Annotated in this window: 104 protein-coding genes (2 of these 104 running past the window's edge); 53 read left to right on the top strand and 51 right to left on the bottom strand. The window is 68.9% G+C overall.

Annotated features, from left to right (window positions below; translation table 11 throughout):
• The 6 genes in view from WKR98_RS17150 to WKR98_RS17125 are tightly spaced (at most 35 nt apart) and all read right to left on the bottom strand, a layout consistent with a single transcriptional unit that may run on beyond the window.
• Positions 1–560: the start of a DUF1116 domain-containing protein gene (locus WKR98_RS17150; RefSeq protein ID WP_124689495.1), read on the bottom strand. The gene continues 661 nt to the left of window position 1, outside the view; the window shows 560 of its 1221 coding nt (coding positions 1–560); it begins with the start codon at positions 558–560; the stop codon falls past the left edge of the window.
• Complete coding sequence (locus WKR98_RS17145; protein ID WP_341434177.1) at positions 557–2152, bottom strand: ATP-binding cassette domain-containing protein; 1596 nt, start codon at positions 2150–2152, stop codon at positions 557–559. Before WKR98_RS17145 ends, WKR98_RS17150 begins: the two co-directional genes overlap by 4 nt.
• Positions 2149–3114 (bottom strand): branched-chain amino acid ABC transporter permease, encoded by a 966-nt coding sequence (locus WKR98_RS17140; RefSeq protein ID WP_124689497.1) that lies wholly within the window; start codon positions 3112–3114, stop codon positions 2149–2151. Before WKR98_RS17140 ends, WKR98_RS17145 begins: the two co-directional genes overlap by 4 nt.
• Positions 3111–3980 (bottom strand): branched-chain amino acid ABC transporter permease, encoded by an 870-nt coding sequence (locus WKR98_RS17135; RefSeq protein WP_124689498.1) that lies wholly within the window; start codon positions 3978–3980, stop codon positions 3111–3113. Before WKR98_RS17135 ends, WKR98_RS17140 begins: the two co-directional genes overlap by 4 nt.
• Positions 3980–4618 (bottom strand): hypothetical protein, encoded by a 639-nt coding sequence (locus tag WKR98_RS17130; RefSeq protein ID WP_124689499.1) that lies wholly within the window; start codon positions 4616–4618, stop codon positions 3980–3982. Before WKR98_RS17130 ends, WKR98_RS17135 begins: the two co-directional genes overlap by 1 nt.
• Before the next feature lie 35 nt (positions 4619–4653).
• Positions 4654–6012 (bottom strand): aromatic ring-hydroxylating dioxygenase subunit alpha, encoded by a 1359-nt coding sequence (locus WKR98_RS17125; RefSeq protein ID WP_341434176.1) that lies wholly within the window; start codon positions 6010–6012, stop codon positions 4654–4656.
• A 358-nt stretch (positions 6013–6370) separates the two neighbouring features.
• Here WKR98_RS17125 and rpsF point away from each other — a divergent pair, with 358 nt between their 5' ends.
• The 11 genes from rpsF (at position 6371) to WKR98_RS17070 (ending at position 13780) form a co-directional block, all read left to right on the top strand.
• Positions 6371–6742 carry a 30S ribosomal protein S6 gene (gene rpsF / locus WKR98_RS17120; protein WP_124689501.1) on the top strand — a complete coding sequence of 124 codons (372 nt, stop codon included), beginning with the start codon at positions 6371–6373 and terminating at the stop codon, positions 6740–6742.
• A 46-nt stretch (positions 6743–6788) separates the two neighbouring features.
• On the top strand, positions 6789–7121 hold the full coding sequence (priB, locus tag WKR98_RS17115; protein ID WP_124689502.1) for a primosomal replication protein N: 333 nt from the start codon (positions 6789–6791) through the stop codon (positions 7119–7121).
• 28 nt (positions 7122–7149) lie between these two features.
• Positions 7150–7422 (top strand): 30S ribosomal protein S18, encoded by a 273-nt coding sequence (gene rpsR / locus WKR98_RS17110; RefSeq protein ID WP_087780204.1) that lies wholly within the window; start codon positions 7150–7152, stop codon positions 7420–7422.
• Between the two features lie 18 nt (positions 7423–7440).
• The gene (gene rplI, locus WKR98_RS17105) at positions 7441–7896 is read left to right on the top strand and encodes a 50S ribosomal protein L9 (RefSeq protein WP_124689503.1); all 456 of its coding nucleotides are present in this window, start codon (positions 7441–7443) and stop codon (positions 7894–7896) included.
• Positions 7897–8123: 227 nt separating this feature from the next.
• The gene (locus WKR98_RS17100; RefSeq protein ID WP_124689504.1) at positions 8124–9515 is read left to right on the top strand and encodes a replicative DNA helicase; all 1392 of its coding nucleotides are present in this window, start codon (positions 8124–8126) and stop codon (positions 9513–9515) included.
• 316 nt (positions 9516–9831) lie between these two features.
• Positions 9832–10458 (top strand): DUF47 domain-containing protein, encoded by a 627-nt coding sequence (locus WKR98_RS17095; RefSeq protein WP_124689505.1) that lies wholly within the window; start codon positions 9832–9834, stop codon positions 10456–10458.
• Between the two features lie 13 nt (positions 10459–10471).
• The gene (locus WKR98_RS17090; protein WP_124689506.1) at positions 10472–11479 is read left to right on the top strand and encodes an inorganic phosphate transporter; all 1008 of its coding nucleotides are present in this window, start codon (positions 10472–10474) and stop codon (positions 11477–11479) included.
• A 163-nt stretch (positions 11480–11642) separates the two neighbouring features.
• Positions 11643–12029 (top strand): DoxX family protein, encoded by a 387-nt coding sequence (locus tag WKR98_RS17085; RefSeq protein WP_238160393.1) that lies wholly within the window; start codon positions 11643–11645, stop codon positions 12027–12029.
• Between the two features lie 36 nt (positions 12030–12065).
• Positions 12066–12380: a Dabb family protein gene (locus WKR98_RS17080; protein ID WP_124689508.1), complete on the top strand. Its 315-nt coding sequence runs from the start codon at positions 12066–12068 to the stop codon at positions 12378–12380.
• A 7-nt stretch (positions 12381–12387) separates the two neighbouring features.
• On the top strand, positions 12388–12816 hold the full coding sequence (locus tag WKR98_RS17075; RefSeq protein WP_124689509.1) for a PaaI family thioesterase: 429 nt from the start codon (positions 12388–12390) through the stop codon (positions 12814–12816).
• Positions 12809–13780: an alpha/beta hydrolase gene (locus WKR98_RS17070; protein ID WP_124689510.1), complete on the top strand. Its 972-nt coding sequence runs from the start codon at positions 12809–12811 to the stop codon at positions 13778–13780. Before WKR98_RS17075 ends, WKR98_RS17070 begins: the two co-directional genes overlap by 8 nt.
• On the opposite strand, the gene WKR98_RS17065 is transcribed toward WKR98_RS17070, so the two are convergent.
• Genes WKR98_RS17065 through ygfZ form a run of 3 tightly spaced genes read right to left on the bottom strand, consistent with a single transcriptional unit; the run spans position 13741 to position 15918 of the window.
• Positions 13741–14556 carry an NRDE family protein gene (locus tag WKR98_RS17065; protein ID WP_124689511.1) on the bottom strand — a complete coding sequence of 272 codons (816 nt, stop codon included), beginning with the start codon at positions 14554–14556 and terminating at the stop codon, positions 13741–13743. The two genes, WKR98_RS17070 and WKR98_RS17065, sit on opposite strands and share 40 nt — an antisense overlap.
• Positions 14557–14560: 4 nt before the next feature.
• Positions 14561–14869 carry a DUF4936 family protein gene (locus WKR98_RS17060; protein WP_124689512.1) on the bottom strand — a complete coding sequence of 103 codons (309 nt, stop codon included), beginning with the start codon at positions 14867–14869 and terminating at the stop codon, positions 14561–14563.
• Positions 14870–14889: 20 nt separating this feature from the next.
• On the bottom strand, positions 14890–15918 hold the full coding sequence (ygfZ, locus tag WKR98_RS17055) for a CAF17-like 4Fe-4S cluster assembly/insertion protein YgfZ (RefSeq protein ID WP_124692339.1): 1029 nt from the start codon (positions 15916–15918) through the stop codon (positions 14890–14892).
• 43 nt (positions 15919–15961) lie between these two features.
• On the opposite strand from ygfZ, the gene mltG reads away from it, so the two are divergent.
• From mltG to WKR98_RS17030, 5 genes are all read left to right on the top strand, one after another.
• A complete protein-coding gene (gene mltG / locus WKR98_RS17050) occupies positions 15962–17026 on the top strand; it encodes an endolytic transglycosylase MltG (protein ID WP_124689513.1) in 1065 nt (354 codons plus the stop codon).
• The gene (gene tmk, locus WKR98_RS17045; RefSeq protein WP_238160396.1) at positions 17023–17676 is read left to right on the top strand and encodes a dTMP kinase; all 654 of its coding nucleotides are present in this window, start codon (positions 17023–17025) and stop codon (positions 17674–17676) included. Before mltG ends, tmk begins: the two co-directional genes overlap by 4 nt.
• A complete protein-coding gene (holB, locus tag WKR98_RS17040) occupies positions 17673–18764 on the top strand; it encodes a DNA polymerase III subunit delta' (RefSeq protein ID WP_341434175.1) in 1092 nt (363 codons plus the stop codon). Before tmk ends, holB begins: the two co-directional genes overlap by 4 nt.
• Positions 18765–18820: 56 nt before the next feature.
• Positions 18821–19591, top strand: a complete 771-nt coding sequence (locus WKR98_RS17035) for a TatD family hydrolase (protein ID WP_124692341.1) — start codon at positions 18821–18823, stop codon at positions 19589–19591.
• Positions 19592–19686: 95 nt separating this feature from the next.
• Positions 19687–20373: an ankyrin repeat domain-containing protein gene (locus WKR98_RS17030; protein ID WP_124689515.1), complete on the top strand. Its 687-nt coding sequence runs from the start codon at positions 19687–19689 to the stop codon at positions 20371–20373.
• On the opposite strand, the gene WKR98_RS17025 is transcribed toward WKR98_RS17030, so the two are convergent.
• Positions 20370–21470 carry an ABC transporter ATP-binding protein gene (locus WKR98_RS17025; protein ID WP_238160397.1) on the bottom strand — a complete coding sequence of 367 codons (1101 nt, stop codon included), beginning with the start codon at positions 21468–21470 and terminating at the stop codon, positions 20370–20372. The two genes, WKR98_RS17030 and WKR98_RS17025, sit on opposite strands and share 4 nt — an antisense overlap.
• Positions 21471–21553: 83 nt before the next feature.
• On the opposite strand from WKR98_RS17025, the gene WKR98_RS17020 reads away from it, so the two are divergent.
• The 5 genes from WKR98_RS17020 (at position 21554) to recD (ending at position 33592) form a co-directional block, all read left to right on the top strand.
• Positions 21554–23179 carry an ABC transporter permease gene (locus tag WKR98_RS17020; protein ID WP_124689516.1) on the top strand — a complete coding sequence of 542 codons (1626 nt, stop codon included), beginning with the start codon at positions 21554–21556 and terminating at the stop codon, positions 23177–23179.
• 77 nt (positions 23180–23256) lie between these two features.
• Positions 23257–24282 carry an extracellular solute-binding protein gene (locus WKR98_RS17015; RefSeq protein ID WP_124689517.1) on the top strand — a complete coding sequence of 342 codons (1026 nt, stop codon included), beginning with the start codon at positions 23257–23259 and terminating at the stop codon, positions 24280–24282.
• A gap of 57 nt (positions 24283–24339) precedes the next feature.
• The gene (gene recC / locus WKR98_RS17010; protein ID WP_124689518.1) at positions 24340–27822 is read left to right on the top strand and encodes an exodeoxyribonuclease V subunit gamma; all 3483 of its coding nucleotides are present in this window, start codon (positions 24340–24342) and stop codon (positions 27820–27822) included.
• A complete protein-coding gene (recB, locus tag WKR98_RS17005) occupies positions 27819–31517 on the top strand; it encodes an exodeoxyribonuclease V subunit beta (protein ID WP_124689519.1) in 3699 nt (1232 codons plus the stop codon). Before recC ends, recB begins: the two co-directional genes overlap by 4 nt.
• Positions 31514–33592: an exodeoxyribonuclease V subunit alpha gene (gene recD, locus WKR98_RS17000; RefSeq protein ID WP_124689520.1), complete on the top strand. Its 2079-nt coding sequence runs from the start codon at positions 31514–31516 to the stop codon at positions 33590–33592. Before recB ends, recD begins: the two co-directional genes overlap by 4 nt.
• Before the next feature lie 14 nt (positions 33593–33606).
• Here the strand turns inward: recD and WKR98_RS16995 are convergent, their stop codons facing one another.
• From WKR98_RS16995 to WKR98_RS16985, 3 genes are all read right to left on the bottom strand, one after another.
• Positions 33607–34578 (bottom strand): Bug family tripartite tricarboxylate transporter substrate binding protein, encoded by a 972-nt coding sequence (locus WKR98_RS16995; protein WP_341434174.1) that lies wholly within the window; start codon positions 34576–34578, stop codon positions 33607–33609.
• 67 nt (positions 34579–34645) lie between these two features.
• Positions 34646–36112: a benzaldehyde dehydrogenase gene (locus tag WKR98_RS16990; protein WP_124689522.1), complete on the bottom strand. Its 1467-nt coding sequence runs from the start codon at positions 36110–36112 to the stop codon at positions 34646–34648.
• Positions 36109–37836, bottom strand: coding sequence for a thiamine pyrophosphate-requiring protein (locus WKR98_RS16985; RefSeq protein ID WP_124689523.1), 1728 nt, complete (start codon positions 37834–37836; stop codon positions 36109–36111). The genes WKR98_RS16990 and WKR98_RS16985 overlap by 4 nt, the downstream gene beginning before the upstream one ends.
• Before the next feature lie 134 nt (positions 37837–37970).
• Here WKR98_RS16985 and WKR98_RS16980 point away from each other — a divergent pair, with 134 nt between their 5' ends.
• Positions 37971–38870 carry a LysR family transcriptional regulator gene (locus WKR98_RS16980; protein ID WP_124689524.1) on the top strand — a complete coding sequence of 300 codons (900 nt, stop codon included), beginning with the start codon at positions 37971–37973 and terminating at the stop codon, positions 38868–38870.
• Between the two features lie 94 nt (positions 38871–38964).
• Here WKR98_RS16980 and WKR98_RS16975 read toward each other — a convergent pair whose 3' ends face one another.
• From WKR98_RS16975 to WKR98_RS16960, 4 genes are all read right to left on the bottom strand, one after another.
• Positions 38965–39267 carry an addiction module antidote protein gene (locus WKR98_RS16975; protein ID WP_124689525.1) on the bottom strand — a complete coding sequence of 101 codons (303 nt, stop codon included), beginning with the start codon at positions 39265–39267 and terminating at the stop codon, positions 38965–38967.
• Positions 39264–39473 (bottom strand): type II toxin-antitoxin system RelE/ParE family toxin, encoded by a 210-nt coding sequence (locus tag WKR98_RS16970; RefSeq protein WP_238160398.1) that lies wholly within the window; start codon positions 39471–39473, stop codon positions 39264–39266. The genes WKR98_RS16975 and WKR98_RS16970 overlap by 4 nt, the downstream gene beginning before the upstream one ends.
• Positions 39440–39589 (bottom strand): hypothetical protein, encoded by a 150-nt coding sequence (locus WKR98_RS16965; protein WP_238160399.1) that lies wholly within the window; start codon positions 39587–39589, stop codon positions 39440–39442. Before WKR98_RS16965 ends, WKR98_RS16970 begins: the two co-directional genes overlap by 34 nt.
• 85 nt (positions 39590–39674) lie before the next feature.
• On the bottom strand, positions 39675–40988 hold the full coding sequence (locus WKR98_RS16960) for a serine hydrolase domain-containing protein (RefSeq protein WP_238160400.1): 1314 nt from the start codon (positions 40986–40988) through the stop codon (positions 39675–39677).
• A 221-nt stretch (positions 40989–41209) separates the two neighbouring features.
• Between WKR98_RS16960 and WKR98_RS16955 the strand changes: the two genes are divergently transcribed.
• Together WKR98_RS16955 and WKR98_RS16950 are read left to right on the top strand one after the other, a co-directional pair.
• On the top strand, positions 41210–42739 hold the full coding sequence (locus WKR98_RS16955; protein ID WP_124689527.1) for a TerC family protein: 1530 nt from the start codon (positions 41210–41212) through the stop codon (positions 42737–42739).
• Complete coding sequence (locus WKR98_RS16950) at positions 42736–44190, top strand: MFS transporter (protein WP_124689528.1); 1455 nt, start codon at positions 42736–42738, stop codon at positions 44188–44190. Before WKR98_RS16955 ends, WKR98_RS16950 begins: the two co-directional genes overlap by 4 nt.
• Here the strand turns inward: WKR98_RS16950 and WKR98_RS16945 are convergent.
• A complete protein-coding gene (locus tag WKR98_RS16945; RefSeq protein WP_124689529.1) occupies positions 44159–44728 on the bottom strand; it encodes a FecR domain-containing protein in 570 nt (189 codons plus the stop codon). The genes WKR98_RS16950 and WKR98_RS16945 overlap by 32 nt on opposite strands.
• A gap of 44 nt (positions 44729–44772) precedes the next feature.
• On the bottom strand, positions 44773–45681 hold the full coding sequence (locus WKR98_RS16940) for a LysR family transcriptional regulator (RefSeq protein WP_238160401.1): 909 nt from the start codon (positions 45679–45681) through the stop codon (positions 44773–44775).
• Positions 45682–45774: 93 nt separating this feature from the next.
• Here WKR98_RS16940 and WKR98_RS16935 point away from each other — a divergent pair, with 93 nt between their 5' ends.
• The 4 genes from WKR98_RS16935 to WKR98_RS16920 all read left to right on the top strand — a co-directional run bounded on the left by WKR98_RS16935 (position 45775) and on the right by WKR98_RS16920 (position 49038).
• The gene (locus tag WKR98_RS16935) at positions 45775–47040 is read left to right on the top strand and encodes an MFS transporter (RefSeq protein WP_124689530.1); all 1266 of its coding nucleotides are present in this window, start codon (positions 45775–45777) and stop codon (positions 47038–47040) included.
• Positions 47041–47233: 193 nt separating this feature from the next.
• The gene (locus WKR98_RS16930; protein WP_124689531.1) at positions 47234–48073 is read left to right on the top strand and encodes a universal stress protein; all 840 of its coding nucleotides are present in this window, start codon (positions 47234–47236) and stop codon (positions 48071–48073) included.
• Between the two features lie 43 nt (positions 48074–48116).
• Positions 48117–48518 (top strand): carboxypeptidase-like regulatory domain-containing protein, encoded by a 402-nt coding sequence (locus WKR98_RS16925; RefSeq protein ID WP_124689532.1) that lies wholly within the window; start codon positions 48117–48119, stop codon positions 48516–48518.
• Between the two features lie 34 nt (positions 48519–48552).
• Positions 48553–49038, top strand: a complete 486-nt coding sequence (locus WKR98_RS16920) for a universal stress protein (RefSeq protein ID WP_124689533.1) — start codon at positions 48553–48555, stop codon at positions 49036–49038.
• Here the strand turns inward: WKR98_RS16920 and WKR98_RS16915 are convergent.
• From WKR98_RS16915 to WKR98_RS16885, 7 genes are all read right to left on the bottom strand, one after another.
• Positions 49028–50998, bottom strand: a complete 1971-nt coding sequence (locus tag WKR98_RS16915) for a PhoX family protein (RefSeq protein ID WP_124689534.1) — start codon at positions 50996–50998, stop codon at positions 49028–49030. The two genes, WKR98_RS16920 and WKR98_RS16915, sit on opposite strands and share 11 nt — an antisense overlap.
• 158 nt (positions 50999–51156) lie before the next feature.
• A complete protein-coding gene (locus WKR98_RS16910; RefSeq protein ID WP_124689535.1) occupies positions 51157–51651 on the bottom strand; it encodes a TPM domain-containing protein in 495 nt (164 codons plus the stop codon).
• Positions 51652–51653: 2 nt separating this feature from the next.
• Complete coding sequence (locus WKR98_RS16905) at positions 51654–52568, bottom strand: TPM domain-containing protein (protein WP_124689536.1); 915 nt, start codon at positions 52566–52568, stop codon at positions 51654–51656.
• Positions 52565–53146, bottom strand: a complete 582-nt coding sequence (locus WKR98_RS16900) for a LemA family protein (protein ID WP_087840287.1) — start codon at positions 53144–53146, stop codon at positions 52565–52567. Before WKR98_RS16900 ends, WKR98_RS16905 begins: the two co-directional genes overlap by 4 nt.
• A gap of 77 nt (positions 53147–53223) precedes the next feature.
• On the bottom strand, positions 53224–53736 hold the full coding sequence (locus WKR98_RS16895) for an anti-virulence regulator CigR family protein (protein WP_370283002.1): 513 nt from the start codon (positions 53734–53736) through the stop codon (positions 53224–53226).
• Positions 53737–53844: 108 nt separating this feature from the next.
• Positions 53845–54651, bottom strand: coding sequence for an ABC transporter permease (locus tag WKR98_RS16890; RefSeq protein WP_124689537.1), 807 nt, complete (start codon positions 54649–54651; stop codon positions 53845–53847).
• Positions 54648–55235, bottom strand: coding sequence for an ABC transporter ATP-binding protein (locus WKR98_RS16885; protein WP_238160402.1), 588 nt, complete (start codon positions 55233–55235; stop codon positions 54648–54650). Before WKR98_RS16885 ends, WKR98_RS16890 begins: the two co-directional genes overlap by 4 nt.
• 72 nt (positions 55236–55307) lie before the next feature.
• Here WKR98_RS16885 and WKR98_RS16880 point away from each other — a divergent pair, with 72 nt between their 5' ends.
• Positions 55308–56273 carry a Bug family tripartite tricarboxylate transporter substrate binding protein gene (locus WKR98_RS16880; RefSeq protein WP_161567819.1) on the top strand — a complete coding sequence of 322 codons (966 nt, stop codon included), beginning with the start codon at positions 55308–55310 and terminating at the stop codon, positions 56271–56273.
• 90 nt (positions 56274–56363) lie between these two features.
• Here the strand turns inward: WKR98_RS16880 and WKR98_RS16875 are convergent, their stop codons facing one another.
• Genes WKR98_RS16875 through WKR98_RS16850 form a run of 6 tightly spaced genes read right to left on the bottom strand, consistent with a single transcriptional unit; the run spans position 56364 to position 61295 of the window.
• Positions 56364–57356, bottom strand: a complete 993-nt coding sequence (locus WKR98_RS16875) for a Bug family tripartite tricarboxylate transporter substrate binding protein (protein ID WP_341434173.1) — start codon at positions 57354–57356, stop codon at positions 56364–56366.
• 40 nt (positions 57357–57396) lie between these two features.
• Positions 57397–57759: a cupin domain-containing protein gene (locus tag WKR98_RS16870; protein ID WP_124689541.1), complete on the bottom strand. Its 363-nt coding sequence runs from the start codon at positions 57757–57759 to the stop codon at positions 57397–57399.
• Positions 57756–58778, bottom strand: coding sequence for a quinone oxidoreductase family protein (locus tag WKR98_RS16865; RefSeq protein WP_238160404.1), 1023 nt, complete (start codon positions 58776–58778; stop codon positions 57756–57758). The genes WKR98_RS16870 and WKR98_RS16865 overlap by 4 nt, the downstream gene beginning before the upstream one ends.
• A 17-nt stretch (positions 58779–58795) precedes the next feature.
• Positions 58796–59677: a 3-keto-5-aminohexanoate cleavage protein gene (locus tag WKR98_RS16860; RefSeq protein WP_124689542.1), complete on the bottom strand. Its 882-nt coding sequence runs from the start codon at positions 59675–59677 to the stop codon at positions 58796–58798.
• Complete coding sequence (locus WKR98_RS16855) at positions 59674–60441, bottom strand: SDR family NAD(P)-dependent oxidoreductase (protein WP_124689543.1); 768 nt, start codon at positions 60439–60441, stop codon at positions 59674–59676. Before WKR98_RS16855 ends, WKR98_RS16860 begins: the two co-directional genes overlap by 4 nt.
• A gap of 32 nt (positions 60442–60473) precedes the next feature.
• Positions 60474–61295: a dioxygenase family protein gene (locus WKR98_RS16850; RefSeq protein WP_341434172.1), complete on the bottom strand. Its 822-nt coding sequence runs from the start codon at positions 61293–61295 to the stop codon at positions 60474–60476.
• A 128-nt stretch (positions 61296–61423) separates the two neighbouring features.
• On the opposite strand from WKR98_RS16850, the gene WKR98_RS16845 reads away from it, so the two are divergent.
• The 3 genes from WKR98_RS16845 to WKR98_RS16835 are packed head-to-tail and all read left to right on the top strand — an operon-like array spanning position 61424 to position 64669.
• Positions 61424–62470 (top strand): LacI family DNA-binding transcriptional regulator, encoded by a 1047-nt coding sequence (locus tag WKR98_RS16845; protein WP_238160407.1) that lies wholly within the window; start codon positions 61424–61426, stop codon positions 62468–62470.
• Between the two features lie 48 nt (positions 62471–62518).
• A complete protein-coding gene (gene asd, locus WKR98_RS16840; protein ID WP_124689545.1) occupies positions 62519–63379 on the top strand; it encodes an archaetidylserine decarboxylase in 861 nt (286 codons plus the stop codon).
• A gap of 30 nt (positions 63380–63409) precedes the next feature.
• Positions 63410–64669 carry a pyridoxal-phosphate-dependent aminotransferase family protein gene (locus WKR98_RS16835; protein WP_124689546.1) on the top strand — a complete coding sequence of 420 codons (1260 nt, stop codon included), beginning with the start codon at positions 63410–63412 and terminating at the stop codon, positions 64667–64669.
• Positions 64670–64868: 199 nt separating this feature from the next.
• On the opposite strand, the gene WKR98_RS16830 is transcribed toward WKR98_RS16835, so the two are convergent.
• From WKR98_RS16830 to WKR98_RS16805, 6 genes are all read right to left on the bottom strand, one after another.
• Positions 64869–65141: a PsiF family protein gene (locus tag WKR98_RS16830; RefSeq protein WP_124689547.1), complete on the bottom strand. Its 273-nt coding sequence runs from the start codon at positions 65139–65141 to the stop codon at positions 64869–64871.
• A 92-nt stretch (positions 65142–65233) separates the two neighbouring features.
• Positions 65234–65686 (bottom strand): aconitase X swivel domain-containing protein, encoded by a 453-nt coding sequence (locus WKR98_RS16825; RefSeq protein ID WP_124689548.1) that lies wholly within the window; start codon positions 65684–65686, stop codon positions 65234–65236.
• Positions 65683–66966 carry an aconitase X gene (locus WKR98_RS16820; RefSeq protein WP_124689549.1) on the bottom strand — a complete coding sequence of 428 codons (1284 nt, stop codon included), beginning with the start codon at positions 66964–66966 and terminating at the stop codon, positions 65683–65685. The genes WKR98_RS16825 and WKR98_RS16820 overlap by 4 nt, the downstream gene beginning before the upstream one ends.
• A gap of 43 nt (positions 66967–67009) precedes the next feature.
• A complete protein-coding gene (locus WKR98_RS16815; RefSeq protein WP_124689550.1) occupies positions 67010–67873 on the bottom strand; it encodes an IclR family transcriptional regulator in 864 nt (287 codons plus the stop codon).
• A 76-nt stretch (positions 67874–67949) separates the two neighbouring features.
• A complete protein-coding gene (locus WKR98_RS16810; RefSeq protein ID WP_124689551.1) occupies positions 67950–68921 on the bottom strand; it encodes a tripartite tricarboxylate transporter substrate binding protein in 972 nt (323 codons plus the stop codon).
• A gap of 42 nt (positions 68922–68963) precedes the next feature.
• On the bottom strand, positions 68964–70232 hold the full coding sequence (locus tag WKR98_RS16805) for an FAD-dependent oxidoreductase (protein ID WP_124689552.1): 1269 nt from the start codon (positions 70230–70232) through the stop codon (positions 68964–68966).
• A 196-nt stretch (positions 70233–70428) separates the two neighbouring features.
• Between WKR98_RS16805 and ilvD the strand changes: the two genes are divergently transcribed.
• The 11 genes from ilvD to purT all read left to right on the top strand — a co-directional run bounded on the left by ilvD (position 70429) and on the right by purT (position 84208).
• Complete coding sequence (gene ilvD / locus WKR98_RS16800; RefSeq protein WP_124689553.1) at positions 70429–72153, top strand: dihydroxy-acid dehydratase; 1725 nt, start codon at positions 70429–70431, stop codon at positions 72151–72153.
• A gap of 221 nt (positions 72154–72374) precedes the next feature.
• The gene (locus tag WKR98_RS16795; protein ID WP_124689554.1) at positions 72375–73136 is read left to right on the top strand and encodes a crotonase/enoyl-CoA hydratase family protein; all 762 of its coding nucleotides are present in this window, start codon (positions 72375–72377) and stop codon (positions 73134–73136) included.
• Positions 73133–75004 carry a feruloyl-CoA synthase gene (locus WKR98_RS16790; protein WP_124689555.1) on the top strand — a complete coding sequence of 624 codons (1872 nt, stop codon included), beginning with the start codon at positions 73133–73135 and terminating at the stop codon, positions 75002–75004. The genes WKR98_RS16795 and WKR98_RS16790 overlap by 4 nt, the downstream gene beginning before the upstream one ends.
• Positions 75001–75762: an SDR family NAD(P)-dependent oxidoreductase gene (locus tag WKR98_RS16785; RefSeq protein WP_124689556.1), complete on the top strand. Its 762-nt coding sequence runs from the start codon at positions 75001–75003 to the stop codon at positions 75760–75762. Before WKR98_RS16790 ends, WKR98_RS16785 begins: the two co-directional genes overlap by 4 nt.
• Positions 75763–75843: 81 nt before the next feature.
• Positions 75844–76980 (top strand): ABC transporter substrate-binding protein, encoded by a 1137-nt coding sequence (locus WKR98_RS16780; protein ID WP_124689557.1) that lies wholly within the window; start codon positions 75844–75846, stop codon positions 76978–76980.
• 57 nt (positions 76981–77037) lie between these two features.
• Entirely contained in the window at positions 77038–78084 is a 1047-nt protein-coding gene (locus WKR98_RS16775) for a branched-chain amino acid ABC transporter permease (RefSeq protein ID WP_124689558.1), read from the top strand.
• Positions 78085–78125: 41 nt separating this feature from the next.
• Positions 78126–79913 (top strand): branched-chain amino acid ABC transporter ATP-binding protein/permease, encoded by a 1788-nt coding sequence (locus WKR98_RS16770; protein WP_124692348.1) that lies wholly within the window; start codon positions 78126–78128, stop codon positions 79911–79913.
• A gap of 11 nt (positions 79914–79924) precedes the next feature.
• Positions 79925–80662 (top strand): ABC transporter ATP-binding protein, encoded by a 738-nt coding sequence (locus tag WKR98_RS16765; protein ID WP_124689559.1) that lies wholly within the window; start codon positions 79925–79927, stop codon positions 80660–80662.
• Positions 80663–80703: 41 nt separating this feature from the next.
• On the top strand, positions 80704–82416 hold the full coding sequence (locus WKR98_RS16760) for an acyl-CoA dehydrogenase (protein ID WP_370283037.1): 1713 nt from the start codon (positions 80704–80706) through the stop codon (positions 82414–82416).
• Entirely contained in the window at positions 82355–82903 is a 549-nt protein-coding gene (locus tag WKR98_RS16755) for a MarR family winged helix-turn-helix transcriptional regulator (RefSeq protein WP_124689561.1), read from the top strand. Before WKR98_RS16760 ends, WKR98_RS16755 begins: the two co-directional genes overlap by 62 nt.
• Before the next feature lie 81 nt (positions 82904–82984).
• A complete protein-coding gene (gene purT, locus WKR98_RS16750; RefSeq protein ID WP_341434171.1) occupies positions 82985–84208 on the top strand; it encodes a formate-dependent phosphoribosylglycinamide formyltransferase in 1224 nt (407 codons plus the stop codon).
• Here the strand turns inward: purT and WKR98_RS16745 are convergent.
• Together WKR98_RS16745 and WKR98_RS16740 are read right to left on the bottom strand one after the other, a co-directional pair.
• Positions 84195–85124, bottom strand: coding sequence for a BMP family lipoprotein (locus tag WKR98_RS16745; RefSeq protein ID WP_341434170.1), 930 nt, complete (start codon positions 85122–85124; stop codon positions 84195–84197). The genes purT and WKR98_RS16745 overlap by 14 nt on opposite strands.
• 143 nt (positions 85125–85267) lie before the next feature.
• Positions 85268–86869 (bottom strand): ABC-F family ATPase, encoded by a 1602-nt coding sequence (locus WKR98_RS16740; RefSeq protein ID WP_341434169.1) that lies wholly within the window; start codon positions 86867–86869, stop codon positions 85268–85270.
• A gap of 382 nt (positions 86870–87251) precedes the next feature.
• Here WKR98_RS16740 and WKR98_RS16735 point away from each other — a divergent pair, with 382 nt between their 5' ends.
• Genes WKR98_RS16735 through mnhG form a run of 6 tightly spaced genes read left to right on the top strand, consistent with a single transcriptional unit; the run spans position 87252 to position 93336 of the window.
• Entirely contained in the window at positions 87252–90167 is a 2916-nt protein-coding gene (locus WKR98_RS16735) for a monovalent cation/H+ antiporter subunit A (RefSeq protein WP_124689565.1), read from the top strand.
• The gene (locus tag WKR98_RS16730; RefSeq protein WP_124689566.1) at positions 90158–90499 is read left to right on the top strand and encodes a Na+/H+ antiporter subunit C; all 342 of its coding nucleotides are present in this window, start codon (positions 90158–90160) and stop codon (positions 90497–90499) included. The genes WKR98_RS16735 and WKR98_RS16730 overlap by 10 nt, the downstream gene beginning before the upstream one ends.
• Positions 90496–92142 carry a monovalent cation/H+ antiporter subunit D gene (locus WKR98_RS16725; RefSeq protein ID WP_341434168.1) on the top strand — a complete coding sequence of 549 codons (1647 nt, stop codon included), beginning with the start codon at positions 90496–90498 and terminating at the stop codon, positions 92140–92142. Before WKR98_RS16730 ends, WKR98_RS16725 begins: the two co-directional genes overlap by 4 nt.
• Positions 92139–92630 carry a Na+/H+ antiporter subunit E gene (locus tag WKR98_RS16720; protein ID WP_341434167.1) on the top strand — a complete coding sequence of 164 codons (492 nt, stop codon included), beginning with the start codon at positions 92139–92141 and terminating at the stop codon, positions 92628–92630. Before WKR98_RS16725 ends, WKR98_RS16720 begins: the two co-directional genes overlap by 4 nt.
• A complete protein-coding gene (locus tag WKR98_RS16715) occupies positions 92627–92905 on the top strand; it encodes a K+/H+ antiporter subunit F (protein ID WP_124689567.1) in 279 nt (92 codons plus the stop codon). The genes WKR98_RS16720 and WKR98_RS16715 overlap by 4 nt, the downstream gene beginning before the upstream one ends.
• A complete protein-coding gene (gene mnhG, locus WKR98_RS16710; protein ID WP_341434166.1) occupies positions 92902–93336 on the top strand; it encodes a monovalent cation/H(+) antiporter subunit G in 435 nt (144 codons plus the stop codon). Before WKR98_RS16715 ends, mnhG begins: the two co-directional genes overlap by 4 nt.
• Positions 93337–93346: 10 nt before the next feature.
• On the opposite strand, the gene WKR98_RS16705 is transcribed toward mnhG, so the two are convergent.
• Together WKR98_RS16705 and tadA are read right to left on the bottom strand one after the other, a co-directional pair.
• On the bottom strand, positions 93347–94375 hold the full coding sequence (locus WKR98_RS16705; protein WP_341434165.1) for an LD-carboxypeptidase: 1029 nt from the start codon (positions 94373–94375) through the stop codon (positions 93347–93349).
• On the bottom strand, positions 94372–94872 hold the full coding sequence (gene tadA, locus WKR98_RS16700; protein WP_124689570.1) for a tRNA adenosine(34) deaminase TadA: 501 nt from the start codon (positions 94870–94872) through the stop codon (positions 94372–94374). The genes WKR98_RS16705 and tadA overlap by 4 nt, the downstream gene beginning before the upstream one ends.
• A gap of 138 nt (positions 94873–95010) precedes the next feature.
• Here tadA and WKR98_RS16695 point away from each other — a divergent pair, with 138 nt between their 5' ends.
• On the top strand, positions 95011–96918 hold the full coding sequence (locus WKR98_RS16695) for a choice-of-anchor I family protein (RefSeq protein ID WP_445936106.1): 1908 nt from the start codon (positions 95011–95013) through the stop codon (positions 96916–96918).
• Between the two features lie 19 nt (positions 96919–96937).
• Here WKR98_RS16695 and WKR98_RS16690 read toward each other — a convergent pair whose 3' ends face one another.
• The 8 genes from WKR98_RS16690 to WKR98_RS16655 all read right to left on the bottom strand — a co-directional run bounded on the left by WKR98_RS16690 (position 96938) and on the right by WKR98_RS16655 (position 109904).
• Positions 96938–98146 carry an MFS transporter gene (locus WKR98_RS16690; RefSeq protein ID WP_238160411.1) on the bottom strand — a complete coding sequence of 403 codons (1209 nt, stop codon included), beginning with the start codon at positions 98144–98146 and terminating at the stop codon, positions 96938–96940.
• Positions 98147–98446: 300 nt separating this feature from the next.
• The gene (locus WKR98_RS16685) at positions 98447–100801 is read right to left on the bottom strand and encodes a CHASE2 domain-containing protein (protein WP_341434164.1); all 2355 of its coding nucleotides are present in this window, start codon (positions 100799–100801) and stop codon (positions 98447–98449) included.
• A 15-nt stretch (positions 100802–100816) separates the two neighbouring features.
• Positions 100817–102493 (bottom strand): FecR domain-containing protein, encoded by a 1677-nt coding sequence (locus WKR98_RS16680; protein WP_341434163.1) that lies wholly within the window; start codon positions 102491–102493, stop codon positions 100817–100819.
• Entirely contained in the window at positions 102490–103212 is a 723-nt protein-coding gene (locus tag WKR98_RS16675; RefSeq protein WP_124689574.1) for a response regulator transcription factor, read from the bottom strand. Before WKR98_RS16675 ends, WKR98_RS16680 begins: the two co-directional genes overlap by 4 nt.
• Positions 103213–103338: 126 nt before the next feature.
• Entirely contained in the window at positions 103339–103797 is a 459-nt protein-coding gene (locus WKR98_RS16670) for a hypothetical protein (RefSeq protein WP_124689575.1), read from the bottom strand.
• Positions 103798–103963: 166 nt separating this feature from the next.
• Positions 103964–105439, bottom strand: coding sequence for an efflux transporter outer membrane subunit (locus WKR98_RS16665; RefSeq protein ID WP_341434162.1), 1476 nt, complete (start codon positions 105437–105439; stop codon positions 103964–103966).
• 16 nt (positions 105440–105455) lie between these two features.
• Positions 105456–108647: an efflux RND transporter permease subunit gene (locus tag WKR98_RS16660; RefSeq protein WP_124689577.1), complete on the bottom strand. Its 3192-nt coding sequence runs from the start codon at positions 108645–108647 to the stop codon at positions 105456–105458.
• A gap of 18 nt (positions 108648–108665) precedes the next feature.
• The gene (locus WKR98_RS16655; RefSeq protein WP_341434161.1) at positions 108666–109904 is read right to left on the bottom strand and encodes an efflux RND transporter periplasmic adaptor subunit; all 1239 of its coding nucleotides are present in this window, start codon (positions 109902–109904) and stop codon (positions 108666–108668) included.
• A 140-nt stretch (positions 109905–110044) separates the two neighbouring features.
• Between WKR98_RS16655 and WKR98_RS16650 the strand changes: the two genes are divergently transcribed.
• The gene (locus WKR98_RS16650) at positions 110045–111061 is read left to right on the top strand and encodes a LysR family transcriptional regulator (RefSeq protein ID WP_124689579.1); all 1017 of its coding nucleotides are present in this window, start codon (positions 110045–110047) and stop codon (positions 111059–111061) included.
• A gap of 20 nt (positions 111062–111081) precedes the next feature.
• Here WKR98_RS16650 and WKR98_RS16645 read toward each other — a convergent pair whose 3' ends face one another.
• Positions 111082–112812 carry a phosphoethanolamine transferase gene (locus tag WKR98_RS16645; protein ID WP_341434160.1) on the bottom strand — a complete coding sequence of 577 codons (1731 nt, stop codon included), beginning with the start codon at positions 112810–112812 and terminating at the stop codon, positions 111082–111084.
• 131 nt (positions 112813–112943) lie between these two features.
• Between WKR98_RS16645 and WKR98_RS16640 the strand changes: the two genes are divergently transcribed.
• Positions 112944–113414 carry a MarR family winged helix-turn-helix transcriptional regulator gene (locus tag WKR98_RS16640; RefSeq protein ID WP_124689581.1) on the top strand — a complete coding sequence of 157 codons (471 nt, stop codon included), beginning with the start codon at positions 112944–112946 and terminating at the stop codon, positions 113412–113414.
• A protein-coding gene (locus WKR98_RS16635; RefSeq protein WP_341434159.1) for an FUSC family protein crosses the window boundary here: on the top strand, positions 113411–113724 show its 5' end (the start). The gene runs 1738 nt beyond the window's last position; only the first 314 of its 2052 coding nucleotides appear in the window; it begins with the start codon at positions 113411–113413; its stop codon lies off the right edge, out of view. Before WKR98_RS16640 ends, WKR98_RS16635 begins: the two co-directional genes overlap by 4 nt.

The following is a 113724-nucleotide window of genomic DNA, read 5'->3' as shown; positions in this document are numbered from 1 at the left end:
GTGCGGCCGTGGCAGTCGTCCCCGCGCGACAGCGCGAGATCGGCGATCGCCAGCAGGTCCAGGCCGGACTCGCAGCCGGCGCGCACCTTGTCCGCGAACGCGCCGTTGAGCCAGCGCAGGTGCTGCACGACCTCGGGCCGCGGCAGTCCCAGGCGCATGGGCCACGCATTGCCGCCATTCAGGGGGGCGAAGCAGCGGCGGCCGCTGGCCTGGTCGTCGACCACCTGCACCATCTGGCTGGGCGACAGCATGCCGGCCAGGGGCACGACGCAGTGGAAATCCTGCGCCGGCCGCAGCGCGATCTGGCCACCGCGCAACGCGTACAGCGCGCCGGCCCGGTCCTGGGCCCACCCCTCGAACAGGGCGGCGTTCACGGCGGAATTGAGCACCGGCTCGGGCACCTCGCGCATATCGGCGAAAGGCGGTCCCGCATGCAGCAGCGTGCGTTCCGGATAGTCGAAGACGGAGGCCGCGGGCAGCAGCCCCGTCAGCACGGGACGCACGGCCATCATCGCGGCGAAGGCCGCGGCGTCGGCCTGGTTGGCAGGCTTCGCGTTCATGCGCTCAGCCTCCGTTCCTCGCCGTTCCAGCCCAGGTAGGCGTCGCCGATGTCGTCGCGGCGCAGCAGGTTCGCGCTGCTGTCCTCGGCGGCCAGGCGGCCGTTGACCAGCACATAGCCGCGATCCGAGACCTGCAAGGCCGCGCGGGCATTCTGTTCGATCAGCAGGATGGACAGGCCGCGTTCGGTCAGGCGGGGCAGCGACTCCAGGATCTCGCGCGCAACCTGCGGCGCGAGCCCGAACGAAGGTTCGTCCAGCATCAGCAGGCGCGGGCCGCTCATCAATGCGCGGCCGATGGCCAGCATCTGCCCCTCGCCGCCGGACAGCGTGCCGGCTGGCTGGCGCAGGCGCTCGGCCAGGCGCGGGAACAGGGCGGTGACTTCCTCCATGGTCCTGCGCATCGCCTCGGCCGTCTCGCGGCGCGGCGCCAGCAACTGCAGCACGCCCGCGCGCCGCACGCGCGGATAGAAGCCCATCATCAGGTTCTCCTCCACGCTCAGGCTGGGAAACAAAGACCGCCCCTCGGGCGCCAGCGCGATGCCCAGGCCCGCGCGCAGCTCGGGCGCGACGCGCGACAGGTCGCGCTGTTCGAACATCAGCCGGCCCGCGTGCGGCCGCACCTGGCCCACGATGGCCTTGAGCAGCGTGGACTTGCCGGCGCCGTTGGCGCCGATCAGCGACACGATCTCGCCTTCGCGCACGTGCAGGCTGACGTCGACCAGCGCCTCCAGCGCGCCGTAGCGCACCGACAGCTTTTCCAGCGCGAGAGCGGTGCGCGCCTGTCCGGACGGCGCGGCGCTGCGCAGCCCTGCGGGGATCTCGGTATTGCCCAGGTAGGCCGCCACCACGCGCGGGTCGGCCCGGACCTCGGCCGCTTCGCCGCGGGCCAGCACGCGCCCGTGGTGCAGCACGACGATGCGCTCGGCCAGCTTGCCGACGAAGGCCAGGTCGTGTTCGACGAACACCACCGTGATGCCGCGCCCGCGTATGTTCAGGATGGCCTTGGCCAGCATGTCCTTTTCGGTGCCGTTGAGCCCGGCGCCGGGTTCGTCCAGGTACAGCAGCTCGGCGCCCGAGGCCAGGGCCCGCGCCACCGCCAGCAGGCGCTGCTGTCCGGCGGTCAGTTGCGAGGCCGAGGCGTCGGCCATCGAGGCCAGTCCCACCGCTTCCAGGTGGCGGGCGGCCAGGCGGGGCAGGTCGGCCGCGCCGCCGGTCTTCCAGCCCAGGCCGGCCAGGCCCGCGCCAAAGCCGCTGCGCGCGCCGCGCACGCCGGCGGCCATGACGTTCTCGCGCACGGTCAGGCCGGTCAGGATCTCGGCCGCCTGGAAGGTGCGGGCCAGGCCACGGGCGTTGATCTCATGGTCGGGCAGGCCGGTTACGTCCTCGCCCTTGAAGCGCACGCGTCCGCGATCGGGCCGCAAGGTTCCGGAGATGACGTTCAGCAGGGTGGACTTGCCGGCGCCGTTGGGGCCGATCAGGGCCAGGATCTCGCCGCGACGCACATCGAACGATACGGCGTCCAGGGCCTGCAGGCCGCCGAAACGGATGGCGACGTCCTCGACTTCCAGCAGGGGGGAAGGGGTCTGGGTCATGCCTTGGCCTCGATGATGGAGGAAACCTTGCGCTTGTCCGCGGCGCGGCGGCGCAGGAAGGCGCGCACCGCCTCGCCCGCCTTGCAGCGCGGGTACAGCATGGTGGCGATCAGGAGCAGGCCGTAGATCACGACGTCCAGGCTGCCGAAGGACTTCAGGCCTTCGCTGACCAGCACGACGAAGAACACGCCGCCCAGCACGCGCCAGGTGCCGGTGAAGCCGCTCAGCGCGACGATCAGCAGCAGCTTGATCGAATACGCGACGTTGAACGGATCCGGGCTGATGTAGCCCATCCAGAACGTGTAGAGCGCGCCGGACAGTCCGGCCAGCGCCCCGCTGGCGGCCATCACCGCGCGCTTGACGCGGTCCGGGGCGATGCCGATCGAACCGGCCACGCGCTCGTTCTCGCCGACCACGCGCAGCGCCAGTCCGAAGGGCGAGCGGATCAGGTTGTCGGCCAGGATCAGCGCGGCGCCGGCGGCGATCCAGCCCACGATGAAGAAAGCCTGGTCGGAAGCAAGCTCGATGCCGCCGATATGCAGGGTCGTGCCGACGGAGATGCCGTCCGGGCCGCCGGTGACGGGCTTCCATTCGGCCAGCACGGTATGCACGATCATGCCCAGCGCCAGGGTCGCCATGGCCAGGTGGTGTCCCCGAAGGCGAAACACCAATCGGCCCACGGCCCAGGCCGAGACGGCGGACAACGCGGTCGCGGCCGCCACCGCCAGCCAGGGGTCGAGCCCCAGACGTTCGGAGGCGATGGCGGCGGCGTAGGCGCCGATGCCGACGAAGGCCGCGTGGCCCAGCGACACCTGCCCGCAGTGCCCGACCAGCAGCGCCAGGCCGACGGCGGGCAGGGCGAACAGCGCGCACACCACGAACAGGTTCAGCACGTAGTTGTTGCCGAACAGGAAGACCAGGGCCAGCAGGCCGGTCAGCGCGAGCGGAGGCAGGCTTTTCATCGCTTCACCATGTCGAATTCGCCGAACAGGCCGCCAGGGCGGGCCACGAGGAACAACAGCAGGAGCACGAAGGCGATGGCGTTCTTGAAGCCGGAGCTGAGATAGCCGGCCGAGAAGGCCTCCAGCAGGCCGAGGAAGATGCCGCCCACGGCAGCGCCCACCGGATTGCCGAAACCGCCGATGATGCAGGCGACGAAGCCCTTGATGCCCAGGGCCGCGCCGCTGTCGTACTGCATGAGCGCGATGGGGGCGATGATGATGCCGGCGATCGCGCCCACGGTGCCCGACAGGAAAAAGCCCAGGGCCCGCATGGCTCCGGAGGGAATGCCCATCAGCGAGGCGGCCTGCGGATTCATCGCACAGGCGCGGAAGGTGCGCCCGAGGTAGGTGCGGGTCAGGAACAGATAGAGCAGGGCCATCAGGACCACGCTGGTGCCCAGCACCCAGAACACCTGGGGCGGCACGGACACCCCGCCCAGGTGGACCGAGGCCGAGCCCGAGAACGCCGGCAGCGCATGCGCGTCCGTGCCCCAGGCCACGACGGCCGAACCCTGCAATACCACGCTGACGCCTATCGTGAGGATGATGCCGCGCAGCGCGTCGCCGCCGACCGGCCGCAGCGCGTAGCGCTCGATGGCCATGCCCAGCAGGCCCACCAGCAGCACGCAGCATGCCGCGGCGGCCAGCAGCGGCACGCCGGCGGCCAGCAGCGTCGAGGTGCCGAGCGCCGCCAGCATCGCCGACTCGCCCTGGGCGAAGTTGACGATGTTGGTGACGTTGTAGACGGCGGTGAAGCCGATGGCGATGAGGCCGTAGATGCAGCCCACCACCAGTCCCGAGACGAGGTATTGCAGGAATTCGGTCATTACGGCGTCCCCCTGGCGGCATCGCCCGCCGGCATTTCCATCCACGATTCCGAGAAGGCCAGGAACGCCGAGCTCTTCTTGCCGCCATCGAAATTGCGGGTGGTGACACGGCCGCGCAGGGGCCGTCCGTTCACGGTGATGCCGGCGCTGGCCGCGTCGATGAACAGGCTGTACATCTCATGCCGCTGCGTCGGCCCTTTTTCGGGCGGCATGTCCACGGCATAGGGCTCGGTCAGACCGTCCCAGGTCATGACCACTTCCAGTTCCGCCGAGCGCAGGATCTCCTGGTAGCGCGACCGGGTGTCGCCGGCGGAGCGGGCTTCCAGCAGCGGCAGGTAGCTCACGGCCTGCGTGCCCGCCGACACCCGGAACGAGGCGAACTTCGAGAAGAAGCCGGCCATCAGGTAGCGGGCCAGCGGTTCGTTGTCGGTGATGCAGACGTTGCAGGCACGGGGCAGGGTGGCGGCCTCGTCGGGCTGCTCGAGCAGCAGCACGCCGCGGCCCAGCCCGAAGGGCGAGTAGTTGATGCGGAAGTAGGTGGCCAGGCCGGTCCAGGGGCCGTCGTCGGTTTCCTTCAGATAGATGCCAGGGTTGTCTCCGGTCCATGCGACCTTGCCGGGATGGATGGGGGATTGCATGCTTTCGATCCTGTAGGAGTGGGGGAAAGACGGAATCACTCGGTGGTCGCCGCCTGGCGCGCGGCGAACTCCCGGATGCGGTGGCGGATCTGCTCCGCACGGTCGAGCGCCTCGTGGTGCTCGCCCTTGACGATGATGTCGGTCACGGCCTTGCCGATGTCGCGCACGCAGGCGCGGTCGTCGCCGTCCTGCACCGGCGGCACCGTGACCACGGTGTCATGGGCGTAGGTCGGGATGGCGCCGTTGGCCCGCAGGGGCGAGACCGCGAGCGCCTGGCCCTCGGCGGCCTTGCGCGCCTCGCGCCGCAGCAGTTGCCGCAGCATCGCGACGCCGCGGTCGCAGCGCGTCAGGTTCTCCAGTCCGTGGACGGCGATGGAGCGCTGCGAGATCTGGGCGTCGTAGTCGCCCGGCATGCGCTGGCGGTCCTCATAGGCGCGCTCGCCGTTCTGGCCGAAGAAGTCCACGCTTTCGACGCCGCACAGGCTTTCGTCGGCGATGCCGCGCGGGTCGGCGTCCGGGTGGAAGTGCCGCCAGCCGATGATGCGGCAGGTGTGGTTGTCGATGGGCGTGGTCCAGCGCGTAATGGCCACGCGGGCGAATTCCTTGGGCTCCAGACCGTCTTCCCAGATGTGGCCGACCTGCGCCAGGTTGGGAAGAATGATGTCGTTCGAGCGCACCCAGACCTTGTCGTTCCAGCGGCGCGAGGTCACGTAGACCATGCCGGCGGGCGTGGGGACGAAGTCCATTTCGGGCAGCTCGCCCCAGGCGTCCGAGAACTGCGTGAAGCTGATGCGCGTGTGCAGGAACACCGCGTGGGCCGGGTCCATCACGTTTTCGTGCACCTGCAGCCAGTTGCACGGATAGGTGATGCAGTAGGGCACCAGCCGGTCGCCGGCTATGTCGTAGGTGTCGTACAGCGGGAACTCGGGCAGCCGGTCCGGCGGGCCGAAGTAGCCGAAGATGATGCCGCGGTATTCCTTGAGCGGATAGGCGCCGTGGCAGATGTTGAAGCGCAGCCGCGAATCGGGCGGGTCTCCCGGGGTCTCCAGGATGCGGCCGTCCACGCCGAACAGCCAGCCGTGGTAACAGCAGCGCAGTCCCTGGTCCTCGCACACGCCGAACTCCAGCGACGTGCCGCGATGGCTGCAGTGCTTTTCCAACAGGCCGGGCTCGCCGCCGCGGGTGCGGAACAGCACCAGCTCTTCGCCGAACATGCGCACGGCGACGGGCAGTTCGCCCAGTTCCTGCGACAAGGCCACGGGTTGCCAGAAGCGGCGCAGGTATTCGCCCATGGGCGAACCCTTTTCCACGTGCGTGAGTTCGGCGTTCTCGGCCGCGGCGTGGTCCCTTTCGTAGGCGGAATAGGGGTGGGTCAGGACGGCTTTCTTTTCCATATCGCTTGCAGGTGGTTGCGGGGATATGGAGGCCACTCTACGGAAGACGCCTGGTACGCGAAAATAATTAAAACGGCGTGACGGTTCAGTTTTTCCGAAGCAGCACCAGAAACGGTCCCGGATGGGCCGGCGCGGTGCGTCCGTGCCCGGAAACGGGCCCGAAAACCACGCCGGATGGCCGCTTGGGGGCCGTTGGGTTGCTTTTTGCCCCTGCGCCAGCGATAATAGAGGGCTTGATTTTTGGCGGAAGCTATTTTTTCGCCAGATTGATCCCTTGTCCGACTCTAGACGCTTGAGCGGACTTGCGCCTACAGCGGGCCCATCCGGACGCCCGCGGGACCATCCACAAGGAGCTTCGATGCGTCACTATGAAGTAGTTTTCATCGTTCACCCGGACCAGAGCGAGCAGGTTCCGGCCATGGTCGACCGTTACAAGTCGCTGATCACCAGCCAGGGCGGCACGATACACCGTCTGGAAGACTGGGGCCGCCGCCAGCTGGCGTACCCGATCCAGAAGCTCGTCAAGGCTCACTACGTGTGCATGAACATCGAGTGCGGCCAACCCACGCTGGACGAACTCGAACACGCTTTCCGCTACAACGATGCCGTGCTGCGCCATCTCGTCGTCAAGATGAAGAAGGCCGAGACCGCCCCGTCGCCGATGATGAAGATCGTCGAGCGCGAGGAGGCCCGCAAGGTGTCCACCGAAGCCACCCCCGCCGAGGCCTGAGCCCCGGCTGGACTGGCATGAGGTCGATGCCCAGGACGACACGGCGTTGAACAAGGTTCATCTGACCGCCCAGGTGGTCGAGTGCAAGCCGCTCAGGTATACCCCGGCCGGAATTCCGGTGCTGGAACTGGCGCTTGCCCATGAATCCGAGTTGATCGAAGGCGGGAGGCCCCGCCGGGTCGAAATGCTCGTCAACGCAGTCGTCGTCGGCGATCTGGCCGGCAGGCTCGAGCGCGAAGCGCTGGGCCGGTCGATACGGATCGAAGGGTTCCTGGCACCGACCCGGAAAGGTTCAAGCAGACTGAGGCTGCACATCCAGCAGGCCGCCATCGCCCGAGAGGGCGACGAAGGCGGGCCGGCAGGGCAGCCCCAGGTGTGAAACGGATTGAATACCCAAGAGGTACATCATGGCCGCATTCGGCAAACGCAAGGAAAAGAAGAAGTTTGGTCAACAGAATCCGCTGTTCAAGCGCCGCAAGTTCTGCCGCTTCACGGCAGCCGGCGTCGACCAGATCGATTACAAGGACATCGAAGTCCTCCGTGACTTCATCCAGGAAAACGGCAAGATCATTCCTGCCCGCCTGACCGGCACCAAGGCGCACTACCAGCGCCAGCTCGACACGGCTATCAAGCGCGCCCGCTTCCTGGCGCTCTTGGCCTACACCGACAACCACAATTGATTGCCGGGAGAGACCATCATGCAAATCATCTTGCTCGAAAAAGTCGTCAACCTCGGCAACCTGGGTGACGTCGTCCGCGTGAAGAACGGCTATGCCCGTAACTTCCTGATTCCCCAGAAAATGGCCAAGCGCGCCACCGACGCCGCGCTGAAAGAGTTCGAAGCGCGCCGCGCCGAACTCGAGAAGATCCAGGCCGACAAGCTGGCCGCCGCGCAAGCCGTGGCCCAGCGCCTGGAAGGCTACTCGGTGTCCGTCAGCCAGAAGGCGGGTGTGGACGGCCGTCTGTTCGGTTCGGTCACGAACTTCGACGTTGCCTCCGCGCTGAAGCAGGCGGGCTTCGAGTCGGTCGAGAAGGGCATGGTTCGCCTGCCCAACGGCCCGCTCAAGACCATCGGCGAATTCCCGCTGGAAGTCGGCCTGCACACCGACGTCGTGGCCAACATCACGGTGGTCGTGGTCGGCGAAACCGCCTGACGCCTTTCCGGCCGCTCGTCGCCGAGCCGGCCGGACGTCCACCGCCGGGGCTCCCTTCCTCGAAGGGCCCGGCACAGGAACCCTCCATTTCTTCGCGGAATGGGGGGTTCTTTTTTCAGGGTCGACCCTGGCTCGCACGCACCGCTTCCTCTTGCGTCCAGCCGGGCTAAACTGTCGTGGGCCGGCATTCCCGCCGTCCATGCTCGAACACCAGGTTTACCGCTTCTATGAATTCGCCCGCCGATCCCCAACTCGAGTCCCTGCGCGTCCCGCCTCACTCGGTGGAGGCGGAGCAATCGGTGCTGGGCGGCCTCTTGCTGGACAACGCCGCCTGGGACCGCGTCGCGGACCTCATCAAGGAAGACGATTTCTACCGCTACGACCACAGGCTGATCTGGCAGCAGATGGCCAAGCTGATCGGGCTGGCGCGTCCCGCCGACGTCGTGACGACGCACGAGTCGCTCCAGACCGCGGGCAAGGCGGAAGAGGCGGGCGGGCTGGCCTACCTGAACTCGCTGGCGCAGAACACGCCGTCGGCCGCCAACATCCGGCGCTATGCGGAAATCGTGCGCGACCGCGCGGTGCTGCGCCGGCTGGTCACCGTGTCCGACGAGATCTCGGCCGCCGCCTTCAGCCCCCAGGGCAAGGACACGCGGCAGCTGCTGGACGAGGCGGAATCGAAGATCTTCAAGATCGCGGAAGAGGGCGCGCGCGGCAGCGCCGGCTTCCTGTCGCTGCAGCCGCTGCTGACCCAGGTGGTCGAGCGCATCGACGAGCTCTACCACCGCGACAGCACCTCGGACGTCACGGGCGTGCCCACGGGGTTCTCCGACCTCGACAAGATGACCTCGGGGCTGCAGCCGGGCGACATGGTCGTGGTGGCTGGCCGCCCCTCCATGGGCAAGACCGCCTTCTCGGTCAACATCGGCGAGCACGTGGCGGTGGAAGAGGGCCTGCCGGTGGCGATATTTTCCATGGAAATGGGCGCCTCGCAGCTGGCCATGCGCGTGCTGGGCTCGGTCGGCCGCCTGGACCAGCAGCGCCTGCGCACGGGCAAGCTGCTGGACGAGGACTGGCCCAAGCTGACGCACGCCATCCAGAAGATGCAGGACACCCAGCTCTACATCGACGAGACGCCCGCGCTCAGCCCCATGGAACTGCGTTCGCGCGCCCGCCGCCTGGCCCGCCAGTGCGGCCAGCTGGGCCTGATCATCATCGACTACCTGCAGCTGATGTCGGGCAATGGCGGCGGCGGCAGCGAGAACCGGGCGTCCGAGCTGTCGGAAATCAGCCGCTCGATGAAGGGCCTGGCCAAGGAACTGAACTGCCCCCTGATCGCGCTTTCCCAGCTCAACCGCGGCCTGGAACAGCGCCCCAACAAGCGCCCGGTGATGAGCGACCTGCGGGAATCCGGCGCCATCGAACAGGACGCGGACGTGATCATCTTCCTGTACCGCGACGAGGTTTACAACCCCGACACCCCCGACAAGGGCACGGCCGAGATCATCATCGGTAAGCAGCGTAACGGCCCGATTGGTACCGTTCGCTTGACCTGGCAAGGCATGTACACGAAGTTCCAGAATTTCTCGGGCAACGCGTTCGTCGATTCTGACTATTAGTTAGAGCCCCCCCGTACGCGCTGACGCGCGCCCCCCAGGGGGCGAAACCGGCGGACTGGCAAAGCCAGATCCGCGGTTTCCTGGGTCTGGGGAAAACATCTTGGTTTACTGCGCTGGTGCTACCGATGGCAGCCAGCGACAGCAACGGTGCAACGACTCCAGATAACGGCGCTAGAGTCGGGATGCGGTGGATCCGGCTTCGCCGGTCCACCCGCATCGCCCCCTGGGGGGCGCGCGAAGCGCGTAGGGGGGTGCTACACTCTCGCGGTTTTTTAACACGTCATGTAACTGTCACGTGGCGTACTGCGAGGACGTGATGTTTGGACGCTTGATGCCCAAAGAGGGCCGCTTTTTCGATCTGTTCACGGCGCATGCCGATCTGTCGCGCCAGGGCAGCCGGGAACTGGCGGCACTGATGGCCGACCTGGGCCAGGCCGAGGAACGGGTCAAGAACATCGAGACGCTGGAGAAGAAGGCCGACAAGGTCACCCACGACACGGTGGATCTGCTGCACAAGACCTTCATCACGCCGCTGGACCGGGACCAGATCCACAACCTCATCACGACCATGGACGACATCCTGGACCTGATGGAGGACGCGGCCCAGTGCATCACCCTTTATGACATCCGCTCGGTCACGCCGGACGCCCGCGCGCTGGCCGACATCGGGGTGCAGTGCTGCGACCGGCTGCACATGGTGGTGAGCCTGCTGCACAACCTGAACGACACGGCCAGCATCATGAAGATCTGCGAAGAAATCGACCGGCTGGAGTCGGACGCGGACCGGGTCATGCGCCGAGGCATGGGCCGCCTGTTCCGCGACGAGGCCGACACCCGCCAGTTGATCAAGATGAAGGCAATCTACGAATTGCTGGAAGAAATCACCGACAAGTGCGAGGACGTCGCGAACCTGATCGAAGGCATCGTCCTGGAAAACGCCTAGTCGGAAGGATTTCATGGATACGCTTCAGATCAGTTTCGCCACGCTTGCCTTCCTGGTCGTTCTGGCACTCATTTTTGATTTCATGAATGGGTTCCATGACGCAGCCAACTCTATCGCCACCGTGGTTTCCACGGGGGTGCTCAAGCCTCATCACGCGGTCGCTTTCGCCGCGTTTTTTAATTTCGCCGCGCTTTTCGTCTTCCACCTGAAGGTGGCGGCCACCGTCGGCAAGGGCATCATCGACCCGAGCGTGGTGGACCACTACGTCGTCTTCGGCGCGCTGGTGGGCGCCATCGCGTGGAACGTCATCACCTGGTTCTTCGGCATCCCGTCCTCGTCCTCCCATGCCCTCATCGGCGGCATCGTGGGCGCGGGCCTGGCCAGTTCGGGCCCCAGCGTGCTGATGGTCCGGGAAATCCTCTACATCGTCGCCTTCATCGTGGTGTCGCCCGTGCTGGGCTTCGTGCTGGGCGGCCTGCTGATGCTGCTGGTGTCCTGGCTGTTCCGCCGCACGCGTCCGCTGCGGGTGGACGGCTGGTTCCGGCGCCTGCAACTGGTTTCGGCGGGGCTGTACAGCCTGGGACACGGCGGCAACGATGCGCAGAAGACCATCGGCATCATCTGGCTGCTGCTGATCGCGGCCAATGTCCCGGGGGCCAAGGACCATGTCCCGATCTGGGTGGTGGTCAGCTGCTACGTGGCGATCGCGCTGGGCACGATGTTCGGCGGCTGGCGCATCGTCAAGACCATGGGGCAGCGCATCACCAAGCTCAAGCCGGTGGGCGGCTTCTGCGCCGAGACCGGCGGTGCGATGACACTGTTCCTGGCGGCCATGCTGGGCATTCCCGTCTCGACCACCCACACCATTACCGGCGCCATCGTCGGCGTCGGCTCCAGCCGCAAGTTCAACGCCGTGCGCTGGGGCCTGGCGGGCAACATCGTCTGGGCGTGGATCCTGACCATCCCGGCTTCGGCCCTGGTGGCCGCGGGCGCATGGTGGGTGGGCAAAACCCTGTTCTGAGGCCGGGACACCGCGTTACGGCATGTTTCCAGTATGATGGCGCGCCATGGCGGCCGGCAAAGGCCGCCTGGAGCCGCCGCGCGGGGAAGAGGAGAGCGCCCGGGCGTCGGCATGATCCCCCTTTCCCGGAATCGCCATCATGACACCTGCACCGATACAATCCTTGCTTGAATCGCGCGCGCTGCTGCTGTTCGGCCGCATTCTCCTGACGTTCATGTTCTGGACCAGCGGCCTGGTCAAGCTGTTCGATTTCCAGGGTGGCATGGCCGAGATGAGCCATTTCGGGCTTGAACCGGCCTGGCTGTTCAACGTGCTGACCATCCTCGTCCAGCTGGGCGGTTCGCTGTTGATCATCTTCAATCGGGCCGCATGGCTGGGCGCCGGCGCCCTGGCCGTGTTCACGGTGCTGACCATCCCGCTCGCGCATCCGTTCTGGAAGTTCGAGGGCGAGACCGCGTTCCACGAAATGATGGTCGTGCTCGAGCACATCACCGTGATCGGCGGCCTGATCGTCGTCGCCATCCTGGGCCATCGCGGCGCCCGCAGGTAATTTCCGTTCCAGCCATAAAAAAGGACCGACCCCGCCATGATCCGCCATATCGTCATGTGGACACTCAAGGACGAAGCCGAAGGCGCCGACCGCCAGACCAACATGCAGAAGGTCCGGCAGTTGCTGGAAAGCTGCCGCGATTGCGTGCCCGGCATCCTGGAATTCGAGGTGGGGTTGGCCACCGATGGCCACGAGGCCACGCACGACGTCGTGCTGAACTCGCTGTTCGCCAGCCGCGAGGCGCTGGACGCCTACCAGGCGCATCCACGCCACGTGGCGATCAAGCCTTTCATGGGCGCGGTGCGGGCCGAACGGGCCTGCCTGGACTACGATCTGCCGGCGGCAAGGTAGGGCGGGGATGTCGACCACGCATCCCACCGCCGTCACCGACGTACCCATTCCCTTCCTGGCCTGGCTGGGCGCCCAGCTGATCAAGGCGGAGGGCGGCCAGTCCGAGGTCCGGCTGGACGTCCTGCCGCAGCACTGCAACAGCTGGCACGTCTGCCACGGCGGCGTGCTGATGACCATGCTGGACGCGGCCATGGCCACGGCGGCGCGGTCGCTGCACCCTGAATTGCGCGGCAGCGCCACGGTGGACATGACCACCAGCTTCGTGCGCCCGGGGGAAGCCGGCCGGCTCGTCGCCTACGGCAAGTGCTATCACCGCTCCAGCACCATGGCCTTCTGCGAGGCCGAGGTGCGGGACGAAGGCGGCGGGCTGGTGGCCCGTTCCAGTGGGACCTTCAAGTACATCAAGAAACGCGGCGACCAGGGCGTCGATGGCTGAACTGCGTCACCCCCGGCCCCTGGATCCGCAGGTGGCCGACCTCGTGTCGCGGGTGCATCGGGCCAATCGTCCGCCTTACTGGCACTACACGCCGCAGCAGGCGCGCGCCATCCACGAAAAAGCCAGCAAGGTGCTGGAGATCGCCGCGGCCGAGGTGGCCGAGCTGCGCGACCTGCCCATACCGGTAGGTGGCGGAGCCACCATAGGCGCGCGCCTGTATACGGGCATGCAGGCCCCGGATCCGGCGCCGCTGGTGATCTTCGCCCACGGCGGCGGTTTCACCGTAGGCAGCGTGCGGGACTACGACGCGGTCTGCCGCATGCTGGCCAACGGCGCCCGCTGCAAGGTGCTGTCGCTGGACTACCGGCTGGCGCCCGAACACCGCTTTCCCACCGCCGCCGACGACGTCTACGCCGCATGGCGGTGGGCGTTCGAGCGGCATGCGATGCTGGGCATCGATCCGGCCCGGGTGGCGGGGATGGGAGACAGCGCGGGCGGCACGCTCACGGCCCAGGCCGCGCTGCGCGCGCGGGACGATGGGCTGCCGCTGGCGGCGCAGGTGCTGCTGTACCCGGGTACCAGCGCCTGGCAGGACACGGCCTCGCACCGGGCGTATGCCACCGGCTATCTGCTGGACGAGCGGACCATACAGTGGTTCTTCAACCTGTACCTGCGGGACGACGCCGACCGCCTGGACTGGCGCTTCGCGGTGCTGGACGCGCCGGAGTTCGCCGGACTGGCGCCCGCCTTCCTGCAATTGGCGGAGTGCGACCCGCTGGTGGATGAGGGGCTGGAGTACGGGCACAAGCTGGAGGCGGCCCGCGTGCCGGTGCGGATCCAGGTCTACCAGGGCGCCATCCACAGCTTCTACAACATGGGCGGGGCCTTGCGCGTGGCGCGGCAGGCGCACCGCGACTCGGTGGACTATCTGCGCGCGGTGTTCGAGACCTCGAACGCGGCCTGACGCAGCGAGCTGGGAATCAGCAGCCGCGCCTGCTCGGCATTGTCGAAGCCGCGTTCGGCCGCCTCGATGTGGCCGTCGCGCGTGGCCTGAATCACCGTCTGAGCCCGCGTGCCGTAGTCGGGCGTGATGATGAAGGCCGCCGACAGCGCGCGCTCGCGCTCCAGGCTGATGCCGGTGCTGGGCAGTTGCGCGTCTTCGGCGATCGTCGTGTCGCTCAGCATCTGGAGATAGGCCGGCGTGCGGGCTTCGGTGGCCTTGAGCGTGGCCAGCGCGGCGGTCGTGCGTACGACCTTGGGCCAGGGCGTGTCCAGCATCGCGTTCGACAGCCCGTACACGCCCGCCGCCAGCGCCTCGGGCAAGGTGGAGGAATGGCCGCGGCGGTGGGACAGATACCACAGCGACGGTGTCCGCCCGAACAGTTCCCCCACGATCAGGTTGAATCCGTTGAACGGCTCGGCGCGCCGGGCCAGGTCGCGCAGGTAGCTCGCCGGCGTCGAGGCGCCGGCCAGGAAGGCGGACACCAGCCCGCCGCGCGACGGCGCGGCCGGATCGTTTCGGCCCCCCTCGCGATAATTCGTGATCGCGGCGAAGCGTCCCTGCCGCGTGATCCCCATCCAGGTACCGCCCGCGGCCAGGTCGCGTCCGGCCCAGATGTCGGGATGATCCTGCCACCAGTCGGCGGGCGCCGTGGGCCGGGCGTAGAACTCGTCGCGGTTGGCCACCATGAGCAAGGAAGTCGGGCCGCGCGGATCCCAGGCGAAGGCCATCAGGCACATGGCGTCAGCCTTCCCATCCCGCCGGGTCGGCGGGCAGGTCGACGAAGACCTCGCTGCGGCGGGGGGCGAGCAGCAAGGGCGCCAGTCCGCCGGCCTGCACCGCCTCGGCCAGCGCGGCCTCGAGCGCGGGCATGTCGGCCACGTCCTCGTAGACCTCCATCCAGGTGACCACGCCGTTGTCGGCGGCGGGGCGGGCCTGGAGCGCCACACGGGTGCTCCAGGCCCGGCCGGCCTCGAGCACCCGGCGGGCGGGCGCCAGCGCCTCGGCGCGCCGCGCATGCGGCAGTTTGTAGTAGACGTAGAGATTGTGCATGGCGGATCCCGGCGCTGGGCTCATGCCGAGCGGGTATCGTCGGACAGGGCGTAGGGCAGCGCCTGCGGCTGGATGATCGGACCGGCGGGCGAGCCGGCGTGCAGGGGGGCATCGCCTTGCGCGGCGGCCAGCGAGCTTTCGTACAGGATCGCGGCCCGGTCGCCGTCCTGCGCCGCATTGACGATGCGGCCGCAAGGCTGGTCGTCGCCTTCCTGGAAGACGTCGGTGCCGGCCAGCGCCTGGGGATCCGCCTGTTCGCCGGCGACATGGCCCGCGAACATGCGGCGCTTGAGCTTGCCCAGGTAATGGCTGCGCGCGACCACTTCCTGGCCAGGGTAGCAGCCCTTGGTGAAGCTGACCCCGCCTATCAATTCCAGGTTGACCATCTGCGGCACGAACAGGTCCTGCGTCGGCGCCGTGATCCAGGGCAGGCCCGCGGCGATGTCGGCGGCGCGCCAGGCCTGGACCAGGCCAGCCTGCGCGGGTGACGCCAGCGCCGTTCCCAGGCGCTGCAATGCGTCGTCGGTTCCTATCCACCACCAGCGCGGCGACGATTCGGCGGCGGAGGGCGCCGCGATCCAGGTCGCGTCGGTCAAGTCGGCACGCGACCAGGGCGCGGCGGGCAGCAGCCCGCCCGCGGCCGTTTGCAGGGCCGCCGCATCGAGGCCGCGCCAGACGCCGGCCACGCGCAGCGGCGCGGCGGCAAGCCTGACCTTGGCGCGCAGCACGAACATGGACAGGCGCTTTTGCAGCGCCTGGGCGATGCTGGCATCGACCAGGGCCAGCACGCGCGGGACCGGATCGGCGGGGTCGGGCTGGGCGCGCCAGACGATGGCGCTGGCAAGCAGCCGGCCCTTGGCCGTGCAATAGCCGGCCAGCCGAGCGTCGGCCTCGCCGAGTTTCTTGACGTCTTGGGTCAGTTGCCCCTGGAGGAATTCGATCGTGTCGGCACCCCGGGCCTCGAGCACGGTCAAATGGTCCAGCGGCGCGATGTGCGCGATGGCGGCATCGGGCCGCGCGCTCGCGGATAAAATCTCTTGGACGGACATCTTGAAACGGTCGATGAGGTCGATCGAAGTATTATAGGCGCCCATGCCCAAACGACATTTTTCCCTGAAACGCGCGCTGCTCGTGTCGCTCGCCGCGCTGTTGCTGGCATCGCTGGCCATCGTCGGCGCCGGCGTCGCGTGGCTGCGCATGCCGCTTTCCCTGCCCGCCGACAAGGTGGACTTCGTCATCGATGAAGGCACGACCATGCGGGGCATCGCCCGGCAGGTGCGCGACGCCGGCATCGCCGTGCCGCCCGAGGTCCTGATCGCCTATGCCCGCCTGACCGGCACCGAGCGCCGCATCAAGGCCGGCGGCTACGAGGTGGCCCGTGGCGATTCGCTGTGGACGCTGCTGAACCGGCTCGCGCGCGGCGACGTCACGCAGCGGGAAATCCGCTTCATCGAGGGTTGGAACTTCCGCCAGATACGCGCGGCCCTGCGCCGCCATCCGGACGTGCGCCAGACCCTGGACGGCCTCGACGACGCCACCGTCACGGCCAGGATCGGCGCCTCGACCAGCCACCCCGAAGGCCTGTTCTTCCCCGACACCTACCTGTTCGCCGTGGGTTCCAGCGACCTCGACATCCTGCGCCGCGCCTACCGCGCGCAGCAGCGCGAACTGGCCGACATCTGGGCGCAGCGCGATCCGGACCTGCCGCTGGGCTCGCCCTACGAAGTCCTGATCCTGGCCTCCATCGTCGAGAAGGAAACCGGCATGGAAGCCGACCGCCGGCGCATCGCTGGCGTGTTCGTGAACCGGCTCAGGGTCGGCATGCCGCTGCAGACCGATCCGACGGTCATCTACGGCCTGGGCGAGGTCTTCGACGGCAACCTGCGCCGCCGCGACCTGCGTGCCGACACACCGTGGAACACCTACACGCGCCGGGGGCTGCCGCCCACGCCCATCTCGAACCCGGGCCGGGCCTCGCTGCTGGCCGCGGTCCAGCCCGAGAAGCACAAGTACCTGTATTTCGTCTCGCGCGGAGACGGCACCAGCGCCTTCTCCGAGACCCTGGACAGCCACAACCGCTACGTCGCGCGCTACCAGCTCAGGGGGCAGGGGTTGCAGCCGCCGCCGTCCCTCCAGACCGAGGCGACGCAGCCATGAGCGCCGGCATGAACGCCGCCGCCCGCCGTGGCCGCTTCATCACGCTCGAGGGCGTGGACGGCGCGGGCAAGAGCACGCATCTGGAGTGGCTCGTGGCCCAGCTGCGCGAAGCGGGCCTGGACGTGGTGCAGACCCGCGAGCCCGGCGGCACGCCGCTGGCCGAGAAGCTGCGCGAACTGCTGCTGAACGAGCCCATGCGGCTCGATACCGAGACCCTGTTGATGTTCGCGGGGCGCTGCGAGCACGTGCGCACCGTGATCGAGCCGGCGCTGGCGCGGGGCCAATGGGTGGTCTGTGATCGCTTCACCGACGCCACCTATGCCTACCAGGGCGGCGGCCGGGGGCTCTCGGCCGAGCGCATCGCGGTGCTCGAACAATGGGTGCACGGCGACCTGCAGCCCGACGTGACCTGGCTGTTCGACGTCCCGCTCGAGGTATCGCGCGAGCGGCTGGGCCGGGGCCGCACCCTGGACCGCTTCGAACGCGAGGACGATGCCTTCTTCGAGCGCACGCGGGCGGCCTACCATGCCCGGGCCGAAGCGGATCCGGCGCGCTTTCGCATCATCGATTCGACCCGCCCGATCGAGGCGGTGCGGGCCGAGCTGGCCGCTCAGATGCGGGCCTGCATCGCCCAGGCGAGCGGCGCATGAGCGCGCCCCGGTTCTATCCCTGGCATGAAGAAGCGGCCCGCGCCTGGCTGGGCCAGGAGCAGCGGCGGCGCTTCGCCCATGCCTGGCTGATCCACGGGCTGGCGGGCATAGGCAAGGTCGAGTTCGCGCGCGCCGCGGCCGCCAGCCTGCTGTGCGAGTCACCGCAGGACGGCATGGCCTGCGGGCATTGCCCCGCCTGCACCTGGTATGCCTCGGGCAACCATCCCGATTTTCGCCGCGTCCGCCCCGAAGCGGTGGCGCTGGCCGAGGGCCAGGCCGAGGAAGGCGATGCCGAGGAAGAAGCCACCGACGCCGACGGCAAGAAGGCCGGCAAGCGCGCTCCCTCGCGCGAGATCCGCATCGAGCAGATACGCGCCCTGGAATCCTGGGCCAACACCGGCACGCATCGTGGCGGACTGCGGGTGGTGGTGCTGTATCCGGCCGAAGCGCTCAACACGATTTCGGCCAACGGCCTCCTGAAGATCCTGGAGGAGCCGCCGCCCCAGACCGTTTTCCTGCTGGTGTCCGACGCGCCCGACCGGCTGCTGCCGACCCTGGTGTCGCGCTGCCGCCGGCTGCCCCTGGGCACGCCGGCGCCCGGGCCGGCGCTGGCCTGGCTGGAAGAGCAGGGCGTCCAGGATGCGGCCGCGCAACTGGCCGCCGCGGGAGGAGCGCCGGTCGCGGCCTGGCGCCGCGCCGAAGCCGGCGTGCCGCCCCGGGCGCCGTGGCTGGACACCTTCGCGGCCGCGCTCGCGCAGGGCAAGCCGCCAGACCTGGGGCAGATCGTCGATGCGCTGGACAAGATCCCGGCCGTGGAATGGATAGACGCGCTGCAGCGCCTGGCCACCGACGTGGCACTGGCTCAGGCCGGCATCGGCGCGCGCTATTTCCCCGAACTGGCTCCCCATAGCGCGAAGATAGGGGAGCGCGCCGAGCGCGGCCGCGTGGCCGAACTGTCGCGCTGGCTGACCCGCCAGCGCAGGATCGCCGACCATCCGCTCAATGCCCGGCTGTTCGCCCAGGACGTACTGGCCCAGGCCAGCGCGGCCTGCCTGGGCCGCCGTCCCGCGCGGGTGGCCCAGGCCTAGGGGCCGGGGCCACCCGCTGTACTATGGATTCCGCAGCCATACCGTCTTCCTTGCCCATGTTCGTCGATTCGCACTGCCATCTGGATTTCCCCGAACTGGCCGCGCAACTGCCCGAGATCCTCGAGCGCATGCGCGGCAACCACGTCGCCCAGGCCTTGTGCGTCAGCGTGAACCTGCCCGACTGGCCCCGCTTGATGGAGCTGGTACGGGCCCATGACAATCTGTGGGCCTCGGTGGGGGTGCACCCCGACTACGAGGACACGCCCGATCCCACGGTCGAGCAGTTGGTCGAGCTGGCGGCCACCCCCAAGGTCGTCGCCATAGGTGAAACCGGACTGGACTACTACCGCCTGACCGGCGACCTGACGTGGCAGCGGGACCGTTTCCGCAACCATATCCGCGCCGCCCGGCAAACCGGCAAGCCCCTGATCATCCATACCCGTTCGGCGGCGGAAGACACGCTGCGCATCATGGAGGAAGAGGGGGCCGCCGAGGTCGGCGGCGTGATGCACTGCTTCACCGAATCCCAGGCGGTGGCCGACGCGGCCATCGCGATGAACTTCCGCATCTCCTTTTCGGGCATCGTCACCTTCAAGAACGCCCGGGAGTTGCAGGAAGTGGCCCGCAGCATCCCGCTGGACCGGATCCTGATCGAGACCGATTCGCCCTACCTGGCGCCCGTGCCGCATCGGGGCAAGCTGAACGACCCCTCCAAGGTGGTTCACGTGGCCGAGAAGATCGCTGAGTTGCGCGGCCTGCCGGTCCACGCCGTGGCGGATGCGTCAACCAATAATTTTTTCAATTTATTCAAAGATATACAGCGCTAAATTAAAGCTAGAAATAACTTTAATTAGACGGCTTTTTTCGAAGAAAAAATATTTTTTAATCAATAAGTTGAACGGGAAATATAAGGAAACACATTATGTTTGGCTCGTGGGCTCGCCGGGGATGGGGTTTCCTGCTGCTGTGGTGCTGGCTGACCGCGTTCTCGGCGGCGCAGGCAAGCGCCGAAGAAGACTTCTGGGTTGCCGTCCGCAACGATCGCGCTTCCACGGTCAAATCGCTGCTGGGGCGGGGCATGGATCCCAACATGCCCAACGCCGCCAGCAATACGCCGCTGCTGGAAGCCATCAAGGAAGAGGCCTGGGGGGTCTATGACGTGCTGCTGGCCGACAAGCGCATCGACGTCAATCGCCAGAACCGGCTGCGCGAATCCCCCTTGATGTACCTGGCGATCCGGGGCGAGGCGACGCGGATGGAAAAGCTGATCGCGCGCGGCGCCGAGGTCAACCAGGAAGGCTGGACGGCGCTGCACTATGCCGCGTCCAAGGGCAACGACGATGCGGTGCGCGTGCTGCTGGAAAACTACGCCTACATCGACGCCGAATCGCCCGGGAAGATGACGCCCCTGATGATGGCCATGCGCTACGACCACACCTCGACGGTGAAGCTGCTGCTGGACGAGGGAGCGGACGGCTACGTCCGCAATGCCGAGGGCAAGAATGCCGCGGACGTGGGCCGGGACGCGGGCAACACGATACTGGCCAACAATCTGGTCGAGCGCCTGAACCAGGACCGCCAGCGCCGGCAACAGCAGCAGCGCCGCTAGGCGCCTGTTGCCGGGCTCTCGGCCGGAAAGGCCGGCAGGCTGCCGGTCCGCAGGCGGATGCCGACCTCGTCGCCCACGCGATGTCCGTCCTCGGCGGGCATCTGGGCCAGCACTTCGCTGCCGGAGGGCAGGCGCAGGGTGTACAGGTAGCCCGGGCCGCGAAAGACTTTGTGGACCAGTCGCGCCCGGATGGGGCTGTCGGCGTCGGCCAGCAGGTCGTCGGGCCGCAGCAGGACCCGGACCCGTCCGTTGGTGGAAGCGGGGCCCGGCGCGTCGATGTCGCCGAATTCGAGGCGGATGCTGCCGTTGTCCGCCCGCTGGCCCGGCACCAGCACGCCGGCGCCGATGAAGCCGGCCACGAATGCCGTGGCGGGATGATGGTAAAGATCGTAGGCGTTGCCCCATTGCACGATCCGGCCATGTTCCATCACGCCGATCTCGTCGGCCATCGCGAAGGCCTCGGCCTGGTCGTGGGTCACCAGGATCGCGGTCGCCTCGGCTTCCTTCAGGATGTCCCGGATTTCGCCGGCCAGGCGCTCGCGCAGGTCCACGTCCAGGCTGGAAAAGGGTTCGTCCAGCAACAGCAGTTCGGGGCGGGGCGCCAGCGCGCGGGCCAGCGCGACGCGCTGCTGCTGGCCGCCGGACAGTTCATGCGGATACTTGCCGCCCAGCGCGGCCATGCCGACCAGGGACAGGAGTTCCCGGACCCGCGCGGCGCGGACGGCGGCCGGTTCGCGCCGCAGGCCGAAACCGACGTTGTCGTCCACCGACAGGTGGGGGAACAGCGCGTAGTCCTGGAACATGACGCCCACCCGCCGTTTCTCGGGAGCCAGGCTGCGGCGCGGGGTGGCCACGGCTTCGCCGTGCAGCGCGATGCTGCCGGCCAGCAGGGGCTCGAAGCCGCTGATCGCGCGCAGCACGGTGCTCTTGCCGCAGCCCGACGGCCCCAGCAGGCAGCCGATGCGTCCTTCGTGCAAGGCCAGCGACAGGTCGTCGACGACGACGTGCATGCCGGTCGGCATGCGGTAGCCCAGGCGGACGTGGTCGAGCTGCAGATGAGGGTGGGGCATGGGGTCGGACGGATTGCGCAAGCGCATGAATATAATTCGTATTCCTGCTTGCCGCCAACGCCAGGCGGACCTTCGCCCCCGCGTCGTCCGTCGACTTGTCCTGGTATCCGATGCACCGACGCACCGCGCTTTCCTGGCCGGCCGCCGCTGTGGCCGCCTTCATCGCCTTGCCCATCATCAGCCTGCTGTGGTCGGTGTCGAATGCCGACGCCGGCGCACGGGACATCCTTGCCCACCTGGCCGGCACCGTGCTGCCGGGCTACGTCGCGACCTCGCTGCTGCTGATGGCGGCCGTCGGCGTGGGCGCGGCGGTGGTGGGGATCGCCACCGCCTGGGTCGTGGCGGCCCACGACTTCCCCGGGCGGCGCATCTACGAATGGGCGCTGATCCTGCCGCTGGCCATGCCCACCTACGTCATGGCCTACGCCTTCACCGATTTCTTCCAGTTCTCGGGGCCGGTGCAGACCCTGCTGCGAGACCTGACCGGACAGGCCCGGCTGCCATGGTTTCCGGCCATCCGGTCGTGGTACGGGGCCGCGCTGGTCTTCATCTTCGCCTTCTATCCCTACGTCTACCTGCTGACGCGCACGGCCTTCCTCGAACGCAGTCCGCGCCTGTCCGAGGCCGCGCGCACGTTGGGCTGCGGCCCGACGCGAGCCTTCTTCGCGGTGGTGCTGCCGCTGGCGCGCCCCGCGGCCGTGGCCGGCATCACGCTGGTGCTGATGGAAACGCTTGCCGACTACGGCGCGGTGTCCTACTTCGGCGTGCAGACCTTCACCACCGGCATCTACCGGGCCTGGCTGTCCATGGGCGACCGCATCGCCGCGGCGCAACTGGCGTCGGCCCTGCTGGCCTTCGTGTTCGTGCTGGTCTGGCTGGAGCGCCGCAGCCGGAACCGCCTGCGCTTCCATGCGGGCGCCCAGCGCCACGTACAGGCGCCGCGACGGCTGTCGGGCCGACAGGCGCTGTGGGCCAACCTGGTATGCCTCGTGCCGCTTGTTCTGGGGTTCCTGCTGCCCGTGGCCATCATGCTGCGGTTCGCCGCCCAGGACTTGCACGTCATCGACTGGAACCGCTATGCCATGTGGCTGGGCAATACCCTGCGGCTGGCGGCCACGACCTCGGTGCTGGCCGTGGCGCTGGCGCTGGGGCTGGCCTACGCCGCGCGCCTGGCGCCCGGCAGGCTGGTGCGCGCGGCCAACGGCGTGGCGGGCATGGGCTACGCGGTGCCCGGCGCCGTGCTGGCGGTGGGCCTGTTGATCCTGGTGGGCGCGCTGGACGGCTGGCTGGAGGCGTGGGGATGGTCCTTCCAGGGCACGCTGACCGGCACGCTGACGCTGCTGGTCTACGCCTACCTGGTCCGCTTCCTGGCGGTGGCGCTGCAAACGACGGAAGCGGGGCTGTCCAAGATCACGCCGTCGCTGGACGCCAGCGCGCGCAGCCTGGGGGCGGGGACCTGGGAACTGCTGGCGCGGGTGCATCAGCCGCTATTGCGGCGCAGCCTGCTGACCGCCGCCTTGCTGGTGTTCGTGGACGTGATGAAGGAATTGCCCGCGACCCTGGTGCTGCGGCCGTTCAACTTCGACACCCTGGCCGTCATCACCGATCATCTCGCTTCGGACGAGCGGCTGGGGGAAGCCGCCATCCCGGCCCTGACCATCGTGCTGGCCGGCCTGCTGCCCGTGATCGTGCTGGCCCGCGCCATCTCCCGGCGGGACAAACTTACGAAAAGCTGAAAGATTTGACGGGAGAGATGGGAATGACAATAATTCCTATCTCGTTGTCAACTCGACCTTATCCCGAGGCCTCGTCCATGCTCAAGCTTTCCCTGCTGACCGCCGCCTTGCTGGCCGTCTCCGCCGGCGCCCAGGCGCAGGAACTGAACATCTATTCCGCCCGCCACTACCAGACGGACGAACTCCTCTACAAGGGTTTCACCGACCAGACCGGCATCAAGATCAACCGCATCGAGGCCGGCGACGCCGCGCTGGTCGAGCGCCTGAAAAGCGAGGGCGCCAAGAGCCCGGCCGACGTGATCCTGATGGTCGACGCCGCGCGGCTCTGGCGCGCCGAGTCCGACGGCCTGTTCCAGCCGGTCAAGTCCAAGGTGCTGGCCGAGCGCATCCCCGCCAACCTGCAGGGCGGTGAACCGGGCCAGGACCCGCAATGGTTCGGCTTTTCCACGCGCGCCCGCGTCATCGTCTACAACAAGGCGACCGTCAACCCGGCCGACGTCGATACCTACGAGAAGCTGGCCGACCCGAAGAACAAGGGCAAGGTCTGCACGCGGTCCGGCTCGCACCCCTACATGCTGTCCCTGCTGGGCTCGCTGATCGAGCGTAACGGCGAGGCCGCTGCCGAGAAATGGGCCAAGGGCATGGTGGCCAACATGGCGCGCAATCCGCAGGGCGGCGACACCGACCAGATCAAGGGCGTGGCTTCGGGCGAGTGCGGCGTCGCGCTGACCAACAACTACTACTACGTGCGCATGGCCCGGTCCGACAAGCCCGAGGACAAAGCCGCGATCGCCAAGATCGGCTTCCTGTGGCCCGACCAGGCGGGGCAGGGCGTGCACATGAACGTGGCCGGCGGCGCGGTGGCCCGCCATGCGCCGCACAAGGAAGCCGCGGTCAAGTTCCTGGAATACCTGGCCAGCGACAAGGCGCAGAACTATTTCGCCGCGGGCAACAACGAATGGCCGGCCGTGCGTTCGGTGAAAACCGACAACGCCGCGCTCGAGGCCCTGGGGACATTCAAGGCCGAGACGGTGTCCATCGGCGCGATCGGCCGCAACCAGGTCACCGCGCAGAAGATCCTGGACCGCACCGGATACCGTTGATCGTCCACGCGGCTCTGTAGAATGGGGGGGTCGCCCCCCATTCCCATCGTTTCGCGCATGCCCGCTTCTTCGCCGCTCGCTCCCGGTTTCATGGTCGTTCACGGCAACAGGCTGGAGGAACTGCGCGGGCTGGCGGTGTCGTGGATGAAGCGGTACCCGCTGGCGCCGCTCGAGAACGAGATCATCCTGGTCCAGAGCAACGGCATCGCGCAGTGGCTGAAGTTCGCGCTGGCGGCCGATCCGGACGAGGCGGGGGCGCAGGGCTGCGGGATCGCGGCGGCGGTCGAGGTGCAGTTGCCGGCGCGCTTTCTCTGGCAGGCCTATCGCGCCGTGCTGGGCAAGGACCTGCTGCCCGAGACCTCCTCGCTCGACCGCAGCGGACTGACCTGGCGCCTGCTGCGCCTGTTGCCGCAAGTGCTGGGCGACGAGGCCTTCCTGCCGCTGCGGCGTTTCCTGGCCGACGACGACAGCATGCGCAAGCGCCATCAACTGGCCGAGCGGCTGGCCGACCTGTTCGACCAGTACCAGGTGTACCGCGCCGACTGGCTGGACGATTGGGAGCATGGGCGCGACGTGCTGCGGACATCGCGGCGCGGCACCGTGCCGCTCGACGCGGAAGACCGCTGGCAGGCCGCCTTGTGGCGCGCGGTGCTGGACGACGTGGGCGACGACGGGGTGATCCAGAGCCGGGCGCGCGTGCACCGGCGTTTCCTGGCGCGCCTGGCCGAGACCGAGGTGCCGCCGCGAGACCTGCCGCGCCGGGTGATCGTGTTCGGGATCTCGTCCATGCCGGCGCAGTCGCTGGAGGCGCTGGCGGCGCTGTCCAAGTTCTGCCAGGTCCTGTTGTGCGTCCATAATCCCTGCCAGCATCACTGGACCGACATCGTCGCCGACCAGGACCTGCTGCGCCACCAGTACCGGCGGCAGCAGCGCAAGCCCGGCATGCCGGCGGCGCCGGACGCGCAGGCCATGCACCGCTTCGGCAACCCGCTGCTGGCGGCCTGGGGCAAGCAGGGCCGCGACTACATCCACCTGCTCGATACCTACGACATCCCGGAGCGCTACCAGGAGCATTTCGCGTCCATCAGCGACCGCCGCATCGACCTGTTCAGCGAACCGCCCGCCGAACATCTGCTGGCCCAGGTCCAGGACGACATCCTCAACCTGCGTTCGCTGGAGGAAAGCCGCGAGCAATGGCCGCCGATGGATGTCGAGCGCGATGCCTCCATCCGCTTCCATATCGCCCACAGCCCGCAGCGCGAGGTCGAGATCCTGCACGACCAGTTGCTGGCGCGCTTCGATGCCGATCCCGGCCTGCGGCCGCGCGACGTCATCGTCATGGTGCCGGACATCGACGCCTACGCGCCGCACATCCGGGCGGTGTTCGGCCAGATCGACCCGCGCGATCGTCGCCACATTCCCTACACGCTGGCCGACCAGGGCCAGCGCGGCCGCGAACCGCTGCTGATCGCGGTCGAGCACCTGCTGCGGCTGCCCGAAAGCCGTTTCGCGGTCAGCGAGATCCTGGACCTGCTGGACGTGCCGGCGGTACGCCAGCGCTTCGGCCTGCGCGAAAGCGACCTGCCGCAACTGCATCGCTGGATCGCCGGGGCCGGCGTGCGCTGGGGCGTGGACGCCGGCCAGCGTGCCAGCCTGGGGCTGCCCGGGGGCATGGAGCAGAACACCTGGCGCTTCGGCCTGCGACGCATGCTGCTGGGCTATGCGGCCGGCGCCGCGCCGGCGTTCGAGGGCATCGAACCCTACGATGAAGTGGGGGGCCTGGACGCGGCGCTGGTCGGGTCGCTGGACGCCTTGCTGGAGAGCCTGGAGCGCATCCGCGCGGCGCTGGCGACGCCGGCCGCGCCCCAGGCCTGGGGTGTCCGGCTGCGAGCCCTGATGACCAGTCTTTTCATCCCGACGACCGAGCGCGAGGAAGCCGCGCTGGGCAGCCTGTCGCAGTTGCTGGACGACTGGCTGGAGGTATGCGAGCGCGTCGGGCTGGAAGAAACACTGCCGCTGGTGGTGGTGCGCGAGGCCTGGCTGGGCGACCTGGATCGCAGCCGCCTGAACCAGCGCTTCCTGGCGGGCTCGGTCAACTTCTGCACCCTGATGCCGATGCGGGCGATTCCGTTCCGCGTCGTCTGTCTGCTGGGCATGAACGACGGCGACTACCCTCGGGTCCAGACACCGCCGGATTTCGACCTGATGCGCGCCGACTACCGCCCGGGCGACCGTTCGCGCCGCGAGGACGACCGCTATCTGCTGCTCGAGGCGCTGCTGTCGGCGCGCGACGCGCTGTACGTAAGCTGGGTCGGCCGCAGCGTGCGCGACAACGCCGAGCGGCCGCCGTCGGTGCTGGTGGCGCAATTGCGCGACCATCTCGACGCGGGCTGGGTAAGCGACGACGGCTCGGACCTGCTGGCCGGCCTGACCACCGTCCATCCGCTCCAGCCGTTCAGCCCGCGCTATTTCGCCTCGCGTTCGGGGCGGCTTTTCACCTATGCGCGGGAATGGGCGGTGATGCACGAGGCGCACGAGGCCGCGCCATCCGCACCGCAAGCCTTGCCGCCGCCGGCCACGGGAGCGGTCCTGGACCTGCCGCAATTGCAGGCTTATGCCCGCGACCCGCTGCGGGCCTTCTTCAACCAGCGGCTGAAGATCCATTTCGACGAAGCCGAGGAAGCCGCCGAAGACGAAGAGCCCTTCGCGCTCGACGGGCTGACCCACTACCAGTTGAGCGAACGCCTGTTGCTGGCCGGCTTGCCCGCGGAAAACGCGGACGAGGCCCTGGACCGGTTGCGCGCGACGGCCCGGATGCTGGCGCGCGGCGGCGAGCTGCCGCTGGCGGGATTCGGCGAACGCGTGGTGGAAACGCTGATCGCGCCGCTGCCCGACGTGCTGGAGCGGCACCGGGCCTGGCGCGCGCAATGGCCGCAGGCGTGCGAAGTCCCCGCCGCGGTGGATCTGCGCCACGGCGCGGTGCAATTGCAGGGCTGGCTGGGCGGCCTGCGACGCAACGACGACGGCGGCCACCTCTGGCTCGACGCCATTCCGGGCGAACTGGGCGTGGCCGCGCGCCTGCCCAGGTGGCACCGGCTGATCCGCCCCTGGGTCGCGCATCTGGCGGGCAATGCGATGGGGTTGTCCCTGCACACCGTGCTGGTGGCCACCGACGGCGAATTCAGCTTGCCGCCCGTGGCCGAAAACGAGGCGCGGACCTGGCTGGGCGACCTGATCGACGCCTGGGACGCCGGCATGCGCGTCCCGCCGCCGGTGGCCGTGCGCACCGCGTTCGCGTGGCTGGCGGCGCTGCCGGACGAAGCCGCGGCCTACGAGCAGGCACGCAAGACCTACGAGGGCGGCCCCACGGTGCCCGGCGAGGTCGACCGCAATCCCTACCTGATGCGCCAGTTCCCGGACTTCGAGGCCTTGTGGTCGGACGAGGAATTCGGTTCCTGGGCCCGGACGCTGTATCTGCCCCTGTTCGAGACGGCTCGTCCGGCGCGCGCCGAGAGGAAAGCCGGAGGAGGGCGGGCATGAACGCTACGTCCCCGAAACGCGACCTGGCGCTGGCCCTGCCGCTGCATGGCAGCCGCCTGATCGAGGCCAGCGCCGGCACGGGCAAGACCTTCACCATTTCCGCGCTGTTCGTCCGCCTGGTGCTGGGCCATGGCGGCGACAGCGCCTTCGGCCGCGAGCTGCTGCCACCCGAGATCCTGGTGGTGACCTTCACCGACGCCGCCACCCAGGAACTGCGCGACCGCATCCGCGCCCGGCTGGCCACGGCAGCGCGCTATTTCCGAAAGGAAAGCGATGCGCCTGACGACTTGATCGCCGCCTTGCGCGACGACTACGACGCATCCGACTGGCCCGCCTGCGCCAACAAGCTGGACGTGGCCGCGCAATGGATGGACGAGGCCGCCGTGTCCACCATCCACGGCTGGTGCCAGCGCATGCTGCGCGAACACGCCTTCGACAGCGGCAGCCTGTTCACCCAGACGCTGGAAACCGACCATACCGATCTCCTGGCCGAGGTCGTGCGCGACTATTGGCGCCAGCATTGCTATGCCTTGCGGGACGAGACGCTGGACTGGGTGTCGACGAACTGGATCACCCCCGATGCCTTGCGGCGCCGGATCGCGCCCTTGCTGGCCCATGCCTCGGCTCGCGACATTCCCGGCACGCTGACGGAAATCCACGCCAGTGCCCGTACCCGCCGCGCCGAGGCGCTGGCCCGGTTGAAAGCCCCCTGGGCCGCCTGGAGCGAGGAGCTGCGCGCGCTGTGCGATGCGGCCTGCGCCGCCAAGCGCGTCAACGCCCGCAAGTTCCAGGCGCGCTGGTACGGCCCCTGGTTCGACCGGCTGTCGGCCTGGGCGGCCGATGCCGCGCTGGAAGCCCTGGACCTGGGAACGGGCTTCCAGCGCCTGACCCCGGCCGGCCTGGCCGAGATCTGCGAGGCCGGCCATCGCATCGACCATCCGGCGCTGGACGCCATGGTCGACCTGCCGCGCCTGCTCGCCCAGTTGCCATCCGCCGATGCCGACATGCTGGCGCACGCCGCGTATTGGGTGCGGACACGCTTCGACGAGGAAAAGCGGCGCCGCGCCGAGATGGGCTTCGACGACATGCTGACCCGCCTGGACGCGGCGCTGCGCGGGGAAAACGGCGAGCGGCTGGCGCGGGTCATCCGCGCCCAGTTCCCGGTGGCGCTGATCGACGAATTCCAGGATACCGATACCGTCCAGTATCGGATCTTCGACCGCGTCTACCGCATCGCCGACGATGCCGACGATTGCGCGCTGCTGATGATCGGCGATCCCAAGCAGGCCATCTACGCCTTCCGCGGCGCCGACATCCATACCTATCTGCGTGCCCGCCGGGCGACGGCGGGCCGCCACTACACGCTGGGCACCAACTTCCGCTCCAGCTCCGGCATGGTCGCCGCGGTCAACGCCGTTTTCGAGGCTGCCGAGAACCGGCCGGGCGGGCAGGGTGCCTTCCTGTTCCGGCGCGGCGGCGACGACCCGCTCCCCTTCGTGCCGGTGGCCGCGCAGGGCAGGGCGGAGTCCCTGGTCACGGACGGCACGCCCGCCGCGCCGCTGACCTTCTGGCTGGCCGACCAGGACGCCCCCATCGCCGGCGGCGCCTACCGCGCGGCCATGGCCGCCGCTTGCGCGACCGAGATCGTCCGCCTGCTGGCCGGCGGCCGGGCGGGTAGCACCGGTTTCCTGCAAGACGGCACGATCCGGGGCCTCGCACCCGCCGACATCGCGGTGCTGGTGCGCGACATGGGCGAGGCCCAGGCCATCCGTTCCGCGCTGGCCGAACGCGGCGTGCGCAGCGTCTATCTGTCGGACAAGGACTCGGTGTTCGACGGCCAGGAAGCCGCCGATCTGCTGCGCTGGCTGCATGCCTGCGCCGAACCCGACGACGACCGCAAGCTGCGCGCGGCGCTGGCCAGTACGACGCTGGACCGGCCGCTGGCCGAACTCGACCGGCTGAACCGCGACGAACGTTTCTGGGAATCCTGGGTGCTGCGCTTTCGCGGCTACCGGGACCTGTGGCGGCGCCAGGGCGTGCTGCCCATGCTGCGGCGCTTCATGGACGATTTCGGGCTGCCGGCGGCGCTGGCCCGCCGCGCGGACGGCGAACGCGCCCTGACCAACCTGCTGCACCTGGCCGAGCTGCTGCAACAGGCGGCCGGCGAACTGGACGGCGAACAGGCGCTGATCCGCCACCTGGCGGAACACCTGGCACAGGACGGCCAGGCCAGCGAAGCGCAGATCCTGCGGCTGGAAAGCGATGCCCAACTGCTCAAGGTCGTGACTGTCCACAAGTCCAAGGGGCTCGAATATCCGCTGGTCTTCCTGCCGTTCGCCTGCTCGTTCCGTCCCGCCGACCGTACGCGCCCGCCGCTGCGCTACCACGACGAATCCGGCCGCCTGGTCGTCAGCATCGCCCCGGACGAGGCCGAGGAAGCGCTGGCGGACCGCGAGCGGCTGGCCGAAGACCTGCGCCTGTTGTACGTGGCGCTGACGCGGGCGCGCCACGCCTGCTGGCTGGGCGTGGCCGACCTCAAGCGCGGCCGCGCCGCCGAATCGGGCTGGCCGCTGTGCGCGCTGGGCTATCTGGCGGGCGGCGGCGAACCGTTGACGGGATCAGGCCAGCTGGAGTCCGTGCTGCGCACCCTGGATCCTTCCGGGACCTTGCTGCGTACCGTGCCGGCCCCACGGCCGGACGCCGACGTCCTGGACATGCAGGCCGGCGGCCCCGCCGAACCCGTGTACCGCACGCCCGAGCGCCAGCCCGGCGAACCGTGGTGGATCGCCTCCTACAGCGCCTTGCGCGTCGCCAGCCTGACCGAAGGCGACGAGGAAGCGCGCGAAGCCCGCCTGCACGGCGACACCAGTCCCGAGACCCCCGAGGCGCAAAAGCTGTTCGACGACGACGTCCCCGACACGGACGAGACGCTGGCCACGCCGGCCGGTACCGGCATGCACCGCTTTCCGCGCGGCCCCGGGCCGGGCACCTTCCTGCACGGCCTGTTCGAGTGGGCGGGAGAGGAGGGCTTCGGCGCCGCCGTGGCCGCTCCGGACCGCCTGGCCGACGCCGTCGCGCGCCGCTGCAACCGGCGCGGCTGGGAAAGCTGGATCACGCCGCTGGGCCGCTGGTTGTCCGGCGTGCTGGCCGAGCCTCTGCCGCTGGGCGCGGGACAGAGTTTCCGCTTCGCGGACCTCGAGTCCTACCGGGTCGAAATGGAATTCTGGTTCGAGAGCCGCCACGTCGACGTCGAACGCATCGATGCCCTGGTCCGGCGCCACGTCATGCCGGGCGCGGCGCGGCCCGCGCTGGAGCCGGCCATGCTCAACGGCATGTTCAAGGGCTTCATGGACCTGACCTTCGAGCACCAGGGGCGCTATTACGTGGCCGACTACAAATCGAACTGGCTGGGCGCGACCGATGCGGCCTACACCTCGGCCGCGATGGCGAGCGAGATCCTGGCCAAGCGCTACGACCTCCAGTACGTGCTGTACCTGCTGGCGCTGCACCGGCAACTGACGGCGCGGCTGCCGGACTACGACTACGACCGCCACATGGGCGGCGCGCTGTACCTGTTCCTGCGCGGTACCCGGGCGCCGACGCGCGGCGCGTACTTCGATTGCCCGCCGCGCGAACTGATCGAACAACTCGACCGGCTGTTCGCCGGCACCGCGCAAGTGGAGGCACAGGCATGAGCCACGGTGCCTCGAACTACGAACTGCCGTTCGATGCGCCCGCGCAGGCATCCCCGGACCTGCGCGACCGCGAGGCGCTGTTGACGCTGCTCGACGCCTGGGTCGAACGCGGCTGGCTGCGGCGGCTGGACCGCGCTTTCGTCGGCTTCCTGGTCGACTGCCAGCCCGATACGCAACCGCTGGTAGCGGTGGCCGCCGCGCTGGCCAGCCATCAGCTCGGACACGGCCACGTCTGCCTGGACCTGGCCCTGACGCTGGAGCGGCCCGACGAGGCGCTGTCCCTGCCGCCCGAAGGCGACATGGGGCCCGCGATGCGCCTGCCCTCGGACCTGCTGGCCGGTGTCGACGTCGCGCAGTGGCTGGCCGCGCTGGCTGCCAGCCCGCTGGTCGCGGACGCCGCGCGGGCGCAAGCGCCCGATGACGGCCGGCCGCTGGTGCTCGATGCCGGCCGCCTGTACCTGCGCCGCTACTGGGACTTCGAGCGGCGCATCGCCCGGGCCCTGCGGGAACGCCTGGCGCACCCGGTGGAAACGCCGCCGGACCTCGCGCAATCCCTGGCGCGGCTGTTTGACGAAAGCCAAGGGGCCGACAGCGGCCCCGACTGGCAGAAACTGGCCTGCGCGCTGGCCGCGCGCGGCCGCATCGGCATCGTCACCGGCGGCCCGGGCACGGGCAAGACCACCACGGTCGTGCGCCTGCTCGCACTGCTGCAGATGACGGCGGTGCAGGAGGGGCGTCCGCTGCGCATTCTGCTGTCCGCGCCCACCGGCAAGGCGGCGGCGCGCCTGTCCGCGTCCATTGCCGACCAGGTCGGGCGGCTTCCGGTGTCCGACGCGGTCCGAGCGGCCATCCCCACCGACGTCTCGACGCTGCACCGGCTGCTGGGCAGCCGGCCGGACACGCGCCATTTCCGCCACCATGCCGGCAACCCCTTGCTTATCGACATGCTGGTCGTGGACGAGGCGTCGATGATAGACGTGGAAATGATGGCGCACCTGATGGCCGCGCTGCCGCCCCACGCCAGGCTGGTGCTGCTGGGCGACAAGGACCAGCTCGCGTCGGTGGAGGCGGGCGCCGTGCTGGGCGATCTCTGCCGCGACGCCGAGGCCGGCCACTACACGCCCGAGACCCAGGCCTGGCTCGAACGAGCCAGCGGCGAGAGCCTGGCCGGAACGGGTCTCTCGCCCGGCGACGCCGAACGCCATGCGATGGCGCAGCAGATCGTCATGCTGCGCCGCTCGCGCCGCTTCGGCGCCGGCAGCGGCATCGGGCAACTGGCGCGCGCGGTCAACGCCGGGCTGCCGCAGGAAATGCGTGCCGTGCTGGAACGAGAGTCCGCCGCGCCCGACCCCGATGTCTACGACACGCGCGGCATCCGGCCGGACGCGCTCGACCGCCTGCTGCTCGACGGCCATCCCGCCACCGCGCGCGGAAAACCCTGCGGCTATGCGTACTACCTGGACGTCATGCAGCGCCACCGTCCGGCAGCCGACCGGCCGGGCGACGATCCCGCCTGGGAAGGCTGGGCGGCCCGGGTGCTGGCGGCGTTCGACGCCTTCCGCCTGCTGTGCGCCGTCCGCAAGGGCGAGCAGGGCGTCGAAGGCCTGAACGCGCGCATCGCCCGGGCGCTGCGCGCGCGCGGACTGATCGAACAGGAGCAGGGCTGGTACGAAGGACGGCCCGTCCTCGTCACCCGCAACGACTACGCCCTGGGCCTGATGAACGGCGACATCGGCATCGCGCTGCGCGTGCCGCAAGGTGCCGGGGAGGGCACCGCGCTGCGCGTGGCCTTCCTGCGCAGCGACGGCACCGACGGCGTGCGCTTCGCGCTGCCCAGCCGGCTCAACGCCGTCGAGACGGTCTACGCCATGACCGTGCACAAGTCCCAGGGCTCGGAATTCGCCCATACCGCCTTGCTGCTGCCGGACCGGACCAGCCCCATCCTGACGCGCGAACTGGTCTACACCGGCGTGACGCGCGCGCGCACCTGGTTCACGATGGTGGAGACCGCGCCCGGGGTGCTGGAGGAAGCGGTGGCCCGGCGGGTCAGGCGCATCAGCGGGTTGTCGGTTTGAGGTTTGAAGCCGTATCAATCCATGGTCACGCCGGCTTCGGCGATGACCTTCTTCCATCGTACGCGCTCGGCCTCGATGAATGCCCGGGCTTGTTCCGGGGTAGAGGGCTTGGTCTCGGCCCCCAATGCCAGGAAGCGCTTCTTCACGTCGCCATCGGCCAGGATGGCTGCCAGTGCCTCGTGCAGCTTGCCGACGATGGGCGCCGGCGTGCCCGGCGGCGCCATCAGCGCGAACCAGGCACTGCTCTCGAAGCCTGGAAACCCGGACTCGGCGGCGCTGGGGATATCGGAGGCGATCTCGGTACGCGCATGATCGGCCACCGCCATGATGCGCGCCTTGCCGGTGTCACGCAGCTTGAGCACGGCCGAGATGTTTCCGAAAAAAAGATCGATGCGGCCCGCCATCAGGTCGGTCAACGCGGGGCCTTCTCCCTTGTAGGGAATGTGGACCAGCGAGGTGCCCGTCATCGTCGCGAACAACTGGCCGGTCAGGTGCGACGTCGAGCCGTTGCCTTGGGAGCCGTAGGTCAGCTTGCCTGGGTGGGCCTTGGCGTAAGCGATCAGCTCGGGTACCGAACCGACCGGCAGGGAGGACTTGACCGTGATCGCGTTGGGGCTGCCTGCCAGCAAGCCTATTGCCGCAAAGGACGAGGGTTTGAAGGCCAGGTCCTTGTACAGGTATTCGTTGATCGACAATGGCCCGGGGGGCGTCGCCAGCAGGGTATAGCCATCGGGGGCGGATGCGTAGACCTCCTGGGCCCCGATATTGCCGCCCGCGCCCGGACGGTTCTCGACCACCACGGGTTGGCCCCACCGGTCGCCCAGGCGCTGGCCGACGATGCGCGCAAGGGAATCGATGGTGCCGCCGGCCGGGAAGTCGACCACGATGCGGATCGGGCGCGAAGGGTAGTCCCCGGCGGCAACGGCGGCGGGGCTTGCCAGCGCGCAAGCGGCCAGCAACGGGTAAGCCAGATAGTTCATGGACATGTCTCCTCTCCTTGCCGTTCTGCGACGGCTGGACAGCTGGATGAACCGGCGGTGCCGGGATGGTGGATCAGAAGGGGTAGGCGGGAGGCCGGTCCTGGACGGTGACCCACTGCCACTGCGTGAACTCGTCCCAGTTGGCGGGGCCGCCGATGCGGCCACCGTTTCCCGAGGCTCCCATGCCGCCGAAGGGCACGCGAGGATCGCCCGCCACGGTCTGGTCGTTGATGTGCAGCAAGCCGGTGCGCAGGCGTCGGCCCAAGGCCATTGCCCGCGCCACCGAGCGCGAGACCACGGCGGCCGACAACCCGTATTCGCTGCGGTTGGCCAGGGCAACGGCCTCCTCGTCGCAGGAAAAAGGCGTTACCAGCGCGACCGGCCCGAACACCTCTTCGTCGAAGGCCGGCATGCCCGGCTGAACGCCATCGAGGACGGTGGCGGCATAGAAGGGGCCCTCGGCCAAACCACCCGCGCACAGTCGCGCGCCGGCGGCTATCGTGCGCTTGACCAGTTGGTCGACGCGGCCGAGCTGGCGGGCATTGATCATGGGGCCGAGCCGCACGCCGGGTTGCCGTGGATCGCCTGTTTTCATCTTGCCGGCCTTGTCGGCCAGCAGGTCGACCAGACGGCCGGCGATGCTTTCGTGGGCCAGGATCCGGCCCGTGGCCATGCAGATCTGTCCCTGGTGCATCCAGGCGCCGAACGCGGCGCACCCCGCGGCGAGCTCGAGATCGGCGTCGTCCAGCACGATCAGGGAGTTCTTGCCGCCCAGTTCGAGCGACACTTTCTTCAAGCGCTCGCCACACAGAGCGCCCACGCGCTTGCCCGCGGCGGTCGATCCGGTGAAGGCCACCATGCCGATCCGAGGGTCGACGCACATCGCCTCGCCCACCTCGGCGCCGCCGGGCAGCACGTGGAGCAGCCCGGCCGGCAACCCGGCATCCTCGAACAGTCGGGCGATATAGAGGCCGCCGCTGACCGCGGTCTGCGGATCCGGCTTGAGCACGACGGCATTGCCCGTGGCCAGCGCCGGCGCCACGGCGCGCATGGACAGGGTTAGCGGGAAATTGAACGGTGCGATCACACCCACCACGCCGTGCGGGATGCGGCGGCCATAGCTCAACCTGTCGGCAGCGGAGGGAAATACCAGCCCCTGGGGTTCGCCCAGCATGGCGGCGGCCTGATGCAGGATCAGCACGGCCGAGCGCAACTCCATGTCGGCCTTGGCCCGGATGGCGCCTGTCTCGCGCATGATCCATTCCGCCGCTTCGGCGTGATGACGCTCGACCAGGCCGGCCGCCCGGCGCAGGATCGCCGCCCGCTCGTCGTGCGGCGTCGCGGCCCACGCGGGCTGGGCTTGCTCGGCCAGGCGGGTCGACGCCGACAGCGCGGCGGGCGTCGCCAGCGTCAGCCTCGCGAGCAGGGTGCCGTCCGCCTTGTCGATCGCGTCGTATGCCAGCCCGTCGGCCGGCGACCAACTGCCCTGGAACAGCTTACCGGTCCAGGGCCGGACATCCAGGAAGTCCGGGGCCCTCATTCCAGCACCTGTTCGGAAATGGGATCAAGCATGACTTCGACGACGGCACTGCGGCCCGAGCGGACAGTCTCCAGCGCTTCTTGCAGCGTGGCGCGCAGCGCCTGGCCTTCGCTGACGCGAAAGGCCGCGGCCCCGCTCGCCGCCGCGGCTATGTCCGCCAGGCGCGCGCCGTCCGCCACCGTTATCCAGTAGCGATCCCTGCTTTTCGCCGTGGACTGGGCGTGCACCAGGTTCGTGGAGACCTTGGGCGAATTCCAGCCCCGATTGTTGTAGACGACCGTGAGAATGGGTGCGCCGTAGGTTTGCGCCACCCAATAAGTACTGCTGGGCACGCCGAACAGGAAGCTTCCGTCGCCACTGAGCGCGATCACCTCCGCCTCGGGATCCGCGAGCTTGACGCCCACGGCGGCGTTGATGCCCCAGCCCAGGCCGCTGCCGCCGTTGACGTAGTAGCTGCCGGGCCGGTTCAAGCGCAGCGTCGACAGAATGGTCTCGGTCCCGGAAGGCTCTTCGCACACGATGACCGTGCGGTCGTTGACCAGTTCACCCACCGCTTGCGTCAACTGCCTGACGGTAATGCCACCCTGCCTGACCGACAGCGAGGGCAGGGGAGCGGCGGCCACCCGCTCGCGCGCCTCGGCTATCCATTGCCGCCGTTCGGCCGACACCGGTTCCGCGCGATCGCGGCCGTAGTCCAGCAACTGCCGCAGGACATAGTCGCTATCCGCAAGATAGCTGCGATGCGCGGGAAAATGCCAGAACCCCATGCTGTCCTTCACCGGATCGGTATCGATGTGGAACAGGCGCGCGTCCGGTGCCGGGCCCGTGCGCGAGACGATCCACGGTACGTCCACGTCCAGCATCAGGATGAGATCGGCGTCGGCCACCAGCGCATTGCGCCGGTAGCCCACATGGTGCGGATGCCCGCCCGGGAAATTGACGTATTGCGGCGCGATCTCGGCCACGGGCAGGCCCAGCCGCTCCGACAGTTCCACCAGACGGCCGACGGCGGCCTGATTGCGGCCCAGGTAGGTCGTCAAGACCAGCGGCCGCCGGGCCCGCGCCAACGCCTCGTGCAGCTCCGCCAGCGCCTCCTCGCGCAAGCCGCCCAGGCGGGCAGGGGACCAATGCGAGAGCGCCTCGTCGGACAGGGGCTCGGCCTGGCCTTCCCAGATCTCTCGCGCCCCGGTCAGATAGATCGGACCTTCCGGCGCCGTGGTCGCCACCTGCATCGCGCGCATCAGCACGTTGTCCAGCATCTCGGGAGCACGCAATTCGTAGGTCCACTTCATGTACTGCGCCGCGATTTCATGCTGGCGCGGCGCGTCCTGCGTGTAGTGGATGAACTCGGTGCGCGCGCCGGCGCGGTCGCCGCTGACGGTCACGGGCGACAAGCCGGCCACGATGATGGCGGGAACCCGGCCGCGCGAGGCGTTGTGCAGGCTGCAACCCAGGTTCTGCGTGCCGACGTCCACGTGGACCAGCACGATCTGCGGGCGGCGCGTCACCATGGCATAGCCGTGGGCGGCGGTAAGGGCGGTCATCTCGTGCGGACAGACGACGATCCGGGGCATGGCGGCGCCTTCGTCGTCGATGGCCGCGAAGGCCTCGATGAACGCCGGGTGGTCGCTGCCCAGGTTGGTGAAGAAGTAATCCACGCCCAGCCTGGCTGCAAGCTCCAGCAGGCGGCGCGCGGCAGTGGTAGCAACGGCCCGGGTGGTCATGACTGCGGTATCTCCATGTTCGCGGCGGGCGCATCTGGCGTGCGTCCACGTCGAAATTCATAGTAGGCTTGCCGTAGTCATTTTTTAAGTTTATTTGCTGTATTCCTAGAATTCACTAAATGAATGCATAGGCCATGAATACCTACCGTGCCGACCTCAATCTTTTCTCGGTTTTCCAAGCCATGCTGGAGACCCGCAGCGTGACGCTGGCCGCCGACCGCTTCGGCATCACCCAGCCCGCGATGAGCAATGCCTTGACCCGGCTACGCCAACTGATGGGCGACCCGTTGTTCGTCAACAGCACAAGCGGCATGCAGCCCACGCCGTACGCGCTCGAAATTGCCGAAACCGTGGTCAATGCCCTGAGCGGCCTGCAACGGGCGTTGGATCATCGCAAGAATTTCGACCCTGGCGTGAGCGAGCAGACCTTTCGTTTTCATATCCCCGACATGGGGCAGGTAAACATCCTGCCCATGCTGCTGGAGCGCTTGCAGCAGGTGGCCCCCCGGGTACGGGTGCAGACCGAGACCCTGTCGCAGGAGGACATACGCATCGGACTCGAGAACGGCCGCATCCATTTCGCCGCCGGCCACCTGCCCAGGCTGCGCGGCAGCCGTTTGAGGACACAGCATTTGTTCGAGGAGCGCTACGTCGTCTTGATGCGCGCCGGCCATCCGTTGTCGCGGAGCGTACTGACCCAGAAGTCGCTGCTGCAGGCGCCGCATGCGGTCGTGACGTCCCTGGGAGGCGGACACCAGATCATCGAGGAAGTTCTTCTCAAGAAGCACGCCCGGATCGTCACGTATTTCCCCAACATCATGGCTCTGGCCATGACGTTGACACGCACCGATCTGGTCGCCATCGTGCCGCGCCGGATCGCCACGGAACTGGCCAAGGAAGGAAGGCTGCAAGTCGCGCAGCTGCCCATTGCCATGCCGGCCTTCGACGTGGCGATCTTCTGGCACGAACGCTCGCACACCAGCCCGGCGTGCATCTGGATGCGGGAGCAGATGATCGATCTGTTCATGACGTGATACGCCGCACTTTCGAACCCGCCAATAATACGCATAATGTATATTATGTAAAGTCACGTAATAAGGAAGGCAAGCCGGCCGCTTCCTTTGCTCCCTACGCGTGCACATGTCCCTTGTCCTTGGCTACGGCGGTCAGCGACACGCCAAGCGCATCCATGACCCGGCGCAGCGTGTGATAGCTCGGATTGGCTCCCGGAGCCAGCACGCGATACAGGTTCGTCCGGGCCAGTCCGGTTTGTTTGGCGATAGTGCCTATCCCTCTGGCACGAGCCACGTCCCCCAACGCCTGGAGAAACGCGTCCGGATCTTCCTCCCGGGCGGCCGCTGCCAAGTAATGGGCAATCGTTTCGTCGTCGACAAGGTAGTTCGCCGGGTCGAACTCTCGCAAATCGGTCATGGAAATTCTCTTCCTTTGATGTCCGCCCAAAGGCGTTTCGCGTGTGTGATGTCGCGCGATTGGCTCTTCTTGTCGCCGCCGCACAGCAGGACATAAACCACGTTGCCTTGCCTTCCGTAGTAAACGCGATAGCCCGTGCCTTCATCGATTCGCATTTCACCGACGCCTTCGCCTACAGGGGCAACGTCGCCAAAGTTGTCAGCCAATGCACGCGCGCCGCGTTGGCGCCGGCGGCAGCCCGGTAGACGTATTCGATCAGCGCCCGGGCCCACGCCTTGTCCACGGCGTTCGGGCAGCGCGCCCGGATCCTGCAGGTAGACATGGCGGAATGTTCCTGGAGTTGGACCGCGGGACGAAGGAAAGCGGGGCGCCGCCCCGCCCTCCTCGTCCCGGCGGCCGCCCTGCCCTTATTGCAGCGCCTTCACCACCGCGTCGAAGAACGCCGTGTTGTTGATGACGCCCGCGCCCGTGGGCTTGGACTGCGCGCCCCAGGTCACGATGACCACTTTTTCCTTCTGGTTGATGTAGATGTTCTGACCGAAGATGCCGGTCGCGTAGAACGCCTTGTCGATCTCCGACTGGCCGCTGGTGTTCACCCACCACATGTAGCCGTAGTACGGCAAGGGATCACCGCCGCTGAGCGTCTTGCCGCTGCCGGCATCGGCCACCCAGTTGCTGGGCAGGATGGATTTGCCGTCGATCACGCCATCGTTCATGAAGAATAGCCCGAAGCGGCCCCAGTCGCGAAGCGTGGCGCTCAGGCCGCTGCCGCCGATCTCGATGCCGTCCGGCGAATCCAGCCACCAGTTGGCTTCGGCCTCCATGCCGAACTTGGACCAGATCTTCTCGGACAGGTAGTGGGCCAGCGGCTTCTTGATGGCGCCATGCAGCAGTTCGCCCGCGATCTGCGTTTCTCCCGTGCTGTAGTTGAAGGTGGATCCCGGAGCGGCCGCGCGCGGCAGCTTGCTCATCAGTTCCAGCGCCGTGCCCGGTTTCTGGCCGATCTGGGCTTCCAGCAGCGCCCGGCGATCCGAGGCGGGGTTGGTATAGGTCTCGTCCCATTTCACGCCCGAGGACATCATCAGCACGTCGCGCACCGTGGCGCCGTCATAGGCGCTGCCGGCCAGCTTGGGCACGTACTTGACCACCTGGTCGTTCACGCTGCCGATCAGGCCGTCCTGGATGGCGACGCCGATCAGCGTCGAGGTGATGGACTTGGCGACCGACATGGACATCCAGCGGGTCTTCTCGGTATTGCCGTACTGGTAGGCCTCGTAGGCGATCTCGCCGTTCTTGAGCACAAGCAGGCCCGAGACGCGGTTCAGCGCCAGGTAGTCGTAGATGTCGTAGTCCTTTCCACCGGCCGTGAACTTGATCGCCGGCAACTGTTTGGCCGCCTTGGGCAGCGGGCGCGGCGTGGCGGCGGGCGCGATGCTGCGGGTGGGGAACAGGCGGTCGATGTTGCGGAAGGTGTTGACCGCGAGATCGGGCGTCAGGGTGCCGTCGTACATCTCCCGCACCGTGCCTATCGGCTCTTGCGCATGCGGATAGGTATTGGCTGGCGGCGCGGGTGGCGCGGGCGGCGGATCGTCATCGCTGCCACAGCCGGCCAGGCCGATCATGCCGGCCAGCGCCAGGGTGTAGACGAGGCCGCGGCCTAGCGGCGGCATCCAGGAAGGACGGAATGTGGACTGGGGTACGGATACTGCGTGGTTTGTCACCGTTGTTCTCCTTATCGTGGCTAGCGGCCCGGACTCGGACCGCTGCAGGCGTCAACGTAAGCAATATGCGCGCCAATTGCCGCTCATGCATGGCTGCCCTGGGCCACGGCGCAAACGCGCCGCGGATACTTCTGGAAACGCGGAATCGTCTCCCCTCGCGGTGTCCGGATTCCCGGACGCCATGCGACACTGCGGGATCTTCCCTTCCCGCGGAGCAAGCCATGGATTGGTTGATGGACCCTACTGCCTGGGCCGGCCTGCTGACCCTGATCGTGCTCGAGATCGTGCTGGGCATCGACAACCTGGTCTTCATCGCCATCCTGGCCGACAAGCTGCCGGCCGCCCAGCGGGACCGGGCCCGGGTCATCGGCCTGTCGCTGGCCCTGGTCATGCGGCTGGCGCTGCTGTCCGCCATCTCCTGGCTGGCCACGTTGACCCGTCCGCTGTTCAGCGTGGCGGGCTTTTCGTTCGCGGGACGCGACCTGATCCTGCTGGCCGGCGGCCTGTTCCTGCTGTTCAAGGCCACGCTGGAACTGCACGAAAGGCTGGAAGGCAGCGGCGACCACGCGGGCAACCGCAAGGTCGAGGCGGGATTCTGGCTGGTCATCGCGCAGATCGTGCTGCTCGATGCCGTCTTCTCGCTGGACTCGGTCATCACCGCCGTGGGCATGGTCAACGAGCTGTCCATCATGATGATCGCGGTCGTCGTGGCCATGGCCATCATGTTGTTCGCGTCCAAGCCGCTCACGCGCTTCGTCAATGCCCACCCGACGGTCGTGGTGCTGTGCCTGAGCTTCCTGCTGATGATCGGCCTGAGCCTGGTGTCCGACGGCCTGGGGTTCCACATCCCCAAGGGCTATCTGTACGCGGCGATCGGTTTTTCCATCCTGATCGAGGCCTTCAACCAGACCGCGCGCCGCAACGCGCTCAAGCACGCGGCGCGCCGGCCGCTGCGGGCGCGGACCGCCGACGCCATCCTGACGATGCTGGGCGGCCACCGCACCGCCCAGGCTGCGGAGGAAGGCGCGCCCTCTCCCACGCCCGGCGCCTTCGCCGAAGAGGAACGCCACATGGTCAGCGGCGTGCTCGCGCTGGCCGACCGTTCGGTGCGCTCCATCATGACGCCGCGCGCGGAGATATCCTGGGTGGACCTGACGGCCGGCGCGGACGAACAGCGCGCGCGCATCCTCGATACGCCCCACAGCTACATGCCGGTCTGCCGGCGGCACTTCGACGACATCGCCGGCGTCGCGCGCGCCAAGGACCTCCTGGCCAGCCTGCTGGAAACCGGAGCCATCGACGTCTCCCGCCTGCGCGCCCCCATCTACGTGCACGAAACGATCCCCATCCTGGACCTGATGGACGTGCTGCGCGATTCGCGCGGGCAACTGGTCCTGGTGACCGACGAGTACGGCGCGGTCCTGGGGCTGGTCACGCCGGTGGACGTGCTGGAGGCCATCGCCGGCGATTTCCCCGACGAGGACGAAGCCCCTTCCATCCAGCCGCTGGGGCCGGGGCGCTGGCGCATGGACGGCGCCGCCGACCTGCAGCACGTGGAGCAGGCACTCGGCCTGCCTTCGGTACTGGCCGGCGCCGGCTACACCAGCCTGGCCGGCTTCTTGCTGGCCAGGTTCGCCGAATTGCCTCCCGTGGGCGCCTGGCTGGATCATGCCGGCTACCGCTACACCGTCAGGGAACTGGACGACAACCGCATCTCCGAAGTGGAGGTGACCAGACTGGACCAACCATGACGCAAACCGACCTGCCGAACCGTCTCGACCGTCTGCCCTGGTCGCCGTGGCACACACGCGTGGCCGTCGCGCTGGGCGTGGCCTGGGTGCTCGATGGCCTGGAGGTGACGCTGGTCGGCAGCGTGGGCGGGGTCCTGGAGCGCGGCGATACGCTGGCCCTGAGCGCGGCGCAGGTCGGCTGGTCGGGTTCGTTGTACATCGCGGGCGCGGTGCTGGGCGCACTGGCGTTCGGCCGGATGACCGACCGCCTGGGACGCCGGCGGCTATTCCTGATCACCCTGGCGATCTACATGGCCGGCAGCCTGGCGACGGCGTTCTCGCCCGGCTTCGCCTTCTTCGCCGCCTGCCGTTTCGTGACGGGCCTGGGCATAGGGGGCGAATACGCGGCCATCAATTCCGCCATCGACGAACTGATACCGGCCCGGGTGCGCGGACGGGTGAACCTGGCCATCAATGGCAGCTTCTGGCTGGGCGCGGCCCTGGGGGCGGGGCTGAGCCTGGTGCTGCTCGATGTCCGCATGCTGGGGCCGGTCTGGGGATGGCGCGCGGCCTTCCTGGCCGGCGGCGTCATGGCGGCCGCCATCCTGCTGGTGCGGCGCCACGTCCCGGAAAGCCCGCGCTGGCTGGCCGCGCACGGCAGGCTGGACGAGGCCCGGCGCATCGTGCTCGCGGTCGAGGCCGAAGCCGCCCGCCGCCATGGCGCGCTGCCGCCGGTCACCGGCACCTCGCCCGTGGCGGGACGCTCCCCCACCCTGCTCCAGGTCGCCCGCATCCTGCTGCGCGACTATCGCCGCCGCAGCGCCGTGGCCCTCGGCCTGATGGTGGCCCAGGCCTTCTTCTACAACGCCATCTTCTTCACCTATTCGCTGGTGCTGACGCGTTTCCACGGCGTGGCGGACGGCCGCGTCGGCCTCTACGTCTTTCCGTTCGCGCTCGCCAACGTGCTGGGCCCGCTGCTGCTGGGACCGCTGTTCGACCTGGTCGGCCGCCGGCGCATGATCGCGGCCACCTATGTCTCGGCCGGCCTGGGGCTGGCGCTGACCGGCTGGGCCTTCGCGCAGGGATGGCTGGACGCGCGCAGCCAGGCATGGTGCTGGTCGGCGGTCTTCTTCCTGGCCTCGGCGGCGGCCAGTTCCGCCTATCTGACCGTGAGCGAGATCTTCCCGCTGGAGATGCGGGCGATGGCGATCGCGGTGTTCTATGCGGTGGGAACGGGGCTGGGGGGATTCGCCGGCCCTGCCCTGTTCGGCGAACTGATCGGCACCGGCAGCCACGTGGCCGTGGCCGCCGGCTACGCGGTGGCGGCCGTGATGATGGCAGCCGCGGGCCTGGGGGCGCTGCGCCATGGCGTGGACGCCGAGCGCAAGTCGCTGGAAGCGATCTCGCCGCCGCTGCCGGCACGGCGGCCGGACGAACGTCCTAGCGCGCGGGGGCCGGATCCGCGTGCGTGAGCTGGTGGGTGCGCGTGCCCATGTCCACGGTCAGGGCGTCGCCCGGTTGCAGCTCCACGAACTCGCGCGGGCCGGCCGTCACGGTACGTACCTTGAGCTTGCCTGCCATGAGTTCGACCCGCAGGCGCTCGGGCTCGGCCGCGACCCGGAACCTGACGTCGGGCGTCTCGATGCGGGTGCCGTCGATGACCACCTCGTTCACGCCCCATTGCACCGAGAACGCGGCGCGGTACTGCCAGCGCACGTGGAAGGATGCCTGGCCGCGGGCCAGGATCACCTGGCGCCGGCGCGAGTAGTACGCGACCGACAACGACGTGTCGGGGCCGGCGTCGATGCGGGAGCCGTCGGGCAGGTCCAGCGACCGGGCCTGGCCGCCGGTGCGCAGCTGTTCGCCGAACTGGGGCGAGCTCTCGCGCATGACCCAGCTGACCGTCAAGGCGCCCACCAGCCCCAGCGCCAGCACCAGGCAGGCCCAGCCCAGCCAGCGTTTCCAGGGCGAGGTCTGCGTGGCGGGAGTGCGAGGGGAAGGCTGGGACATGGCGAGGCGACAGGAAGCAGAAAGCGGGATGCGGTTGCCGACGATTATAAGGACGCGGGCTCCGGCCCCACCGCCAGGCGCCGGAAAGCCGCCCCCGTGGCCGAGGCGCCGTCGCGGCGGCTGGCCAGCCACAGCTTCGAGGCCGCCTCGGGTTCGCGCAGCGTCCGGATGACCACGCCGGCCACGTCCAGCCGGCGCACCGAGGCCGGCAGGATGGAAACCCCCAGCCGCGCGGCCACCAGCCCGGCAATGGTCATCACTTCCCGGGCTTCCTGGGCGACGCGGGGCGCGTAGCCGGCCGCCCGGCACAGGTTCAACACCTGGCTGTAGACGCCGGTACCCGCGCCCGGCGCGAAGAACACGAAGGGTTCCTGGGCCAGCGCGGCCACGCCCAGCGCCTCGCTGGCGTCGGCCAGCCGGTGCTGGCGAGGCAAGACCGCGACCAGCGGGTCGGACAGCAGCGGGTAGGCATCGAGCTCCGCGGGAAAGGCGCCGCTGGCGGGCAGGCGCATGAAACCCACGTCGCTGCGCCCGTCCAGCAGGGCCTGGATCTGCTCCTGGCTGGTCTCTTCGATCAATTGCACCGCCACCGCCGGATGGCGTTCGCGGAAACGCGACAACAGATTGGGCAGCGCGCCCGTCAGGACGGCGCTTTCGGTGAACCCCACCCGCAGCGTGCCCAGTTCGCCGCGCGCGGCCCGCGCCGCGATCGACGCCGCGCGCTCGGCCTGGGCCAACAGCGCGCGCGCCTCGGGCAGGAACAGCTGGCCGGCCTCGGTCAGGGAAACCTGGCGCCTGTTGCGGTGAAGCAACCGCGCGCCCAGATCCTGCTCCAGGGCCTGCAATTGCTGGCTCAGTGGCGGCTGGGACATGCCCAGCCGGGCCGCCGCCCGGCCGAAATGCAGTTCCTCGGCCACTGCCACGAAGTACCTCACCCGGCGCAGATCGATCATAGGGATTCGATATTACTGAGCATGATTTCAGTATTGGACGATATCAGACAAAAGGCCTAGAGTTAACCCTAGTTCGTCACTCGTTCGACCGCCATGTCTTCCGCTCCGCCCGTCGGCGCCTCCCTGCCCTCCGTGGACAACACGGCCACCCCCACCGCTCCTGCCCTGCCGGCCGGCCATATCGAGCGCGGCACGCCGGCTTTCTGGCGGGCGGTGGTCGCGCTGTTCGCCTCCGGCTTCTCGACCTTCTCGCTGCTGTATTTCGTGCAGCCGCTGATGCCGCTGTTCGCCCACGATTTCGGCCTGTCGGCCGCGACCAGCAGCCTGGCGCTGTCGCTTTCCACCGCCCTGCTGGCGGTTTCCATGCTCGTGGCAAGCGCCGTGTCCGAGCGGCTGGGGCGGCGCACGCTGATGTTCGCCTCGCTGCTGGGCTCGGCGGCCCTGACCACCGCGATGGCTCTCTTTCCACAGTGGCCGGCGCTGCTGACGCTGCGGGCCTTGATGGGCATCACCCTGAGCGGCCTGCCGGCCGTCGCCATGGCCTACGTGGGCGAGGAAATGGAGCCGCGCGCGGCGGGCCTCGCGATGGGGCTTTACATAGGCGGTTCGGCCATCGGCGGCATGTCCGGCCGCCTGCTGGCCGGCGTGATCGCCGATGGCCACGGCTGGCGGGTCGCGGCGCTGGTCATCGGCCTGATCGGTTTCGCCGGCGCGGTGCTGTTCTGGAAGACCCTGCCCGCGTCCCGGCATTTCAAGCCGCGCGCGCTGGACCTGGCCGGCGCCCTGGGCAGCTTCCGGGCCCACCTGCGCAATCCCGTCATGCTGCGGCTGTATGCCCAGGGCTTCCTGCTGATGGGCGGCTTCGTCGCCGTGTACAACTACATCGGCTTCCGGCTGCTCGCCCCGCCGTTCTCGCTCAGCCATGCCGTGGTGGGCATGGTCTCGGTGGTCTACCTGGCGGGCATCGTCAGCTCCGCGTGGATGGGCGACCTGGCCGCCCGCCTGGGACACGGACGCGTCATGGCGGCGGGCGTCCTGCTGCAACTGGCCGGCGCGCTGCTGACCCTGTCGGGCAACCTGTGGCTGCTGGTTCTCGGGATGGCGGTGCTGACCTTCGGCTTCTTCGGCGCGCATTCCATCTGCAGTTCCTGGGTGGCGCGCGCCGCCCGGCAGGGCCGCGCCCAGGCATCGTCCCTGTACCTGTTCGGTTACTACTGCGGCTCCAGCCTGATCGGGCTGGGGGGCGGCTACGCGCTGGACCTGGCCGGCTGGAACGGCTTCATCGGCCTGGTGGTCGTCCTGCTGACGCTGGCCGCGGCCAATGCCATCCTGCTGGCGCGGCGTTCGGCGGCGGTCTAGAACCTGTTCGGTTCCGCATTCAGTTCTGGTTACCAACTCCCCCGCCGGCGCCCTTTCCTTTTGGCTTTTTTCGTACCAGACTATTCATGAGGTGCCACCGTCGCCCACGCGTGCGGCGGACTTGAGCCAGATCAAGGTTCACCCATCGCGTCGCGGCTAGGATGGAGTCATCCACTCACGGCTGGAGGCGCATATGCTGGGACGTATCGCAGTTCATCTGGATCTGGACCGGGGCTGCAGGCGGCGCGTGCGCGCCGCCGCGCAACTGGCCGCCGAGCACGATGCCACGCTGGTCGGCATCCACGCCAGCTTCGGCCGCCCCCTTCCCTATCTCTACGAAGGTTTCTTCGTTTCCGACGACGTCAATCGCATGCTGCGCCAGCGCGTGGACGACGACCGCGCCGCCACCGAGGCGCTGCTGCAGGAAGTCGCCGGCGAGACCGGCGTGACGGCGCACTGGCGCACCGGCAACGGCCTGGCCGAGAACGTCCTGAGCGAGCAGGCCCGCTATTGCGATCTGCTGGTGATGGGCCAGCCCGACGACGCCGATCCGGGCCCGCAGCAGATGCCGGTCCTCATTGCCGCCGTGATGCTGGGCGCGGGCCGCCCCGTCCTGATACTGCCGTCGGTGGGCGAATTGAACGCCATCGGCCGCCGCGTGCTGTTCTGCTGGGACGAACGGCGCGAATCGGCTCGCGCGCTGGCCGATGCCGGTCCCATCCTGGAAGAAGCCTCCGAACTGTTCGCGCTGCGGGTCGACCCGCCGTCCGAACCGGAGCAGGCCGCCCAGGTCAAGCGGGCCGATTTCCTGGCCTACTGCGCCGGGCGGCAATATCCCATCCCGCAGGAAACCGTGCGCGAGAGCGCGAGGATAGGGATAGGCAATTGCATCCTGAACGCGGCCGCAGACAACGCCTGCGACCTGATCGTGATGGGCGCCTACGGCCACAGCCGCGTGCGGGAGGCAGTCCTGGGCGGCACGACACGAACCCTGTTGGAGTCGATGACCGTGCCGGTCCTGTTTTCCCATTGATCCACGGGCCTGGAGGGCCCGGGGATCGGCAAGGAGCAGCACCATGAAGCAGAATCTACGATGGGCGGCGCCCCTGGCGCTTGCGCTGGCGGCTGCATGGCCGCTGGCCGGCCAGGCGATGGACAAGGGCGAGCAGAACGGCATCGCCTATGTAACGGGCGGCGTGGGCCAGGACGAATCGACCGCCATCCGCGCCATGGCCAAGGACTACAGCCTGCGCATGCTGGCGGCCGCCAAGAGCGGCGAATATGTGGCCGACGTGCGCGTGGCCATCCACGACAGCGGCGGCAAGGACGTCCTGTCCTTGACCACCCAGGGCCCTTACCTGTTGGCCAGGCTCGCGCCGGGCAACTACCGGATCGATGCCGAATACGGATCGGCCAGGCAAAGCCGCCAGGTTCGCGTTCCCGCCTCGGGACGCGCCGAGGTTTCCTTCTATTTCTGACCGGACCGGTCACCCGCCATTCCAGGAGCATCCCATGTACCAGCGCATACTCGTTCCCGTCGACGGCAGCCCCACCTCCAACCGCGGCCTGGACGAGGCCCTGCGCATCGCGGCCCTGACCAAGGGCCGGTTGCGCCTGATGCACGTGATCGACGAGTTGTCGCTGGCCGGCTCCATGGGCGCCTACGCCGCCTACTCCGACTGGATCAACGTCCTGCGCGCCAACGGCGCCGAACTGGTCCAGCAGGCCGAGGCCAGGGCGAAGGCCGCCGGCGTCGAGGCGGACACCGTGCTGCACGACAATTTCGCCGGCCCGGTGCACGAACTGGTCATCCAGGAAGCACGCAAGTGGCCGGCCGACCTGATCGTGATCGGCACGCACGGCCGGCGCGGCCTGCCCCGCATGGTGCTGGGCAGCAGCGCCGAGAAGATCCTGCGCGAGGCGCCGGTGCCCGTGCTGCTGGTCCGGCTGCCCGAGACCGGCGGCGACGCCGGCCCGGGCACTGCCGTCAACCCTTGAGCTTGATGCTCGTGGGATCGGCCGTCAGGTAGCCTACCGCCGCGCCGAAACGGTCCTTGTAGTTGCTGCGGATCAGCGGGTCCAGCGTGTCCTTGACCTTGTCGTGCAGCGAGCTCCAGTCGCCGGCGTGCTGGAAGTTGCTCATGATGTAGGTCCAGCCGTTGATCTCGTCCACTGCGTGCAGGCCGGTCGACTCGCCGCCCGCGGGCACCGACAGCAGCCGCGACAGCGACTTGGTGTCGACGTTGTAGGCCCACAGGAAGTTGTTCACGTGCGAGCCGCTGTCCTCGCCGATGAACAGCGTGCGCAGCTTTTCCGAGAACTTCAGGTTGTCGGGATTGGCGACCCGCTCGGGGTTGGCCTTGTTGCCCAGCGCGTCGGCGGAGATGTCCTCGCCCACCAGCAGCATCCTGGTGTGCACCGGCATCCATTCGCTGTTGATGGCCGCGCCGGACTGGTCCTTCTGGCCGCCGGCCAGGGTATGGGCGAGCACGCCGCCGGCGATCAACGCCTTTTCCAGCGCGATGCCGCTTTGCTCGTTCCAGCCCTTGGCGCTGCCTTTGACCATGGAGTCCTGGATGTTCTGCAGGGCCGAGTAGGCGACCTTGTCCTTGGCGTTGACGGTGGTGCCCTCCATCTTGGTGAAGCCCATGCTGCCGCCCGCCAGGTAGGCGTAGCGGTGGGTCTCCAGGAAGGCCGCGGCCTTCTCCATGCCTGGCTTGATCTTGATCCAGTTGGCCGCGCCGTTCGAGAAGATCTTCGTGTAGGTCGCGTCCGAGGGATCGGCCTTGAGCACGGTCATGATGTCCTCGGGGTCGAGGGTATTGGCCAACTGCTCGATTTCCGCGCTGGTGGCGTGGCCCAGCTTGATCCAGCTCAGGCTGGCGCCCGCGGCGGCCGGATCGACCGAGAAGCCGGCCCCCAGCTTGGCGACGTACAGCGTGCCCGCCGACAGATCCTTCTCCTTGTCGGCCACGAACACGAACAGGCCGCTGTTGGTGGCGTCGTCGCCCATCAGCACCGTGCGGTTGTCGGGCATGACCTGAATCAGCTCGTGCGAGATCCGGCCCATGCAGTAATGCTTCTTGATCGAGCCCGTGCCGTCGGGGTTCACCGTCACTTCGGGAATGTGGCCGTAGTGGTAGGGACGGGCCCGGGTCTCGTCGCCGTACACGTTCTTGCTGAAGGCCTTGAACTGGGCGTTGGTGGCGACGAACGGCGCGTCGGGTTCGTACTCTTCGCTGGACAGATGGGTGTTCCAGGGCGACAGGCTGGCGCCACAGGTGATCCACAGGCCATGCGCCGACGAGGTGTCGACGTTGTGGTACTTGACCAGGCTCAGCTTGCCCGTGGCCTGATCCTGGTCCAGGGTCAGCACGGCAATGGGCGACGGCAGCGTGCCGTAGGTGTCGGCGCCGCTCTGGTCGCGCGTCGTGTACTCGAACTGCACCACGGCGAACACGGCCTTGCCCTTGATGCCCGCCACGTTGGCGTTGGACAGCGCGAGCAGCGAGGTGCCGTCGGGCGAGTCCGAGAAGATCTGGCGTTCCTTGCCCGCCACCGACTTGTCGATGATCGGCTGGTTGTTGATGTCGACGTAGCCGCCGGCCAGGATCTTGCCGCCCTTGCCGTCCGAGACCATGTCGCCGGTGATGAAGAACGGCTGGTACGCCAGCTTGTAGGCGTGCGAACTGCCGTCGCTCAGCTTGACGGTCAGCGTGGAATTCACGGTGGTCGTGGCCATGGCGGCCGGATTGGACAGCGACGGCGCGGGCGTGGATGTGAACGAGGCCGACACGAAATCCGCGGACGGTTGCGGCGTGGGCGTGATGGGGTCGTCGTCCCCGCCGCAAGCGGCCAGCAGGGACGCGGTAACCGTCCCGAGAGGCAGCATGGCGGGCGCGCCGGCCAGGAACTTCAGCGCCTGGCGGCGCGAACTGTTGAGTAGCGTATCGGACATTGTTCTGGTTTCCAAGGAGGGCTGCGTTGCAACGTCGAATCGACGGCGGCATCCCGGTTCCGGAAACCAGGGAATCATGCCTCCCGATTCGCGTCTGGGCGAATGCTAGGAGGCATGGGTGACACTTTCATGAAAGGGACGTGGCCGTCCCTACGCCGCTACATGATCTGCGGACGATCGGGCAGCGTATTGGCGCGGGAAGCGCCGGGATAGTGGCGGGCCAGCGAGGCGCCCAGGGCCGTGATGCCATCGACCACGCCCTGTTCGTAGCGGCCCTGGCCGAACGCTTCCTGGATGCCGCGGCAGACGGCTTCCCAGGTTCCGGCGCTTTCGCAGGCATGGATGCCGCGGTCGCAGACGATCTCGACCGCATGGTCGGCCATCAGCACGTACAGCAGGATGCCGTTGTTGCCGGGCGTGTCCCACACGCCTTGCAGCGCGAAGACTTCCAGCGCCCGTTCCCGCGGCGACTGCTGCTGCCATAGCGGGCCCATGTCCAGCGCGGCCTCGACCACGAAACGGATCTGCCCGTCATGGCGGGACTCGACCTCGCGGATGGTCCGTTCGATGCGGTCCAGCGCCTGGGCCGGGAAGGCCTGGTGCGCCGCGCGGCGGGTCGTCGCCAGATGCTTGAGGAATCGTTTGATCGCCATGGCTACCACCGTCCCGAGGCACCGCCGCCGCCGAAGCCGCCGCCGCCCCCGCCACCAAAACCGCCTCCGCCGAAGCCTCCGCCACCAAAGCCGCCGCCCCCTCCCCGGCCGCCGCGATGGCTGCCGCCATAGCCGCCGGGCAGTCCGGCGAAGCCCCCGCCCACCAGCGTGAAGAAGAACGCCAGCAGGGCGCCCACGATCGCGATGGCCACCGCGCCGGACAGCAGCCAGGCGGCTCCGCCCACGACGCCGCCGGTTACCAGCGCACCGGGCAGCCTGCCCAGCGCGCGACGCAGCATGCCGCCCGCCACCAGCGCGACGATCAGCAAGACCGGCGCGATGCCTTCCAGGTCGCCGCCTTCCTGCGCGGCGCGCTCGGGAGGCGGCGGCAGCGGTTCGCCGTCGATGAGCCGCATGATGCGGTCGGCGCCCTGGGAAATGCCGCCGTAGTAGTCTCCTTCGCGGAACCGGGGCGTGACGATCTCGTTCAGGATGCGGTTGGCGGTGGCATCGTTCAGCACGCCTTCCAGGCCATAGCCCACCTCGATCCGCATCCGCCGGTCGTCCTTGGCCACCAGGAACAGCACGCCGTCGTCCACATTCTTGCGGCCGGGCTTCCAGGCCTCGGCCACCCGCAGCGAGTACTGTTCGACGCTCTCGGGCGCGGTGCTGGGAACGACCAGAATGGCGAGCTGGCTGCCCTTGCGTTCCTGAAAGGCGCGCAGTTGCTGTTCCAGTCCGGACCGCTGCTCGGCGGTCAGCGTCGAGGTCAGGTCGGTGACCAGCCCGCCGAACGGCGGAATCGCCACCAGGCCATCACTGGCGGCCAGGGCCGGGGCGGCCGCCAGCCAGAGCACGGCGGCGCCGGCGGCCAGCCAGGCGGCCGCCCCGCGTCTCCAGGCCCGCCATGCGCTCATCGCGCGCCCGCGGGCTTGTTGCCGCCGAAGTCGACCGTCGGCGGCGTGGAAATCGCGCTTTCGTTGGCCACCGAGAAATTGGCCTTGACCGGATAGCCGAAGGCCTTCGCGGTCAGGTTGCTCGGGAACGAGCGCACGATCACGTTGTAGTCCTGGACCGACTTGATATAGCGGTTGCGGGCCACGGTGATGCGGTTCTCGGTGCCTTCGAGCTGCGCCTGCAAGTCGCGGAAGTTCTCATTGGCCTTGAGGTCCGGATAACGCTCCACCACCACCATCAGGCGCGACAGCGCGCTGGTCAGCTGCTGCTGGGCGGCGTCGAACTTGGCGAAGGCCTCGGGATCGTTGACCAGTTCCGGCGTGGCGTTGATGCCGGTGGCTTGCGCGCGGGCGTTGACCACGGCGGTCAGCGTGTCCTGCTCGTGGCTGGCATAGCCCTTGACCGTGTTGACCAGATTGGGGATGAGGTCCGCGCGCCGCTGGTACTGGTTCAGGACTTCGGACCAGCTGGCCTTGACCTGTTCGTCCGCGCGTTGCAGGTCGTTGTAGCCGCAGCCGGACAGCGTGGCCGCCAGCATGACGAGGAAGGCAGTGATCAGGCTTCGCACCTTGTTCTCCTTGGGAATGAGCGCTTGGGAAATGCTGTGCAATCGGGTCAGCGGAATACGTCCGCGAGCACGTCGGCCACGACCAGGGTGGCCAGCGACACCAGGATCAGATCCGTGCCCGCCACGCGCCACTCGTAGCCGGGATAGACCGGCAGCCTGGCCAGCATGTCGGACGGCACGGCCTTCTTGGCGATGCCCGGCGGCAGTGGCTTGCCACGGGCCAGGTTCTTGCGTATGCCCGGGGGCAAGGGGCCATAGCCCACCGCGCGATAGTCGGAGGCGTAGTTCCGGGCCAGCGAGACGGTGATGCCGGCTCGGACCAGGTCGTCGCCGCCGGCGCGCTTGTCCTGCCTGGAGCCGCCGCCCTTGCCCGACGTCTTGTCGCCCTGCCCCTGACCGTGGCCCTTGCTTCCCTGCCCCTTGCCGCCGCCGTGGCCGCCTCCCGCATGGGCATTGCCGCTGCCTTTGCCGCTGGGTGGATCGGCAAAGGCGGGGGTCATGCCCAGCGAACCCGCCAGCAGCAGGACCAGGAAAATTTCGCGTCGCGGTTTGAGCATCATTTTCAGTCGGCTCCTCGAGCACAGGTGTGCAACGAGCCAAGCATAGCGCAAGGCCGCAAGAGGCGGTCTCGACAAGGTATCCAGTTGCAGCGGTCGGTTGCAGCGGCGTCAGCCGCGCGGCCGCGAGACCAGCCGCTCCAGCCTCAAGCGGTCGCGCGCGTCCGTCAACCGCCACACGGCCAGATAGACCGAGCCGGCCGATGCCGCGAAACCGCCCCCGGCCAGCAGGAACATCAGCAGGATCTGGTACTTGGCCGACTCGATGGGATCCATGCCGGCCAGGATCTGCCCGGTCATGATGCCGGGCATGGTGATCACGCCGGCCGCCGCCATCTGGTTCATGACCGGCAGCACCCCTGCCCTTACCGCGCCGCGGATGACGCCCCGGAAGGCGGTGTAGCGGTCGGCGCCCAGGGCCAGCCGGGCCTCGATGGCCGCCCGTTCGCGCGACACCGAGGTGAACACCCCGTTCAGGGCCAGGCTGGCGCTGTTCATGGCGGTGCCCAGCACGATGCCGGCCAGCGGGATCGCATGGCGCGGGTCGTACCAGGGATCGGGACGCAGCGCCGTGGCCAGCGCCAGCAGTGCGATGCCCAGCGTGGCGATGCCCACCGGCACGCCACCCACGCCGTAGCGCCATGCCCCCTGGAAGCGCCGTTCCTGCCTGGAGCCGACCTCGTGGCAGGCCGCGGCGATCATCAGCGCAACGACCGCGCCGGTCACCCAGGGCGAAGTCAGCGCGAACACCTGCCGCAGGAACAGGCCCACCAGGATCAACTGCACGACCATGCGCGCCGCCGCCACCAGCAACGGACGCTGGATGCCCAGCGCCAGGCGCAGCGACAGCGCGGCGCTGGCCAGAACCAGCACCGCCGCCATGGCCAATTCCAGCGGGGTCAGTGAAATGGGGGTCATGGCGTCTCGTTCTCCAGTCCCGCGGGCGTCATGCGCAGCCGCCGGGTGGCGATGCGCGCGGCCTGCGCGGCGTCGTGCGTGACCACCAGCAGTCCGGTGCCCTGTGCGCGCAGCCGCGCCAGCAGGGCCTCGACCCGGGCGGTGGCTTCGGGATCCAGGGCCGAGGTCGGTTCGTCCAGCAGCAGGAAGCGCGGCTCCTGCGAGATGGCGCGTACCAGCGCGAGCCGCTGGCGCTGGCCGGTCGACAGCGTGGCCACCGGCGCCACGAACAGCGCGTCGGCCAGCCCCAGTTCCGGCAGCAGTTCGCGCGCCCGATCCGGATACGCCATGTGGTCGGCCACGATGTCCGTCCACCACCCCGCCTCGGCCGCGACATAGGTCACCTGGCGGCGAAACGCCGGGGCCCGCATGCGAGCGCGGTCCACGCCGTCCAGCTCGACGCGGCCCCGGGCCGGTTCGAGGTCGGCGATCATGCGCAGCAGCAGGCTCTTGCCCACGCCGGACGGGCCGGACAAGGCCACGCACTCGCCGCTCTCGACCGCCAGAGCGAAAGGACCCGCGAGCCGGCCGTGCAGGCCGTGCACGTATAATCGATAGTTGCTCGCGGCAACGATAAGACCACAAAGCCCATTTACCATTTCAAGGTTGTTTCATCTATGTATCGCGCACTCGCCGCCGCCCTCGTGCTGGGCACCCTGGCCGTCGCTCCCGCCCATGCCGGATCCTACCCCGACCGCCCCGTCCGCATCATCAACCCGTTCCCGCCCGGCACGAACACCGACACGGTAGCGCGCCTGCTGGCCCAGAAGCTGCAACAGAACTGGGGCCAGGCCACCGTCGTCGAGAACAAGACCGGCGCGGGCGGCGCGATCGGCGCGAGCTTCGTCGCCAAGTCGCCGGCCGACGGCTACACGCTGCTGCTGACATCTTCGTCCACGCACCTGGTGGCCCCCGTGCTGCGCAAGGCCGTGCCCTACGACGCGAACAAGGACTTCACGCCCATCATGACGGTGACCGTGTCGCCGCACGTGGTAGTCGCCACCCATTCGCTGCCGGTCAAGGACTTCAAGGACTTCGTGGCCTACGTGAAGTCGCACCCGGGCACGACCTTCGCATCCTCGGGCAACGGCACCGGCTACCACCTGGCGGGTGAACTGTTCGCCCACGGCGTCGGCGCCAACATGCTGCACATCCCCTACCGCGGCGCGGCTCCGGCCATGAACGACCTGATAGGCGGACAGGTCCAGTCCATGTTCGACTCCCCGGGCAGCGTGGCGCCCAACGCCAAGAGCGGCCGCGTCCACGCGCTGGCCGTCATGGGTCCCAAGCGCTGGCCCACCCTGCCGGACGTCCCCACCACGGTGGAACTGGGCTATCCCCAGTTGCAGTTCTCCACCTGGCTGGGCCTGTACGCGCCGGCCAACACCCCGCCCGAGGTGATCGCCAAGATCACCAACATCCTGACCACCGAACTGTCCAAGCCCGGCATGAGCGAACAGTTCGACCAGATGGGCTCGCAGCTGAACATGATCGTGGGCAAGGACTTCGCCAAGTTCATGCTGGACGGCCAGGCCTCGCTGAAGAAGCTGGCCGAGGAAGCCAAGCTGCCGATGCTGGACTGATCGCGTTTCTCCGAAACTGAAAACGGCCTCGCTTTCGAAAGATGCGAGGCCGTTTTTCTTGGCGGACGACAGGCGCGAAGCGCCGCTCGCCTACTCGATCTTGATGCCGGCCGCTTTCACGAGCCGGGACGCGGACTTCGTTTCGTCGGCCAGATACTTCTCGAAGGCTTTCTGGTCCATCGGCATGGGAGTGGCGCCCAGGTTGGCGAAGCGGGTCTTGATGTCGGGCATCTCCAGCACCTTCAGCACGCCGGCGTGGATCTTGTCGGCCACGGGCTGCGGCGTCTTGGCGGGCGCGAACAGCCCCACCCAGAACGTGTAGGCGGCGGCCGGCAGGTTCGAGTCGGTCATCGAAGGCACGTCGGGCAGCGCGGCCGAGCGCGCGGCGGTGCCGACGGCCAGCGCCTGCAGCTTGCCGTCCTTGATCATGGGCAGCGCCGACACCAGCGGTGCGAAGAACCAGGTCGTACGGCCGGCGATGGTCTCGGTGATGGCTTCGGGCGTCCCGCGGAACGGCACGTGTACCGCCTCGATGCCGGACGCCACGCGGAACTGCTCCGCGTTCATGTGCGTGGCCGAGCCGTTACCCGCCGAGGCGTAGAACAGCTTGCCGGGCTCGGCCTTGGCCTTGGCGATCAGGTCGCCCAGGTTCTTGAACCCCGCCGAGGGCGAGACCACCAGCACGTTGGGCAGGCTGGCCAGCGGCGTGATGCCCTCGAAGTCCTTGAGCGTGTCGTACGGCAGGTTCGGATAGATGGACGGGTTGACGAGGTGGCCCGAGCTGTGGATCAGCAGGGTGTAGCCATCGGCGGGCGCCTTGGCGACCTGGGCCGCGCCCAGCGTGCCGCCCGCGCCGGGCTTGTTCTCGACCACGATCTGCGCGCCCAGGATGGGGCCCAGCTTGTCGGCGATCGAGCGCGCCACCACGTCGGTGCCGCTGCCCGCGGTGAACGGGACGACGAAGCGGATGGGCGTGCCCTGGGGCCAGTTGCCCTGGGCCTGGGCGCTCGCGCCCGCGGTCAGCATCGCGGCGGCGGCGAGAACGCGCAGCGAAGTCCGGCGCGCGTGGGAAGGTCGTTGCATGGTATGTCTCCTCTCTGATTTATCGAATGGAACGGCGGCGCTAGCCCGGGACGGGCGGACTGAATGGCATGGCCAGCAGCACCGATGCCGTCCGGCCGCTGCGGTTGATCAACTGGCGTTTTTCCCCGGGCGCGAGGCGGCAGGAATCCAGGCGCCCCAGCGTGGCCTCCTGGCGTATCCCGTCCAGCTCGCTCACGACGACAAGCTCGCCTTCCAGGACCACGTAGTGCTTCTCCATGGGCGAGCCATCCAGCGAGGTATGGCCGCCGGGCTCCAGCGTCGAGACGCCCAGCCACAGCTGTTCCGCCGGGCCGGCTTCCCGGCCCTGCAGGCGCACGCAGCGCATGTCGAAGTGGTTGGGGGCCTCGTAGACCGGGGCCTCGGGATAGCGGGTGACGTTCATGCCCCGGCGTCCCACGGCCGCAGCACGATGCGCTGGTCCGACCCGCCTATTACCGTGCGATAGGCCTCGAGCGCGTCGGTCAGCGCGTAGACGGCATCGGCGCCCACCGGAAAAGGCCGCAGCGTACCGGCCTCGAACCCCGGCCGCAGCGCCCGCAGGTGTGCGGCCGCCTCGGTGCAGTCCATGGCCAGCGAGTCCACGCCCACGTAGGTGTGCATGGCGCGATAGAACGTGAAGATGTCGAACGGCACGGGGCGCTCGACCGTCGAGATGAAGATCTGCGTGGCGCGCTTGGCCATGGCCTGGTTGGCGGCCTGGAAGTACGGGCTGCCCACGGTGTTGTAGACCAGGTCCACGCCGCGGCCGTCCGTCAGCTCGCGCAGCCGCGCGGCGACGTCTTCCCGGCTGGCGTCCACCACCTCGACGGGCGCGCAGGCGAAGCCGGCATAGGGACCCGGCCGGCGCTGGACCGCGATGACCCGCGCCCCGGCCTGCGCCGCGAGCTGTACCGAGGCCTGCCCCACCTTGCCGTTGGCGCCCATGACGGCGACCACCTGGCCCGGTTGCGGCATGCCGCTGCGCTGGAAGCCTTCGTGGGCGGTCACGAACGGCACGCCTATCGACCCGGCGGCGTCGAAGTCCAGGCCCGAGGGCATTTCCTCCAGCGCGGCCAGCGGCAACGTCAGCCAGGCGGCATGCGAGCCGTCCCGCGTGATGCCCAGGTCGCCGCCCGAGCCCCAGACGCGGCGGCCTATCCACTCGGTGGGGCCCGCCACCACCGTGCCGGCGAAGTCGCGGCCGGGCGTGCGCGGCCAGACGGCCTGCGGCATCAGCCCCATGGCCGCCTTCACGTCGCTGGGATTGACGGCCGCGCTGGCCACCTTGACGATGGCATGGTCGGGCGCCGGCCGGGGCATGGCCAGGGTTTCGATGGCGGGGGCCAGATGGGCGGCGGACTCGGCTTTCGCCAGCACGCGCACGGCCGGTCCAGATTGGGTTGCTTGCATGACGGTGGACATGATCGGTAGCGGTTCCTTCAATTCCTGATGGGCAGGCCCAGCATGTCGCGCGCCTCGCCGGCGGTCGCCACGCTGCCTCCCAGGTCCTGCACGATGCGCGCGGCGCGCTCCACCAGCGCCGCGTTGCTGGGCGCCAGGACCCCGCGGGACAGATAGATGTTGTCTTCCAGGCCCACGCGGACATGTCCGCCCGACACGAAGGCGGCCGCCAGCATCGGGAACTCGTGGCGGCCCACTCCGAAGGCGGACCAGAACGCGCCCGCCGGCAGGAGGCCGCGGGCATACAGCAGCGTCTCGGGCGTGGCCTCGAAGCCGTACTTGACGCCGGTGACGAAGGTCCACATGCCCGGCCCGTCCAGCGTGCCGTCGGCGATCAGGTCGCGCGCGAGGTGGATGTCGCCGCTGTCGAAGATCTCCAGTTCGGGCTTGACGCCCGCCTCGCGGATCACGCCGGCCATGACGCGCACGTTGCGCGGGGTGTTGATGACCACCTCGGCGCCCGAGTTCATGGTGTTCAGGTCCAGCGAGCAGACGTCGGGCCGCAGCCGCGCGACGTGCTCGACGCGTTTTTCCGGCGCCAGCAGCGTGGTGCCCGGACCGGCCACGCGCGGCTCGGCCTCGCTCGGCACGTAGCGGCCGCCCGGGCCGGTGGTCAGGTTGATGATGACTTCCCGGTTCTCGGCCCGGATGCGGCGGATGACCTCGTCGTACAGCCCCACGTCCATCGAGGGCCGGCCGGTTTGCGGATCGCGCACGTGGATATGGACCTGCGCCGCGCCGGCGCGGGCCGCCTCCAGCGCCGAATTGGCGATCTGTTCAGGCGTGATGGGCAGGTGCGGCGTCTGCTCCGGCTTGGTCAGGTTGCCGGTGATCGCGCAGGTGATGACGGTCGGGTTCACAGGTGGCGCCCTCCATCGACCACGATGCGGGTGCCGGTGGCAAAGCGCAGCGAGGTGGCGCAGGCTTCCACGGCGGCGGCGATGTCGTCGGTGGTGCCGATGCGGCCCAGCGGCGTGGTGGCGGCCGTCTTGGCGTTGAAGTCGGCGCCCCGGCCCGGCACGAAAGTGGAATCGACCACGCCCGGGCTGACCGACAGCACGCGCACCTGCGGCGCGAGCACACGCGCCAGGGCTTCGCCCACCACGTCCACGCTGGCCTTGGCCGCGACGTAGGCCAGGTTGCTGCCGACGCCGGTGAAGGCCGCGATGGACGACAGCGTCACGATCAGGCCGTCGCCGCTTTCCTTGAGCAGGGGCGCGAAAGCGCGGATGGTCGAGAAGACGCCCCGGAAATTGACCTTCAGGATGTCGTCGATCAGTTCGTCGGTCAGCGCGTCCAGGTCGGCCGCGGGCACGGGCTTGGTGTAGCCGGCGCTGTTGACCAGGATGTGGCAGGTGCCGAATTCGGCGCGGACGCGGTCGGCCGCCGCCTTCAGGGCCGGGCTGTCGGTGATGGAGGCGACGACGTCGGCGTGCCCTTCGCCGGGCAGTTCGGCCACCCGGGCCGCTGCGGCCGGATCGCCGTTGTGCAGCAGCACGCAGCGGGCCCCGCGGGCCGCCAGGCGCCGCGCGGTGGCATGGCCGATCGCGCCGGTGCCGCCGGCGATCACGGCCACCTTGCCGTCCAGGCGGTCTTGCGGCGCGAATGGAGTTGCTTGAGTCATGGGGGTGTTCCTTAGGGGAATGCGTGGGGAAATCAGGGAATCGGGGGATGCGGGAAGACCATCTCGCCTTCCAGCAGCGTGAAGCAGTGGTCGAACACGGCGACGTCGCCGCCCGGGCGCGGCTCCACCCGGTACTGGCCGACCAGCCGGCGCGTCACGCCGAAGGTGGGATCGCTGTGCAGGAACTCCGAATCGTCGGCATAGACCTGGGTGATCAGGACCTTGTAGCCGGGCTTGGAGAACATGAAATGCAGGTGCGCCGGCCGGAACTCGTGGCGTTCCTGGGCGCGCAGCAGCACGCCGCCCGGTCCGTCCACCGGCACCGGATAGCCCGCCGGCCGCACCGAGCGGAAGCGGAAGCGTCCGTCTTCGTCGGTGGTGTAGCGGCCGCGCAGGTTCATGTCGGGCTGGGTTTCGTCCTGGTTTTCGTACAGGCCGCTGGGCGAGGCATGCCAGATGTCCACCGTGACGCCCGCCACCGGCCGGCCCTCGCGGTCCTGCACCCGCCCGCTGCCCTCCAGCGGGATGCCCGGCGTGCCCGGCGCCGCGAGCGACGCGCCGGGCTCCAGGCTGGGCGAATTGGCGCGCCAGAACGGGCCCAGCAGCGCGGCGTCCGACTCGCCGTGGTGGTCGGCATTGTTCAACAGCGCCACCAGCGACGACACCCCCAGCAGGTCGGCCACCAGCACCGCTTCGTTCTTGGTGTCGCAGGTGGCCTGGCCGATGGCGTTGATGTAGCCCAGCGCATATTCGAACTCGGCCTCGGTCAGGCGGGTTTCCAGCACGAAGGCGTGCAGGTGCCGGACCAGGCTGCATAGCAGTTCCTTGACCCGGGCGTCGGATGTATTTGCCATCGATTGCACAACGATAGGCGTCAGTGATTCGGGAGTGCTTGGCAACATTTGGCAAAACCTCATGCTATCGATAGCATTAAGTTTATCCGGTTCGTTCCGCTTGTCAACAAGGAGATTTCCCTCGAACCATGCGCCGGCACTTCGCTATCATCTCGCCCATGCCCAAGCGTTCCTCCGCCGCCACCCTCGCCGACATCGCCCTGCATGCCCAGGTGCACAAGACCACTGCCTCGCGCGCGCTGGATCCCGAACGCCGCCACATGGTCAGCCCCGAGGTGGTGGGCCGTGTCGAGGCCGCCGCCCGCGCCCTGAACTACCGCGTCAACCGCGCGGCGTCGGCGCTGCGCACGGGGCGCTCCGGCACGGTCGGGGTATTGCTGCCCGACATCACCAACCCCGTGTTCCCGCCCATCCTGCGCGGCATCGAACAGGCGCTGGCGGCCGAAGGCTTCTTCGTGCTGGTGGCGGACACCGGCAACGAACAGGCGCCCGACCAGGCGGCGGACCGCATGCTGGCCCAGCGGGTCGAGGGGCTGATCATCGCGACCTCCAGCCTGCACGACCCGCTGGTCGAACGCCTGGTGCGCGACCAGGTCAAGGTCGTGCTGGTCAACCGCCGCGACGAAGACGGCAGCCTGCCCGCCGTCGTCAGCGACGACATGCTGGGCATGAAACTCGCCGTCGACCACCTGGTATCCATCGGCCACCGCCGCATCGCCCACCTGTCCGGGCCGCTGGCGCTGTCCACCGGCTCGCTGCGGCAGGCCGGCTTTCGCCAGGCCATGGCCGCGCACGGGCTGGAGCCGGCCGGCTACGCCGAATGCGACGCCTATTCCTGCGATGCTGGCGAGGAAGGCACGCGCAGGCTGCTGGGCACCGGGGCCGCTTTCACCGCCATCGTCGCCGCCAACGACCTGATCGCGCTGGGCGCGATCCAGGCCTTGCAGGCGCAGGGGCGCAAGGTGCCGCAGGACGTGTCGGTCGTCGGGCACAACGACATGCCGCTGATGGACCGCGTCTCCCCTCCCCTGACCACCGTACGCATCCTGCACTACGAAATGGGCTTCCGGGCGGCCCGTTTATTGCTGGACAGTCTGCGCGGCGTGCCGGGCACGACGTCCACGGTCGTCCTGCGGCCGGAGCTGGTCGTGCGCGGCTCCTCCGCACCGCTGTAATATCCCAGGCGCAAACCCGAACCTGCCTCGCCCGCGCGAGGCCCCGACATGTCCATCAAAGACCAGCTTTTCATCTACGGCCAATATCTCGCGCCCCAGGCGCTCGTCTCCAGCCTGTTCGGACGCCTCGCGCACTGCCGCGTCGCCGCCCTGAAGAATCCCGCCATCGCCCGCTTCATCCGCCAGTACGGCGTGGACATGAGCGAGGCCCTGGAGCCCGATCCCACCGCCTACGAGCACTTCAACGCTTTCTTCACCCGCGCGCTCAAGCCCGGCGCGCGGCCCCTGGATCCCGCCCCGGACGCCGTCCTGTGCCCCGCCGACGGCGCCATCAGCCAGCTGGGCCCCATCCGCGCCGGCCGCGTCTTCCAGGCCAAGGGACATGATTTCAGCGCCGAGGAACTGCTGGGCGGCGATGCCCGGCGCGCCGATCCCTACCAGGATGGCAGCTTCGCCACCATCTACCTTTCCCCGCGCGACTATCACCGGGTGCACATGCCGGTGGCCGGCACCCTGCGCGAAACCGTCTACATCCCGGGGCGCCTGTTCTCGGTCAACCCGCTCACGGCCCGGTCCGTGCCGCGCCTGTTCGCGCGCAACGAACGCCTGGCCTGCCTGTTCGATACCGAACTCGGCCCCATGGCCGTGGTGCTGGTGGGCGCGATGATCGTGGGCGCCATGGAAACCGTCTGGGGCGGCCAGGTCGCCCCGCACGGCTCGCGCATCGTGACCACACGCTACGACGACGGCGCCGTCCGGCTGGATAAAGGCGCCGAGATGGGCCGCTTCAAGCTCGGTTCGACCGTGGTCCTGCTGTTCGGCGCCGGCCGGGTCGACTGGAGCGATGCGCTCGGGCCGCTTAGCGGGCTCCGCATGGGGCAGGCGCTCGGACGCGCGGTGAATCTATAATTGACGCTGTCGCACAGCCGTTTATCCAACATGCCTACCCGTCCGCTTCGCGCCGCCGAAGAAACCGCTGACACCGCTTCCTCGACCGACCATCCTCCGCTTGTCTACTCGCAGCCGCCCCGCGTGCGCCTGCTGAGCGATATCCTGCCCGACGATCCCCTGCTGATGATGGGCGCCGGCCCCGTGCCCATTCCCGACGTGGTGGCCCACGCCAATTCGGTGGTCATCAACCACCTGGGCGCGACCATGTCGACCATCATCTCGCAGGTCAAGCAGATGGCGGGCTATGTGTTCCAGACCCAGTCGGAGTGGGTGCTGGGCGTGGCCGGGCCGGGTTCGGCCGCGATGGAGATGGCGATCTGCAACCTGGTGTCCCCGGGCAGCAAGGTGTTGTGCGTGGTCAACGGCTTCTTCAGCGCCCGCATGGCCGAGATGAGCCGACGCCTGGATGCCGACGTCGTCACGCTGGAAATCGAGGGCAACCACGCCGCGTCCGCCCAGCAGGTGGAACAGGCGATCGAACAGCACCGCCCCGACGTCCTGACCATCGTCCAGGGCGAGACCTCCAACACGGTCTTCAACCGCGAACTGCCCGCCATCGCCAAGGCCGCCAAGAAGCGCGGCTGCCTGGTCGTGGTCGATGCCGTCTGCACGCTCAGCACCATGCCGCTGCAGATGGACGACTGGCAGATCGACGCCGTCATCACTGGCGGCCAGAAGGGCCTGTCGTCGATACCCGGCGTGTCGCTGATCGCGTTTTCCAACGACGCCTGGGAACACATCAGCCGGCGCAAGACGCCCAACACCCACTGGGTGCTGGACGCCAGGCTGGCCGAGAATTTCTGGCACAAGGGGTCTTACCACTACACCGCGCCGGTGTCGGGCGTGCTGGCGCTGCACGAGGCGCTGCGCCTGGTCTGCGCCGAGACGCTGCCGGTGCGCTTCGCGCGCCATTCGCGCTCGTCCTTCGCCCTGCAGAACGGCATCGAGGCGATGGGCCTGCGCCTGTTCGCGCCGCCGGCCTCGCGCCTGAATTCGGTGGTCGGCATCACGGTGCCGGAAGGCCTGACCAATACCGGCATCTGCGCCCACATCTCCGAACGCTACCGGGTCGAGATCTCGGGCTCGTTCGGGCAGCCCATCGTGCGCATCGGCCAGATGGGCGAACAGTGCCGGGCCCACAATCTGTTCCGCACGCTGCACGCGCTGGGTTCGACCATGCGCGACCTGGGCGCCAAGGTCGACATGCCCGCCAGCATGGCCACGCTGGAATACAGCCTGCAGGTTTAGCCCCCCCTACGCGCTTCGCGCGCCCCCCAGGGGGCGATGCGGGTGGACCGGCGGAGCCGGATCCACCGCATCCTGGGTCTGCGTGGGATATCTCGGTGCGAAGCACCGCTTACTTGCTTTGATCCAGGGCACCGCGGATCCGGCTTTGCCGGTCCGCCAGTGCCGCCCCCTGGGGGGCGCCCGAAGGGCGTAGGGGGGATCAACTACTCAGGCACTGTTTCATGAAGGCTTTGCGGTCGTCGCCTTTTTTGCCGGTGGCTTCCTTGTTGCAGGCGGTCATTTTTTCCTGCTGGGTCATCTTCTTGGCGGACAGGCATTCTTTCATGAAGGCCTTGCGGTCGTCGCCCTTGCGGTCGCCGGCGTCCTTGTTGCAGGTGGTCATCTTGTTCTGCTGGGTGTTTTCGGCGGCCAGGGCGGGGCCGGTCAGGGCCAGGAACAGGGCGGCCAGGGACACTGCTAGCGTTTTTTTCATCGTGAACTCCGAACCTTGGTTTGCTGGGACTCCGGTCGCCCACGGCTGACTGCCGGGCGGCAGCCCATTATCGTGCTCGACCGGGGAAATGCCTAGCCCCTGTTCCGCTTGGTCACCTCGACCCGGCCCAGATCGCCGTCGACCCGGACCCAGTCTCCCGTCTCGATCACCGACAGGGGGTCGACGTCGAAGTCGGTGACCGACGGCGCGTGCGTGACCACGGCGCCGAGCGCGATCTTGGTCGTCATCTCGTTGAACAGCATCGCCGCGGGCGCCATGCCGGAGATGCGGGCGATGTGGAACTGGCCGGACCAGCCCGACGATCCCTTCGCCCCGGGAAACACCAGCACCTTGCCGGCGAAGCTGATTCCGCGCAGTTCGTGGCGGGTCTCGATGACGGTGCCGGTGCGGGGGTCGATGCCGCCCCACCCCGAGATCCGGTCACGCGTGACCAGCGCCTCGCCCTCGGCGCGTCCACCCACGATGCCCCGGCCTTGCAGCACGATGACCTCGGAAACGGCCGTGGAACGGTCCTGCCCGCTCATCGCAAACCTCCTTTCCAGCGGCCGGTTACCGCGGCCTCGACACAATCGGCGGTGCTGCCGAACCAGGCCTGTATGCCCATGATGGCCGGCAGGTAGTGGACCTGCTTGGCCGAATCCACCGCCGCCACCTTGGTGCCCTGGGGAATCACGCGCCCCAGCGCCGAACAGGTGTCCGACATCAGGTAGCCGCCCGCCTCCTCGATGATCCGGGTGTAGCCGTTCTGGTCCGCGATCTGCTTGGTCGCCCGGGGCGTGAAGATCCAGAGCTGGGTGTTCTCGTGTACGCGCTTGCCCTGCAGCAGCCGGCACACTTCCCAGATCTGCTCGATGCTGTAGTGCGGGCAGCCCAGCATGACGAAATCGACGTCGGCATCGCGCGCCGTGGCGTTCAGGTTCTCGTAGGTCTCGCGCAGTTCCCTGGGCCCGAAGCGGAACACTTCGCGTGGACGGTTGCCGCCGAAGGCGGCCTCGACCGTCGGCGCCTCGGGCGTGAAGCCGGGGATGTGATACATCTCCACGCCGCCCGACGAGGCCGCCGCGGCGCCGAAGTGCTTGAGCTTGAGGGTGCTGGGCGCCAGTCCGGCACCGGTGATGACGGGCACCTTGTCCTGCACCTTGTCGCCCACGTAGTAGCCCAGCATGCCCCAGTCCGACATCGTCTCGACGGGCATATCCAGTTCCACCAGGTGGGTGCCGCGCCGTTCGGACTCGATGTGGTAGCCCCAGTAGGGAATGCGGCCCGTCAGCATGGCCGCGCCCGTGCTTTCGCGCCCTTCCGCGTTCGACCGCGCGCCCAGCACGGCGTTGATGTAGATGACGGCCGAGGACTCCATCCACGCGCAGTGCTCGCCCCGGGCAGGCAGGTTGCCGACCTGATAAGGCGTGCAGGTGTTCAGGAGCTGCACGCCCAGTCCGGCGCTGTAGGCATCGCCCTTGCGGAAGATGCGCACGACCTCTTCGCCCACCCCTTGCCGGGCGGCGTGCTCGGGGTCTATGCCCTGTTGCAGGTGGCTGCTGTAGACCTCGACGGGCGGGATGGCGACCACCTCCGCGCTGTCCAGGTTGAACTCGGAGAACACCGCGTCCAGGCCGCCGCGTTCGTCGGCGAACTTGCGCATGAAAGGCGTGGTGGCGCCGATGGTGCCCGCCACGTTGTTGGTCTGGACCAGGCGCTCGGCGCCCAGCGCGTTGCCGTAGCGCAGCAACAGGTCCATGGCCTTCTGCCTGGCCGCGCCATGCGCGCCATCGAGCATGGCTTTCTCGTGATCCGTCAGTCGCATTGCCGCCCTCCTTCCTGGCAGCCGGCCCGCGACGCCGCGCGGGTCAGGAAACCTTGAGCAATTTGTCCGGCAGCGGCACCTTGCCGCCCGTGTCGCGCGCGATGGCCTGCGCGGCCTCGATCAGGCGCGGCGCCACCTCGTTGCGCAGGCGCTTCTCGGTGAACGAGAAGGCCGGGCCGCCGCAGTTCAGCGCCATGATCTCGCCGCCCGGCACGACCAGCGGCACCGCCACCGAATTGATGTCGCGGTGGAACTCGCCCAGCGACAGGCAGTAGCCGTGCATGCGCGCGTCGCGCTGCCCGCGCTCCAGTCCTTTCTCGAGCCGCGCCCACTCCGCCTCGCCGCATTCCGCGCGGATGCTGCGCAGCAGGCGGTCCTTTTCGTACTGGTCGGTCATCGCGCTCAGGTAGGCGCGCCCCAGCGCCGAACTGGCCACCGAGAAACGCGACCCCACCCGCAGCCGCGCCAGCAGCAGCGCCGATTGCGGCGAAGCCGTCTCGATCAGCACGATGTGCAGCTCGTCGCGTATCGCCAGATAGACCGAGCCTTCGGTCTCGTTGGCCAGCGCGAGCATGTGCGGGCGCGCGATCGACCGCGTGTCCACCCCGCCCAGGAAGGCCTGGGCCAGCGACACCACGCCGGCCGCCAGCGAGAACCGCTCGGTCTCGGGCTCCTGCTTCATCAGGCCCAGCGAAACCAGCGTGGTGGCCAGCCGCGTGACCGTGGGCTTGGGTATCCCGGTCATCGCGGCCAGCTCGGCATTGCTCAAGACGCGCAGGTCCTCGCGGAAGCAGCGCAGCACCGCGACCCCCCGCTCCAGGGCGGACACGGTGCCGCTCGGCTCGGCCGCGGTGGACGCCCGCCGGCTCTTGGCGGCGGGCTGGGCTCGGGGGGCGCTTCGTGGCATGGCGGGACTCCGGATGCGGCGGTAAAAAAGGACCGTCCATTTTATAGAGAAGCCGGCGGGTTTCCATGGATAAGCCTCAATCGGCGGTGGCGCCCGAGGCCTTCACCACCGGCGCCCACTTCTCGATCTCGGTCTTGACCAGGGCGTCGAATTCCTCGGGCGTGCTGGGCGCCGAGGTCAGGCCCACTTCGGCCAGCCGCGCCTTGAAGTCCGCGCTGCGCAGGATGGTGCCCACGTCGGCGCTGATCTTGTTGATCACCTCGCGCGGCGTCGCCGCCGGCGCCACCAGGCCGAAGATGCTCTGCACGTTGAAGCCCGGGATGGTCTCGGCCACCGTGGGGATGTCCGGGGCGCTGGGATCCCGTGTCTTGCCCGTGACGGCGATGGGTTTGAGCTTGCCCGCCTTGATGTAGGGCATGGACGAGAACAGCGGGTCGATCAGCAGCGGCACGCGGCCGGCCATCACCTCGGTGTAGGCGGGGCCGCTGCCCTTGTACGGAATGTGCAGCATCTCCACGCCGGTCATGCTCTTGAGCAGTTCGCCGGTCAGGTGCATGGAGCTGCCGCTGCCCGGCGAGGCATAGCTCATCTTGCCGGGATCCTTCCTGGCCATCGCGATCACGCCGGCCAGGTCCTTGGCCGGCAGCGACGGCGTCGCGGTGATGACGATCTGCGACGTCACCAGCATGGAAACACCCGCCAGGTCCCTGACCGTGTCGAAAGGCATGCTCTTGCGCAGCGTGGGGTTGATGACGTGCGAGGTCACGACGATACCCAGCGTATAGCCGTCGGGCGCGGACTTGGCGACGTGGTCGGTGCCCACCACCGTGTTGGCGCCCGGCTTGTACATCACCACCACGGGCTGCCCCCAGGTCTTCTGCAGGCGCTCGGACAACAGGCGGCCCAGGATGTCGATGGCGCCGCCCGGGGCATTCGGCACGATCAGCGTGACGGGCCGGGACGGATAGGCGGGGCCGGCCGCGGCCACGGCGTGGGTGGCGCCCGCGGCGCAGGCAGCGCCCAGCAGGGACGCGAACAGGATTTTCATGGTGTCTCCTTCGGGAATGGCGCGGGAGTGTCCCCGCTTGGGTCAGATGTTGGCGCGTATGCGTTCCTGCAGGGCGGGCACGTCCACGTCCTGCACCTTCCCGCCCAGGGTCAGGTCCAGGGCATGGGCCGCCGCCGCCCCCATGGCGATGCACGGCCCCATGACCCGCACGCTGGACAGCGCCGCCGCGTCGGCGTCGATGCAGCGCCCGGCCGCGACCAGATTGTCGCTACCGGCCGGGATCAGGCTGCGCAGCGGCACCGTGTGCACGTGGTCCTCGCCGAAGGGCTCCCACACGTAGCCCTCGGGCTGGTCGTGCAGCTCCACCGGCCACGAAGTTCGCGCGACGGTGTCCGGGAAACGCGTGGCCGCCCGCACTTCGTCCGTCGTCAATTGATGCAGGCCGGCTATCCAGCGCGTCTGCCGGATGCCTGGCAAGGCGTAGGCGCGGATGCGGGCGGCGCCGAAGGCCTGCGGATATTCCGCCTTCAGGAACTCGATGACGCGGTCCACCTGCTCGCGCCCGGCCAGCGCCGTGGCCGAGGCCGCCAGCGGGTCGAGCGGCGTTTCCATGTGCGTCATGTTCATCGCCGCCACGCCTCGTCCGGGGAAGCGGAAGAAGAGCCCATCGTCGCGCGAGATGCCGTACCGCGCAGCCTTTTCCTTGATGCGCGCCGTGAAGGCCTCGCGCGTGGGCAGGTGGGCCTCGTCCAGGTGTTCGAGCACGAACATCTGGGTGCCGAAGATCGGCACGTCCGGCTCGCGGCAGTCCAGGCCCGCCAGCCAGGCCAGCGCGGCGTCGCCGCTGGCATCGACATAGCCCCGCGCATCCACGTGCACGTCGCCATAGCGGGTAGCCAGCTCCAGCCGCTGCAGCCGGCCGCCTTCGCGCCGCGCCTCGCGCAGCACCGCGCCCAGCACCACCGTGATGCCGGCGTCGCGGATCTTCTGTTCGATCCAGCGGCCCAGCGCCACCTCGTCGTAGTAGACGACCGTGGTCAGCGGGCCGACGTTGTGGTGGAGCGCGCCGGCCTTGCCCAGGTCCTCGAGGATGCCGTCGGCGATGCCGTGCGTGAGCTGGATGCGGTTGGGCCCGTTCGAGAACAGTCCGCAGAAGGTACCGATGATCGACCCCACCGCCTGGCCGCCCAGCATGGGCAGGCTGTCGACCAGCACGACCCGGCGGCCCAGCGCCGCGGCCTCGAGCGCGGCCGAGACCCCCGAGATGCCGGCCCCGACCACGCACAGGTCGGCATCGACGTGCCAGGGGCGGTTTTCGGTTCGTCGGACGGTTCGTACTTGGTTTGCCATGCGGACTCTCCTTGATGCGGCAATGCGTTCAGGTCTTGGGGGCCCGTGTCGCGTCGGATTCTCCGACGGCCTGTTCCCCGGCGTCAATATTTTTCGAAATAACGTTTCATTTTAATTTTAACCATGGATCATCGTTGTCCGGAAGACCTTCTGAATGATAAATTGAAATAACGTTTCAAATTTTTATGGAGACCTCATGTCCTCGTCCGAATCCGGCAAGACGGCGCCCCGCCGACCGCTGCGCAGCAACTTCGAACCCGGCACCTCGCGCTGGGCGGTCAGGCGGGCGCAATGGCGCGCGCTGGGCCTGAGCGACGCCGACATGGAGAAACCCAAGATCGCCGTGGTCAATACCTCGTCGGAACTGTCGAGCTGCTTCAGCCACCTGGACGGCGTCGCCGCCGCGGTCAAGCGGTCCATACGCGAGGCCGGCGGCCTGCCCTTCGAGGTCCGCACCGCCGCGCCCAGCGACTTCATCACCAGCGCCGGCGCGCGCGGCGGCTACATCCTTCCCAGCCGCGACCTGATCGCCAACGACATCGAGGTGGCGGTGGAAGGCGCCCTGCTGGACGGCATGGTCTGCCTGGCCTCGTGCGACAAGACCACGCCCGGCCAGCTCATGGCGGCGGCCCGCCTGGACCTTCCCACGCTGGTCGTGGTGTGCGGCTACCAGCGCAGCGGCCACCACCGGCAGCAGCACGTCGACATCGAAGAGGTGTTCCTGGCGGCGGGCCACGTCGCGGCCGGCCGCATGGATCCGGCGGAGCTGACCGCGATGAGCGAGCAGGCGGTACGCGGCCCCGGCGTCTGTGCCGGCATCGGCACCGCCAATTCCATGCACATGGTGTGCGAGGCGCTGGGCATGGCTCTGCCCGGCAGCGCCCCGGTGGCCGCCAACAGTCCGCGCATGATGGCCACGGTCGAGCAGGCCGGCGCCCGCATCGTCCAGATGGTCTGGGACGACCTGCGGCCGCGTGCCATCCTGACCCCCGAGGCCTTCGCCAACGCGGCGCGCGTGGTGCTCGCGCTGGGCGGCTCCATCAATACCGTCAAGCACTTGCAGGCCATCGCCAATGAAGCGCAGGCCGGCGTGGACGTCTACGGATTGTTCGAGCGGCTGGCGGACACCACGCCCCTGATCGCCGCCATCCGCCCCAACGGCGACCACTCCATCGAAGACCTGGAACGCGCGGGCGGGACACTGGCGGTGTTCAAGCGCCTGGCCGGCCTCTACCACCCGGACGCGCTGACCGTGTCCGGCCGCCCGCTGGGCGCGGCCGTGGACGAGGCCCGGGTGCGCGACGAAACCATCCTGCGCCCCGCCGACCAGCCGCTGTCCAGCCGCCCCTCCATCGTCATCCTGCGCGGCTCGCTCGCGCCCGAGGGCGGCATCGTCAAGCTGGGCCTGGCCACCGGCAAGGCCATGCGCTTCGAGGGACCGGCACGGGTGTTCGAGTCGCAGGAAGACGCCATCGCGGCCCTGCAGCGCGGCGAGATCGAACGCGGCACCGTGGTCGTGATGCGCGGGCTGGGCGTGCGCGGCGGACCGGGCATGGGAATGGCCTCGCGCTTCGTGTTCGTCCTGGACGGCGCGGGCCTGGGCGAGCACGTCGCGGTCGTCACCGACGGACAGCTTTCCGGCCTGGTGAACAAGGGACTGGTCGTGGGCGAGGTCTCGCCCGAGGCCGCCGCCGGCGGGCCGCTGGGGCTGGTCCAGGACGGCGACCCCATCGCCATCGACATCGATGCGCGCACCGTGGACCTGAAGGTGGCCGAGCAGGAGCTGGCCCGCCGCCGCGCGGCCTTCGCGCCGCCCGCCCCGGGACGGGTGCGCGGCTGGCTGTCGGTGTACGAGCAGGTCGTGCGGCCGCTGCCCGAAGGCGCGGTCATCACCCATACCGGACCGGGCGGCGCGCGCTGACGCCGCATGGTGTCCGGCCCGGCAGACGATTATTCTTCTTAATCATATTGTCATCGCCGGGCCGGACTCAACGTCTTTCCTTTTCTCCCGCCAACTCTCTGTATTCCTCTCGTTGACCTAGGGTAAGCCCCAGCGTTTCACACGAAAAATTAGTTCATACTAATAACTAATACAGAGAACAATCCACGGCCCCCGCCGCGGATACCAGTGGAGAAGACAGCTTGTTGTCCGTCGATACCAACGGGCCGATCGGACGCATTGCGCTCGCTCGCCCCGGCAAACGCAATGCGCTGAACGATGACCTGATCGCCCAGCTGCACATTGCCTTCATCAACATGCCCGAGCACGTGCGCGTGGTCATCCTGACGGGCGAAGGCGAGCACTTCTGTTCCGGACTGGACCTGTCGGAGCTGCGCCAGCGCAGCGTGGCGGACGGCATCGTCCACTCCCGCAGCTGGCATGCCGCCTTCGAGCAGATACAGTTCGGCAAGGTCCCCGTCGTGGCGGTGCTGCATGGCGCGGTGGTGGGCGGCGGCCTGGAGCTGGCCAGCGCCTGCCACATCCGCATCGCCGAACACAGCGCCTTCTACGGGCTGCCCGAGGGCCAGCGCGGCCTGTTCGTCGGCGGTGGCGGCTCGGTGCGCATCTCGCGCCTGATCGGCGTCGCCCGCATGAGCGACATGATGTTGACCGGCCGCGTCTACGATGCGCAGGAAGGCCTGGCCGCGGGCCTGTCGCAATACCTGGTCCCCCAGGGCGGCGGGCTGGCCAAGGCCGAAGAACTGGCCGCACGCATCGCCGCCAACGCACCGCTCAGCAACTATGCCGTGCTGCAAGCCCTGCCCCGCATCGCCGACCAGTCGCAAAGCGAGGGCCTGTTCACCGAGTCGCTGATGGCCGCCATCGCCCAGGGCGACATCGACGCCAAGGCCAGGCTGGAAGCCTTCCTGCAAGGACGCGCCGCCAAGGTGGGCAAGCCATGACCACCGCCCACATCCCGTACCGCCAGGCGTCGCGGGGCGGTTCGCTGTCCGCGCACATCGAGCGCCGGGACGACGGCACGCTGCACCTGCGCTCGACCGAACCGCTGCGCCCCTACCCCGGACGCCTGACGGACTGCCTGCTGCATTGGGCCGCCATGTATCCCGATCGCCTGTTCGCCGCCAAGCGCCGGGACGGCGGCGCCTGGACCGAGATGCGCTACGGCGACACCCTGCACAAGGCCCGAGCCATCGCGCAGGCGCTGATCGATCGAGGCCTGTCGGTGGACCGCCCCATCGTCGTGCTGTCGGACAACGATCTCGAACACCTGCAGGTGGCGCTGGGCGCCATGCTGGCGGGCGTGCCCTACGCCCCGATCTCCGCCGCCTATTCCCTGGTGTCGCAGGACTTCGCCAAGCTCGAGCACACGCTCAACGTACTCACGCCGGGCCTGGTGTTCGTCTCGGATGCCACGGCCTATGCGCGCGCCATCGCCGCCAAGGTGCCCGCCGGCGTCGAGGTCGTGGCCGTGCGCGGCGAGGTTCCCGGACGCCGGCTCACGCCTTTTGGCGACCTGCTCGCCACGCCGGCCACGGACGCGGTCGATGCCGCCCATGCCCGCGTGACGCCCGACACCATCGTCAAGTTCCTGTTCACCTCGGGCTCGACCCAATTGCCCAAGGCGGTCATCAACACCCAACGCATGCTGTGCGCCAACCAACAGATGCTGGTGCAGTGCCTGCGCTTCCTGGCCGAGGAACCGCCGGTGCTGGTGGACTGGCTGCCGTGGAACCACACCTTCGGCGGCAACCACAACATCGGCATCGCCCTGTACAACGGCGGCACGCTGTACATCGACGAAGGCAAGCCCACGCCGCAGGGCATGGCCGAGACCTTGCGCAACCTGCGCGAGATCTCGCCCACCATCTACTTCAACGTGCCCAAGGGCTTCGAGGAAATCGTCGCCGCCATCGAACGCGACGAAGCCCTGGGCCGTACCTTCCTGGCCAAGGTCAAGGCCTTCTTCTTCTCGGGCGCGGGCCTGTCGCCGCAGGTCTGGGAACGCCTGGACCTGGCCGCGCAGCGCCTGTGCGGCGAGCGCATCCGCATGCTGACCGGCCTGGGCATGACCGAGACCGCGCCGTTCGCGCTGTGCGCCAATTCCGACCTGGTGTTTTCCGGCGTCATCGGCCTGCCGGCGCCGGGGCTGGAGGTCAAGCTCGTGCCGGTGCAGGGCAAGCTCGAGGTCCGCTATCGCGGCCCTACCGTCACGCCCGGCTACTGGCGCGCTGCGCAGCAAACGGCCGAGTCCTTCGACGAGGAAGGCTATTTCCGCTCGGGCGACGCGGCCCGCCCCATCGATCCCGAGCGGCTGGAGCTGGGCCTGGCCTTCGACGGCCGCATCTCGGAAGACTTCAAGCTGTCCACCGGCACCTTCGTCTCGACCGGACCGCTGCGGGCCCGCATCATCGCCGCCGGCGAACCCTATGTGCAGGACGTGGTCATCGCCGGCCTCAACCGCAACGACGTCGGCATCCTGGTCTTTCCGCGCATGGCGGAATGCCGCCAGCTCGCGGGCCTCGCCGCCGACGCCGCGGCCGTGCAAGTGCTGGCCGCTCCCGCGGTGCGCGAGATGTTCCAGGAACTGGTCGACCGGCTCTGGGCCTCGGGCACCGGCAGCGCGACCCGCGTGGCCCGCGCGCTGGTCCTCGACACGCCGCCGTCGATCGACCTGGGCGAGGCCACCGACAAGGGCTCCATCAACCAGCGCAACGTGCTCAAACATCGCGCCGACGCGGTCGAACTGATGTACGCCGGCACCGATCCGCGCGTCATTCTTCCCCATGCATCCTCCGGGAGCCCATCATGAAGATCGAAGGACTGGCAGCACTGGTCACCGGCGGCGCCTCCGGGCTGGGGGCGCAGACCGCGCGGCTGCTGGCCGCGCGCGGCGCCAAGGTCGCGGTCCTGGACCGCAACGCCGCGCAGGCCCAGGCCGTGGCCACCGACATCGGGGGCCTCGCGCTGACCTGCGACGTGACCGACGCCGACAGCGTGCAGCAGGCGCTGGACGCGGCACGTGGGCAACATGGCCCCGCGCGCGTCCTGGTCAACTGCGCCGGGGTCGGCGGCGCGCACCGGATAACCGGCAAACAGGGGCCGATGCCGCTGGCCGACTTCAGCCGGATCGTGCAGATCAACCTGGTGGGCACGTTCAACGTCATGCGCCTGGCCGCGGCCGGGATGACCGCCCTCGATCCCCTGGACGATGGCGAACGCGGCGTCATGGTCAACACGACTTCCATCGCCGCCTACGACGGCCAGATGGGCCAGACCGCCTACGCCGCCTCCAAGGGCGGCATCGCCGCGCTGACCCTGCCGGCGGCGCGCGACCTGGCGCAGTTCGGCGTGCGCGTCATGGCCATCGCCCCCGGCCTGTTCCGGACGCCGCTGCTGGACGAACTGCCGCCGGAGGTCCAGACCAGCCTGGGCGGTTCGGTGCCCTTCCCCAAGCGGCTGGGCCAGCCCGCGGAATTCGCCGCCCTGGTGGCGCACATCGTCGAGAACGCCTACCTGAACGGCGAGGTGATCCGCCTGGACGGCGCGCTGCGCATGCCGCCGCGATGACGTCCAGGCACCTGTAGTCGAACCGGCGCAAGGGCGTCCCAGACACGCTCGCCGTCCCATGAAAGCCCCAAAGGAGACACCATGACCTTACGCAAGCTGCTCGTTCCCGCCCTCGTCGCATTGCTGTTCCAGTCCACGGCGCAAGCCGAGATCACCATAGGCGTCAGCCTGCCGCTGACCGGCCCCGCCTCGGGCCTGGGCATTCCCTGCAACAACGGCCTGGCGCTGTGGCCCAAGTCCATCGGCGGTGAAACGCTGCGCGTCATCGTGCTCGACGATGCCTCCGATCCCACGGTAGGCGTCAAGAACGCGCGCCGCTTCGTGTCCGAGGACAAGGTGGACCTGATCGTCGGTTCGGCGGCCACGCCCGTCGCGCTGGCGATGTCGGACGTCGCCGCCCAGGCCAGGACGGTGCAGCTGGCGGCCTCGCCCATCGTGACCGCCCCGGGCAAGGATGAATGGTCGTTCCGGCTGGCCCAGTCCAACGCGGTCATGGCCATCCCCGTCGTCGCCCACATGAAGAAGCATGGCGTCAAGACCGTCGGCTTCCTGGGCTACTCCGACACCTACGGCGAAAGCTGGCTGAACGACTTCACCAAGGAGGCCAAGGCCGCCGGCATCAAGGTGATCGGCGCCGAGCGCTTCGCCCGCACCGACACCAGCGTGACCGCGCAGGCGCTGAAGCTGACGTCCGCCAATCCCGACGCCATCCTGATCGCCGCCTCGGGCAGCGGCGCGGCGATGCCCCACAAGGCGGTGATCGACCGCGGCTATCGCGGCAAGATCTACCAGACCCACTCGGCCGCCTCGCGCGATCTGATGCGGGTGGGCGGCAAGGATGTCGAAGGCGCGTTCGTCGTGTCCGGCCCCGCCACCGTGGCGGACCAGTTGCCCGACGGCAATCCGTCCAAGAAATTCGGCGTGGACTACATCGCCCGCTACGAGAAGATCCATGGCGCCGGTTCGCGCAACCAGTTCGCCGCGCACATGTACGACGCCGCCCTCCTGCTCGAGAAGGCGGTGCCCGCCGCGCTGAAGAAGGCCCGCCCGGGCACGCCGGAGTTCCGCGCCGCGCTGAAGGAGGCACTCGAGAACGGCGGCGTCACGCCGGTCTCACAGGGCATCATCCATTACACGCCCCAGGACCATTGGGGCTTCACCAAGGAAACCGGGCTGATCATGAAGGTCGTCAACGGCGACTGGAAGGTCGAACAATAAGCCCCCCGGCCGGCGTGCGGACGCCGGCCTTTTCCACCCCAGACCAAGAGCTTGCACATGGACTTGACGATAGCCGGCGTCTTGACGCTGGACGGCCTGACCAACGGCGCGATCTACGCGCTGCTGGGCATCGCCACTGTCCTGATCTTCACCGTTACGCGCATCCTGTTCATCCCCCAGGGGGAGTTCGTCGCCTTCGGCGCGCTCACCCTCGCCCTGTTCCAGACCGGCCAGGTCCCCGGCACGGTCTGGCTGCTGCTGGTGGCCTCCGCCGCGGCCTTCCTGCTCGACCTGCGCATGCTGTTGCGCACGCCGGCCGCGCCGGGCCGCGCGCGGGCCGTCCTGCGCCTGGCGCTGGGCCAGCTGGTCCTGCCGGCCTTGATCGCCGCCGTCTGCGTCTGGGCCGCGCCCCGGGACCTGCCCATCCTGCTCCAGGGCCTGCTGACGCTGCTGATCGTCACGCCGCTGGGGCCGCTTACCTATCGCCTGGCCTACCAGTCCATCGCCGAGGCCAGCGTGCTGGTCCTGCTGATCGTCTCGGTGGGCGTGCATTTCGTGCTGCTGGGCCTGGCGCTGTTCTTCTTCGGCGCCGAAGGGTTCCGCAACCCGCCCTTCGTCGATGCCCGCTATGCGCTGGGGCCGCTGAACCTGTCCGGCCAGGTCATCGCGATCTTCGTCGTCTTCGTGCTGCTGATGGCCCTGCTCAAGCTCTTCTTCGGCCGCACGCTGTACGGCAAGGCCCTGCGCGCCACCGCCGTCAACCGCCTGGGCGCCCGCCTCCTGGCGATTTCGGCCGATGCAGCCGGCAAGCTCGCGTTCGCAATGGCCGCCTTCATCGGTGCGTTGTCCGGCCTGTTGATCGGCTCGACCACGACGATTTTCTACGACTCGGGCTTCCTGATCGGCCTGAAGGGGTTCATCGCTGCCGTCGGCGGCGGGCTCGCCAGTTATCCGGCCACCGCCGTGGGCGCGCTGCTGCTGGGCGTGGCCGAGTCCTTCGGTTCGTTCTGGGCCAGCTCCCTGAAGGAAGCCATCGTCTTCACGCTGATCCTGCCGGTGCTGCTGTGGCGCTCGCTCTACACCCCTCATCACGAAGAACACTGATGAAGCCCCATTCCGATACCCTGCGCGCGCCCGCGGCCGACATGGCCCGCCGGCCCGGCGGCTACCCGGTGCGCGCCGCGGTCCTCGCGCTGTTCGTCGCCGCACTGCTGGCGCTGCCGCTGCTGCCCGTGCCCGAGTTCTGGATCACCCAGCTCAACTACATCGGCCTGTACGCCATCGTCGTGGTCGGCGTCGTGCTGCTGACCGGCATGGCCGGCCTGACGTCCTTCGGCCAGGCGGCCTTCGTCGGCCTGGGCGCCTATGCCACCGGCGTGCTGTCGGTCACCTACGGCGTCTCGCCCTGGCTGGGCCTGCTGGCGGGGCTGGCCGTCACGGCCTGCGCGGCGCTGCTGATCGGTCCGCTCACCCTGCGCATGTCGGGCCACTACCTGCCCGTCGCCACCATCGCCTGGGGCCTGGCGGTGTTCTACCTGCTGAGCAGCATCGACTGGCTGGGCAAGTATGACGGCCTGATGGGCATCGCGCCGGTGTCCATCGGCAGCCTGGTCTTCGACACCGGCCGCTCGCAGTTCTACCTGATCTGGGCCTTCGCGCTGGCCGCCATGCTGGTGGCAGCCTGGCTGCTGGACTCGCGTACCGGGCGGGCCATCCGCGCCCTGCGCGACGGCACCGTGCTGGCCGAGGCCATGGGGGTGGATACGCTGCGCTACAAGATCGGCGTGTTCGTCCTGGCCGCGCTGTTCGCCTCGGTCTCGGGCTGGCTGTTCGCCCATTTCCAGCGCAGCGTGAACCCCTCGCCCTTCGGGCTCAACATGGGCATCCAGTACCTGTTCATGGCGGTGCTGGGCGGACTCGGATCGGTCTGGGGCGCGCTGACCGGCGCGGCGGCGGTCAAGCTGATCGAGGACCAGCTCCAGGTGCTGATCCCCGCGCTGCTGGGCCGCACCGGCAGCTTCGAGGTCATCGCCTTCGGCATCATCCTGGTGCTGGTGCTCAAGTATGCCCGGCAAGGCGTCTGGTCCTTCCTGGACGGCCTCGCCCCGCGTGCCCGCCGCAAGCACGACTGGACCGGGGCCGCGCCGCTGCCGGTACGGCCCAAGCCCGAATGCGGCGCCGTCGTGCTCGAGGGCAAGGGACTGCGGCGCCAGTTCGGCGGCCTGGTCGCGGTCAACGACGTGGACCTGGCGGTGCGCGCCGGCGACATCGTCGGGCTGATCGGCCCCAACGGCGCCGGCAAGTCCACCACCTTCCACCTGCTGAGCGGCGTGCTGGCGCCGAGCGCGGGCGAGATCCTGCTGCACGGCCGGCGCGTGGACGGCCTGCCCTCGCGCACCATCGCCAGCCGGGGCCTGGCCCGCACCTTCCAGCACGTCAAGATGATTCCCGACATGAGCGTGCTGGAGAACGTCGCCCTGGGCGCGCACCTGCGCGGCGGCACGGGCGCCCTGCGCTCCATGCTGCGGCTGGATCGGCCGCAGGAGCGCAGCCTGCTGCGGGAAGCCGAGGCGCAACTGGCGCGGGTGGGCCTGGGCGACCACCTGCACGAGTCCGCCGGCAACCTGGCCATGGGCCTGCAACGCCTGATGGAGATCGCCCGCGCGCTGTGCAGCGACCCCGCCGTACTGCTGCTGGACGAACCCGCGGCCGGCCTGCGCCACTTCGAAAAACAGGCCCTGGCCAAGGTGCTGCGGCAGTTGCGCGGCGAAGGCATGGGCATCCTGCTGGTCGAGCACGACATGGACCTGATGATGAACGTGGCCGACCGCATCGTCGTGATGGAGTTCGGCACCCGGCTGATGGAAGGCACGCCCGCCGAAGTACGCGCCAGCCCCGCGGTGCGCGCGGCCTATCTGGGCACGGAACATTGATGGAGCCAGGCATGAACCAGGCATTGCTGGAAGTCTCGGACCTGCACGCGGGCTACGGCCGGGCCGAGGTCCTGCACGGCATCGGGCTGCGGGCCGGGCGGGGCTCGGTCGTGACCGTGATCGGCCCCAACGGCGCGGGCAAGTCGACCCTGCTCAACACGCTGATCGGCGCCGTGGGCGCGCGCGGCCGCATCCGGTACGAGGGCCGGGACATCACCCACATGCGCCTGGAGGACCGGGCCATGCTGGGGATCTCGCTCGTGCCCGAGAAGCGCGAGCTGTTCTCCAGCATGACGGTCGAGGACAACCTCGTCCTGGGCGCCTTTCGCCAGGTGCGGCTGCGCAACCGCGCGTGCATGGAGACCCTGGACGAGGTCTACGCCATGTTCGGCCGCCTGCACGAGCGGCGCCGCCAGCTGGCCGGCACGCTGTCGGGCGGCGAACGCCAGATGCTGGCCGTGGGGCGCGCGCTGATGAGCCGTCCCGAGCTGCTGATGCTGGACGAACCCAGCCTGGGGCTCGCGCCCCGCATCGTCGCCGAGGTGTTCGAGGTGATCGAGCGCCTGCGCCGCACCGGCGTGACCATCCTGCTGGTCGAGCAGAACGCCCGCGCCGCGCTCGAGGTGGCCGACTACGGCTACGTGCTGGAGATGGGCGAGATTTCCCTGCATGGCCCGGCCCGGGAACTGGCTGGCGACGGCCGTGTGGTCGACAGCTACCTGGGGGCCGCGCCGGCCCCCGCCGCCTGAGGGAACGCGCCGTGCGACGCTACGTACCGCCTCTGGATGACATGCAGTTCGTGATCGAACGCGTGCTGCGCGCCCCCGCGCAATGGCCGGACCTGCCCGCGCTGGCCGAGCACGACGTGGAGACGGCCCGCCAGGTGCTGTCCGAGGCTGGACGCTTCGCCGCCGACGTACTGGCACCGCTGAACGCCGTGGGCGACCGCGAAGGCTGCGCCTGGACCGACGGACGGGTCGTGACACCCACGGGTTTCGCCAGCGCCTATCGCGCTTATGTCGAGGCCGGCTGGGCCAGCCTGGGCTGCGCGCCCGAATGGGGCGGCCAGGGCCTGCCGCACCTGCTGGAGGCCGCCGTCCAGGAAATGCTGGTATCGGCCAACCACGCGTGGTCCATGTACCCGGGCCTGCTGCACGGCGCCTACGCCTGCCTCGTGGCCCATGGCGACGCCGCCCTGAAGGCGCGCTATCTGCCCAGGCTGGCCAGCGGCGAATGGCTGTGCACCATGTGCCTGACCGAACCCCAGGCCGGCTCCGATCTGGGGCGCATACGCACCCGCGCCACCGAGCGCGACGGCGCCTACGCCATCGACGGCGGCAAGATCTTCATCTCGGGCGGCGAGCACGACCTGACCGCCAACATCGTCCACCTGGTCCTGGCCCGCCATCCCGGCGGCCCGGCGGGGCCGCGCGGGCTGTCGCTGTTCGTGGTGCCCAAGGTCCTGCCCGATACCGGCGAGCGCAACGCGGTGTACTGCGACGGCGTGGAAAGCAAGCTCGGCATACGCGGCAGCGCCACCTGCTCGATGCGCTTCGAGGGCGCGCGCGGCTGGCTGCTGGGCGAACCCTGCAAGGGCCTCGCGGCCATGTTCGTGATGATGAACGCCGCGCGGCTGGGCGTCGGGCTGCAAGGCGTGGCCCACGGCGAAGCCGCCTACAAGCACGCGCTGCGCTATGCCCGCGACCGCATCCAGGGACGCCCCGCGCCCGGCGCCGCCGAGGGCACGGAGCCGGTGCCGATCGCGCGCCATCCGGCGGTGCACGCCAGCCTGGCGGCGCAGCGCTGCGCGGTCGAGGGAGCGCGCATGCTGGCCTACTGGACGGCGCAGTTGCTGGACGAATCCGAGTACGCGCCCACCTCCGACCGGCGACGCGACGCCCACGAACGCCTGGCCCTGCTGACTCCCCTGGTCAAGGCCTGGTGCACGCGGGCGGGATTCGAGGTGGCCGACCAGGCCCTGCAGGTGTTCGGCGGACACGGCTACATCGAGGAGACCGGCGCGGCGCAGGCGCTGCGGGACAGCCGCATCCCGCTCATCTACGAAGGCACGAACGAGATCCAGGCGGTGGACCTGCTGGTGCGCAAGGTCGTCGCGGACGGCGGCGCCGCCTACGGCCGCCTGCTGGACGACCTGGAAGCCGCGGCCCGCCACGACGGCCAGGGCCTGGCACAACAGGCCATCCAGCTGGAAGCACTGGCCGCGCATCGCCGCCTGCTGGCCGAGCTCGTGCAGGCATCGGCGCAGGACCCCGGCTACCCCTACCGGGCCGCCGACGATTTCCTGCGCGCAGCCGCCCTGCTCTGCCTGGGCCGCTGGTGGCTGAAGGTGCTGGCGCTGTCCCGCGAGGACGACGCGGCGCCGCGCGGCAAGACCGCGACGGCCTGCCATTTCTTCGATACCGTATTGCCCGGGATAGCCCATGTCGAACATCGCATACGGTGCGCCCGCCGCGCCCTGCCTGAACTCGATGACTGCGATTGACGCCACGCCCGCCGTGGAGCGGCCGCACGACGGAAGGAGCCGGCGCGGCGGCCTGGACCGGAGCCGGCTGGACCATCTGCTCGGCTTCATGACCTCGCTGGCGGACGCCACGCTGCGCAAGGCCTTCGTCGCGCACATGGGCGACCTGAAGCTGCGCCCGGTCGAGTTCTCCATCCTGGCGCTGCTGGCGGTCAACCAGCGGGTCACGCAGAAAAAACTCTGCCTGGCGCTGGACACGCCCGCCCCCAACCTGGTCGTGGTCCTGACCCGCCTGCAGGAGCGCGGGTTGCTGCGCCGCATACGCAGCGAGGAGGACCGGCGCGAACAGCACGTGGAACTGACCGGCCAGGGCCGGCAACTGGCGGATCTCGCCCATGCCCGGTCCCTGGCCATGGAGGCCGAGGCGCTGTCGGTGCTGACCGCGGGCGAACAACTGCTGCTGTTCGAGCTGCTGCGCAAGATCGCCACCGGCGGCCGCCCGGCGTAGGCGCCGGCCCGTGCGGACGGGCGCAGCAAGACCGGCCGGTTCGCGCTACATTTCGGTTTTCGCTTCTGGACGACCCCCGCGATGACCGCCACCCGTTTTCCCACCCTGGCCACCCCGCTTTCCCCCGCAGCCGTGCGCGTCATGCTCCTGGGTTCAGGCGAGCTCGGCAAGGAGGTCATCATCGCCCTCCAGCGGCTGGGCGTGGAAGTCATCGCCGTCGACCGCTATGAGGACGCCCCCGGCCACCAGGTCGCGCATCACGCCCGCACCGTCACCATGACCGACCGGGACGCGCTCAAGGCGCTGATCGAGGCCGAGCGCCCGGACATCATCGTCCCCGAGATCGAGGCCATCGCCACCGATCTGCTGGTCGAGCTGGAAGCCGCCGGCGTGGCGCGCGTCACGCCCACCGCCCGCGCCGCCCAGCTGACGATGAACCGCGAGGGCATACGGCGCCTGGCGGCCGAGACCCTGGGCCTGCCCACCTCGCCCTACCGCTTCGCCGCGACCCGGGAAGAATTGCAGGCGGCCATCGACCAGCACATCGGCTACCCGTGCATCGTCAAGCCGGTCATGTCGTCGTCCGGCAAGGGCCAGTCCAAGCTCGACGGCCCGCAGGACGTGGAGCACGCCTGGCGCTACGCCCAGGAAGGCGGCCGCGTGGGCGCCGGCCGGGTCATCGTCGAGGGCTTCGTGCGCTTCGACTACGAGATCACCCTGCTGACCGTCCGCTCGCGCGGGGCCGACGGCCAGGACCGCACCGATTTCTGCGAGCCCATCGGCCACATGCAGGTGGACGGCGACTACGTCGAGAGCTGGCAGCCCCATCCCATGTCGCCCGCCGCCCTGGCCCGTTCCCGCGAGATCGCCGCCAAGGTCACCGGCGAACTGGGCGGCTATGGCATCTTCGGCGTCGAGCTGTTCGTGGCGGGCGACGAGGTCTGGTTCTCCGAAGTCAGCCCGCGTCCGCACGACACCGGCATGGTCACCATGATCTCGCAGGTCCAGAACGAATTCGAATTGCACGCAAGGGCCTTCCTGGGCCTGCCGGTGGACACCTCGCTGCGCCAGCCCGGTGCGAGCAGCGTCATCTACGGGGGCATCGAGGCGGGCGCGGTGGCCTTCGACGGCGTGGCCCAGGCGCTGGCCGAGCCCGGCACCGACCTGCGGCTGTTCGGCAAGCCGGAGTCCTTCGTCAAGCGCCGCATGGGCGTCGGGCTGGCCTCGGCCGCCACCGTGGACGAGGCCCGGACCAAGGCCAGGCGCGTCTCGTCGGCGGTCAGGCCGCGCGCTATATCCGGCTAAGCAGCCCGCTCAGGTCGAATTCCCGCCCCACGTATTCACGGCTCGGGGCGACCTCGCCCCGCACCAGCGCCTGGCTCCATTCGTCCACGGCCCGCCGCGTGGACGGCCCGGCCAGCGGGCTAAGCGCCAGCCTGACATATTCGGGGCGCTCCACGCCATAGTCGATACGGGTGCCGAAAGGCAGATTGCCCTCGGCATGGTCCTGGATGGCCGCCGCGATGCAGCGGCCGGTGTCCGAAATGGCCGAGCCCACGAACAGCTTCGGATCGGTCTCGGTCCAGTCGACGATTGCACCAATCTGGCGCAGCCGGAATTTCTGGCAGGCCAGCACCGCGCCCGGCCGGCCCCCGTCGATGGCCGCGAACACCACGTCCACGCCGCGCTTGGCCATGGCCTCGCAGGTCTCGAAGGCCAGGCCTTCGTCGTCCTGGCTGCCGCAGAAGGACGTCATCATGCCCATGCCCGGCGACTGCCGCATCGCCCCGTCCACATAGGCCGCCCGGGCCGACAGCGCGGCGTCGGTCTTGACCGCCGACAGGTGGCCCAGCCCGCCGGTACGGCTCTCGGCGGCCGCCGCGACCCCGGCCAGGAAGGCCGACTGCTCCTGCAGGACGCCATAGACCGCGCAGTTCTCGGCCAGGTGCGAGCCCTGGACCACGACGAAATGGATGTGGGGAAAGCGTTCGGCGGCCATGGCCACCGGATAGTCGCCGGCGCTGCCGTAGGCCACGACCAGGTCCGCGCCGCGATGGCAGACGTCGATCACGCGCGCCGCGCGTATGGCCGGGCCGGTGGATTCGATCCAGATCAGTTCGACCTGGCGGCCGGCGCGCCGGGCGATTTCCACGCCGGCCACGCCGCATTGGTTGAAGCTGCCGTAGCCGGGAGAGCCGAAAAGCAGGACCTTGACCCGCATGGCTCAGCCCGCCACGCCGGGGGCTCCCGGCGCCATGAGGGTGGCGATAGACAAAGATTTCCGCATCGTCTTCTCCTTGGCGGCGGAACGGATGCCACCGGACTCGAAGCAGACCAAGCAATCTTCGTGCCGTTCCGCCCCGGTCAGTCCTCGATGCCGCGCGAGGCCAGGTACTCGTCGTACGTGCCCTTGTAGTCGATCAACTGGCCGTCGGGCAGTATTTCAATGATACGACTGGCCAGGCCCGATACGAACTCGCGGTCGTGCGACACGAAGAACAGCGTACCCTGGAATTTCTCCAGCGCCAGTTGCAGCGACTCGATCGACTCCATGTCCAGGTGGTTGGTGGGCTCGTCCAGCAGCAGCACGTTGTGCTTGCGCAGCATGAGCTTGCCGAACATCATCCGGTTCTTCTCGCCGCCCGACAGCACGCCCACGGCCTTGCCGATATCGTCGCTGGAGAACAGCAGACGCCCCAGCACCGAGCGGATGGCCTGGTCGTCGTCGCCGGGCTGGCGCCACTGGCCCATCCAGTCGAAGACGTTGTCGTCGGTCTGGAAGTTGTCGGACACGTCCTGCGCCATGTAGCCCAGGTTGGCGTTCTCGGACCACTTGATCGTGCCCTGGTCGGGCGCCAGATCGCCGGCCAGCATGCGCAGCAGCGTGGTCTTGCCCACGCCGTTGGCGCCGATGATGGCGATTTTCTCGCCTGCCTCGACCATCGCGGAGTACTTCGGGATGACGGGGTGGTCGTAGCCCTTGACGATGCCCTCGATCTCGACCGCCTGGCGGTGCATGACCTTGGCCATTTCGAAGCGGATGTACGGGTTCTGGCGCGACGAGGGCTTGACCTCGACGGTATCGGCCTTGAGCTTGTCGATCTGCTTCAGGCGCGAAGTGGCCTGCCGGGCCTTGGACTTGTTGGCCGAGAAGCGGCGCACGAAATCCTGCAACTCGGTGATGCGTTCCTTGGCCTTGGCGTTGGAACTCATCAGGCGCTCGCGCGCCTGGGCCGAAGCCAGCATGTAGTCGTCGTAGTTGCCGGGGTAGATGCGCACCTCGCGGTAGTCCAGGTCGGCCATGTGGGTGCAGACCTGGTTCAGGAAGTGGCGATCGTGGCTGATGATGATCATCGTCGACTGGTACTGGTTCAGGACCGTTTCCAGCCAGCGGATGGTGTTGATGTCGAGGTTGTTGGTGGGTTCGTCCAGCAGCAGCACGTCGGGGTTCGAGAACAGCGCCTGCGCCAGCAGCACCCGCAGCTTCCAGCCCGGCGCGATCTCGCGCATGGGCTGCTGGTGCTGCTCGACCGGGATTTCCAGGCCCAGCAGCAACTCGCCGGCGCGGGCTTCCGCCGTATAGCCGTCGTATTCGGCGAACTTGGCCTCGAGGTCGGCCGCCCGCATGTAGTCTTCGTCGGTGGCGTCGGGATTGGCGTAGATGGCGTCCCGGTCGCTCATGGCCCGCCACATTTCGGCGTGGCCCATCAGCACGACGTCCAGCACGCGCACGTCTTCAAAGGCGAACTGGTCCTGGCGCAGCTTGCCCAGGCGGGTGTTGGGCTCGAGCGAGACGTTGCCGGCCGACGGTTCGAGATCGCCGCCGATGATCTTCATCAGCGTGGACTTGCCGCTGCCGTTCGCACCGATGAGGCCATAGCGGTTGCCTTCCCCGAACTTGACCGAGACATTCTCGAACAGGGGTTTGGGACCGAACTGGATGGTGAGGTTGGCGGTGGAAATCACGGCGGAAACGGGCTCGCAAGAAAAGGAGAAACGTCGCGCGCAAGCATGACGAAAGCGCGAAGATCAACCTATTAGTGTAACAGCCCCGATTCGGGTTGACCCGAACATTTACACAATGGCCGCCAACGGCCGAGCGGCGCGTCCCCGCGCGCAGCGCAGCTCCGCCGTTTGTTACCATTGGGCGCATAGCCACGAAGCCGGAACTGCGGCCGGCAACGTGCGCATGCCTCTCCTGGATACGATGGCATCCCCAGGCGGATGCCCATGGCGCAAGACCGAGCGCGGAACCATACCCGCCCCGTGGCCTGGCGAGGTGCGTTCTTTGTTGCTCGCTTCTGCGTTGCCCCACCCATACCTATATCAAAGAGAGTGACCGCCCTCCATGTCCTTGCTGATTCTCCTCGCGCTTCCCTTCGCCGGCAGTGTCTTGGCGGCCTTGCTGCCCGCCAATGCGCGAAACCGGGAAGCCTGGCTTGCCGGTTTGGTCGCATTGGCGGGAACGGTACAGGCCGCCCTGCTCTACCCCGAGATCTCGTACGGCGGCGTGGTCCGCTACGAGCTCGCCTGGCTGCCATCGCTGGGGCTGAACTTCGTCCTGCGCATGGACGGGCTGGCCTGGATATTCAGCCTGATGATCACCGGCATCGGTTTGCTCGTGGTGCTGTACGCGCGCTACTACATGTCGCCGGAAGATCCGGTTCCGCGCTTCTTCTCCTTCTTCCTCGCCTTCATGGGCGCCATGCTGGGCGTGGTCCTGTCCGGCAACCTGATCCAGCTCGCGCTGTTCTGGGAACTGACCAGCCTGGTGTCCTTCCTGCTGATCGGCTACTGGCACCACCGGCCCGACGCACGGCGCGGAGCGCGCATGGCGCTCACGGTCACCGCCGCCGGCGGCCTGTGCCTGTTCGCGGGCATCCTGGTGCTGGGGCACATCGTCGGCAGCTATGACCTGGAAACGGTGCTGTCCTCGGGCGACCTGATCCGCTCGCACCCCGTCTACGAGGTCGCGCTGGTCCTGATCGCGCTGGGCGCGCTGACCAAGAGCGCGCAATTCCCCTTCCACTTCTGGCTGCCCCACGCCATGGCGGCGCCGACCCCGGTGTCCGCTTACCTGCACTCGGCCACCATGGTCAAGGCCGGGGTGTTCCTGCTCGCCCGGCTGTGGCCGGTGCTGGCCGGCACCGAGGAATGGTTCTGGATCATCGGGGGAGCGGGCCTGTGCACGCTGCTGCTGGGCGCCTACACGGCGATCTTCCAGCAGGACCTGAAGGGGCTGCTGGCCTATTCCACCATCAGCCACCTGGGCCTGATCACGCTGCTGCTGGGGCTGGGCAGCCCGCTCGCGCTGGTGGCCGCGGTCTTCCACATCATGAACCACGCGACCTTCAAGGCCTCGCTGTTCATGGCGGCCGGCATCATCGACCACGAATGCGGCACGCGCGACATCCGCCGGCTTAGCGGACTGGCCCAGGTCATGCCCATCACGGCCACGCTGGCCATGGTGGCCGGGGCCGCGATGGCCGGCGTGCCGCTGCTGAACGGCTTCATCTCCAAGGAGATGTTCTTCACCGAAGCCGTGGTGGTCGGCAACGCCGTCGGCATGAGCCACGCGCTGCCCATCGCCGCCACCGTGGCCGGCGCCTTCAGCGTGGCCTATTCGTGGCGCTTCCTGCACGACGTGTTCTTCGGGCCGGCGCCGCACGACCTGCCCCGCACTCCGCACGAAGCCCCGCGCTGGATGCGCTTTCCCGCCGAGGTCCTGGCCTTCCTGTGCCTGGCCGTGGGCGTGGCCCCGGGCTATACCATCGCCCCCTTCCTGGCGACCGCCGTACGTGCCATCCTGGGCGACGCGGTGCCCAGCTACAGCCTGGCCATCTGGCACGGCTTCAACCTGCCGCTGGTCATGAGCTTCGTCGCGCTGGTGGGCGGATCGGCGCTGTACATGATCCTGCAGAAGACCCTGCGCCTGAGCACGGTCGAGCGCCTGCCGCTGTTCTACAAATTCAATGGCAAGCGGGCCTTCGAACGCGTCATGAGCTTCGCCATCGGCCTGGCCGACCGGCTGACCAACAGCCTGGGCGCGCGCGGCCTGCAATCGCAACTGCTGGGCATCGTCGCCTTCGCCATCCTGGTGGCGGTCGTCACGCTGTATGGCCGGCCGCTGCTGATGCCCGCCGTGCAGACCTCGCCCATCGACCCGACCTTCGCCATCCTGTGGCTGATCGGCATCGCCTGCGCCATCGGCACCGCCTACCAGGCCAAGTACCACCGGCTGGCCTCGCTGATCATGATGGGCGGTGCCGGGCTGGTCACCTGCATCACCTTCGTCTGGTTCTCGGCCCCCGACCTGGCGCTGACCCAGCTGCTGGTCGAGGTGGTCACCACCATCCTGCTGCTGCTCGGCCTGCGCTGGCTGCCGCGCCGCAAGGAGCCCAAGGAACTGGGCATACGCGTGCCCGCCATCGCCTGGCTACACCGGGTGCGCGACCTAGCCATCGCCGTGGCGGGCGGCGCCGGCATGGCGCTGCTGGCCTATGCCGTGCTGACGCGCCCCTATCCCGACACCATCTCCAACTATTTCCTGGAGCGGGCGTTGACCGAGGGCGGCGGCACCAACGTCGTCAACGTGCTGCTGGTGGATTTCCGCGGCTTCGACACGCTGGGCGAAATCTCGGTGCTGGGCATCGTCGCGCTGACCGTCTACGCGCTGCTGCGGCGCTTCCGCCCCGCTCCCGAAAGCATCGCCCTGCCGCACCAGCAGATCGACCAGGGCAAGACCGACGCCGCCGCGCGCGCCGGCGACGACCCGGCGGTGGGCTACCTGCTGATGCCGTCGGTGCTGATCCGGCTCGCGCTGCCCATCATCGCGCTGTTCGCCGTATTCCTGTTCATGCGCGGGCACAACCTGCCCGGAGGCGGCTTCGTCGCCGGGCTGACGCTGTCGGTGGCTTTCATCCTGCAATACATGGTGGGCGGCACCGCCTGGGTCGAATCCAAGATGCGCCTGCATCCGCAGCGCTGGATAGGCCTGGGCCTGCTGTTCGCCGTGCTGACCGGCATGGGCGCCTGGCTGTTCGGCTACCCCTTCCTGACCTCGCACGGTGCCCACTTGCACCTGCCCCTGGTGGGCGAGATCCACGTGCCCAGCGCCTTTCTTTTCGACCTGGGCGTGTTCAGCCTGGTCGTCGGAGCCACGATGCTTATCCTTACCGCCCTGGGCCACCAGTCCATACGCAGCCACCGCGCCGCGCAGCAGGCCGAGGCCGAGCTTCCCCGGGGAGGTGCCCGGTGGAAGTGATCATCGCCATCGCCATCGGCGCGCTGGGCGGCTCCGGCATCTGGCTGCTGCTGCGGCCCCGGACCTTCCAGGTCATCATGGGCATCTCGCTGGTGTCCTATGCCGTGAACCTGTTCATTTTCTCGATGGGCAAGCTGTCCCTGGACCAGATCCCCATCCTGCGGGCCAGCCGCGCCAGCGAGGTCGCCGACTACGCCGACCCGCTGCCCCAGGCGCTGGTGCTGACCGCCATCGTCATCGGCTTCGCCATGACCGCGCTCTTCCTGGTCCTCATGCTCGCTTCGCGCGGCCTGAGCGGCACCGACCACGTGGACGGCAGGGAGGGTGAATGATGCTGTCCTGGCATGACCATCTCATGATCGTCCCCATCGTCCTGCCCATGCTGGTGGCCGGCTTCATGCTGCTGCTGGGCGAAGGCCGCGCCACGGCCAAGGCCGTCGTCAACGTGGCGGCCACGCTGGCGCTGCTGGCCGTGGCGATCGCGCTGCTGCGGCAGGCGGACACCGGCCCGGTGCGGGTGGCCGTCTACCTGGCCGCCAACTGGCCGGCGCCCTTCGGCATCGCGCTGGCGCTGGACCGGCTGTCGGCCATCATGCTGCTGCTGACCGCCATCATGGCGCTGGGCTCGCTGCTGTATTCGCTGGCCAGGTGGCATCGCGCGGGGGTCCATTTCCACCCGCTGTTCCAGCTTCAGCTGATGGGGCTCAACGGCGCGTTCCTGACCGCGGACCTCTTCAACCTGTTCGTGTTCTTCGAGATCCTGCTGGCGGCCTCCTACGGGCTGCTGCTGCACGGGTCCGGGCCGCAGCGGGTCAAGGCCGGCCTGCACTACATCGCCGTCAACCTGGTCGGGTCCTCGCTGTTCCTGATCGGCGTGGCGCTGATCTACGGCGTGACCGGCACGCTGAACATGGCCGACGTGGCCGTGCGCATCGGCCAGGTCGCGGGGTCCGACCGCATGCTGATGGAAGCAGGCGCCGCCATCCTGGGCGTGGCCTTCCTGATCAAGGCGGGCGCCTGGCCGCTGAATTTCTGGCTGCCGCCCTCGTACGCCGCCGCCTCGCCGCCCGCCGCCGCCCTGTTCTCCATCATGACCAAGGTGGGCGTGTATGTGATCCTGCGGCTGTCGCTGCTGATGTTCGGCGACCAGGCCGGCGAATCCAGCGGCTTCGTCCAGCAATGGATCCTGTACGTCGGGCTGGCCACGCTGACCTTCGGTACGCTGGGCATGCTGGCCTCGCAGAACACCGGGCGGCTGGCGGGCTTCGCGGTCATCATCTCTTCCGGCACGCTGCTGTCGGCCGTGGGCTTCGGCCGCGACAGCGTGACGGCCGCCGCCCTGTTCTACCTGGTCAGCTCGACGCTGGCACTGGGCGCCTTTTTCCTGCTGCAGGAACTGATGGAGCGCAGCCGGACCTTCGGCGCCGACCTGCTGGCGGTCACGCTGGAAGCCTTCGGCCTGGACCGCCCGGTCGACACCGAAGAAGACATGAGCACGACCGACATCGGCGTGGCCATCCCCGCCGCCATGGCCTTCCTGGGGCTGAGCTTCATCGCGTGCGCGCTGGTGCTGTCCGGGCTGCCGCCACTGTCGGGTTTCGTCGCCAAGTTCGCGCTGCTGACCACCATCCTGAACCCCGACGGGCTCACGCCCGAGGTCGGCAGCCCCGAGCCCGTGCTGGCCTGGGTGCTGCTGGGCCTGCTGGTGGCCTCGGGCCTGACGACCGTGGTGTCGCTGACCCGCATCGGCATACGCGCCTTCTGGGTTCCCTCCGGCCGCGCCCAGCCCCGGTTGCGCGTGATCGAGGTCTTTCCGATCGCCGCCATGCTGGTGCTGGGCATCGTGCTGATGGTCCAGGCCCAGCCCGCCATGCGCTATTTCACCGACACCGCCCGCGCCCTGCACCATCCCGACGACTACGTGCGCGGCATCATGTCGGCCCGGCAGGCCGGCCCAGGAGGCGCCACCCCATGATCAGACGCATCGTTCCCTGGCCGCTTACCTCGCTGTTCCTGCTGGCGATGTGGCTGCTGCTCAACCAGACGCTCTCGCTCGGCCACATCCTGCTGGGCGCCCTGCTGGCCATCGCCGTGCCGCTGTGGACCGCGCCGCTGCGGCCGGTCAGGGCCCGACTGCGCCGGCCCGGCGTGGCCCTGAAGCTGCTGGGCGTCGTGATCCTGGACAGCGTCAAGTCCAATTTCGACGTCGCGCGGGTCATCCTGGGCTCCAAGGCCAGGCGCGACAACTCGGGCTTCATCCGGATGCCGCTGGCCCTTCAGGACTCGCACGGGTTGACCACCCTGGCGCTGATCCTGACCGCGATCCCCGGCACGGTCTGCGTCGAGTTGGCCGACGACAAGAGCTGGCTGCTGATCCACGTGCTGGACCTGAACGACGAGCAGTACTGGATCGATACGATCCATACCCGTTATGAACAACCGCTGATGGAGATCTTCGAATGAATGGCATGCTCGAATGGGCCAGCCTGTTCTCGCTGCTGTGCATCGCCATCGCCATGCTGCTGGCCACGCTGCGGCTGCTGAAGGGCCCGGCCGCGCAGGACCGGGTGCTGGCGCTGGACACCATGTACATCTGCGCGATGCTGATGCTGCTGGTGCTGGGCATACGGACCGGCAGCACGGAGTATTTCGAGGCCGCGGTCACGATCGCGCTGCTGGGCTTCGTCAGTTCCGTGGCGCTGGCCAAGTTCCTGCTGCGCGGCGAGGTGATCGAATGACGGGCGAGATGGTATTGCCGCTGTGGGCGGAAATCGTGGTCTCGCTGCTGCTGGTGGCGGGCGGCGTGCTGACGCTGGTCGGCTGCCTGGGGTTATGGCGTTTCCACAGTTTCTACCAGCGCATGCACGGACCGACGCTGGGGGCGACGATGGGAATGGTATTCATCGTGCTGGCGTCCATGCTGTATTTCACGATGGCTGACGAGGGCCCCGCGCTGCACGAGGTGCTGATCGCCGTGTTCCTGACCTTGACGGTGCCGGCCACGACCTTGATGCTAGCGCGGGCGGCGTTGTATCGGCATCGGCGTGCGGGCAAGGACGTGCCGTTGCCCGACGGTGGGGCCACGGCGGCAAGGTTCCGTACCGATACGCTGGATGACGAGCACTATTACTCCGTGGACGAGAAGGAAGGCCCGCCCCCCGCGCCCTGACCAACAGGCTTCAGTGTCCGTGCGGGAAGACCAGATAGGCCATGCCGGCTTCGGTCGCCAGGCCGATCTTCGCTCCCACCGGCAGCGTCGCCTTGGTCTTCACATGGCCGAACGGCAGGCCGGTCACGACCGGCACCTTCACCTCGCGCCGCAGCCATTCGACAACCGAGCGCAGGTCATAGCCGGCATCGTGCGGGGTGAGTTTGTAGTCGGTGAAGCTGCCCAGCACGATGGCTTGCTGCCGCGCCAGTACGCCTGCCTGGGCCAGTTGCACCAGCATGCGCTCGACCCGGTACGGGTGTTCGTTGACGTCTTCCAGGAACAGGATGCCGCGGGTGCGCGGGAAATACGGGGTGCCCAGCAGCGAAACCAGCACCGCCAGATTGCCGCCCCACAGGACGCCGCGGCAGTCGACCGGGTCGGCCTCCTCGGACTCGAAGCTCAGGATCTCGAGTTCGCCGCGCAGGGTTTCGCCGAACATCGCCGCGGTCAGATCGTCCACACGCTTGCCGCCGAAATCGAAGGCCGCCATCGGGCCGGCATAGCTGACGACGCCGGTCCTGGCCAGCAAGGCTAGCTGGAAGAAGGTGAAATCGCTGTGTCCGACGAAGCGCTTGCCGCTGTCGGCCATGGCTTTCCAGTCTATGCGCGGCAGGATGCGGGACAGGCCGTAGCCGCCGCGCGTCGCCATCACGATCGGATGCTTCTGGGTGATCGCGCGCGTCAGCGCCGCCAGCCGCTGGTCGTCGGTGCCGGCGAAGCGTTCATGGCGCAGCAGCGCGCCGCGGTCGGCGACCGGATGGAAGCCGTGCGCCTTCAGGTGGCCTCGAGCGCGCGCGATGACCTCCGGGTCGGGCACCGCGCCCGAGGGCGAGACGAGGTAGACGCCGGGCCGGGTTCCCAAGGGCGGGAAATCCAGGCCGGGTCCATGGCCGTGGTCGTGGTGATGATCGTGGCCGCCGGCATCGCCATGAGGGTGGCCGGGGTGCGCATCGTGGCCGGGGTGGGCGTCGGCGGGGGAAGAGCGGCGTCGGTTCATGCGGACTCGGAAGGAAGTGGCGGGCCGCCGCGGGCGGCCTCGCGTTTCTGGCGGAAGAAGGCGCGGAGCAGTTCGCCGCATTCGGTGGCGAGCACGCCGCCCTCGACCCGGGTCTGGTGATTCAGCACGGCAATGGACGGCAGGTCGAGAACGCCGCCGCAGGCCCCGGTCTTGGGATCGGACGCGCCATACACCACGCGCGCCAGCCGCGCGTGCAGCATGGCGCCCATGCACATGGCGCAGGGTTCCAGGGTGACGTAGAGCGTGGCGCCGGGCAGGCGGTAGTTGCCGGCGGCCAGGCAGGCCGCGCGCAGGGCCTGGATCTCGGCGTGCGCGGTGGGATCGTGGCTGCCGACCGGGCGGTTGGCGCCCTCGCCCAGGATGCGGCCCGAAGCGTCGCAGAGCACGGCGCCGACCGGTACCTCGCCGTCGCGCCAGGCTTGTTCGGCCAGCGCCAGCGCGCGCCGCATCAGGATGACATCGGGAGAATCGGACATGGGAGGGAAGGAATGAACCGCCGCATTCTACCGCGCGGGGCGGCCCCGTTCGGCTCGGGAACGGCCTGGAGTCCTTACATATGACTGTCATGTTACTCCGTCATGATGCGGCGCTTGTCCAACCCACCCGACCGAACGATGACACTCGCCACCCAGCCCTCGCGCATGACGATCCTTGCCCGCAGCCTGTGCGCCCTGGCGGTCGCCCTTCCCCTGGCGGCCTGCCTGGGCGATGGCGGCGACGATGCGGCCCCCACGACGCCGCCGGTCACCCCGCCTCCGGCCGCGGAGCCGACGCCCAAGAGCATCAGCCTGAAGATGCTGGGTCGCTATTCCGCCGGGCAGTTCGGTGTCAGCGCCGCCGAAATCCCCGCCTTCGACGCGGCCAGCAAGCGCGGCTTCGTCGTCAACGCGCGCAATGGCGTGGTCGACGTGCTGGACCTGAGCACGCCCGCCAGCCCCAAGCACATCGGCACCATCGACGCCTCGACCATCTCGACCGGCGCCGAGATCAACAGCGTCGCCGTCCATGACGGCATCGTCGCGGTCGCCATCCAGGCCGCGACGAAAACCGATCCGGGCTTCGCCGCGCTGTACAAGGCCGATACGCTGGCCCTGCTGGGCAAGGTCGGCGTGGGCGCCCTGCCCGACATGCTGACCTTCACGCCCGACGGCAAGACCCTGCTGGTCGCCAACGAGGGCGAGCCCAGCGACGACTACCAGATCGATCCGGCCGGCTCGGTCAGCGTCATCGACGTCTCGAATCCGGCGGCGCCGTCGGCCCGGGTGGCCGGCTTCACCGCGTGGAACGGCAAGGAAGCCGAGCTGCGCGCCAAGGGCGTGCGCATCTTCGGCCCCAAGGCCAGCGCCTCGCAGGACTTCGAGCCCGAATACATCGCCGTGTCCGCCGACGGCAAGACCGCATGGGCCACGCTGCAGGAGAACAACGCCCTGGCGCGCATCGACATCGCCACGGCCACCGTGACCGACATCCTGCCGCTGGGCTACAAGGACCATGGCCTGGAAGCCAACGCGATGGACGCCAGCGACGAGCCCGCCAAGCTGGATATCCGCACCTTCCCCGGCGTGCGCGGCATGTACCTGCCCGACGCCATCGCCTCGTACACGGCGGGCGGCAAGACCTATCTCGTGACCGCCAACGAAGGCGACGCCCGGGCCTGGGGCGAGGACGACGACGCCTATTGGGAAGGCGACGCCAGCAAGGGCTTCGTCGAGGAGTTCCGCGTCAAGCACCTGGTTCATAGCAGCGGCTTCGCCCGCCGCCGCGGCGACGATCTGCCGCCGCAGCTCGACGCGCTGGCCGCCGGCGCCCTGCTGAACCCCGAGACCTTCGCCTATTGCGGCGCCACGGCCGACAAGCCGGGCGCCTGCCGCGACGACGACATCCTGGGCCGCCTGCAGATCTCGTGGACCATGGGCTATCGCCAGGACGCCACCGGCAAGCCGGTCAAGTTCAACGCCCAGGGCATCGAGGACCCCACCGGCGACCGCATCATGTACGACCACCTGTATGCCTACGGCGGCCGCTCGTTCTCGATCTGGGACCAGGACGGCAAGCTGGTGTGGGACTCGGGCGCGCAGTTCGAGCGCATGCTGGCCAGCGACGCGTGCAAGGTGGGCCCCGACCGCGACGTGCCCTGCGCCGCCTACTTCAACACCGGCCATGACGAACAGGCCACCTTCGACAGCCGCAGCGACGCCAAGGGGCCCGAGCCCGAAGGCGTGGAAATCGGCGTGATGGGCGACAAGACCTTCGCCTTCATCGGCCTGGAGCGCATGGGTGGCGTAATGGTCTACGACATCACCGACCCCAAGGCACCGGTGTTCATGGACTACTTCAACACCCGCGCGAACTGGACGGAAGCGCCGTCCAACGACAACCTCGCCAAGATGGGCGATCTTGGCCCGGAAGGCCTGAAGTTCGTGCCCGCCGCGAAATCGCCCACCGGCCAGCCGCTGCTGCTGGTCGGCAACGAGGTCAGCGGCACGACGGCCATCTACGAAGTCGCGCGCGTACTGGAGTAGGCAAGCCGGGGCGCCGGATTCAGGCGCCTCGCTGCGGTTCCTTGCCCATGCCGAACACGATGACGGCGAAGGACACGGCGCAGGCGGCCAGGCCGGCCAGGAAGGCGGCGCGATAGCCGTAGGCGCCGATCAGCAGGCCCGCCAACGGTCCGGTCACGCCCGAGGTGATGTCCACGAAGGCCAGGAATCCGCCCACGGCGACGCCACGGCTCTCGGGCGGCACGCGGCGCATGGCTTCCACGCCCATGGCCGGGAACACCAGCGAGAACCCCACGCCCGTCAGGGTCGCGCCGGCCAGCGCGAAACCGGGGCTGGGCGCCATCCACAACAGGAACTGGCCCAGCGCCTCGATTACCAGCGAGACCGCCGCGACCTTGCGTCCGCCCAACTGATCCGGCAGCCGGCCGAAGAACAGCCGCACCAGGATGTAGCCCGCGGCGAAACCGGTCAGGGCCAGGCCAGCGCCTTCCCACCCGCGGCTGGCGAAATACAGCACGACGAAGGCGGTCAGCACGGCGAAGGGAGCCGAGGCCAGCGACAGCGCGCCGCCCTGCCGCCAGATCATGCCGATCACGCGCAGGAACGGCACCTGTTTCCTGGCGCCGGCCGCCACGGGCACGGGCGGCACCCGCGAGGCGATGAGCAGGCCCACCACCGGGAAGGCCACCGTGGCCAGCCCCACCGCCAGGAAATCCACGTTCTGCATGACCCACACGCCCAGCGGCGCGCCCAGGCCCAGCGCCGCGAACATGGCGATGCCCTGCCAGGACATCACGATGCCCGTGCGTTGGGGGCCCACCCTGCCTATGCCCCAGGTCATGGTGCCGGTCAGGAACAGGCTCTCGGCCGGCCCCATCAACAGGCGGCCGGCAACCAGCACGGCCAGCGCGACCGACGGGTGCGGAATCAGGGCCGAGGCCACGTACAGCAGGCCCGCCATCGCGGCCATGGGCAGGCCCATCATCACCGATTGGCGCGGGCCGTGCCTGTCGACGTAGGTGCCGGCGAACTTGCGGGTAAGAATCGTGGCCAGCGGCTGCAGGCCGATGATCCAGCCCACCGCCAGCGGACTGAAATCGAGCACGCCGTTGACATAGAGCGGCAAGGCGGGCAGCGGCAGGCCGACGGCCAGGAAGCCGGAAAAGACGATGGCGACCAGCGGCAGCAGGCGCAGCGTGGATTCGTGGGAAGAGGGAGAGGAGACGGAAGGCGTAGCGTTGTTCATCATCGGATGTCGATAAGCGGCGCGCATGGCCCCAGTGGGCCGGCGCGGCGTTCAGCGCATGGGATGACGTTTACGCTTACGACTGCAAACAGGAAGACCGGGCCGCATCATACCATTCGCCCGGGGCCAGGCCCCCTTTCGGGCCCGCTGCGTGGAGCGGATGGATCACGCTGAAGTCCGTCTGGAGCGCCCGTGCGTTCAGCCAGACCAGGCAGAACGGCGCGGCCACGGCCGCGCACAGGATGAGTACCACCAATAGCCGTTCAGTCATGCGTACCACAGACCTCGTAAACAGCCCGCAGTCTACGCGTTCCCGTCGCGCGGCTGCCCCTGCGGTTCAGCGTTGTTTACCGTGGCGGGCAGCAGCAGGCGGAATTCGCTGCCCTGCCCCGGCGCGCTCTCGCACTCTACCCGTCCGCCATGCCGGTCGACCACGGCCTTAACGAAGGCCAGTCCCAGCCCGAAGCCCGGCTCGTCGCCGTCCTCCGCGCCGCCCACGCGCGAGAACTCCTGGAACAGGCGAGCCTGGTCCTCGGCGGCGATGCCCCGCCCCTGGTCCCGCACCGCGAAACACCACAGCTTGCCCCGGCGGGCCAGGCGGCAATCCACGTGCGTGTGCGGCGGGCTGTACTTGATGGCGTTGCCGATCAGGTTGATCAGCGCGCGCGTCAGTTGCGAACGGTCGCCGCGCAGCGGCGCGCCGTCCTCCGGTACGTCGGCGCCGAGCGCGATGTGCTTGGCCTGGGCCAGGCTCCAGCACTCGTCGGCGGCGTCCAGGACCACGTCCGTGCCCTCGACCCGCTCGTCCCGGACCGGCGCCGTCGCCAGCCGGGCCAGTTCGACGAAGGACTCCGCCAGGGACTGCGTGCGCAGCACGTAGCGCCGGATGCGGTCCAGCAATTCGTCCTGCGCCAGTTCGCCCGGGTCGCTGCGGTGCAGTTCCAGCAAGGCCAGGATGGCGCCTTGCGGCGAGCGGATGTCGTGGGACAGGAAACGCAGGGCCTGATCGCGTTTGCGCTCGGCCTCGCGCAGCGGGTTGATGTCCACCAGGGTGGCGATCCAGGCGGTCTCGCCGCCCTCCTCTCCCGCGCACCGCGCGTACTCGAACAGGAAGGCCCGCCCGGCGGCATCGCGGCATTCGGCGAAATGTCCCGGCGCGACCGCCGCGGGCCAGCTGAGCGGGCCGCCGCCCACCAGCGTGAAGCCCGCCAGCAGGCCGGCCATGTCCGCCCCCTTGGCCGCGGCCGCGCCGAACTGCCGCACGGCCTGCCGGTTCGCCAGCAGGACTCGGCCGTCCTCGCCCACGGCCAGCGCCGCCTCGGGCAGGCTTTCTATCACGGACGACATGAAGGCCTGCACATCCAGCAGGCGCCCCGTGGCCCGGGCCAGATCGTGGATGCGCCGGTCGATCAGATCGCCGGCGGGGGCCGCCGCGTCCTGCGGCAGCACCGCGCCATGGCGCTTCAACCGACCCAGTTCGTCGACCAGATAACTGGCCGCGCGCTCCAGGCGCCGCCAGTTCCATCCCAGGTAGAAGGCCGCGATGGCCAGCACGGCCGCGCCGGGCGGCCACCACAGGCCCTCGGCCAGCAACAGGCCGCCGCTCGCGGCCGCCGCCACGCCTATGCCCGCCACCGACGCCGCCAGCGCCCAGCCCGGCGCGAACAGCCACAGCGCCGGCAGCATCGCGGCCACCAGCATCACCGTCAGCAGCGCGCCCATCCACGGCTCGATGATGCGGCGCGACGTGCCCGACATCAGGTTGTCGATCACGTTGGCCGATATCTCGACCCCCGGCGTGAAACGCTGGCGCGCCGACAAGGGCGTGGGATACACGTCGCCCAGGCCCGCGGCCGTGGACCCGACCAGCACGATGCGCCCATCCAGCGCGCCGTCGGGCAGTTCGCCCGCCAGCACCTGGGCGGCGGGAATCGTGCGATAGGTGCCGGCGGGCCCGGCATAGTCGATGTGCATCCAGAAGTCCCGCAACCACGCGCCCGGCGCGGCCTGCGGGTCGGCCGGCGCCCGGTTGCCGGGCAGCGGATCGGCGACCGGGTGGCCGGCCACCCGCAGCAACGCCAGCGCGAAATGATTCCATTGCCGGTCCCGGGTGCCTTCGCGCAGGAAGACGCTGCGCACCACGCCATCGGCATCGGGCTCGACCGAGACATGCCCCAGCGCCCGGGCCGCGGACGCCAGCGGCGGCACCGGCAGCATGGCCTGCACCCTGGTCCCCGCTTCGGCGGTGAACACGGGCAGCACGACGTTGCCGCTGCGGCGTATGGCCTCGGCCATGCGCAGGTCCACCGACGGGTCGGCCGCAGGCTCGGATAACAACAGATCCAGCCCCAGCGCGGCCGGCGACTGCTGGGCGATGCGCTCGATCAGGTCGATCTGCTGGTCGCGGCTCCAGGGCCAGCGGCCCACTTTCGCCAGGCTGGACTCGTCGATGGCCACCACCACGATGTCCTGGCTGGGCGCGGCGGGGTCCAGCCTGCTGAAGAAGTCGTAGACGGCCGCGTCGAGGCGGCCCAGACCATTCTGCCAGGCCAGCAAGGCGGCCAGCAGCAGTCCCGCGACGACCGCGATGCCGCGGATCGCGGACCGGGACCGCCGGGGCCCCGGGCGCTGCGTGGCGGATGGTACCTGGCGGTCCATGCGGGAAAGGCCGCGCTAGGGAAGCTGGATTTCCTGGCCGTCACCCGAACGCAGCGAACCGTCTCCGCTGCGGACGGTACGGTTGACGCGGAAACGTTGCGGACGTGTGAAGTCGCGCACGTAGCCGTCGCTGTCGGTCGCCCGGATACGGACGAAATACTCGCCAGCGGGCAAGGCCTCGAGCGCCCATTTGCGCTCCGTGGTGCGGCGCTCGGCGGCGATGCCGGCAAAGCCGGTGTCGCGCGCGACCTGGACGAGATAGTTCTGGCCTTCCTCGCCGTCCCAGCTCAACACGACTTCGTCGCCCTGCTGGCTCATGCCGAGCTTGCCGCCAACGGGCAGGCGCACCATGAAGCGACGCGGGTCGCTGTAGGGCCCGGCGTCCGGCTTGCCGTCCTTGCCCTGGATGACGCTGCCCACGCGCCAGAAATAGTTGCCCGAGGTGAGTCCGCCCACGGCGTGGGAGTCCGCCGACAACATGTTTTCGTCGACGAAGGGATGGGTGAAGGCCTGGTCGCGCGACACCTGCAGGCGATAGCCGATGGTGCCGTCCGCTCCCGTCCAGCGAAGCACGGCCTCGGTCTGCTCCACCACGCCGCCGTCGGGCGGGGCGATGGTGACCGGGGGTTCGGGCCGGGCCTTGAGCTTGATCGGCCAGGTGACCGGACGGCCTTCGATACCCTGCGCGTCGACGCCGTTGATCCGCACCACGTAGTCGCCGTCGTCGAGCCCGGCGAAGCGCACGCGCGGCGTGGTGGTCACGAGGTTGCTGGCTACCTGTTCGGCGGTGCTGGCGGGCCAGATGAAGGCGCGGTAGGAGGCCGCGCCGGCCAGCGCGGGAAACGCCAGGTCGATGATGGGACGCTGTTGCAGGGCCTGGACACCGGACAAGTCCGGCGCCGCCAGCAGCGGCGTCAGCGTGGCCGCCGGCGCATCGGTGGCGACCGCGCCGCCCACGCCCGCCGCGACCCGCGCGGTGGCGCCCGAACGCGCCACGCGCAGTTCGACCTCCCCCTCCAGGACGTCGCTGGTGGCCGCGCTGCCTTCCCGCATCGAAACGCCGAATTCGGTGCCACGCACGCCGGCGGCCATCAACGGCGTATCGACCTGGAAGCGGCTGCCCGTGGGCCGCTGCGGCGCCACGCGCGATTCGACGCGGCCCTTGTCCAGGACCAGCGAGGTGTCGGCACGCTTTTTCGTCAGGCTGTACTTCAGGCGCTCCAGGCGCAGCTCGGAATCGCCCGCCACGCGGACCACCGAGCCGTCGGCCATCTCGAGCGTGGCGAAGCCGCCGGCATCGGTGCTCAGGCGGTCGCCGTCGATCAGCCGCATGTCACGTTCCAGCGCGCCCGTCGAGCCGCTGCGCGTCGTATAGCGCACGCCTCCCGAGACGTGGACCACGCGCGCGCCGCCGGGCTTCTTGCGCAGCAGTTCGTCGGGCACGACGATCACGGAACCGGGCTTGAGCCTGTGCGGATTGGGGTTGCCGTTCTCGCGGGCCAGGGCCTGCCATTGGCCGGGATCTTCCAGGTAGGCCTGGGCGAGGTCATACAGGGTATCGCCGTCGCGCACCAGGTGGCGCACCGGTTCGGCCTGCTGGGCATGGGCCGCCATCGTGCCGAACGCGCAGGCGGCGGCGATCGCCCACGCGGACAGCCGGATGCCGGCATCCATGCTGGATAGGTTCTTCATGGGGAGTCGTCGTTGGAGTCGTTCGGGGCGGGTGGATCGGCCAGCATCTCGAAGCGGTAGCCCAGGCCGTAGACCGGCACCAGCCGCACGCCGTTATGCGGGCGCAGATCGAGCTTGCGGCGCAGCTGGGACATGTGGGTGGTCACGGTGCGGGTGTCGATGGCGCTGGTGCCCCACAGTTCTTCCAGCAGGTGTTCGTGCGTCAGCAGCCGCCCCAGGTTGCGGAACAGGTACAGCGCCAGTTCGTATTCCTTGGGCTTGAGTTCGACCGGCTCGCCGTTGATCCGGGCCTCGCGGCGGTGCAGATCGAAGGTATAGGCGCCGAAGCCCGGCTGGCTCGGGCGCGAGGCCTCGGGATAGGCCCGGCGCAGCAGCGCGGCCACCCGGGCCTGCAGTTCGATGGGACGGATGGGCTTGGACATGTAGTCGTCGGCGCCCGCCTGCAGGCCGTCGACCACGTCCTGTTCCTCGTCGCGGCTGGTGACGAACAGCACCGGCAGGTGCGGCGGCAGGTTGCGGCGGATCCAGCCCAGGATCTCGGGGCCTTCGATGTGCGGCACGTGCCAGTCCAGCACGAACATGTCATAGCTCTGGCGATGGAGGTCGCGCAACATCGCCCTGCCATCCTCGAACAGATGGCAGTCGTGCCCCGCCTGCAGCAGCGTCTTTTCTATGATCCGGGCATGTGCCGGATCGTCTTCCAGTATGGCGATGCGCACCTGGCCCCCCAAAGATCGATGTAAAGCCAGCGCATTTTATAACGGGGCGCGCCGCGACGCCCGGAAAGCCTCACTTTCCGGGGGATTTCGCGGCGGATCAAGGGGAAAACCGCCTGGGGGAAGGCGTCAGCGCATGCCGGGTCCGTCGCCGGGACGAGGCATCGCGGGGCCTGGCGAGCCCGACGGCATCGTCGGGGAACCGGGCGCGGGCGTCTCCACTTCCCGGTATTCCCGCAGCACGCCTCCGCCTTCGACGCTGCCGCTGACCGTCCCTCTTCCGTCCACGCGGGCCATGCAGGCGGCCCGGTCGGCTTGCGGCAAGGCGTTGCAGCGCTGGGTACGGTTCTGCTCGTAGGCCGAATCGCTGGCGCCGCGCAGGTTGCCGCGGCGCGACTCCTGCAGGGCCGCGCCGGCTTCCCGCCGGCATGTCGCGCGGTCCTGTCCGGACAGGCCGCTGTTGCAGCGCGCCATTTCCTCCTGGTAGGTGGAATCGGTGCCGGATGCGGCCTGCGCCGACGTAAACAGAACAGCCCCCAGGGCGGCCGCCGCCAGCCCCAGGGCGCGATGCTTGATCTTCATGTCCATGCCTGACTCCTTTCGCGCAGCAAAGGTCCCGGCGCGCGGGACCGGCGCGTCGATCCAGTGTAGGCGTGGCATGGCCGCCCGCGATGGACGCGGATCGCGACTATGTAAGCGTTCCGTACAGCAAAGACCGCAGCCCCCGGGGCCGGCGGGCCGCGGCCACGGCTTGTTACGAAGGTTGGCGCGCGGGCAACAGCGCCGCCGCGGGGGCCGGGGCCTGCCCTTCCCAGCCGCCGCCCAGCGCACGGATCAGGTTGACCGTGGAACGCGCCAGTTCCCCATCCAGGCGGGTCGCCACCCGGCGCTGCTGGAGCACGCTGCGATCGGCGTCGATCACGTCCAGGTAGCTGACCGATCCTTCGCGGTACTGGATCTGCGACAGCCGCGCCGCGCGCGCGGCGGACGCCACCGCCTCGTCCTGCGCGCGGTACTGGTCGGCCAGGATGCGCAGATTCGCCAGGTTGTCCTCGACTTCCTTGAAGGCCGTGAGCACCGTCTGCCGGTAATTGGCGGCCTCTTCCTCGTAGGCCGCCCGCGCGGCCTGCAGTCCCGCCTCGCGTCGTCCGCCATCGAAGATGGGCAGCGTCAGCATCGTGCCCACCAGCGGCCCCAACAGGAAGGTACGGCTGGACCAGTTGAACAGATCGCCCAGCTGCGCGGACTCGTAGCCCAGCGCGCCGGTCAGTTCCAGCCTGGGGAAGAAGGCCGTGCGCGCCACGCCGACGCGGGCGTTGGCGGCGGCCATCGCGCGTTCGGCCGCGGCGATGTCGGGCCGGCGCTCCAGCAGGTCGGACGGCAGGCCCGGCGGCACCGACACCGCCAGCCTGGCCAGCGGACGCGCGGGCAGGCTGAAGGCGGCCGGCGCCTCGCCCAGCAGGATGGCCAGCGCGTGCTCGGCCGCCGCGCGCTGACGGGCGATGTCCAGCGCCTCGGACCGTGCCGAAGCCAGTTCCGTGCGCGCCCGCGCCAGGTCCAGTTCGCTGATGTCGCCTTCGTCGTAGCGGCGCTGGATCAGCGCCAGCGTGCGTTCACGCAGGGCCACCGTGCCGCCGTACAGCTCCTGCCCCGCGTCCAGTTCGCGCACCAGGAAATAGGCCTGCGCGACGTCGGCCTGCACGGCCAGTTGCACCGAACGCAGCAGGGCCTCGCCCTGCTCCGCCTGGGCCGACGCCGCGTCGACGCCGGCCGCGACCCGGCCGAACAGGTCCACTTCGTAGGCCACGGAAGCCTGGGCTCGCCACAGCGTCGACGGCGAGGTGTTCGCCTCGGCGGGCAGTCCCCTGGATGCCGGCGACGGCCGCTGCCTCGTGGGCCCCACGCCCGCGTCGACACGGGGATACCGGTCGGCCCGCGCCTCGCCCAGCCGCGCCCGGGCCTGCGCCAGGCGCGCCACCGCGGCCTTGAGGTTCTGGTTCGCGTCCGCGGCCCGTTCCTGCAACTGGTCCAGTACCGGATCGCCGAACACCGCCCACCAGCGGCCCCGATGGGCCTGCTCGGCTGGCTGCGCGGCCTTCCAGTTGCCGCCGGCCGCCTCCTTGAACGAGGCCGGCACGTCGGCGCGGGGGGGATCGTAGGGCGGCGCCACCGCGCAGCCCGCCAGGACCAGCAAGGCGGCCAGCGCCACGCCGCGCAGACTTTTCTTCATGGAATTTTCTTTCACTTCAGTGCCCCGGATGATGGGCCGCCACGATGGGCGCCTCGTGCTGCGCGGCCGAGTGCAGCTTGCGCGCACCCCCTGCCAGCCGCAGCAATACATAGAAGACCGGCGTCAGGAACAGGCCGAACAGGGTCACGCCCAGCATGCCGAAGAACACCGCCACGCCCATGGCATGCCGCATCTCCGAGCCCGCGCCGGAGGAGGTCACCAGCGGCACCACGCCCATGATGAACGCGATGGACGTCATCAGGATGGGGCGCAGGCGCAGCCGGCTGGCCTCGATGGCTGCCTCGACCACCGACCTGCCCTGCAATTCGAGCTCGCGCGCGAACTCCACGATCAGGATGGCGTTCTTCGAAGCCAGGCCCACCAGCACCATCAGGCCGATCTGGGTGAAGATGTTGTTGTCCCCGCGCGTCAGCCAGACCCCCGTGAGCGCGGCCAGGATGCTCATCGGCACGATCAGGATCACCGCCAGCGGCAGCGTCAGGCTCTCGTACAGGGCCGCCAGCACCAGGAACACCAGCAGCACACTGATCGGGAACACCCAGACGCCGGCATTGCCCGCCAGGATCTGCTGGTAGGTCAGGTCCGTCCAGGCCAGCTTCATGCCGCGTGGCAGGACCTGCTCGGCGATGCGCTCGGCGGCGGCCTGGGCCTGGTCCGAGGAATAACCGGGCGCCGGCCCGCCGTTGATGTCGGCGGCGGTGTAGCCGTTGTAGCGCACGACCATCTCCGGCCCGAAGGTCGGACGCACGTCCACCAGGGACGACAGCGGCACCATCTCGCCCGCGGCGTTGCGGGTCTTCAGCGCCAGGATGTCGTCCGGGTGGGCGCGGAACGGCGCGTCGGCCTGCGCGCGAACCTGATACACCCGGCCGAAGCGGTTGAAGTCGTTCACGTACAGCGAACCCAGGTAGATCTGCATGGTGTCGAACACGTCGGTGACGGCAACGCCCAACTGCTTGGCCTTGACCCGGTCCAGTTGCACATCCAGCTGCGGCACGTTGATCTGGTAGCTGCTGAACGTCGGCCCGAGTTCGGGCGCCTTCTGCGCCGCCGCCACGAAGGCTTGCGCCGCCGCGTCGAGTTCGGCGTAGCCCAGCGCGCCCCGGTCTTCGATCTGCAGCTTGAATCCGCCCAGCGTGCCCAGCCCCATCACGGGCGGCGGCGGGAATACCGCGATGAACGATTCCTTGATGGCCGAGAACTGCTGGTTGAGCGCGTCCGAGATCGCGGCAGCCGAGACGTCCTTGCCCTTGCGTTCATGGAAGTCCTTGAGCGACACGAAGACGATGCCGGCGCTCGAGCTGTTGGTGAAGCCGTTGATCGACAGCCCCGGGAACGCGATGGCGCTTTCCACGCCCGGCTGCTTGAGGGCGATGTCGGACATGCGCCGGATGACGTCCTCGGTGCGGTCGAGCGAGGCGCCGTTGGGCAACTGCGCGAAGGCGACCAGGTACTGCTTGTCCTGCGCGGGCACGAAGCCTCCCGGCACGATGGACGAAACGCCCAGCGTCAGCGCCAGCAGCACGCCGTACACGCCCATGACCATGGCCTTGCGCGAAATCACCCCCGTGACCCCGGCGCCGTAGCGATCGGAGGCCCGGCCGAACATGTCGTTGAAGCGGCGGAAAAAGCCGCCGAACAAACGGTTCATCACGCGCGTCAGGCCATCGGGCCGGGCATCGTGCGACTTCAGCAGCAAGGCCGCCAGCGCCGGCGACAACGTGAGCGAGTTGAACGCCGAGATCACCGTGGAAATGGCGATGGTCATGGCGAACTGCTTGTAGAACTGCCCGCTCAGGCCGGTCATGAAGGCCAGCGGCACGAACACCGCGACCAGCGTCAGCGCGATGGCGATGATGGGGCCGCTGACCTCGCGCATGGCCCGGTACGTGGCCTCGCGCGGGGTCAGCCCGGCCGCGATGTTGCGCTCGACGTTCTCCACCACCACGATGGCATCGTCCACCACGATGCCTATGGCCAGCACCATCCCGAACAGCGACAGCGCGTTGATCGAATAGCCGAAGCCCAGCATCAGCGAGAACGTGCCGATGATGGAGACCGGCACCGCCAGGAGCGGAATGATGGACGCGCGCCAGGTCTGCAGGAACACGATCACCACCAGCACGACCAGGGCCACCGCTTCCAGCAGCGTGACCACCACCGCCTTGATGCTGGCGCGCACGAACTGTGTCGGATCGTAGACGATGCGGTAGTCCACCGAGGGCGGGAAGTCCTTGGCCATGTCCTTCATGGCCGCCCGCACCTGGTCCGACACCGCCAGCGCGTTGGCGCCGGGCGACTGCATGATGGCCAGCGCCACCGCCGGCTTGTTGTCCAGCAGCGAACGCAGGCCGTACTCGGCCGCCGCCAGCTCGATCCGCGCCACGTCCGACAGGCGCGTCACGCCGCCGTCGGGCGAGGTCTTGAGCACGATGTTGGCGAAGTCCGATTCGGTCTGGAGCCTCCCCTGCGTGTTCACGGACAATTGCAGCGACACGTCGGACGCGCTGGGCGAAGCGCCGATCACGCCGGCCGCGACCTGCACGTTCTGCTCGCGTATCGCCGCCACCACGTCCGAGGCCGTCAGCCCCCGCTGCGCGACCTTCCGCGGATCCAGCCAGACGCGCATCGAATAGTTGCCGGCGCCCCACAGCTGCACCTCGCCCACGCCCGGGATACGCGCCAGGCGGTCCTTGACGTTGATCAGCGCGTAGTTGCGCAGGTAGGTGATGTCGTAGCGGTCGTCCGGCGAGATCAGGTGCGTCACCATCGTCAGCGTGGGCGAGCTCTTGATGGTCGTGACGCCCAGCCGCTGCACGTCCTCGGGCAGGCGCGGCAGCGCCTGCGACACCCGGTTCTGCACCAGTTGCTGCGCCTTGTCCGGATCCATGCCCAGGCGGAAGGTGACGGTAACGGCCAGGTTGCCGTCGCTGTTGGCCTGGGACTGCATGTACAGCATGTCCTCGACGCCGTTGATGGACTCCTCCAGCGGCGAAGCCACGGTCTCGGCGATCACCTTGGGATTGGCGCCGGGATACTGCGCGCGCACCACCACCGAGGGCGGAACGACTTCCGGATACTCCGAGATGGGCAGCTGGAACATCGCCAGCGCGCCCGCCAGCAGGATCAGGACCGACAGCACGCCCGCGAAGATGGGCCGGTCGATGAAAAACTTGGAGATATTCATGATGATGTCCGGGCCGCCTCAAACCTGCTTCGGCTGGCGGCCGGCCTGCGCACCGGCCGGCTGGCCGTCGACCGGCGGACCATCGCCCGCGAACCGGCCCGGCTGCCCCGCCATGGGAACCTCGCGCGGCGCCACCGGTTCGCCCGGCCGCACGCGCTGCAGGCCATTGACCACGATGCGCTCGCCCGCCTTCAGGCCGGCGTCGACCACGCGCAGGCCGCCGTTGGCGTTGCCCAGCCGGACTTCGCGATAGCTGGTTCGATTGCCCTCGTCCAGCACCAGCACGAAACGCTTGTCCTGGTCGGTACCGACCGCACGCTCGTCGATCAGCAGCGCGTCGCGCGGCTTGCCGCCGCCCAGTTGCACGCGCGCGTACAGACCGGGAATCAGTTGCCCGTCCGGATTGTCGAACACCGCGCGCACGCGGATGGTGCCCGAGGCCACGTCCAGCCGGTTGTCGATGAAGCTGACCGTGCCCTTGCGGGGATGGCCCTCCTCGTTGGCCAGGCCAAGGTAGACCGGGATGGCGCCCGAGCCCGCGCGGCTGGCCTGCGCCATTTTCAGGTAGGTGGGTTCGTCCACGTCGAAGGCCGCGTACATGCGCGCCGTCGAGACCAGCGTGGTCAGCGGAGCCGACGCCGCCCCGGCGGCGACCACGTTGCCCACGGTGACCTGCGCGCGCGAGATGCGGCCGCTGACCGGCGCCGTGATGCGCGTGTATTCCAGGTTCAGGCGGGCGGCTTCCAGGGCAGCCCGGGCGGCCTGCAGGTTGGCCACCGCCTCGCGCGCGGCATTCTGCTTTTCCTCGAAATCGCGCCTGGCGATCGCGTTGTCCGACAACAGCCGCTGGCCGCGCGCCAGTTCGGAGGCGGCATAGGCATCACGGGCCTCGGCCGCGGCAAGCTGGCCCCGGACCCGGGCGACTTCGGCCGCGTAGGGGCGCGGATCGATGGTGAACAGCACCTCGCCTTTCCTGACCAGGGCGCCGTCCTGGAAATGCACCGCGGTCAGCGTTCCGGACACCAGGGGCCGGATCTCGACGCGGTCGACCGCTTCCAGCCGTCCGGAGTAGCCGCGCCAGTCCGTGATGGTACGGCTGACGACCTCGGCCACGTCCACGGCCGCCGCGGGGGCCGCAGCGGCGGGGGCTTCCTGGCCGGCCAGGGCCGGCATTCTCTGCACGGCGATGCCGCCGGCAACGCCAAGCACGGCAACGCCCAGCGTGACCGCCAGCGCGCGTTTGCGAAAACGAAACATGAAAAACCTCGGGCTCGTATGGGTGAATACAGCGATGCCCGATTCTGAGTGTTATTGTGTTGCCGATAAATCCTGCGTTTTTACAAACACTATTCATCCAGAACGAACAATCGCCGCCCAACAGGCGGCAGGAGCCTTCCGTGGATAAATTTCAGGCCATGCAGGTGTTCACGCGCGTCGTCGAAGCCAACAGCTTCACCCTGGCGGCCGACAACCTCGGCTTGCCGCGCGCCACCGTCAGCACCACCATCCGCAATCTCGAACGCGCGCTGCAGGTCCGGCTGCTGAACCGGACCACCCGCAAGATCAGCCTGACGCCCGACGGCGCCTCGTACTACGAGCGCTGCATACGGCTGCTGGCCGACCTGGAGGAGGCCGAGACCTCGTTTCGAGACGTCGCGCGCCGGCCGCGCGGCCGGCTGCGCATCGATACGCCGGCCTCGATCGGCCGTTCCATCCTGATTCCGTCGCTGTGCGAATTCCATGAGCGCTACCCGGACATCGAGCTGGTGATAGGCATGAGCGATCGCCCGGTCGACCTGGTCCAGGAAGCCGTGGACTGCGCCATCCGCGTCGGCGAGCTGCAGGACTCCTCCATGGTGGCCCGGCGCATCGGCACCTTCGAGAGCCTGACCTGCGCCGCGCCCTCCTACCTCGAAGCCTATGGCGAGCCGCGCACGCTCCGGGACCTGGAGCGCCACCACGCGGTCCATTATTTCTCCGCCCGCACCGGCCGCACCATCGACTGGGATTTCGTCGTGGACGGCGTATCCACCGAGGTCAAGGTCAAGGGCATCGTTTCGGTCAACGATTCGGACGCCTACGTGGCCTGCGGCCTGCAAGGCTTCGGCCTCATCCAGCCCGCCCGCTACATGGTGCGGCCGCACCTGGAGTCCGGCCTGCTGCGCGAGGTGCTGACCGACTGGAAGCCTTCCCCCATGCCGATCTCGGTGGTCTACCTGCACAACCGGCACCTGTCGCCCAAGGTTCGGGCCTTCGTCGACTGGGTCAGCGAACTGTTCGGCCGGTGCCCGCTGCTGGGCGGCGAGTGCCACACGGACGAGATGCCGCAGGAATGCGAGTTCGCCTGCCAGCCCAGCGGCCATACGGTCCGGTCTGTGATCGAACAGCACAACCTGGCCGAAAGCGTCTTCTAAGGCCCCTTGGCCGGTCGACCCTAGCCCCGGGCGCGGCCCTTGCCCACCCGGGCCTCCAGCGCCGCGCGGCAAGGCGCGAGCAGGTCCAGCTGCTGCTTGTACACGCCCGTGCGTACCTCGAACATGCCCAGGAAGGAATGGAACAGGTTGTCGTGGCTGTAGGGCTCGTCGCGGCGGGCGGCCAGGCAGGCCGTGTCCACGCCCCAGTCGCGCGCCGCGCCGGGCGACATCCACATCACCATGGGCACGTGGGTCTGGGCGCGCGGCGCGATCGCATACGGCGCCGCGTGCAGGTAAAGGCCGTTCTCGCCCAGCGATTCCCCATGGTCGGACACGTAGACCATGGCCGTATCCCGCGTGGCGGCCTGCTTCTGCAACAGGCCAACGACCTGTGCCAGGAAGTAGTCGGTGTAGAGGATGGAGTTGTCATAGGCGTTGACCAGCGTTTCCTTGGGGCAATCGCCCAGCTGGTTGATGCGGCAGACCGGCTTGAAGCGCTCGAACTCCGGCGGGTAGCGCCGGTAGTAGGCCGGCCCGTGGCTGCCCATGGTGTGCAGCACGATGAAGGCGTCGCCCTGGTGGGCGTCCATATAGGCGGACAGGCCCTCCAGCAAGGCCTCGTCGCGGCAGCCCTCGGCATCGCAATGGGGATGGCGGGGCTTGCCCATGACGCTGTCGTTGGGCACGCGCAGGCAGGTGCCCTTGCAGTCGCTGTTGTTCTCGCGCCAGTAGACCGCCACGCCGGCCCGCTGGAGCACGTCCAGCAAGCCCTCGCGCGTCTTGGCCGCGCGGTCCGAATAACCCATCCGGCCCAGGTCCGAGAACATGCAGGGCACCGACACCGCCGTGGAGGTCCCGCATGACGAGACATTGGAGAAATTGAGTACGCCCAGGCGCGACAGCTCCGGCGTCGTATCGCGCGCATAGCCGTTGAGCCCGAAGTGGTCCGCGCGCGCCGTCTCGCCCACCACGAACACCACCAGGGACTTGCGGGGCCGCGCCGAGGCGCCCGCCGAACGGGTAGCGTCCAGGCCGATGGGCGCGACGACCAGGGCGGCTTCCTTGCTCCCCCAGCGCTGGCGCGCGTACTTGCCCAGCGCGTACAGATAGCTCGTGGGATTGATCTTCTGCGTCACCTGCCGGTGCTCGCGGAACAGCGGCGCATACACCGAATAGAAACCGCCCAGCATCGCCAGTCCCGTCACCAGGCAGGCCGCGGCCACCAGCAGGCGGGCCGCCACGCCCCGCGCGCCCGTCGCGTACTCCACGCGCAGGCGCCACAGCCCCGCCACCGGCAGCACGCCCAGCACCAGCAGATAGCCCAGCAGCCCCGGACTCAGCAAGGCGCTGGCCTCGCTCACGTCGGTCTCGGCCAGGTTCTGCACCATCACGTTGTCGATCGCGATGCCGTAGGTGCACATGAAATAAGCCGCCACGGCGGAAACCGGCAACAGCAGCGTCAGCAGCGGCTTGAACACGGCCCTGAACGAGCACAGCGTCAGCAGCGCCCCGAACGCCGACCACATCAGGATGGCGAACGACAGATAGAAGACGGCCGAGCCCGTGCCGTTCCAGGGAACGATGCGCAGGATCTCGCGCCAGACCGCGATGTTGTAGAAAAGCATCAACCCGGCGGCGATGGCGAGCGCCAGCCGCGTGCTGCTTCGAAGTCCCCAGCCGCGATCCCGGCCGGCCAGGAGCAGGCCCCAAATGAACGTCCCCGAGCGACGCTCGTGCAGTACGGAAGACAAACCGGTGCTCCCTTGAAGCAATGCCGGCAAGACTATCGGGGGCGCCATCGAATTAACGTCGAAAGCTTGTCGAATTTTTGTCGAATCGACAAATTGTTCACATACAAATAGTTTGCATGCTAATATTTTGCATGGACAAAATTGACAAACAGCTCGCCACCCTGACCATGGCCCTGGGTCGCACGGCTCGGGCCTACAAATCCGCGGCCGACACCTTGACCGCGGATTTCGGCCTGTCCCAGGCCACCGCCTGGCCGGTGGTAATGATCGGCCGCCTGGGCGACGGCGCCCGCCCCGGCGCCGTCGCCGACGCGCTGGGCATCGAGCCCTCGTCGGTGGTGCGCGTCATCGACCGCGTGGTCGAGCTGGGCCTGGTCGAGCGCCGCGAAGACGCCTCCGACCGCCGCGCCAAGTCTCTGTATCTCACGGCCGCCGGCCGGCAGTGCGCCGACCGGGTCGAAGCCGCCCTCATCCCCTTCCGCCGCGCCCTGTTCGCCGGCAGGAGCAAGGACGACATCGAAGCCTGCCTGCGCACGCTGGAAGGCTTGCAGACCGCGATCGAACAACTCGCCCAGGAAGCCGGTCCCGCGTCGTCCTCATGAAGCTCCCCACCCTTTCCGAAACGCTGTTCTCGCTCAAGAGCTACGCCGCCGCGGTCCTCGCCTTGTATCTCGCGATGCGCATGGGCCTGCCGCGTCCGTTCTGGGCCATGACCACCGCCTACGTGGTCAGCAGCCCGCTGGCCGGCGCGGTGCGCTCCAAGACGGTCTACCGTGTCACCGGCACCACGCTGGGGTCGGCCATGGCCCTGGCCGCCGTGCCGCTCCTGGCCAACGCGCCGGAACTGCTGTCGCTCGCATTCGCGCTGTGGGTGGGGTTGTGCCTGTACATCTCGCTGCTCGATCGCACGCC

Origin of the sequence: Pigmentiphaga sp. YJ18 (genome assembly GCF_038066655.1) — a bacterium.
GTDB lineage: Bacteria > Pseudomonadota > Gammaproteobacteria > Burkholderiales > Burkholderiaceae_B > Pigmentiphaga.
Note: the sequence above shows the minus strand (reverse complement) of the source record. Positions and strands in the feature narration are given on the sequence as shown.

Coding starts and splice junctions, on each gene's coding strand:
- WKR98_RS17145 (WP_341434177.1), bottom strand. CDS start 2,152: ATGACCCAGACCCCTTCCCCCCTGCTGGAAGTCGAGGACGTCGCCATC.
- WKR98_RS17140 (WP_124689497.1), bottom strand. CDS start 3,114: ATGAAAAGCCTGCCTCCGCTCGCGCTGACCGGCCTGCTGGCCCTGGTC.
- WKR98_RS17135 (WP_124689498.1), bottom strand. CDS start 3,980: ATGACCGAATTCCTGCAATACCTCGTCTCGGGACTGGTGGTGGGCTGC.
- WKR98_RS17130 (WP_124689499.1), bottom strand. CDS start 4,618: ATGCAATCCCCCATCCATCCCGGCAAGGTCGCATGGACCGGAGACAAC.
- WKR98_RS17125 (WP_341434176.1), bottom strand. CDS start 6,012: ATGGAAAAGAAAGCCGTCCTGACCCACCCCTATTCCGCCTACGAAAGG.
- rpsF (WP_124689501.1), top strand. CDS start 6,371: ATGCGTCACTATGAAGTAGTTTTCATCGTTCACCCGGACCAGAGCGAG.
- rpsR (WP_087780204.1), top strand. CDS start 7,150: ATGGCCGCATTCGGCAAACGCAAGGAAAAGAAGAAGTTTGGTCAACAG.
- rplI (WP_124689503.1), top strand. CDS start 7,441: ATGCAAATCATCTTGCTCGAAAAAGTCGTCAACCTCGGCAACCTGGGT.
- WKR98_RS17100 (WP_124689504.1), top strand. CDS start 8,124: ATGAATTCGCCCGCCGATCCCCAACTCGAGTCCCTGCGCGTCCCGCCT.
- WKR98_RS17095 (WP_124689505.1), top strand. CDS start 9,832: ATGTTTGGACGCTTGATGCCCAAAGAGGGCCGCTTTTTCGATCTGTTC.
- WKR98_RS17090 (WP_124689506.1), top strand. CDS start 10,472: ATGGATACGCTTCAGATCAGTTTCGCCACGCTTGCCTTCCTGGTCGTT.
- WKR98_RS17080 (WP_124689508.1), top strand. CDS start 12,066: ATGATCCGCCATATCGTCATGTGGACACTCAAGGACGAAGCCGAAGGC.
- WKR98_RS17075 (WP_124689509.1), top strand. CDS start 12,388: ATGTCGACCACGCATCCCACCGCCGTCACCGACGTACCCATTCCCTTC.
- WKR98_RS17070 (WP_124689510.1), top strand. CDS start 12,809: ATGGCTGAACTGCGTCACCCCCGGCCCCTGGATCCGCAGGTGGCCGAC.
- WKR98_RS17065 (WP_124689511.1), bottom strand. CDS start 14,556: ATGTGCCTGATGGCCTTCGCCTGGGATCCGCGCGGCCCGACTTCCTTG.
- WKR98_RS17060 (WP_124689512.1), bottom strand. CDS start 14,869: ATGCACAATCTCTACGTCTACTACAAACTGCCGCATGCGCGGCGCGCC.
- ygfZ (WP_124692339.1), bottom strand. CDS start 15,918: ATGTCCGTCCAAGAGATTTTATCCGCGAGCGCGCGGCCCGATGCCGCC.
- mltG (WP_124689513.1), top strand. CDS start 15,962: ATGCCCAAACGACATTTTTCCCTGAAACGCGCGCTGCTCGTGTCGCTC.
- tmk (WP_238160396.1), top strand. CDS start 17,023: ATGAGCGCCGGCATGAACGCCGCCGCCCGCCGTGGCCGCTTCATCACG.
- holB (WP_341434175.1), top strand. CDS start 17,673: ATGAGCGCGCCCCGGTTCTATCCCTGGCATGAAGAAGCGGCCCGCGCC.
- WKR98_RS17035 (WP_124692341.1), top strand. CDS start 18,821: ATGTTCGTCGATTCGCACTGCCATCTGGATTTCCCCGAACTGGCCGCG.
- WKR98_RS17030 (WP_124689515.1), top strand. CDS start 19,687: ATGTTTGGCTCGTGGGCTCGCCGGGGATGGGGTTTCCTGCTGCTGTGG.
- WKR98_RS17025 (WP_238160397.1), bottom strand. CDS start 21,470: ATGCGCTTGCGCAATCCGTCCGACCCCATGCCCCACCCTCATCTGCAG.
- WKR98_RS17020 (WP_124689516.1), top strand. CDS start 21,554: ATGCACCGACGCACCGCGCTTTCCTGGCCGGCCGCCGCTGTGGCCGCC.
- WKR98_RS17015 (WP_124689517.1), top strand. CDS start 23,257: ATGCTCAAGCTTTCCCTGCTGACCGCCGCCTTGCTGGCCGTCTCCGCC.
- recC (WP_124689518.1), top strand. CDS start 24,340: ATGCCCGCTTCTTCGCCGCTCGCTCCCGGTTTCATGGTCGTTCACGGC.
- recB (WP_124689519.1), top strand. CDS start 27,819: ATGAACGCTACGTCCCCGAAACGCGACCTGGCGCTGGCCCTGCCGCTG.
- recD (WP_124689520.1), top strand. CDS start 31,514: ATGAGCCACGGTGCCTCGAACTACGAACTGCCGTTCGATGCGCCCGCG.
- WKR98_RS16995 (WP_341434174.1), bottom strand. CDS start 34,578: ATGTCCATGAACTATCTGGCTTACCCGTTGCTGGCCGCTTGCGCGCTG.
- WKR98_RS16990 (WP_124689522.1), bottom strand. CDS start 36,112: ATGAGGGCCCCGGACTTCCTGGATGTCCGGCCCTGGACCGGTAAGCTG.
- WKR98_RS16985 (WP_124689523.1), bottom strand. CDS start 37,836: ATGACCACCCGGGCCGTTGCTACCACTGCCGCGCGCCGCCTGCTGGAG.
- WKR98_RS16980 (WP_124689524.1), top strand. CDS start 37,971: ATGAATACCTACCGTGCCGACCTCAATCTTTTCTCGGTTTTCCAAGCC.
- WKR98_RS16975 (WP_124689525.1), bottom strand. CDS start 39,267: ATGACCGATTTGCGAGAGTTCGACCCGGCGAACTACCTTGTCGACGAC.
- WKR98_RS16965 (WP_238160399.1), bottom strand. CDS start 39,589: ATGTCTACCTGCAGGATCCGGGCGCGCTGCCCGAACGCCGTGGACAAG.
- WKR98_RS16955 (WP_124689527.1), top strand. CDS start 41,210: ATGGATTGGTTGATGGACCCTACTGCCTGGGCCGGCCTGCTGACCCTG.
- WKR98_RS16950 (WP_124689528.1), top strand. CDS start 42,736: ATGACGCAAACCGACCTGCCGAACCGTCTCGACCGTCTGCCCTGGTCG.
- WKR98_RS16945 (WP_124689529.1), bottom strand. CDS start 44,728: ATGTCCCAGCCTTCCCCTCGCACTCCCGCCACGCAGACCTCGCCCTGG.
- WKR98_RS16940 (WP_238160401.1), bottom strand. CDS start 45,681: ATGATCGATCTGCGCCGGGTGAGGTACTTCGTGGCAGTGGCCGAGGAA.
- WKR98_RS16935 (WP_124689530.1), top strand. CDS start 45,775: ATGTCTTCCGCTCCGCCCGTCGGCGCCTCCCTGCCCTCCGTGGACAAC.
- WKR98_RS16930 (WP_124689531.1), top strand. CDS start 47,234: ATGCTGGGACGTATCGCAGTTCATCTGGATCTGGACCGGGGCTGCAGG.
- WKR98_RS16925 (WP_124689532.1), top strand. CDS start 48,117: ATGAAGCAGAATCTACGATGGGCGGCGCCCCTGGCGCTTGCGCTGGCG.
- WKR98_RS16920 (WP_124689533.1), top strand. CDS start 48,553: ATGTACCAGCGCATACTCGTTCCCGTCGACGGCAGCCCCACCTCCAAC.
- WKR98_RS16915 (WP_124689534.1), bottom strand. CDS start 50,998: ATGTCCGATACGCTACTCAACAGTTCGCGCCGCCAGGCGCTGAAGTTC.
- WKR98_RS16910 (WP_124689535.1), bottom strand. CDS start 51,651: ATGGCGATCAAACGATTCCTCAAGCATCTGGCGACGACCCGCCGCGCG.
- WKR98_RS16905 (WP_124689536.1), bottom strand. CDS start 52,568: ATGAGCGCATGGCGGGCCTGGAGACGCGGGGCGGCCGCCTGGCTGGCC.
- WKR98_RS16900 (WP_087840287.1), bottom strand. CDS start 53,146: ATGCTGGCGGCCACGCTGTCCGGCTGCGGCTACAACGACCTGCAACGC.
- WKR98_RS16895 (WP_370283002.1), bottom strand. CDS start 53,736: ATGATGCTCAAACCGCGACGCGAAATTTTCCTGGTCCTGCTGCTGGCG.
- WKR98_RS16890 (WP_124689537.1), bottom strand. CDS start 54,651: ATGACCCCCATTTCACTGACCCCGCTGGAATTGGCCATGGCGGCGGTG.
- WKR98_RS16880 (WP_161567819.1), top strand. CDS start 55,308: ATGTATCGCGCACTCGCCGCCGCCCTCGTGCTGGGCACCCTGGCCGTC.
- WKR98_RS16875 (WP_341434173.1), bottom strand. CDS start 57,356: ATGCAACGACCTTCCCACGCGCGCCGGACTTCGCTGCGCGTTCTCGCC.
- WKR98_RS16870 (WP_124689541.1), bottom strand. CDS start 57,759: ATGAACGTCACCCGCTATCCCGAGGCCCCGGTCTACGAGGCCCCCAAC.
- WKR98_RS16865 (WP_238160404.1), bottom strand. CDS start 58,778: ATGTCCACCGTCATGCAAGCAACCCAATCTGGACCGGCCGTGCGCGTG.
- WKR98_RS16855 (WP_124689543.1), bottom strand. CDS start 60,441: ATGACTCAAGCAACTCCATTCGCGCCGCAAGACCGCCTGGACGGCAAG.
- WKR98_RS16850 (WP_341434172.1), bottom strand. CDS start 61,295: ATGGCAAATACATCCGACGCCCGGGTCAAGGAACTGCTATGCAGCCTG.
- WKR98_RS16845 (WP_238160407.1), top strand. CDS start 61,424: ATGCGCCGGCACTTCGCTATCATCTCGCCCATGCCCAAGCGTTCCTCC.
- asd (WP_124689545.1), top strand. CDS start 62,519: ATGTCCATCAAAGACCAGCTTTTCATCTACGGCCAATATCTCGCGCCC.
- WKR98_RS16835 (WP_124689546.1), top strand. CDS start 63,410: ATGCCTACCCGTCCGCTTCGCGCCGCCGAAGAAACCGCTGACACCGCT.
- WKR98_RS16830 (WP_124689547.1), bottom strand. CDS start 65,141: ATGAAAAAAACGCTAGCAGTGTCCCTGGCCGCCCTGTTCCTGGCCCTG.
- WKR98_RS16825 (WP_124689548.1), bottom strand. CDS start 65,686: ATGAGCGGGCAGGACCGTTCCACGGCCGTTTCCGAGGTCATCGTGCTG.
- WKR98_RS16820 (WP_124689549.1), bottom strand. CDS start 66,966: ATGCGACTGACGGATCACGAGAAAGCCATGCTCGATGGCGCGCATGGC.
- WKR98_RS16815 (WP_124689550.1), bottom strand. CDS start 67,873: ATGCCACGAAGCGCCCCCCGAGCCCAGCCCGCCGCCAAGAGCCGGCGG.
- WKR98_RS16810 (WP_124689551.1), bottom strand. CDS start 68,921: ATGAAAATCCTGTTCGCGTCCCTGCTGGGCGCTGCCTGCGCCGCGGGC.
- WKR98_RS16805 (WP_124689552.1), bottom strand. CDS start 70,232: ATGGCAAACCAAGTACGAACCGTCCGACGAACCGAAAACCGCCCCTGG.
- ilvD (WP_124689553.1), top strand. CDS start 70,429: ATGTCCTCGTCCGAATCCGGCAAGACGGCGCCCCGCCGACCGCTGCGC.
- WKR98_RS16790 (WP_124689555.1), top strand. CDS start 73,133: ATGACCACCGCCCACATCCCGTACCGCCAGGCGTCGCGGGGCGGTTCG.
- WKR98_RS16785 (WP_124689556.1), top strand. CDS start 75,001: ATGAAGATCGAAGGACTGGCAGCACTGGTCACCGGCGGCGCCTCCGGG.
- WKR98_RS16780 (WP_124689557.1), top strand. CDS start 75,844: ATGACCTTACGCAAGCTGCTCGTTCCCGCCCTCGTCGCATTGCTGTTC.
- WKR98_RS16775 (WP_124689558.1), top strand. CDS start 77,038: ATGGACTTGACGATAGCCGGCGTCTTGACGCTGGACGGCCTGACCAAC.
- WKR98_RS16770 (WP_124692348.1), top strand. CDS start 78,126: ATGGCCCGCCGGCCCGGCGGCTACCCGGTGCGCGCCGCGGTCCTCGCG.
- WKR98_RS16765 (WP_124689559.1), top strand. CDS start 79,925: ATGAACCAGGCATTGCTGGAAGTCTCGGACCTGCACGCGGGCTACGGC.
- WKR98_RS16760 (WP_370283037.1), top strand. CDS start 80,704: ATGCAGTTCGTGATCGAACGCGTGCTGCGCGCCCCCGCGCAATGGCCG.
- WKR98_RS16755 (WP_124689561.1), top strand. CDS start 82,355: ATGTCGAACATCGCATACGGTGCGCCCGCCGCGCCCTGCCTGAACTCG.
- purT (WP_341434171.1), top strand. CDS start 82,985: ATGACCGCCACCCGTTTTCCCACCCTGGCCACCCCGCTTTCCCCCGCA.
- WKR98_RS16745 (WP_341434170.1), bottom strand. CDS start 85,124: ATGCGGGTCAAGGTCCTGCTTTTCGGCTCTCCCGGCTACGGCAGCTTC.
- WKR98_RS16735 (WP_124689565.1), top strand. CDS start 87,252: ATGTCCTTGCTGATTCTCCTCGCGCTTCCCTTCGCCGGCAGTGTCTTG.
- WKR98_RS16725 (WP_341434168.1), top strand. CDS start 90,496: ATGATGCTGTCCTGGCATGACCATCTCATGATCGTCCCCATCGTCCTG.
- WKR98_RS16720 (WP_341434167.1), top strand. CDS start 92,139: ATGATCAGACGCATCGTTCCCTGGCCGCTTACCTCGCTGTTCCTGCTG.
- WKR98_RS16715 (WP_124689567.1), top strand. CDS start 92,627: ATGAATGGCATGCTCGAATGGGCCAGCCTGTTCTCGCTGCTGTGCATC.
- mnhG (WP_341434166.1), top strand. CDS start 92,902: ATGACGGGCGAGATGGTATTGCCGCTGTGGGCGGAAATCGTGGTCTCG.
- WKR98_RS16705 (WP_341434165.1), bottom strand. CDS start 94,375: ATGAACCGACGCCGCTCTTCCCCCGCCGACGCCCACCCCGGCCACGAT.
- tadA (WP_124689570.1), bottom strand. CDS start 94,872: ATGTCCGATTCTCCCGATGTCATCCTGATGCGGCGCGCGCTGGCGCTG.
- WKR98_RS16695 (WP_445936106.1), top strand. CDS start 95,011: ATGACACTCGCCACCCAGCCCTCGCGCATGACGATCCTTGCCCGCAGC.
- WKR98_RS16690 (WP_238160411.1), bottom strand. CDS start 98,146: ATGATGAACAACGCTACGCCTTCCGTCTCCTCTCCCTCTTCCCACGAA.
- WKR98_RS16685 (WP_341434164.1), bottom strand. CDS start 100,801: ATGGACCGCCAGGTACCATCCGCCACGCAGCGCCCGGGGCCCCGGCGG.
- WKR98_RS16680 (WP_341434163.1), bottom strand. CDS start 102,493: ATGAAGAACCTATCCAGCATGGATGCCGGCATCCGGCTGTCCGCGTGG.
- WKR98_RS16670 (WP_124689575.1), bottom strand. CDS start 103,797: ATGGACATGAAGATCAAGCATCGCGCCCTGGGGCTGGCGGCGGCCGCC.
- WKR98_RS16665 (WP_341434162.1), bottom strand. CDS start 105,439: ATGAAGAAAAGTCTGCGCGGCGTGGCGCTGGCCGCCTTGCTGGTCCTG.
- WKR98_RS16660 (WP_124689577.1), bottom strand. CDS start 108,647: ATGAATATCTCCAAGTTTTTCATCGACCGGCCCATCTTCGCGGGCGTG.
- WKR98_RS16655 (WP_341434161.1), bottom strand. CDS start 109,904: ATGTTTCGTTTTCGCAAACGCGCGCTGGCGGTCACGCTGGGCGTTGCC.
- WKR98_RS16640 (WP_124689581.1), top strand. CDS start 112,944: ATGGACAAAATTGACAAACAGCTCGCCACCCTGACCATGGCCCTGGGT.